Origin of the sequence: Pseudomonas sp. R28(2017), from assembly GCF_002112505.1 — a bacterium.
Classification (GTDB): Bacteria; Pseudomonadota; Gammaproteobacteria; order Pseudomonadales; family Pseudomonadaceae; genus Aquipseudomonas.
Genome location: NZ_NEHW01000004.1, coordinates 283916 through 397137, shown reverse-complemented (window position 1 = coordinate 397137; position 113222 = coordinate 283916). Strand labels below are relative to the sequence as shown.

The window sequence follows — 113222 nt, the reverse complement described above, 5'->3', positions numbered from 1 at the left end:
GCTATAAGGACGGCCAATGGCCCATTGGCTTGGAGCGACTCATGAGTACCGATAAAGACGACCTGTCGATCGAAGATGACTTTGCCACCGCTGACGACGAAGCGGAGCCCCAGGTGGAAACCGCGAAGACCAACCTGAGCAAGCGTCGCACCATAGACAACCTCCTCGAAGAGCGGCGCCTGCAACGGCAACTCGCCGATTTCGATTACGACCTGTAACGTCACACCAAGCCTCCTTCACGGAGGCTTGGTGCATGCCAGGCTCAGTTCAGGCCGTGCCGCCGGGCCAGTTCGATCAGGTCCACCAGTGAGTGGGCATTGAGCTTCAGTAGCAGGCGGGTCTTGTAGGTGCTGACCGTCTTGTTGCTGAGAAACATGCTGTCGGCTATCTCCTTGTTCGACCGCCCCCGCGCAAGCTGCTGCAGCACCATCATCTCCCTTGCCGACAGGCGTTCGACCATGTCCGCCTCGCTTGCGCCCCCCACCCGGCCAAGCGACTTGTGCAATGCCTGGTTCGGGAAATAGCTGTAACCAGAGAGCACTGCCTTGATGGCACTGAGCAGTTCGGTGAGTTCCTGCTGCTTGCACACGTAGCCTGAAGCCCCCGCCTGCATGCAGCGCATGGAGAAATGCCCAGCTGCCTGGGAAGTCAGTACCAGAACCCGGCTGCCGGGGCTGGCGCTAGCCATACGGGCAATGACCTCCAACCCGTCGAGCTTGGGGATGCCGATATCGAGCACGACGATATCGGGCAGGTGTTCGCGAGTGAGCTGCAAGGCCGCTATGCCGTTGTCGGTTTCCGCGACAACATCGTACCCATGCCGCTCCATCAGCATGCGCACTGCCAAGCGTATGACCGGATGATCATCCACGATAAGGACTTTATTCATGCGATATCCATCATTCGTTATTTTGCTTTGACGACTGGCTCACCTTAACCGAGCAGAACGTTCAATAGCGCGCCCATTCCCCGCATAAATAGCCGAATAGATGAACCTTACGTCAGCTTGGGAATTTTCCTACAAGAAAAAATTTACAGCTTCTTTGCGAAAGTGCTTACGAGCGTGCGAGTGCACAATGATCGATCTTGCGCACGTCTTCGCCCCCCTCGACAAGTTCGATCACCCGGAAAAAGTCCACAATTTAGTTGAGGCGCCCAGTAGGTTATTGATAGGCAGCACATGCAGGAGGCAATGACATGACCGATAACCAACCTGTTGCTCCGTTGACGATAATCGCCATCTTCGCTGGCATCATCGAAGCTTCTGCTTTGGCAACCTTGCCTTTTCTCAGCGAGAAAAGTCAGACGTACTACACTTGGTTCCTCGTGGGTTTTCCCTTCTTCCTCACCGCTCTGTTCTTCCTCACCCTGAACTTCAACTACAAGTCCTTCTACAAGCCAGCCACGGCCGAGCAGAAGAGCATGCCCGAACAAGCGGGGCGCTCCGATACGCCAGAAACTGTAACCATGATGTTTTCCGGCCCTGACGCGCAGAAACAGATACAACAACATGTCATGCAAGCCATGGCCCAGCCGCATGCCGAGAACAGGCAGTGGCGCTTGTGCAATATGGATCTGCACCAATGTGTCGTTCTTTCGACTACTGGCGTGCCTGAGGACTTGTCCCATGGACATTGATCAAGGCACGCGCCAGCGGCAAAAAAAACCCCGGCCTGAGCCGGGGTTCATTTGCCAAGTCAGCCTGATGCTCAGAGCATCCCGCGGCCCTTGTTGGCAGCGATGCGCATGCGCAGCGCATTGAGCTTGATGAAGCCCGCGGCATCGGCCTGGTTGTAGGCGCCGCCGTCTTCTTCGAAGGTCGCGATGTTGGCATCGAACAGCGAATCGTCCGACTTGCGGCCAACCACGATGACGTTGCCCTTGTACAGCTTCAGGCGCACGACGCCGTTCACGTTGACCTGCGAAGCGTCGATCATCTTCTGCAGCATCAGACGCTCCGGGCTCCACCAGTAGCCGGTGTAGATCAGGCTGGCGTACTTCGGCATCAGCTCGTCTTTCAGGTGAGCGACTTCGCGGTCCAGGGTGATCGACTCGATGGCGCGGTGGGCCTTGAGCATGATGGTGCCGCCAGGGGTTTCGTAGCAGCCGCGGGACTTCATGCCCACATAACGGTTCTCCACGATGTCCAGGCGGCCGATACCGTTGGCGCCGCCGATGCGGTTCAGTTCGGCAAGCACGGTGGCCGGGGTCATGTCGACGCCGTCGATGGCGACGATGTCACCATTGCGGTAGGTCAGCTCGATGTAGGTAGCCTGGTCCGGGGCGTTCTCTGGCGAGACGCTCCAGCGCCACATGTCTTCTTCGTGCTCGGTCCAGGTATCTTCCAGGACACCGCCTTCGTAGGAGATGTGCAGCAGGTTGGCGTCCATCGAGTACGGCGACTTCTTCTTGCCGTGGCGCTCGATCGGGATACCGTGCTTCTCGGCGTAGTCCATCAGCTTCTCGCGGGACAGCAGGTCCCACTCGCGCCACGGGGCGATGACCTTGACGCCTGGTTTGAGGGCGTAGGCACCCAGCTCGAAGCGGACCTGGTCGTTACCCTTGCCGGTAGCGCCGTGGGAAATGGCGTCGGCGCCGGTCTCGTTGGCGATCTCGATCAGGCGCTTGGCGATCAGCGGGCGGGCGATGGAAGTACCCAGCAGGTACTCGCCTTCGTAGACGGTGTTGGCGCGGAACATCGGGAAGACGAAATCACGCACGAACTCTTCGCGCAGGTCGTCGATGTAGATCTCTTTTACGCCCATCGCCTGGGCTTTGGCGCGAGCCGGCTCCACTTCTTCGCCCTGACCCAGGTCAGCGGTGAAGGTCACCACTTCGCAGTTGTAGGTATCCTGCAGCCACTTGAGAATCACCGAAGTATCAAGGCCGCCGGAATACGCCAGTACGACCTTTTTTACGTCCGCCATGCCATCACTCCACGGGGTTGTACGGAAAGGGATCGATTCTACCGGCGTTGCGGATAAATTTACAGTGGGGCGACAGCTTCTGACGACAAAGCGACAGGAACTGTCAGCGGCGCGACGCGGGGTGGAGACGAGAAACGGTCAGGGTGCCTTCGCCCCCGACGCAGCCGGTGCCGGTGCCGGTGCCGGTGCCGCAGCGGCAGGCGGGATGGCGGGTGCCGGTTGCTGAACCGGCTGCGCCGCAGGCTTCTCCACCGCAGCCACCCGATCCAGTTCGATGTTCACCCGCCGGTTACGCGCCCGATTGGCCGGGCTGTTGTTCTTCACCAGCGGATAGCGCTCGCCATGGAAGCGCACGACGATCTGTTCTTCCGGCACACCATGGGCCTTGAAGTAATCGGCAACGGCCAATGCCCGACGCCGCGACGTGTCGCGATTGGTCAGGCGATTTCCACTGTTGTCGGAATGGCCGTTGAGTTCGATGTGGTTCACCGTCGGGTCGGCCTTGAGGTAATCAAGGATCACATCCAGCCGCGCACGGGCATCGGCGTCAAGGTCGTAGCCACCGCCCGGGAAGCCAACCTGGGTCTGGCGGACCTGGTCATAGTTCATCGGCAGCATCTTGCTGGCGCAGGCCTGATAGTCGCTGTACGCCTTGGCGAAGCTCACCGGCAGCACGCGCACTTCCATTGCCCGCCCGCCTTCGCCGGTGTAGTTGCGCACGACCGTGCTGCGGCCATCGAGCAGGCCGTTGATCAGGCGGCTGGCCTGGCTCTGCGACGAACTGAACAGCACGCCGCTGCGGGCCATGCGCACGGCACCGAGGTTCACATCACCGCGGCCCGGCTGCCAAGGGGCAGCCGCAGCCAGCAAGGTGGCCGAGCCTGCGCCCAGCACATTGCTGTGCGAACGTAGCTGGAACACCGGCTGCTCACCCGCCTTGCGCACGAACTCGCCGCTGCCGAAACCGTCGATCGGCTGGATCAGGCGGCATTCGAACTGGTCACCCTCGACTTTCCAGGCGACATTCTCCATGCGGGTCTGGAAGGTCAGTGCGCCGGCCGGCAGGCTGGCGACAAGGGTCAACAGGGCTAGGTAACGCTGGCGCACGGGCGGCTCCACAAATTCTGACGGCTTACAGGCAGGCTATCGGACGCTTGCCGGAAAACTTGATAGCCGTGCTCGGACCGGGGTTTTCCGGTAGCATTGGGGCCTGAGTTCGACCCGCCTGGAATTCCCAATGTCCGATCGCCTGACCCTCCTGCGTCCCGACGACTGGCACATCCATCTGCGCGATGGTGCCGTCCTGCCCCATACCGTTGGCGATGTGGCGCGTACTTTCGCCCGTGCCATCATCATGCCCAACCTGGTTCCGCCGGTACGCAATGCCGTCGAAGCCGGTGCCTACCGCGAGCGCATCCTTGCTGCCCGCCCGGCTGGCAGCCGCTTTGAACCGCTGATGGTGCTGTACCTCACCGACCGCACCAGCCCCGAGGACATCCGCGCGGCCAAGGCCAGCGGTATCGTCTACGCCGCCAAGCTGTACCCGGCCGGCGCGACGACCAACTCCGACTCGGGCGTGACCAGCATCGACAACATCTTCCCGGCCATCGAGGCGCTGGCTGAAGTCGGCATGCCGCTGCTGGTGCACGGTGAAGTGACCCGCAGCGAGATCGACGTGTTCGACCGCGAGAAGCGCTTCATCGACGAGCACATGCGCCGCCTGGTCGAACGCTTCCCGACCCTGAAAGTGGTGTTCGAACACATCACCACCGGTGATGCCGCGCAGTTCGTCACCGAGGCCCCGGCCAACGTCGGCGCCACCATCACTGCCCAGCACCTGCTGTACAACCGCAACCACATGCTGGTCGGCGGTATCCGCCCGCACTTCTATTGCCTGCCGATCCTCAAGCGCAACACCCACCAGGTGGCGCTGCTGGACGCGGCCACCAGCGGCAACCCGAAGTTCTTCCTCGGCACCGACTCGGCCCCCCACGCCCGTCACGCCAAGGAAGCCGCCTGCGGTTGCGCCGGCTGCTACACCGCCTACGCCGCCATCGAGATGTACGCCGAGGCGTTCGAACAGCGCAATGCGCTGGACAAGCTGGAAGGCTTCGCCAGCCTGCACGGCCCGGCTTTCTATGGCCTGCCGGCGAACACCGACACCATCACCCTGGTCCGCGAAGAATGGACCGCCCCGGACAGCCTGCCATTTGGCGAGCAGACCGTGATCCCGCTGCGCGCCGGTGAAAAACTGCGCTGGCGCCTGCTGGAGGACAACGCGTGAGCGAAGACCTCTACGAAGACGACCAGGACGGTCAGGTCGGCAGCGGTTCGCGCCACCCGATGGCCGAGCGCTTCCGTGGCTATCTTCCGGTAGTGGTGGATGTCGAGACCGGCGGCTTCAACAGCGCCACCGACGCCCTGCTGGAAATTGCCGCGGTGACCATCGGCATGGACGAGAAGGGCTTCCTGTTCCCCGAGCACACCTACTTCTACCGGGTCGAGCCGTTCGAAGGGGCCAACATCGAGCCGGCCGCGCTGGAGTTCACCGGCATCAAGCTGGACCACCCGCTGCGCATGGCCGTGAGCGAGGAAAGCGCGCTCACCGACATTTTCCGCGGTGTGCGCAAGGCGCTGAAGGCCAACGGCTGCAAACGGGCGATCCTGGTCGGTCACAACAGCAGCTTCGACCTTGGCTTCCTCAATGCGGCGGTAACGCGTAACGATATCAAGCGTAACCCGTTCCACCCATTCTCCAGCTTCGACACCGCGACCCTGGCGGGCCTTGCCTACGGCCAGACCGTGCTGGCACGGGCCTGCCAGAGCGCCGACATCGACTTCGACGGCCGCGAGGCGCACTCGGCCCGTTACGACACCGAGAAGACTGCCGAGCTGTTCTGCGGCATCGTCAACCGCTGGAAGGAAATGGGCGGCTGGCGCGACTTCAACGACTGAGTCGCAATCCTGGGGCCGCTTTGCGGCCCCAGATGTCAGGCACAAAAAAACCGGCCACATGGGCCGGTTTTTTTGTGCGCGTGGCAATTACAGCTTGCCAGCGTTCTCGCTCAGGTAAGCAGCAACGCCTTCTGGCGAAGCGGTCATGCCCTGGTCGCCTTTCTTCCAGTTGGCCGGGCAGACTTCGCCGTGCTCTTCGTGGAATTGCAGGGCGTCGACCAGGCGCAGCAGCTCGTCCATGTTGCGGCCCAGTGGCAGGTCGTTGACGATCTGCGAACGGACAACACCGTTGGTGTCGATCAGGAAGGCGCCACGGAAGGCTACGCCGCCTTCGGACTCGACGTCGTAGGCCTTGCAGATTTCGTGGGTGATGTCGGCCGCCAGGGTGTACTTGACCTGGCCGATACCGCCGGCGTTGACCGGGGTGTTACGCCATGCGTTGTGGGTGAAGTGCGAGTCGATCGAAACGCCGATCACTTCAACGTTGCGCGCCTGGAAGTCAGGAATGCGGTTGTCCAGGGCGATCAGCTCGGACGGGCAGACGAAGGTGAAGTCCAGTGGGTAGAAGAACACCAGGCCGTACTTGCCCTTGATGGCCGAGGCCAGGTTGAAGCTGTCGACGATTTCGCCGTTGCCCAGGACGGCTGGGACGGTGAAGTCGGGGGCTTGTTTGCCAACGAGTACGCTCATTGTAATCTCCTAGTGAGAGTGGAAAACCGTTTGCCGGGCCAAGCAGGCCTGCCCGACATCCAACAAAGGCCGACCATCATACACGGCTTCCGGTGACAGGCCGAATGCAACCGTCGGTCGCTCAAGCACGGCCCTTCCAGAAAGTCCTTTGACAAGCATTCTCATTAACATTAAGCTCCAACCCATCGACTCAACCCGCGATGGTCAGCCCCTATGTATGTGTGTCTTTGTGTCGGCGTCACCGACGGACAGATCCGCGATGCGATCTATGAAGGATGCTGCAGTTACAAGGAAGTCCGAGCGGCGACCAACGTCGCCAGCCAGTGTGGCAAATGTGCCTGCCTGGCCAAACAGGTGGTCCGCGAGACCCTCACCGAATTACAGGTGAGCCAGCACGCCGCACTGCCCTATCCTGTGGAATTTAGTGCTGCCTGATATTACAGAATTTGAAGAACCGGACCACGTGTCCGGTTTTTTTATGCCTGCATATCAATAAGTTAGCGCTCCAACGCGGTTCACAAACATTCTTATTCCTATTAATTTTCACTTATTATTCAATAACTTAGGTTTGACAGCCCTGGGTATCAGGCTCAAACTTCCCTGTATTGGCACACTTCTACAGGGCAGGAACCCGACATGAAAGGCGACGTGAGCGTCATCCAGCATCTCAACAAGATCCTCGGAAACGAGCTGGTCGCGATCAACCAGTACTTCCTGCACGCACGCATGTACGAAGATTGGGGCCTGAACAAGCTCGGCAAGCACGAGTACAAAGAATCGATCGACGAGATGAAACACGCTGACAAATTGATCAAGCGTATTCTCTTCCTCGAGGGCATCCCCAACGTTCAGGACCTGGGCAAGCTGCTGATCGGCGAGCACACCAAAGAAATGCTCGAGTGCGACCTGAAGATCGAACAGAAAGGCCTGGTCGACCTGAAAGCCGCCATCGCCCACTGCGAAACCGCTGGCGACTTCGGTTCGCGTGACATGCTCGAAGACATCCTCGAGTCCGAGGAAGAACACATCGACTGGCTGGAAACCCAGCTGGGCCTGATCGACAAGATCGGCATCGAGAACTACCTGCAGTCGCAGATGGGCGAAGAGTAAATTCCCTGCCCATGAAAAAACCCGCCTTGCGCGGGTTTTTTTATGGCTGCCTGATAATCAGGCTTCCGAAGCCTTGGCCTTGGCGGCTGCTTCCTTGATCAGGGTCTGCAGCTCACCCTTCTCGAACATTTCCAGCATGATGTCGCTACCGCCAACCAGCTCACCGGCTACCCACAGCTGCGGGAAGGTCGGCCAGTTGGCGTATTTTGGCAGGTTGGCGCGGATTTCCGGGTTCTGCAGGATGTCGACGTAGGCGAACTTCTCGCCGCAACCCATCACAGCCTGCGAGGCACGCGCGGAGAAGCCACACTGCGGGGCATTCGGCGAGCCTTTCATGTAAAGCAGAATGGTGTTGTTGGCAATCTGCTCTTTGATCGTTTCGATGATATCCATGTAGCACCTCGGCTGAACTTTCCGACGCGGTCGTCGGCACGGTGACGCATTGTATCGGAAAGCCGAGCAGCGTGCTCGGCCTTACCGTTGCTCATGCGGCCTCGACCTGCACGGGCACGCCATTGAGCGCAGCGTTACCGGAAACCTGATCACGCAGGCGTTCATCCGTGAGGTCGTTGGCACTCACACCCGCTTGTGCCTGGGCAACCTGCAACTGCACGCCCTGGCGGCCATGGCCGAAACCATGGGGCAGGCTGACCACCCCGGGCATCATGTCTTCACAGGCCTGCACCTCGACCTCCAGCGTGCCGGTGCGCGAACGGATACGCACCCGCTGGCCATCCTGCAGTTGCCGCTGTTGCAGGTCGTGCGGGTGCATCAGCAGTTGATGGCGCGGCTTGCCTTTGACCAGGCGATGGAAGTTGTGCATCCACGAATTGTTGCTGCGCACGTGGCGGCGGCCGATCAGCAGCAACTCGCCCGGCGCAGGCGGCACTTGCAGGGCCAACCGCTGCAGGTCATCCAGCAGCACCTGTGGTGCCGCCTCGACGGTTTTGCTGGCGGTTGCCAGGCGCGCCTGCAGGTTGGCGCGCAGTGGCCCCAGGTCAAGCCCGTGGGGGTACTCATCCAAGGCCTGCAGCGAGAGATTCCAGGCGCTGCTTTCGCCATAACGGCCTTTGCGCAGGGCCACATCGATCATCTGCGCCGGTGGCCAGGTCGGTTTGAGTTCGAGCGCTGCGCGTTTGGCGAACGCCTGCGCCAGGCCGACGAAGATCTCCCAGTCGTGCAAGGCACCTTCCGGCTTGGCCAGGATGGCGCGATTGAAGCGGGTCACATTGCGCACGGCCAGCAGGTTGAAGGTGCTGTCGTAATGGTCGTTTTCCAGCGCCGAGGTCGAAGGCAGGATCAGGTCGGCATGGCGGGTGGTTTCATTGATATAGAGGTCGATGCTGAGCATGAACTCGAGCCCGTCCAGCGCCGCATCCAGCTGCCGGCCATTGGGCGTGGACAGCACCGGATTGCCGGCTACCGTCACCAGGGCGCGCACCTGGCCCTCCCCGGGGGTCAGCATCTCTTCAGCCAGGGCCGCCACCGGCAACTCGCCGCCATACTCGGGCAGGCCCGAAACCCGGCTCTGCCAAGCGTTGAAATGGCCACCCGAAGTGGTTGCCACCAGGTCGACCGCAGGTTCGGTACACAGTGCCCCACCCGCCCGGTCGAGGTTGCCGGTCACCAGGTTGATCAATTGCACCAGCCAGTGACACAGCGTGCCGAACGCTTGGGTCGATACCCCCATGCGCCCATAGCAGACCGCCTTGTCGGCAGCGGCAAAGTCCCGTGCCAGTTGGCGTATCTGCGTTGCGGCAATGCCACAGTGAGCGCTCATCGCCTCTGCGCTGAACGGCAGGATCGCTTCACGCACTTGCTCCAGGCCAGTCACCGGCAGATGCGATCCGCGGGTGAGATCCTCGTCGAACAAGGTGTTGAGCAACCCACAGAGCAAGGCCGCATCGCCACCGGGCCGGATGAACAGATGCTGGTCGGCCATGGCGGCGGTTTCGCTGCGCCGGGGGTCGACCACCACCAGGCGGCCACCACGGCCACGCAGGGCTTGCAGGCGCTTTTCCACGTCCGGCACGGTCATGATGCTGCCATTGGAGGCCAGAGGGTTGCCGCCGAGTATCAGCATGAAGTCGGTGTGGTCGATGTCCGGGATCGGCAGCAACAGCCCATGGCCATACATCAGGTGGCTGGTCAGGTGTTGCGGCAACTGGTCCACCGAGGTGGCAGAGAAGCGGTTGCGCGTCTTGAGCAGGCCCAGGAAGTAGTTGCTGTGAGTCATCAGCCCGTAGTTGTGTACGCTCGGGTTGCCCTGATACACCGCCACGGCATTGCGCCCATGCGCCTGCTGGATCGCCCACAGCCTGTCGGCAGCCAGGGCGAAGGCCTGGTCCCAGCCGATCGCCTGCCACTGATCGCCCACCCGCAGGTGTGGCTGACGCAGGCGATCAGGGTCGTTCTGGATGTCTTGCAAGGCCACCGCCTTGGGGCAGACATGACCGCGGCTGAAAGGGTCCTGAGGGTCGCCCTTGATCGAGCTGATCAGCGCCCGCCCGTCGTGTTCATGGCTGACTTCGATGTTCAGCCCGCAGATCGCTTCGCACAGGTGACAGGCACGGTGATGCAGGGTCTTGGTCATGGCCGCCTCTGCCTTGCTCGTGTAAGGAATGGTCGAGCAACGACTATGCGCCTCCGCCCGTACACCGGCCAGCGCACTTCGCGGCATGAATCCCGCGACATCAGGCGCACGATTCGCGACAGGCATTTGCCAAATTGCCAGCAAGCCGTGTACAACCTGCTGTAGCAAATAAAAAACAGCACTGGCTCAAGGGGTACGACACCCTTTGCAACATCTTAAGAACGAGCTGCTGTTTCCCCTCTTGGTTTCAGGCGACATTTAATTATAGTATTGCGCCTTTCCCCATTTCGTCCGCCCCGTGCGGCTTACGCCGCAGGTCACTCCCGTTGTCAAAAAAAACCATACGGTCGACCTGCATACCGTTGCAGATAAGGTAGTCAATCATGAGCGCTAGGCACTTTCTCTCCCTGCTGGATTTCACCACCGACGAATTGCTCGGTGTGATCCGCCGAGGCATCGAGCTGAAGGACCTGCGCAAGCGCGGCGTGCTGTTCGAACCCCTGAAGAACCGCGTGCTGGGCATGATCTTCGAAAAGTCCTCGACCCGTACCCGCGTGTCGTTCGAAGCCGGCATGATCCAGCTCGGTGGCCAAGCCATCTTCCTGTCGCCCCGTGACACCCAGCTGGGCCGTGGCGAGCCGATCAGCGACAGCGCCATCGTGCTCTCGAGCATGGTCGACGCGGTGATGATCCGTACCCACGCCCACAGCACCCTGACCGAGTTCGCGGCCCATTCGCAGGTACCGGTGATCAACGGCCTGTCCGACGAATCGCACCCCTGCCAGCTGCTGGCCGACATGCAGACGTTCATCGAACACCGCGGCTCGATCCAGGGCAAGACCGTGACCTGGATCGGTGATGGCTTCAACATGTGCAACTCGTACATCGAGGCCGCCCTGCAGTTCGATTTCCAGCTGCGCATCGCGTGCCCCGAGGGCTATGAACCCGATCAGCGCTTCCTCGCGCTGGGCGGTGACCGCGTGCAGATCATTCGTGATGCCAGGGAAGCCGTACGCGGCGCGCACCTGGTGGTCACCGATGTCTGGACTTCCATGGGCCAGGAGGAGGAAACTGCACGGCGCCTGGCGCACTTCGCGCCGTACCAGGTCACCCGCGAACTGCTCGACCTGGCGGCACCCGACGTCCTCTTCATGCACTGCCTCCCCGCCCACCGTGGCGAGGAAATCAGCCAGGACCTGCTCGGCGACCCGCGTTCGGTTGCCTGGGACGAGGCTGAAAACCGCTTGCATGCACAGAAGGCCCTTCTCGAATTCCTTGTCGAACCGGCTTACCACCACGCATGAGTCAACCCCTACTGCTCAACCTGCGCAACCTCGCCTGCGGCTACGGCGAGCAGCGCATCGTCCAGAACCTCAACCTGCACCTGAACGCAGGCGACATCGGTTGCCTGCTGGGCTCCTCGGGTTGCGGCAAGACCACCACCCTGCGCGCCATCGCCGGCTTCGAGCCGGTACATGAAGGTGAGATCCAGCTGGCTGGCGAGGTCATTTCCCGCGCAGGCTTCACCCTGGCCCCGGAAAAACGCCGGATCGGCATGGTGTTCCAGGACTATGCGCTGTTCCCGCACCTGACCGTGGCGCAGAACATTGCCTTCGGCATCGCCAAGCACCCGCGCCAGGCGCAGGTGATCGAAGAGATGCTCGAACTGGTCAAGCTCGGCGGCCTCGGTGCGCGCTACCCGCATGAGCTGTCGGGTGGCCAGCAACAGCGAGTCGCCCTGGCCCGCGCACTGGCACCGGAACCACAGCTGCTGCTGCTCGATGAGCCGTTCTCCAACCTCGATGTGGAGCTGCGCCGGCGCCTGAGCCACGAAGTGCGCGACATCCTCAAGAGCCGCGGCACCAGCGCGATCCTGGTGACCCATGACCAGGAAGAAGCCTTCGCCGTCAGCGACCACGTCGGCGTGTTCAAGGAAGGCCGGCTCGAGCAGTGGGACACGCCCTACAACCTGTATCACGAACCGCAGACGCCGTTCGTGGCCAGTTTCGTCGGCCAGGGTTACTTCATCCGTGGCCAGATGAGCAGCCATGAAGCGGTCAATACCGAGCTGGGTGAACTGCGTGGCAACCGTGCCTACACCATGGCGCCGGGCAGCTCGGTGGATGTGCTGCTGCGCCCTGATGACATCGTGCCGGCCCCGGGCAGCGCGCTGCAGGCGAACATCGTTGGCAAGAGTTTCCTTGGCGCGTCGACGCTGTACCGCTTGCAGTTGCCGACGGGCAGCCAGCTCGAGGCGATCTTCCCGAGCCATATCGACCACCAGGTCGGTGAGGATGTGGGGATTGCGGTGAAGGCCGACCACCTGGTGCTGTTCCCGGTGCCGGGCAGTGTCGCGACGCAGTTGTCACGCCAGGAGAATGGCGTTCGCCGCTACAGTTCGGCGACCTGATTGCAGAGCCCTGGGGCCGCTTTGCGGCCCCCTTGCAATCTCAGCCGCGACCAATCCCGGCGAATTTGCCCTGGGTATGCTCGGCCAGCACCGCCGCCGCCAACTCGACCTCCAGCCCCCGCCGCCCGGCGCTGACATGGATGGTTGCAAAGTTGTGCGCCGAATCATCGATGAACGTGCGCAGGCGCTTCTTCTGCCCCAACGGGCTGATCCCGCCCACCAGATAGCCCGTCGCCCGCTGAGCCGCTGCCGGGTCGGCCATTTCGCATTTCTTCACCCCGGCCGCATGGGCCAGGGCCTTGAGGTCCAGCGTCCCCACCACCGGCACCACCGCCACCAGCAGCTCGCCCTTCTCGCTGCTCGCCAGCAAGGTCTTGAACACCTGCTGCGGATCGAGCCCGAGTTTTTCCGCCGCCTCCAGCCCGTATGACGCCGACTTGGGGTCATGTTCATAGCTGTGCACGCGATGTTCGGCGCGGGCTTTTTTCAACAGGTCGAGTGCGGGGGTCATGCAATGCTCCGGTCTGGGACAGGTCGCGGCTACTTTAGGGCAAATCCCAGATCCCAGCCAGCCAATGGCTGACGCCGCGCTCTACTTCGGGCATCCGCCCGTGAAACAGGCAGCCAAAACGTGACTACCCGTTCACTTTCGACCTTTGACATCAGCGTTTCTTGTCTATATTTTTTCGTTTCTGAATAAATGGTGCACTTTTAAGGTGCGCTTCTCAACACCCGCCTGAGGTCAATGGGGATAGACACCAGGCTTTGCTGTCGAGCGCTTCGCGCCTCACAACAAAAACAACGAGGTCATACATGACGACTGCTCTACGCGAATCTACGCTGTCCAGCCAATGCCTGGCCGAGTTTCTCGGCACCGCCTTGCTGATCTTCTTCGGTACCGGCTGCGTCGCCGCGCTCAAAGTTGCAGGCGCCAGCTTCGGCCTCTGGGAAATCAGCATCATCTGGGGCGTCGGCGTGAGCATGGCGATCTACTTCACCGCTGGCATTTCCGGCGCACACCTGAACCCGGCCGTGAGCATCGCGCTGACCCTGTTCGCCGGCTTCGACAAGCGCAAGCTGCCGTTCTATGCACTGGCCCAGATCGCCGGGGCATTCTGTGGAGCGGCGCTGGTCTATACCCTCTACAGCAACCTGTTCTTCGATTTCGAACAGGCCCACGCCATGCTGCGTGGCAGCACCCAGAGCCTCGAGCTGGCCTCGGTGTTCTCGACCTATCCGCACCCATCACTTTCCACTGGCCAGGCGTTCCTGGTCGAAGTGGTGATCACCGCCATCCTGATGGCCGTGATCATGGCCCTGACCGATGACAACAACGGCTTGCCGCGCGGCGCCATGGCGCCGTTGCTGATCGGCCTGCTGATCGCCGTGATCGGCAGTGCCATGGGCCCACTGACCGGCTTCGCGATGAATCCCGCCCGTGATTTCGGGCCAAAGTTGATGACCTTCCTGGCTGGCTGGGGCGAAATCGCCTTCACTGGCGGTCGGGACATTCCGTATTTCCTGGTACCGGTGTTCGCACCGATCCTCGGCGCTTGCCTGGGTGCCGCGACCTATCGCGGCCTTATCGCCCGCAACCTGCCGACGGCGCAAGGCACAAGCGCCGAGACAACCGACAATCGCCAGGGCGATACTCAAGCCAACTGATGCTCACGCCCTGAACTCCTCTTTATGCAAGGCCTACGACCATGACAGACACCCAGGATAAGAACTACATCATCGCCCTGGACCAGGGCACCACCAGCTCGCGGGCGATCATCTTCGACCGCGATGCCAATGTGGTGGGTACCTCGCAGCGCGAGTTCGCTCAACACTACCCACAGGCTGGCTGGGTCGAGCACGACCCGATGGAGATCTTCGCCACCCAGAGCGCGACCATGGTCGAGGCCCTGGCCCAGGCCGGTATCAGTCATGCGCAGGTTGCCGCGCTGGGCATCACCAACCAGCGTGAGACCACCGTGGTGTGGGACAAGGAAACCGGCCGCCCGGTGTACAACGCCATCGTCTGGCAGTGCCGCCGCAGTACCGAGATCTGCGCCCAGCTCAAGCGCGATGGCCATGAGGCGTACATCCGCGAAGCCACCGGCCTGGTCACCGACCCGTACTTCTCCGGCACCAAGCTGAAGTGGATCCTCGATAACGTCGAAGGCGCCCGCGAACGCGCCGAGCGCGGCGAGCTGCTGTTCGGCACCATCGATACCTGGCTGATCTGGAAGTTCTCCGGCGGCAAGGTGCATGTCACCGACTACACCAACGCCTCGCGCACGCTGATGTTCAACATCCACAGCCTGCAATGGGACGACACGCTGCTGGAAATCCTCGGCATCCCGCGGCAGATGCTGCCAGAAGTGCGTCCGTCGTCGGAAGTGTACGGCCACACCAAGAGCGGTATCGCCATCGCCGGTATCGCCGGCGACCAGCAGTCGGCGCTGTTCGGCCAGATGTGCGTGGAGCCGGGCCAGGCCAAGAACACCTACGGCACCGGCTGCTTCCTGCTGATGAATACCGGCGACAAGGCCGTGAACTCCTCCCACGGCCTGCTCACCACCATCGCCTGCGGCCCGCGTGGCGAAGTGGCCTATGCCCTGGAAGGCGCGGTGTTCAATGGCGGCTCCACCGTCCAATGGCTGCGTGACGAGCTGAAGATCGTCAACGACGCACTGGACACCGAATACTTCGCCAGCAAGGTCAAGGACAGCAACGGCGTGTACCTGGTGCCGGCCTTCACCGGCCTGGGTGCGCCATACTGGGACCCATACGCCCGTGGCGCCCTGTTCGGCCTGACCCGCGGGGTCAAGGTCGACCACATCATTCGCGCCGCGCTGGAATCGATCGCCTACCAGACCCGCGACGTCCTCGAAGCCATGCAGCAGGACTGTGGCGAGCGTCTGTCGGAACTGCGCGTGGACGGTGGCGCGGTGGCCAACAACTTCCTCATGCAGTTCCAGGCCGACATCCTCGGCACTTGCGTGGAGCGCCCGAAAATGCGCGAAACCACCGCCCTCGGCGCCGCCTACCTGGCAGGCCTGGCCTGTGGCTTCTGGAGTGGCCTGGAAGAACTGCGCGACAAGGCGATCATCGAGCGCGAGTTCAGCCCGCAGCTGGACGAGGCGCAGAAAGAGAAACTGTATGCCGGCTGGAAGAAGGCCGTTGACCGCACCCGTGACTGGGAAGATCACGAGGCGTGACACACAGGGGGGCCGCGATCCGGCCCCCCATCCTCTACTGGCCGTAGTCCCCTTCCTACGGCATCATTGCAGAATTTGTCCGGCAGCCCCAAAGGACCGCCCATGAATCTGCCCCCACGCCAACAACAAATCCTCGAGCTGGTGCGCGACCGCGGCTACGTCAGCATCGAAGAAATGGCGCAGCTGTTCGTCGTCACCCCGCAAACCATCCGCCGCGACATCAACCAGCTCGCCGAGCTCAACCTGCTGCGTCGCTACCACGGCGGTGCGGCCTATGATTCGAGCATCGAGAACACCGCCTACGCCATGCGCGCCGACCAGATGCGCGATGAAAAACAGCGCATCGCCGAAGCCGTGGCCAAGCAGATTCCCGACCATGCGTCGCTTTTCATCAACATCGGCACCACCACCGAGTCGATTGCCCGGGCGCTGCTCAATCACAACCACTTGAAGGTCATCACCAACAACCTGCACGTGGCGGCGATTCTCGCGGCCAAGGACGACTTCGAGGTGTTGGTGGCGGGTGGCACGGTACGCCGCGATGGCGGGGTGGTCGGCCAGGCCAGCGTCGACTTCATCCACCAGTTCAAGGTCGACTTCGCCCTGGTCGGCATCAGCGGCATCGATGAAGACGGTAGCCTGCTCGACTTCGATTACCAGGAGGTGCGGGTGTCCCAGGCGATCATCGCCAACGCCCGGCAAGTCATCCTCGCCGCCGACTCCAGCAAGTTCGGGCGCAATGCCATGGTACGCCTGGGCTCGATCAGCCTGGTCGATTGCCTGGTGACCGACCAGGCGCCTACGCCTGCCCTCACCCAGCTGCTGAACCAGTACAAGATCCGCCTCGACGTGGTCTGAACGGTTCACGGGCCGCCAGGCGGCCCGCCATTTTCGTAATTGTTCACTTTTTTGTCATCCGATCAGTTTTTTCTATAAAGACTGACTGGCGACTGGCTTTCTGTTGCGCTAGTATTTTCGGAAACGAACATCAATGTTCATATTCGATGTGAACAGCCCCCAGGAGGCCTTGCCCGTGTCCCAGCCCGTTTCGTCCCAGCCCCCCCTCGCCGACTGCTATGACCTCGCCGTGATCGGCGGTGGCATCAATGGTGTGGGCATTGCTGCCGACGCCGCCGGGCGCGGGCTCAGCGTGTTTCTCTGTGAGCGGGACGACCTCGCCCAGCACACCTCTTCGGCCAGCAGCAAGTTGATCCACGGCGGCCTGCGCTACCTGGAGCACTATGAATTTCGCCTGGTTCGCGAAGCCCTGGCCGAGCGTGAGGTATTGCTGGCCAAGGCCCCGCACATCGTCAAGCCGATGCGTTTCGTGCTCCCGCACCGCCCGCACCTGCGCCCGGCCTGGATGATCCGTGCCGGCCTGTTCCTCTACGACCACCTGGGCAAGCGCAAGCGCCTGGGCGCCTCGCGCAGCCTGCGCTTCGGCCCGGGCTACCCGCTGAAACCGTCGATCACCCGTGGCTTCGAATATGCCGACTGCGCCGTGGACGATGCCCGCCTGGTGGTGCTCAACGCCATGGCCGCCCGCGAGCAGGGTGCGCACATCCGCACTCGCACCCGCTGCCTGCGTGCCGAGCGCGTGAATGGCGTGTGGCAGGTCGAGTTGCAGCATGCCGATGGCAGCCTGCAGACCATTCGCGCCCGCGCCCTGGTCAACGCCGCCGGCCCTTGGGTCGCCAGCTTCATCAAGGACGACCTCAAGCTCGATGCCCCTTACGGTATCCGCCTGATCCAGGGCAGCCACATCATCGTGCCGCGGCTGTATGACGGCGAACATGCCTACATCCTGCAGAACGAAGACCAGCGCATCGTGTTCTGCATTCCTTACCTCGACCGCTTTACCCTGATTGGCACCACCGACCGCGAATACAGTGGCGACCCTGCCAAGGTCGCCATCACCGAGCAGGAAACCGATTACCTGCTGAAGGTTGTCAATGAGCACTTCAACCATCAACTCCAGCGCAGCGACATCGTCCATACCTATTCCGGGGTACGCCCGCTGTGCAACGATGAATCGGACAACCCTTCGGCCGTGACCCGCGACTACACCCTGGCGCTGTCCGCCAGTGAAGGGCAGGCGCCTTTGCTGTCGGTGTTCGGTGGCAAACTGACGACATACCGCAAGCTGGCAGAGTCGGCCATGGCCGAGCTCAAGCCTCACTTCCCGCAGATGCGCGGCAGCTGGACCGCCGCCTCGCCACTGCCAGGCGGTGAGCAGATGAGCACCGTGCAAGCCTTGGTCGATGCCGTGCTGGCCCGTTGCGGCTGGCTGCCGGTGGATATCGCCAGGCGCTGGGCAGTCACCTACGGCAGCCGCGTGTGGCAGCTGCTGGAAGGTGTGCAAGGCCCGGAGGGCCTGGGCCAATCGATCGGCGGCGGCCTGTTCGGCCGTGAAGTGGATTACCTGGTCGAGCATGAATGGGCCGGCAGCGCCGATGACATCCTCTGGCGCCGCACCAAGCTTGGCCTGTTCACCAGCGCCGCAGAGCAGCAGGCACTGGTGCAATACCTGGACGACAAGCGCACAAGCCAGGCTGCAACTCGCGCGGCATGAGCGAACAGGGTCGCCGCCACGCAACGCAGGCGGCGACCGGCTTCAACCGGGTAATCGCGCCCAGGCTTCTTCCGCCAGCGTCCTCAGCAGCTGCTGCTCGGCGGCTTCCAGTTCACGCATCAACTCATCAGCCCTCTGCAGATAGAGCTGCTCGCCGTCGCTGGCAGCTTGCGCTTCATATTCGGCAAGACGCTGATGATAAGGCTCCGCCAGCGCATCGAAACGCTCGGCGTAGCGCTGCCTGGCGTAGCTGGCCCAGAAAGGCCGCTGCGCCAGCGTCTGCTGGATCTCTTCTGGCGTTTCGGCCTGAAGGACGTCCAGCTGCGCCGCGAGCAGGTCATCGTCCGTTACATTGGCGTACTGGGCATAATGCATGTCCTCTACCTGAACTGGCAGTTCCAGTGCCTGCGCCAGCTGGTTGCGGTACAACAGCCTCACTTCGATTTCATCGACCCTGCCTGTCGTATTGGCACGCATGTGCTGCACCTGCCTAGTGGCGATCGAGTCGACCAGATCCAGGCGGTGCAGCTGCCGGCCCAGGCGTACCAGGCTCTGCTCCACCTGGTTGGCCGGCACGCCGCTAACCCCCTGCTGCACCAATACACCGATTTCCAGCTGGTTTAGCATCAACAGCAAGCGGTCCTCGCAACTGCGCGGCCCTCCCACCTCACGAAAGATCTGCTCGCGTAGCGTCTCGTTGTGCTCACAGGCATCCAGAATGCGCCATACCCGTCGCCGGAAGTGCCCGGGGTGCTCGGCAAAATCATCACCCTGCCCCAGATCGGCCAGGAAGCGAAAAAGATCGTTCGACCCCGCCTCCTGGCGCAACCGGTCCCAGGACGCTTCGCGCTGCAGGCGAAGCGACCGGTCGCGGGTATGCGTCCACAGTTCACGCACCTCGCCGCCGGCTTCCCGGTGCTTGTATGATGCACTGCCCCGAGCGCCAGGCAGGACACCTGCGTGCCTCCGGTCGAGCTGTTCGTGGCTGGTCTGGTTCAACGGATTGTCATGCAGCTGAATACGCGCCAGTCGCAGATCCAACCCCTGCACTTCTTGCTGCAATTGGCGAATCCGGTTTTCTCGCGCGTCGATCATCGCTCGCCAGGAGGCACGCGAGAGCAGCTCTTGGACATCGACCAGCTCCGTCGCCCGCAGATGCAACTGCCGCACGTGCCGCAAACCCGAGAGATCAGGCGCTTGCCCCAACGGATTGAAACTGAGCTCGACGGTATCGAGCAGAGCGAGCGGGGCAAAACGGAGATTGGCCTGCTCATCGATCACGATTTGATTGCTGGTGAGGTTCAGACGCCGCAGGTGAGTGAGCCCCTCGATGCCAGGTGGCACTTGGGTAAGGCGATTTTCGCTGAGGTCCAGTTCGACCAGGTTAGGAAAACGCCCGAGGAAGTCCGGGGCGATGCTCTCCAGGTTCATGTTACGCAGGACCAGCCGATGTACATGGGCAAACTCCAAACCTGCGGGCAATGTCGGCAATTCGCTGACATGCTCACCGTCCAGCACCAACTCGTACTCGTCATTGACATCGACCAGTTTTCGCCGCCAGCTGCGACGCAAGGTATCGGCGACGCGACGTCGCCTGATGGCATCGGCTGGCGTCCGCCATTGCCCCTGCCATTCACTCAGGGCCCCGCGCAGTTCGGCAAGCTGGCGTTGCAGCAGTTGGTAGTGATCCCACAAGTTATGGCCTTGCGCCCGCACGGCATTCAGGTAGGCCTGCAACTGCAGTTCGCTGAGTGCCGGGAAGATCTGGTGGATGCCGCGTCTGATCGCCTGCTGGCTACTCTCCCCCCCGCCACTCAGCCGGTAACCCAGATGCCCGTCACCGAAACGCCTGGGCGGACGGATCGCTGCGCCTGAGGGGGCAAGGCCGATCAACCGCCCTGCCTGTTCTCGGTCGGCCGCAATGGTCGCCATCAGCCAGTCACGCAACTGCCTGGCACTCAGGCTTGTTGAACTCAACACGGCCTTCTGATCATCGTCCAGGCAAAGAACGAGGGCCTTGAGCAGCGACTCGCCAGCACCGACGTCGAGTGAGCCATCGCCGTCATAGAGGCTGTATCCTTGCTCGTGACGCACGATGAGCCGGGGCTTTGCAGCCGGTTCTGCGTGGCTGGCAAACAGCAATGGGCCTTCACGGCTGCCAGAACGCAGCTCTACCGGGTTAGTGGAGGGCCACGGCGCTTTGTGCGCCAGAAGCCCCATGACCAGCCTCTCGCTGTCCGGGCTAGCCATGCCATGCAGGCGCACGCCCAGGCAAGCATTGTCCAGGCGGGTTTGGCGAACATGAGCGCGCGCCCGTTCCGCCATGCCCAGTGGTACTCGCCCAGTGGCACGCAAATTCTCCAGCTGCGCTGAACAGGTGTGCCGGATGATTTCTTCGGCCCCACGTGGCGTCAGGCCCTTGAAAGCCGCCATCAGCACCGCCTGGTCTGGGTCAGCCGCCTGGCGCAGACCGCCCAGAGCCTCTTCGAACGCTGCGCCTTTGAGCGATGGCGAAGCATGGTGCAGGCCAATGCGCTCATGCATGTCCAGAATCCGGGCCGGGGCCGGGGCGTGTTCCACACACAGACGGCGCACCTTCTCAGCGTTGAAACCAGTGACCGTCAGCAAGGTGCGGGCATCATCCTCCAGCACGCTGCCAAACACTTGTGGGGCAAGCACTTGCAACAGTGCTACCGGGCTTTCTTCCAGATGCGCGCGCTGGCTGGGATGCCTGAGCTTCACTGTGCCATCAGCCGCCATCCCAGGCTCCAGCGCGTCGACGAATGCAATACGCGGCAGTACATGCACCGCGCCCGACACCGCCCCTGCCAGCGCCACGCTCTCGACCACGCCGAACAAATGATTCAGTGCTCCCTGGCGATCACCCAGCTGCCAGGCTTGGTAACCTTCGTAGACTTCGTCCAGCAACTGAACGGCGTTAACAAGCAACATCAACTCACCCAGCCCAGGAACGAAGAATGCCGCCATGCCCAACAGGTCCAGGCCGGCCGACTGCATCTGCTGCAAGCGCTCCTGCCGGCTCTGGCGATCTTCATCATCCGTCGGCACTGCGATGAAGCGCGCATCGTCGAAAATCCTGGCAACCTGCTGCGCTTGAGCATGGGCGAAAGCATCAACGGTGATGGGCAGGTTGCGGCCATCGAGCTCAATCACTGCCGGCGCAGCCGATGCCTTGAGCAACCGGTTGAGCGCCTGATCGAACCCGGCACGGTCACGAGCCTTGATGAAGCGGCTGAACCCGCTGCGGAACGTGGGCACACGCAAGCGTATGGCGATGTCCGCATAGACGTCTGACCAGCAATCGTAATGACGGATGGCTTTGTCCGGATCGCCCGGCATCCAGACGAAGATTTCATCGATTGCATCGCTGCCGGCCACTCGCCATTCCAGGGCGATCACGCCAACGATGCACTTGCCGAGCAGATAGAGCTGACGCGCAGTGAAGCTTCCCTTGGCGTCTACCCCCGGTTCGGGCCCGGCGAGATAGGCGAGCAGGCGCTGCAGGTCTGCTTCATCGATCTGTCGCTTGATCCTGGCCTCGTACACCTCGGCCCTCAGGCGAGCACGCAGACAGTCCTGAAACAGCTGCTCAACCCGCCGGCGAGCCTGGTCCCAAGGCTGACCGCGGCCGGATTTGGGCTGCAGCACACTCCTGAGTACCGCCTGATAACCCGCACCGATGTCCAGGCGGCGACAGATGCCGGCAAAACGCTCGAACGATAGCGCCAGCACAGCTCCCGGGCCGCCGTTCAGACTGGCCTTACGCCGCAGCCAAGGCTTGGTTTCATGATCCTGGAAGTTGTGCAGCGCAGCGGCGAGCAAACTGTGCCGGGAGGTGTAGGTGACCGTGGGTTTGTAGAGCTTCTCGGCGGCGGACGGCAGCTCGAACTGTTCATTGATCGAGACAAATGCCTGCCGGGGGTCGACATGCCCAAGCCCGGCTTCAAGCAGGGCTTTCTCAAGGCGAGGCAACGCGAATGCCTCGATGGACGGCACAGGCTTCAATAGCTGTCGAAGATGCTCGGCGTACCGTTGCTGCGCCACCAATGCCTGATGGTAGGCCTGGGCGTGCTCAGCCTCGGCCCCCGTGAGCCATCGGGGCAGGTTTCGCTCGATGAGATGGTCGACGGACGTTGCAGGAAAAACAGGATTCACCGCCACGGTGGGATCTCCAAACAGGAAAACCCCGATCTGAGCACGCGCCCTGGTCACCCTCGCGGTAGATAGATCAGCCATTCGGGTTTCCGAACGCAGGCAATCCATCCGTTCGGAAACCCGTAAGCACATGGCTGCACAGGATCACGAAAAATGGCTTGCTCCCCGCAGAACATGCGACGTTATGATCGATCCCAGAGCTTGGCACGACTCATGCTCTACACTTGGTAGCCGAATGCACTCGCTTCTTGTTGTATTCGTTGAACGAAGAGTCCGCCAACGGCTCCATAAAAAAAACAAACACGTCGAGGAAAATTTGATGCGTATCGTTCGTCACCTGTTGGGCGCAACCATCGCCGCCGCGATCATCGCTTCGCCAGCCATGGCTGAAGAACTGACCGGTACCCTGAAGAAGATCAAGGACTCGGGCACCATCACCCTGGGCCACCGCGACTCTTCCATTCCGTTTTCCTACCTGGCCGGCGGTCAAACGCCCGTGGGCTACTCCCACGACATCCAGCTGGCCGTGGTCGATGCCCTGAAGAAGCAACTGGGTACCGACATCAAGGTCAAGTACAACCTGGTCACCTCCCAGACCCGCATCCCGCTGGTGCAGAACGGCACCGTGGACCTTGAGTGCGGCTCCACCACCAACAACGTCGAGCGCCAGCAGCAAGTCGGCTTCACCGTAGGCATCTTTGAAGTCGGTACCCGTCTGCTGACCAAGGTCAAGGACGGTCAGCCGGCCTACAAGGATTTCCCGGACCTGGCCGGCAAGAACGTGGTGACCACCGCCGGCACCACATCCGAGCGCCTGCTCAAGGCGATGAACGCCGACAAGCAGATGAAGATGAACGTGATTTCCGCCAAGGACCACGGTGAAGCCTTCAACATGCTCGAAAGCGGCCGCGCCGTGGCCTTCATGATGGACGACGCGCTGCTCGCCGGCGAAATGGCCAAGGCACGCAAGCCGTCGGACTGGGTCATCACCGGTACCCCGCAGTCGTACGAAATCTACGGCTGCATGGTGCGCAAGGATGACGCGGCCTTCAAGAAAGCGGTCGATGACGCCATCGTCGGGTACTTCAAGTCGGGCGAAGTCAACAAGAGCTATGACAAATGGTTCCAGCAGCCGATCCCGCCAAAAGGCCTGAACCTTCAGTTCAAGATGAGCGACGAGCTGAAGAAACTGATCGCCGAGCCGACCGACAAGGCGGCGGACGAGAAGAAGTCCTGATCCTCAGCCAATAGTGGCCTGGTGCGCATCCGCACACGATTGAACCGACAGGCCACGTATTAGTGTCTACCCTTTCATCCGAGGGCGCCCAGCGCCCTTGGATGCTCGAAGGTGCCCGTGAAACAACCGTCTGAGGGGAAATCCCGATGAATTACAACTGGGACTGGGGCGTGTTCTTCAAGTCCACCGGCGTGGGCAGCGAGACCTATCTGGACTGGTACATCACCGGTCTGGGCTGGACCATCGCCATCGCCATCACCGCCTGGATCATCGCATTGCTGCTGGGGTCGGTCCTCGGCGTCATGCGGACCGTGCCGAACCGTCTGGTATCGGGCATCGCCACCGCCTATGTGGAACTGTTCCGCAACGTGCCGCTGCTGGTGCAACTGTTCATCTGGTACTTCCTGGTGCCGGACCTGCTGCCCGAAGGCCTGCAGGAATGGTTCAAGCAGGACCTCAACCCGACCACTTCGGCGCTGATCAGCGTGGTCATCTGCCTGGGCCTGTTCACCGCCGCCCGCGTCTGCGAGCAGGTACGCACCGGTATCCAGGCGCTGCCCCGCGGCCAGGAAGCCGCCGCCCGCGCCATGGGCTTCAGCCTGCCGCAGATCTACAACAACGTGCTGCTGCCGCAGGCCTACCGGATCATCATTCCGCCGCTCACCTCGGAATTCCTGAACGTGTTCAAGAACTCCTCGGTGGCCTCGCTGATCGGCCTGATGGAACTGCTGGCCCAGACCAAGCAGACCGCCGAATTCTCGGCCAACCTGTTCGAGGCCTTCACCCTGGCCACGCTGATCTACTTCACCCTGAACATGGGCCTGATGCTGCTGATGCGCATGGTCGAGAAGAAAGTCGCCGTGCCTGGCCTGATCTCCGTGGGGGGCAAGTAAATGGACATGGATTTCAGCGAAATCATCCCGGCCCTGCCTGCCCTCTGGGAAGGCATGCTCATGACCCTGCAACTGATGGTCATGGGCGTGGTCGGCGGCATCGTGCTGGGCACCATCCTGGCCTTGATGCGCCTGTCGTCGAGCAAGCTGCTGTCGCGCGTGGCCGGTGCCTACGTCAACTACTTCCGCTCGATCCCGCTGCTGCTGGTGATCACCTGGTTCTACCTGGCCGTGCCCTTCGTGCTGCGCTGGATCACTGGCGAGGACACCCCGGTGGGTGCCTTCACCTCGTGCGTGGTGGCGTTCATGATGTTCGAGGCCGCGTACTTCTGCGAAATCGTCCGTGCCGGCGTGCAGTCGATCTCCAAGGGCCAGATGGGCGCCGCCCAGGCCCTGGGCATGACTTACGGCCAGACCATGCGCCTGATCATCCTGCCCCAGGCCTTCCGCAAGATGACCCCGCTGCTGCTGCAGCAGAGCATCATCCTGTTCCAGGACACCTCGCTGGTGTACACCGTGGGCCTGGTGGACTTCCTCAACTCGGCACGCTCCAACGGCGACATCATCGGACGCTCCCATGAGTTCCTGATCTTCGCCGGGGTCGTGTACTTCGTCATCAGCTTCTCCGCTTCGTGGCTGGTCAAGCGCCTGCAAAAAAGGATCACCGTATGATTTCCATCAAGAACGTCAACAAGTGGTACGGCGACTTCCAGGTGCTGACCGACTGCAGCACCGAGGTCAAGAAGGGTGAAGTGGTTGTGGTCTGCGGCCCATCGGGCTCGGGCAAGTCGACCCTGATCAAGTGCGTCAACGCCCTGGAACCGTTCCAGAAAGGCGACATCGTGGTCGATGGCACCTCGATCGCCGACCCCAAGACCAACCTGCCCAAGCTGCGTTCGCGGGTGGGCATGGTGTTCCAGCACTTCGAACTGTTCCCGCACCTGAGCATCACCGAGAACCTGACCATCGCCCAGCGCAAGGTGCTCGGCCGCAGCGAGGCGGAAGCGACCAAGAAGGGCCTGGCCCTGCTCGACCGTGTCGGCCTTGGCGCCCACGCCAAGAAGCACCCCGGCCAGCTGTCCGGCGGCCAGCAGCAGCGTGTGGCGATTGCCCGCGCGCTGTCGATGGACCCGATCGTCATGCTGTTCGACGAACCGACCTCGGCGCTGGACCCTGAAATGGTCAACGAAGTACTGGACGTGATGGTCGAGTTGGCCCACGAAGGCATGACCATGATGTGCGTGACCCACGAAATGGGCTTCGCCCGTAAAGTGGCCAACCGGGTGATCTTCATGGACAAGGGCAACATCATCGAGGACTGCCAGAAGGAAGACTTCTTCGGCAACCCGAGCGCCCGCCACGAACGCACCCAGCACTTCCTCAGCAAAATCCTGCAACACTGATTCGGCAACAACGGCACCGCTGCCCGGGCTCGCCCGGCAGCGGATGCTGGCCGTGACAAGGCCACTGTGATGAAATGCGATCCCTCGCTTCTTCTCCCTGCCAAGCCTGCCGTGAAATCCCGCCTGATCCGTCAATTGCTGCTGCCGCCCCTGATCATCCTGCTGATGATCGGCCTAGGGCTTGCCGGCTATCTGGTCAGCGAGAGCAACGGCATCCGCACACTCAGCGAAAGTGGCGAGCGCGCGCTGGAGCTGCATGCGCGCACGGTCGAGAGCGAAATCAGCAAGTACACCTACCTGCCGAGCCTGCTCGAACTCGAAGACAGTGTCTCGCAGCTGCTCACCGACCCCGACGGTGCCAACCGGCAGACCGTCAATGAATACCTCGAAGGGCTGAACCGCCGTAGCCGCAGCCGCGCAATTTTCGTCCTCGATACCAATGGCCGTGTGCAGGCCACCAGCAACTGGCGCGATGCCGACTCGTTCCTTGGCGAAGACCTGTCGTTCCGTGCCTATTTCCAGACGGCCGTGCGCGGCGAGCCAGGTCGCTTCTATGGTATCGGCAGCACGACCGGCGAGGCCGGCTACTACCTGGCCCATGGCCTGGAAGAACACGGCAAGGTCATCGGCGTCGCAGTGATCAAGGTACGCCTGGACACCCTCGAGGAGCGCTGGCAACGCGCCCGCCTGGAAGCCTTCGTCAGCGATGAGAATGGCATCATCATCCTTTCCAGCGACCCGGCCCGGCGCCTGAAATCGGTGCGCCCGCTGACCCCGCAGATCAAGGAGCGCCTGGCGCGCAGCCTGCAATACTACTGGTGGCCACTGAACGAATTGCAGCCGCTGGCCCGCGAGACCCTGGCCGATGGCGTGGAGAAACTGACCTTCCCGGCCAACAGTGAAACCGGCCAGGGCAAGCCCCATGAGGTGGCCTACCTGGCACAGACCCGGCGCCTGGTCGATACCCCCTGGCACTTCACCCTGCTCACCCCGCTGCAGGACCTGCGCCGCGAATCCATGGTGCAGGGCATCCTGGTCGCCGTGGCCTTCGCCTTGCTGACGATCCTCGGCATTGCCTGGAACGAACGACGCAAGGTGATTGCCACCCGCCTGGCCGCCCGTGAAGCGCTGGAAGAAGCCAACAGCCAGCTGGAGCGGCGCATCGCCGACCGCACCGCCGACTTGCGCGCCAGCAACGAACGGCTCAAGGGCCAGATCCGCGAACGCCGCCACGCCGAGCAGACCTTGCGCCAGGCCCAGGACGAGCTGGTCCAGGCCGGCAAGCTGGCGGCGATCGGGCAGATGTCCACCAGCATCGCCCACGAGCTCAACCAGCCGCTGGCGGCGCTGCGCACACTGTCCGGCAATACCGTGCGTTTCCTCGAACGTGGCGCGCTTGAAACCGCCAGCACCAACCTGCGCACCATGAACGACCTGATCGACCGCATGGGCCGCATCACCGCCAGCCTGCGTTCGTTTGCCCGCCGCGGCGACGACAGCGGCCAGGCTTCGCTGGCCAAAGCGGTTGACGCCACGCTGCAGGTGTTGAGCGAACGCATCAGCGGCTGCCACCTGCAATTGCACCGCCAGTTCGACGACCAGCAACTGGCGATCGACCAGACCCGCCTCGAGCAGATCCTGGTCAACCTGATCGGCAACGCCCTCGACGCCATGGCCTGCGTGCCCCTGCCGGAACTCTGGCTCGAAGGTGAACAGCAAGGCGACAAGTACCGCCTGCAGGTGCGCGACAATGGCCACGGCATCGATGCCGAGGCACGCAAGCACCTGTTCGAACCCTTCTTCACCACCAAGCCGGGCGAACATGGCCTGGGCCTGGGGCTGACCCTGTCGGCGAGCCTTGCCGCCGCCGCCAAGGGCAGCCTGAACGTCGAGCACCCCGCCACGGGCGGCACGGCCTTCGTCCTCGCCCTCCCCTTGGTCACGCCCCCCAGCGAATCGGCAGAGCAACCATGAACCCAGCGCCACTTACCGTCCTGATCGTCGAAGACGACCCGCATGTGCTGCTCGGCTGCCAGCAGGCGCTGGCCCTGGAGGATATCGCCTGCGAAGGGGTCGGCAGTGCCGAACAGGCCCTGGAACGCATCGGCGATGATTTTGCCGGGATCGTCGTCAGCGATATCCGCTTGCCCGGCATCGATGGCCTGGAGCTGCTCAACCGCCTCAAGGCCCGCGACCGCAGCTTGCCGGTGGTGCTGATCACCGGCCACGGCGATATCGACATGGCGGTCGGCGCCATGCGCAATGGCGCCTACGACTTCATGGAAAAGCCCTTTTCGCCCGAGCGCCTGGTCGACGTGGTGCGCCGTGCGCTGGAGCAGCGCGGGCTGTCCCGCGAAGTGGTGGCGCTGCGCCGGCAACTGGCCGAACAAAGCAGCCTGGAGGGCCGCATCATCGGCCGCTCGCCAGCCATGGAGCACCTGCGCGAACTGATCGCCAACGTCGCCGATACCTCGGCCAACGTGCTGATCGAAGGTGAAACCGGCACCGGCAAGGAGCTGGTCGCCCGCTGCCTGCACGACTTCAGCCGGCGCCAGGGCCAACCGTTCGTGGCGCTGAACTGCGGCGGCCTGCCAGAAAACCTGTTCGAAAGCGAAATCTTCGGCCACGAAGCCAACGCCTTCACCGGCGCCGGCAAGCGCCGCATCGGCAAGATCGAACACGCCAACGGCGGCACGCTGTTCCTCGACGAAGTGGAAAGCATGCCGATCAACCTGCAGATCAAGCTGCTGCGCGTGCTGCAGGAACGCACCCTGGAGCGCCTGGGCTCGAACCAGAGCATTGCGGTGGATTGCCGGGTGATCGCGGCTACCAAATCCGACCTCGACGCGCTCGGCCAGACCGGGCAGTTCCGCAGCGACCTGTATTACCGCCTGAACGTGGTGACCCTTGAGCTGCCACCGCTGCGCGAGCGCCGGGAAGACATCCTGCAACTGTTCGAGCACTTCCTGCAGCAGTCGGCGCTGCGTTTCGACCGTGAAGCGCCGACGCTGGACAGCCAGACCTTGTCGCGGCTGATGGCCCACGACTGGCCGGGCAACGTGCGCGAGTTGCGCAATGTGGCCGAGCGTTTTGCCCTGGGATTGCCGGCTTTCAAGAAGGGGCCGAGCAGCGGTGCCAGCCAGGGGGTCGGGTTTGCCGAGGCGGTGGAAGCGTTCGAGCGCAACCTGCTCAGCGATGCCTTGCAGCGCACCGGCGGCAACCTCAGCCAGGCCAGCCAGGAACTGGGGATGGCCAAGACAACCCTGTTCGACAAGGTGAAGAAGTACGGGCTTGGTTGATCAATCGGTGTCGCCTGCTTCGCGGGCAAGCCCGCTCCCACAGGTACAGCGTTGTGCTCAAAGCGGCGCTGAACTTGTGGGAGCGGGCTTGCCCGCGAAGCAGGCGACGCCGATTCAAAGCCCGGCAATATGGGTGACATCCTGCCGATGTGACTGCAGATAAGGCAGCACCGCCGCCAGCAATGGTGCCTTGAACGGCTCCTGGAAGCGATGTGCCAACCCCGGAATCAACCGCAACTGACTGCCCTGGATATGCGCCGCCAGGTGCACCCCGTGCATCACCGGCAACAGCGGATCGGCCGTGCCATGCACCACCAGCGTCGGTACCCGCAACCCATTCAGCAACTGCACCCGGCTCGGCTCGGCCAGGATCGCCATGATCTGACGCTTCGCACCCTCGGGGTTGAATGCCCGGTCATAGGCCACCGCCGCCTGCTGCAGCAGCACAGCCCGATCATCATGTACTTGTGGGCTGCCCAAGGCTGCCAACAAGTCCGCCTGCTGCTCGATGGCCACTTCTCGACTCGGTGCACTGCGCCGCGCCAGCAGCTGCACCAGGGCCGGATCCGGCGCGGGCAGCCCTGCCGCCCCCGAACTGGACATCACCAGGGTCAGGCTACGCACCCGCTCAGGCGCCATGGCTGCCAGGTGCTGGGCGATCATCCCGCCCATGCTCACGCCCAGCACATGGAACTGGCGAATGCCCAGCACATCCATCAGCTGCAGGCCATCGTTCGCCATGTCGGTCAAGGTATAAGGCGCGGCGACCGGCAGGCCCAGCTTGTAGCGCAACAGTTCGACCGTGAGGTTGGCCGAGGGTGGCAGCTGGTTCCAGCGCGACAGGCCGACATCGCGGTTGTCGTAGCGAATGACCCGGAAGCCCTGGCGGCACAACGCCTCGACGACATCGTCCGGCCAATGGATGAGCTGCCCGCCCAGGCCCATCACCAGCAGCAAGGCCGGATCGCGGGGCGCGCCGACGCTCTGGTAGACCAGGCTCAGTTCGCCGATTTCGGCACGTTGCACCGGCACATGGGCGTCACAGCGCGTGTCGGCAAAGCTTGCCGAAGCACTGAACACGAGAAAGAAAAACAGCAGAAAAGCCCGCATGAAAGAAACACCAGAATGCAGATCCCCAGTAGAGCGCGAGTCTGATGAATTTAGTTCGGGCGCGCTGCCACAGTTCGGTGACAGTTTGATGAACCCTGCCGAGCGGTGCGACGCAGCGTCCAGTCGACAGGCCGGGGCAACATGAGCGAAACTCAACTCATTTCCCGTTTACTTTAAAAATTTTCTCGGAGTCAGCCGTGCTGGAGATCCGCCACCTGAAAACCCTTCATGCCCTGCGCGAGGCCGACAGCCTGGTAGAGGCCGCCGAACGCCTGCACCTGACCCAGTCGGCGCTGTCGCACCAGTTCAAGGAGCTGGAGGAGCGCCTGGGGCTGCCGCTGTTCGTGCGCAAGACCAAGCCGATCCGCTTCACCAGCGCCGGCCTGCGCCTGCTGCAACTGGCCGATGCCACCCTGCCGCTGTTGCGCGGCGCCGAGCGCGACATCGCCCGCCTGGCAGGCGGCACTGCCGGGCGTCTGCACATGGCCATCGAGTGCCACAGCTGCTTCCAGTGGCTGATGCCAACCATCGACCAGTTCCGCGATGCCTGGCCGGAAGTGGAGCTGGACCTGGCCTCGGGCTTCGCCTTCGCCCCGTTGCCGGCACTGGCCCGCGGCGACCTCGATCTGGTGGTGACCTCCGACCCGCTGGACCTGGCCGGCATCACCTACGTGCCGCTGTTCACCTACGAAGCCATGCTCGCCGTGGCCAACCAGCACCCGCTGGCCAGCAAGCCGTACATCGTGCCCCAGGACCTGCTCGACCAGACCCTGATCACCTACCCGGTGGAGCGCGACCGCCTGGATATCTTCACCCGCTTCCTGGAGCCGGCCGACATCGAGCCGGCCGCCGTGCGCACGTCCGAGCTGACGGTGATGATGATGCAGCTGGTGGCCAGCGGCCGTGGCGTGTGCGGCATGCCGCACTGGGCGCTGCACGAGTACAGCTCGCGGGGCTATGTGAAGGGCAAGCGCCTGGGCGAGAAAGGCCTGTTCGCCACGCTGTATGCGGCAGTACGCACCGATATGCTCGATGCGCCTTACATGCGCGACTTCCTGTTGACCGCCAAGGACACCTCGTTCGCCACCCTCGATGGGGTCAGTGCGGTACGCTGACGGCCTGGCGGTACAACGGCAGGATCAGGTCGCGGGTCAGCGGCGCCAGCTCCAGCGTTGCCGCCTGATCGGCGGCCAGCCACAGCACTTCTTCGATTTCCGCTGCCGGGGCCACGGCCTCGGCGCTGTCGACGCGGAACAGCTCGGCCTGCACCTCGAAGCCTGGCTCGTTGGCGGCCGGCGCGCTGAACTGGCCCAGGTGCACAGCCTGCTCAGGGTCGATGTGCAACCCCAGCTCTTCGTGCAGTTCACGCACCAGCGCCTGAACGGGTGACTCGCCGGCATCGATCTTGCCGCCCGGTTGCATGAACGCCTGGGTGCCGCGCTTGCGCACCAGCAGGGTCCGGCCTTGCGGGTCGATCAGCAGGGCAGCGGCGATGCGGATGATGTTGGGCATGGGTAGGCTCGCTGAAAATCAGACAGTCTACAGAAGATCAACGACGAACGGCCCCTTGCCAAGCCGTCGTTCACCCACCATAACCAAAACATGAACCTGCCAGCCCACCAGCACCCGGTGCTCGAGCTGTTCCACCCGGCCGTCGCTACCTGGTTCCGCCGCCACTTCGCCACGGTCACCGATGCCCAGGCCCGTGCCTGGCCGCTGATCCATGCCGGCCAGTCGCTGCTGCTCGCCGCGCCGACCGGTTCGGGCAAGACCCTGAGCGCCTTCCTGGCCGTGCTCGACGAACTGTTCCGCGAGGGCCTGGCGCATCACGGCGAGCTGCCTGCGCAGACCCAGGTCGTCTACGTATCGCCGCTCAAGGCACTGTCCAACGACATCCGTCTGAACCTGCAGGCCCCGCTCGAAGGCATCAGCCAGGCCCTTGAAGACCTGGGCCTGAAAGCACCGCGCATCACCACCGCCGTGCGCACCGGCGATACCCCGCAGAAGGAGCGTGCGGCGATGCGCAAGCTGGCCCCCCATGTGCTGGTGACCACACCCGAGTCGCTGTACGTGCTGATGGGTTCGGCGTCCGGCCGCGAAGGGCTGGCCAGCGTGCACACGGTCATCGTCGACGAGATACACGCCCTGGCCGGCAACAAGCGCGGCGCCCACCTGGCGCTGACCCTGGAGCGCCTGCAGGCGTTGTGCGGGCGCCCACTTCGACGCATTGGCCTGTCCGCCACCCAGCGCCCGGTCGAGCGCGTGGCGCAGTTCCTGGTCGGCCAGCAGCGCCCCTGCGCGATTATCGATGTCGGCCATGCGCGTCAGCGCGACCTCGCCATCGAAGTGCCTCCGGTGCCGCTCGGCGCGGTCATGGCCACGGACGTCTGGGGCCTGGTCTACGATCGTCTCGCGCAATTGGCCCGAGCACATCGCACCACGTTGGTGTTCGTCAACACCCGGCGCCTGGCAGAACGCATTACCCGCCACCTGAGCGACCGCCTGGGCAAGGAGGCCGTGGCCGCGCACCATGGCAGCCTGGCCAAGGAGCTGCGCCTGGACGCCGAGCAGCGCTTGAAAAACGGCCAGTTGCAGGTGCTCGTGGCCACCGCGTCGCTGGAGCTGGGCATCGACATCGGCGATGTCGACCTGGTCTGCCAGATCGAATCGCCCGGCTCGATCGCCGCCTTCCTGCAGCGGGTGGGGCGCTCCGGGCACCAGGTCGATGGCATCCCCAAAGGGCGACTGTTCGCGACCTCGCGGGACGACCTGATCGAATGCGTGGCCTTGCTCGACTGCATCCGCCTGGGTGAACTCGACGAACTGCACATTGCCAATGCTCCCCTGGATGTACTGGCCCAGCAGATCGTCGCCGAAGCCAGCAACCAGGCCTGGCAGGAACAGGCGCTGTTCGACTGCCTGCGCCAGGCCACACCCTATGCAGCCCTTGATCGCGAGCATTACCAGGCATTGCTGCGCATGCTCGCCGACGGCTATAACGGCCGCCAGGGCGTGCGCAGTGCCTACCTGCATCGCGATGCGGTCAGCGGCACCTTGCGCGGGCGCCGGGGTAGCCAGCTGACCGCGCTGACCAGCGGCGGCACCATCCCCGAGACCGCCGATTATGCCGTGCTGCTCGAACCCCAGGCGCTGAACATCGGCAGCGTCAACGAAGACTTCGCCGTGGAGAGCATCGCCGGCGATATCTTCCAGCTGGGCAATGCGTCCTACCGCATCCTGCGGGTCGAGCCCGGCCGGGTGCGGGTCGAAGACGCTCAGGGCCTGCCGCCGACCATTCCGTTCTGGCTGGGCGAAGCACCGGGGCGCAGCGACGAACTGTCCGTCGCAGTGGCCCGTCTGCAGGCGCGCATCGACGAACAGCTCGGGTTGAACGATGGCGATCTCGCAACAGTAATGCAGTGGCTGCAGACCACCTTCGCATTGAGCGAAGACAGCGCCAGCCAGTTGCTCGATTATCTGGGGCGCACCCGCGAAGTACTGGGCGCCCTGCCCTCCCAGCAGACCTTGGTGATGGAGCGTTTCTTCGACGAATCCGGCGGCACCCAGCTGATCATCCATTCGCCCTATGGCAGCCGTATCAACCGCGCCTGGGGCCTGGCCCTGCGCAAGCGCTTCTGCCGCACGTTCAATTTCGAATTGCAGGCCGCGGCCAGCGAGGACGCCATCGTGCTGTCGCTGTCGACCAGCCACAGCTTCGACCTGGATGAGGTATGGCGCTACCTCAATAGCCGAAGCGCCGAGCAGATCCTCATCCAGGCCCTGCTCGACGCGCCGTTGTTCGGCATCCGCTGGCGCTGGAACGCGGGCGTGGCCATGGCCCTGCCGCGCTTCGTCGGCGGGCGCAAGGTGGCGCCGCAGATCCAGCGCATGAAGAGCGAGGACCTGATTGCCGCCGTGTTCCCTGACCAGATCGCCTGCCTGGAGAACATCGTCGGCGAGCGGCAGATCCCCGATCACCCGTTGGTCGAGCAGACCCTCGACGACTGCCTGCACGAAGCCATGGACAGCGAAGGCTGGCTGGCCCTGCTGCGGCGCATGGAAAGCGGCCAGGTGCGCCTGTTGTGCCGCGATCTGCCAGCACCGTCCCCACTGGCCTCGGCCATTCTCAACGCCAGGCCCTACACCTTCCTCGACGACGCGCCGCTGGAAGAGCGGCGCACCCAGGCGGTGCTCAACCGGCGCTGGAACGAAGTGCACAGCGGCGATGACCTGGGCGCACTGGATGCCGATGCCATAGCCGCTGTGCAGGCCGAAGCCTGGCCGCAGCCGGGCAATGCCGACGAAATGCACGAGGCGCTGATGAGCCTGGGCGCCATCAGCCATGACGAAGTGCAGGCCAACCCCAGCTGGGACCTGCTGCTGCGCCAGCTGGCCAAGGCCGGGCGGGCCTTGCGCCTGATCGATGAAAAACTCTGGCTGGCGCGCGAGCGCCTGAACCTGCTGCGAACGCTGTATCCGGCAGCGCGCCTGGAACCTTCGCTGGACGTACTGCCCGGCTTCGACCAGGCCATTGACCCGGACGCTGCACTGGCCGAATTGCTGCGCGCCCGCTTGAGTGGCCACGGCCCGCTGAGCGTGGCGCAGATCGCTGCACCGCTGGGCAAGCCCACTGTCCAGGTGGAACAAGCCTTGGCCCGCCTGGAAGCCGAAGGCTACATATTGCGCGGCCACTTCAGCCCTGGGGCTGGCGACGTGCAATGGTGTGAGCGCCACCTGCTGGCGCGCATCCATCGCTACACGGTGAAACGCCTGCGCCGGGAGATCGAACCGGTCAGCCTGCAGGACTTCATGCGCTTTCTGTTCGACTGGCAGCACCTGGCCCCTGAGGAGCGCCTGCGTGGCCCCGAGGCGGTCGCTGAAGTGCTGGGCCAGTTGCAGGGTTTCCCCAGTGCCGCCGGCGCCTGGGAAGCAGAACTGCTGCCCGCGCGGATCAAGGACTACAGCCCGCACTGGCTGGACGATGCCTGCCGCAGCGGGCAGTTTGCCTGGAGCCGGCTGGCAGCGACGACGGCGAGCAACACCTTGTCGAGTACGCCGCTGGTGCTGTTGCCACGCGAGCACCTGGGCCAGTGGCGCAGCCTCGCCCCCGAGCCTGCCCGGGAAGCACTGGGCGGGCGGGCACAACGGGTGCTGGAGGCACTGCACGCGCATGGCGCGCTGTTCTTCGACGAGCTGACCGTTGATGCCCACCTGCTGCCCAGCGAACTGGAGACGGCGTTGCAGGAGCTGGTGGGTGCCGGGCTGGTGGGCGCCGACAGTTTCGCCGGGCTGCGCAGCCTGATCACCCCCGCAGCGAAGCGTACATCGCGCAACAGCCGCCGCGGTCACCCGCCACTCTCCAGCAGCATGGCCCATGCCGGGCGTTGGGCGTTGTTGCGTCGGGGCACTGGCAATGTCGACGAGAACCAGCGCCTGGAGCACATCGCCCGCGCACTGCTGCGACGCTATGGGGTGATCTGCTGGCGGCTGCTGGAACGGGAAAGCGATGTGCTGCCCCCCTGGCGTGAACTGCTGCGCTGCTATCACCGCCTCGAGGCGCGTGGCGAAATCCGAGGGGGGCGTTTCATTGCCGGCTTGGCGGGTGAGCAATTCGCCTTGCCGGAGGCGGTCGGTTTGCTCAGGCAAGTACGGCGGCGTGCCCTGGATGGAGAGTTGGTAGTGGTGAGTGCGAGCGACCCGCTGAACCTGATCGGGTCGTTGCTGCCCGGGGCGAAAGTGCCGGCAGTCAGTGGCAACCGACTGCTCTATCGCGATGGCGTGCCCGTGGCGGTGCGCGTGGCAGGGCGCTATTCGTATCTTATCGAGGCACCTGCACAGGAGCAGGAAAGCTGGAGACAGAAACTGTTGCGCGATACGGTCTGAACATGCCCAGGCGAGAATGATTTTCGCTACCCCGATTTTGATTTGCACTGCCACACAAGTTGGCTATGGTCGGGGTTTGTCCCAGGCCCTGAGCCTGACCGCGCCATCGCAAGGATCCCGTATGAGCCTGTCACTTCTCAGCCGCTATGCCTTCTTCACCGCCTGTGTACTGTTCACCCTGGCGAGCCTGCCGTTCCTCCACCACGACTGGCTATGGCCATTCACCCTGACCACCGGCGTGCTCAGCCTGATCGGACTGTTCGACCTCGTGCAGCAACGCCACGCGGTACGCCGCAACTATCCGATTCTCGGCAACATCCGCTATCTGGTCGAAGGCATCCGCCCGGAAATCCGCCAGTACCTGCTGGAAGCCGACAGCGACGCCCTGCCCTTCTCCCGCGCCCAGCGCTCGCTGGTGTACGCCCGGGCCAAGAACGAACCCTCGGACAAACCCTTCGGTACCCTGATCGACGTCTACGAGTCGGGTTTCGAGTTCATCGGCCATTCCATGCGCCCGGCACCCCTGACCGACCCGGCGAGTTTCCGGGTCATGGTCGGCGGCCCGCAGTGCAGTCAGCCCTATTCGGCGTCGATCTTCAACATCTCGGCCATGAGCTTCGGTTCACTCAGCGCCAACGCCATCCGTGCCCTGAACAAGGGTGCCAAGCTGGGCAACTTCCACCACGACACCGGTGAAGGCAGCATCAGCCCCTACCACCGGGAAAACGGCGGCGATCTGGTCTGGGAGTTGGGCAGCGGCTACTTCGGCTGCCGCACCGCCGACGGCCGCTTCGACCCGGAACGCTTTGCCGCCCAGGCACGCACCCCACAGGTGCGGATGATCGAGATCAAGATGAGCCAGGGTGCCAAGCCCGGTCACGGCGGCATCCTGCCCAAGCACAAGGTAACCCAGGAAATTGCCGAAACCCGCGGCGTGCTGATGGGCGAGGACTGCATCTCGCCATCACGCCACAGCGCCTTCTCCACACCGATCGAGATGATGCACTTCATCGCCCAGCTGCGTGAGTTGTCCGGCGGCAAGCCGGTGGGCTTCAAGTTCTGCCTGGGCCACCCGTGGGAATTCATGGGCATTGCCAAGGCCATGCTGGAGACGGGCATCCTGCCTGACTTCATCGTCGTCGATGGCAAGGAAGGCGGCACCGGTGCCGCGCCGGTGGAATTCACCGACCACATCGGTGTGCCGCTGCGCGAAGGCCTGCTGTTCGTGCACAACACCCTGGTCGGCCTGAACCTGCGGGACAAGATCAAGCTCGGTGCCAGCGGCAAGATCGTCAGCGCCTTCGACATCGCCAGCGTGCTGGCCATCGGCGCCGACTGGGCCAATTCGGCGCGCGGCTTCATGTTCGCCATCGGCTGCATCCAGTCGCAGAGCTGCCACACCAACAAGTGCCCGACTGGCGTGGCCACGCAAGACCCGCTGCGCCAGCGCGCCCTGGTGGTGCCCGACAAGGCCCAGCGGGTGCTGAACTTCCACCACAACACCTTGCGTGCGCTGGCCGAGATGCTGGCGGCGGCGGGCCTGGAGCATCCGGCACAACTGGAGGCCAAGCACTTGGTGCGGCGCGTGTCGGCCACCGAGATCAAGCTGTTCTCGCAGATGCATGTGTTCCTCAAGCCGGGCGAGTTGCTCACCGGCGAGGTCAACGGGCAGTTCTATTCGCGCATGTGGCAGATGGCGCGTGCCGATAGCTTCGAGCCACACAACGAAGTGGCAGCCTGACAGATCCCCGGGGCTGCTGCGCAGCCCCGGGGATTTCAGATCAGGAAGCAGTACTCGCCATACCCTGCACTTCTTTCGGCGCCAGCCGGAATGCGTAATACAGCACCGTCAGCAGCACCAGGAACGCCGGGCCTATGTACAGCGCCACGCGGGTGTCCTCGAAGTACGCCATCAGGCCCACCACCAGCACCAGGAAGGCCAGGGCCAGGTAGGAGCTCAGCGGCCACAGCCACATGCGGTATTTCAACCCCTTCTGCTCGGCGCTCGACAGCCCGGCGCGGAACTTGATCTGCGCCAGCAGAATCATCACCCAGGTCCAGATCGCACCGAAGGTGGCAATCGAGGTCACCCAGACGAACACCTTCTCCGGCACCAGGTAGTTGGCCAGCACGCCCAGCAGCAGCGCGCCGATCGACAGCAGCAGTGCATTGCGTGGCACGCCGCTTTGCGAGGTGCGGGCAAAGGCGGCCGGGGCCTGGCCGTTCTGCGCCAGGCTGTAGAGCATCCGCCCGGTGCTGAAGATGCCGCCGTTGCACGACGACAGCGCCGCGGTGATCACCACGAAATTGATGATGCCGGCGGCGGTCTTGATGCCTAGGCGCTCGAAGGTCATGACGAACGGGCTGCCCTGGCTGCCGATCCCGTCCCAGGGGTAGATCGACAGGATCACGAACAGTGCGCCGACGTAGAACAGCAGGATGCGCCAGAACACCGAACCGATCGCCTGGGGGATGGTTTTCTGCGGGTTGCGTGCTTCGCCGGCGGTGAGGCCGATCATTTCCACGCCCAGGTAGGCGAACATCACCATCTGCAGCGACATCAGCACGCCCGTCACGCCATTGGGCATGAAGCCACCGTTGCTCCACAGGTTGGAGATGCCCACGGCGACGCCATCATTGCCGAAGCCGAACGCGATCACGCCGATGCCACCGAGGACCATGGCGATGATGGTGACGATCTTGATCAGGGCGAACCAGAACTCGAATTCACCGAACGCCTTGACCGCGATCAGGTTGACTGCACCCATGCTGCCCAACGCCATCAAGGCCCAGATCCAGCGCGGTACATCGGGGAACCAGATGCCCATGTAGATGGCCACCGCAGTGATTTCCGCCACGCAGGTGACCAGCCACAGAAACCAGTAGTTCCAGCCGGTGAGGAAGCCCGCCAGCGGACCAAGGTAGTCCTGGGCATAGCGGCTGAACGAGCCGGCGACCGGGTTGTGCACGGCCATCTCGCCGAGGGCACGCATGATCACCAGGATCGCCAGGCCACCAATGATGTAGGACAGCATGATCGCGGGGCCGGCCATTTCGATGGCTTTGGCCGAACCGAGGAAAAGACCGACGCCGATACAGGCGCCCAGCGCCATCAGACGGATGTGCCGTTCACCCAGCTCACGCTTGAGCGGGACGCCCTCGATGGGCTCGGCAGGGGCAGGATGGTTGCCGACTGGCATAGCAATACAACCTCATTTTGTTATTGGATTTGACCTTCGTGCAGCACCGGCCATGCCGATAGGCGTGACGTTGGCTTGCCGGGCTGGCCTCGTGGGCCGGCCCGTGTGCCGGACTAGAGCGGCCGGCACGGCGAAGGGCCGAGCAGTATAGGAAGTCCGTTACAGGGGTTTTCGCTGTATAAACAGGGAAATTCAGCGAGATTCTCCGGGGTGTGCGGTGCCACCCCCGGGTCCAATGCCACCCTAACAACATCGCTGCAGGAATAAACCCACACCAAAGCCGCATAGCCCTGCGCCGCTTTTCTCGACTTCCTACAAATTTTTCACCTGTTCCCGCCAACGTCTAAGCTTCAGACAAGCAAGACGAAAATACCTGGCCGGATAGAAGACTATGGGCGCACTGTGGCAATCGGAACCAACCAGAACGGAAGCACCTGAAGCACCTCCGGCCAAGACGCCACAACCGCAGTCCCCACGTCAGCGCAGGCTCTGGTGGCGGCTGATTTTCCTGATCCTGCTGGTGGCACTGATCGCCATCGGTTTCGCCGCCTACGACGAGTTCCGCACCTCCAACCTGCAGTCGCGCGAATTCAGCAAGCTGGCCACCACCCTCACCTATTCGCTCAAGGCAGGGCCGAGCGATGCGATCGTCTATCCGGGCGAAGGGCCGTTCGACAAACGCCTGGGCTACAGCGGGCTGGGCGAGTTCCTGCCGCGCCTGCTGAAACGCGACTACCTGATCAGCGAACAGGTGCAATTCTCCCCGGCCCTGATGCGCTATGTCGATCACGGCCTGTTCGCCCCCTATATCGAAAAGATCCAGGCCGGCCTGTCGATCACCGACTGCCGCGGTGAAACGCTGTACCAGTACAACTACCCGCAGCACCTGTACCCGGATTTCGCCTCCATCCCACCGGTGATGGTCAACAGCCTGCTGTTCATCGAAAACCGCGACTTGCTCGATACCAAGGACGTGAAGAACAACCCGGCCGTCGACTGGCCTCGCTTTGCCAAGGCCGCCTACAGCCAGGTAGCCAAGTACCTGGCCCTGCCCGGCCAGTCGGCGGGTGGCAGTACCCTCGCCACCCAGCTGGAGAAGTACCGCCATTCGCCGGATGGCCTGACCGTCAATGGCGCCGAGAAGATCCGCCAGATGATCTCGGCCAGTGTGCGCGCCTACCAGGGCGGCCCCGACACCAGCGAAGCGCGCCACCGGATCGTGCGTGACTACCTCAACAGCGTGCCGCTCTCGGCAGTGCCGGGGCATGGCGAGGTGCATGGCATGGCCGAAGGCCTGCGGGTGTGGTACGGCGCCGATTTCGACCAGGTCAACCAGGCGCTGATCTCCACCGCCACGGACCCGCAAAGCATGGCGGCACGCGGCCTGGCCCTGCGCCAGGTGCTGTCGCTGATGATCGCCCAGCGCCGCCCTTCGCATTACCTGTCCAAAGGCCGCGTGGAACTGGCCGAGCTCACCGACTCGCATATCCGCGTGCTGGCGGCCAACAAGATCATCGAACAACCGCTGGCCGACGCGGCGCTGGCCAGCAAGGCGATCTACCGCGACTGGGTCGCCCAACCGACCATCGTGCCGATCATCACCAACAAAGGCATCAGCCTGGCCCGCAACCGGCTGGCGGCCATGCTCAACCGCCCGCTGTACGACCTCGACCGGCTCGATGTGTCGGCCACCAGCACCCTGCAGGCTGACCTGCAGCTGCAGGTCAGCCAGTACCTGAAAAACCTTGCCGACCCCGAATTCGCGGCGCAGATCGGCCTGATCGGCGAGCGCCTGCTCACCACCAAGACCACCGACCAGGTGAGCTACAGCTTCACCTTGTTCGAACGCACCGCCGATGGCTCGCGGGTACGGGTGCAGACCGACAGCACCAACCAGCCCTTCGACATCAACGAGGGCAGCAAGCTGGAGCTGGGCTCCACCGCCAAGCTGCGGGTGCTCACGACGTACCTGGAAATCATCGCCGAACTGCACGACAAGTACGCCGGCAAACCTGCCGCCGAGCTGAAGAAAGTCGAAGTCGCCGAACTCGACCGCATCACCCAGTGGTCGCTGGAGTGGCTGGCGCAGAACAGCAAGAACCAGAGCCTGGACGCCATGCTCGATGCGGCGCTGGAACGCAAGTACTCGGCCAACACCGGCGAAGCCTTCTTCACCGGCGGCGGCATGCACGTGTTCAACAACTTCCGCAAGGAAGACAACAACCGCAACCCGACTCTCAAGGACGCCCTGCGCGAGTCGATCAACCTGCCGTTCATCCGCCTGATGCGCGACCTGGTGCGCTACGTCACCTACCAGCAGCCGTTCAACCGCGTGCCACTGCTCAAGGACGACTCCGACCCACGCCGCCAGGAATACCTGGCACGCTTCGCCGACAAGGAAGGCACCAGCTACCTGATGCGCTTCTGGAAGAAGTATCAGCGCAAGACTTCCCAGCAACGCCTGGACACCTTCCTCGACAGCATGCGCGCCACCCCGCAGCGTTTGGCCGCCGTACACCGCTACCTGTTCCCGGAAGCCGGCCAGGAAACCTTCAATGCCTTCGTCCGCGCCCACAGCAAGGACGACAAAATCGCCCTGGGCAAACTCACCGACGGCAAACTGGCAGAAATGTACGAAGCCTACGGACCCGGCAAGTACGACCTGCCCGACCAGGGCTACATCGCCAAGGTCCACCCGCTGGACCTGTGGCTGTTGGGCTACCTGTTGAAGCACCCGAGTTCCACACTCACCGAAATGGTCAATGCCAGCCACTTCGAGCGCCAGGAGGTCTACAGCTGGCTGTTCAAGAGCCGGCACCAGGGGGCGCGTGACAGCCGCATCCGCACCATGGTCGAGATCGAGGCGTTTCTCGATATCCATCAACGCTGGAAACGCGTGGGCTATCCGTTCGACCACCTGGTGCCCTCACTGGCCACCGCCATCGGCAGCTCCGGCGACCGCCCGGCTGCGCTGTCGGAACTGGTCGGTATCATCCAGAACGACGGCGTGCGCCTGCCGACGCTGCGTATCGACACCCTGCACTTCGCCGCCGATACGCCCTACGAGACCAAGCTGGTCAGCGACCCGGACCGTGGCGTGCGGATTCTGCCGGTGGAAGTGGCGCGGGCGCTCAAAGGCGCCATGTCGCAGGTGGTCGATGCCGGTACCGCACGGCGCATCTCCGGCAGCTTCAAGCTCAACGACGGCACGCCGCTGGTAATGGGGGGCAAGACCGGTACCGGCGACAACCGTATCGAAAGCTTCGGCGCTGGCGGCCGACTGATCGGTTCGCGCTCGCTCAACCGTACCGCCACCTTCGTGTTCTTCCTGGGTGAAAACCACTTCGGCACCCTGACGGCCTTCGTCCCTGGGCGCTCGGCAGAAGCCTTCAAGTTCACCTCGGCGCTGCCGGTGCAGGTGCTCAAAGGCATGGCGCCAATCCTCATGCCGTACTTGCAGCCCGGCAACCCGAACGAGTGCAAGCCACCCCAGGTGGCCATGCATGGCAAAGACACATCTAAAACGTAGATGATAATCATCGGCATTTAGAGGCTTGTGTTTAGATATATCTTGAGTAATATCTTGCGATATATCGAAACACAGGGAGCCTCTACATGCGTGACCACTCCGCACATGACCCGTTTGAACGCCGCCCCGCCCGTGGCGAGCGTGGCCCACGGGTGTTCGCCCCGGGCGATCTCAAGCTGCTGATGCTGTCGATGCTGGCCGAACAACCTGGCCACGGCTACGACTTGATCCGCCAGATCGAGAACCTGTTCGACGGCAGCTACACACCGAGCCCCGGTGTGATCTACCCCACCCTCAATTTCCTCGAAGAAGCCGAGTTGATCAGCGGCCAGGTACACGGCAGCAAACGCCTGTACGCCATCACTGCTGCCGGCCGTACTGCACTGGCCGATCAGGCCGTCGCCCTGGATGGCGTGCGCATGCGCATCGAAGTCAGCAAGCGCGCCCTACGTGGCCACGACCGCCCGCCGGAGATCCACGAAGCCGTCGGCAACCTGCGCCATGCCTTGCACATGCACAGTGGCCGCTGGACCCCGGAAGAAATCGAACGGGTGCGCAACCTGCTCAACGACACTGCCAAGGCCATCGCCTCCGGGCCGGCCGATCCAGTCAGGGAGAACCCCCATGAGTGACACCATCCACCGCGTCAACCACGAAATCCGCCAGCGTCGCCTGCAGGTGCTGCGGGTCAGCGACCTCACCCCGCGCATGCGCCGCATCACCCTCGGTGGCGACGAGTTGCAGGGCTTCACCAGCCTGGGCAGTGACGACCACATCAAGCTGCTGTTCGCCGAGAATGCCGAGCAGCAGCAGGCCATCGACGCCCGCAACCTGGGCCGTGACGGCGGCGCCCGGCCGACCATGCGCGAGTACACGCCACGGCGTATCGACCTGGTGACGAATGAACTGGACATCGACTTCGTGCTGCACGGCGACGGCCCCGCTTCGACCTGGGCGGCCCAGGCAGCGCCAGGGCAGACCCTGAACATTGCCGGGCCACGAGCATCGATGGTGGTGCCGGATATTTTCGACAGCTACCTGCTGGTGGGTGACGAGACAGCGATCCCGGCGATTGGCCGGCGCCTGGAAGAACTGCCAGCCGGGCGCCGCGTGCTGGCGGTGATCCAGATCGAAGATGACCAGGAGCGCCAGCCACTGCCGAGCGCAGCGCAGGTGGAAGTCATCTGGGTCAAGCGCGATGAAGACCTGCTGGCCTTGCTGCAGGCGCAGACGTTGCCCGAAGGCAAACTGTACAGCTGGGTGGCGCTGGAGAAGTCGCTGACCCGCCAGGCGAAGGCGCTCCTGCTGGAAAAGGGCGTGGCGGAAGATGCCCTCAAGGCCGCTGCCTACTGGCGCGCTGACGGGACCGCAGACGACGAGTGATCTGCTCTCTCCTGCACCGGCCTCTTCGCGGGCACGGCGGTGCGGCGATCCGACGTGCCCGCGAAGAGGCCGGTACAGGTCAAGCCAATCTGTACCTTCCCCGCCACCGATCCAGCCCCAGCAACACCAGCCCAATCCCCCAGAACCCCGCCAAGACGCCGAGGGCATTGAGCATCACCTGCCCATACCCCAGGCTCGCCACATCGATGAACGGGTAGGCATAAGCCCCGATCTCGCTCCCCCGCCACAACGCGTAGGCGAAATACACCGCCGGATAGAGCGCCCAGATCGCCAGGTGCCAAAGGCGCAGGCTGCCCTTGGGCACCTCGAACCACCAGTACAAGGCGAACAGCAGCGGCATCACATCGTGCAGCAGTTCATCCGCCAGCCACTGCCAGCCTTCGGGCTGCCACAGGTGGCGCAGCAGCACACTGTAGGCCAGCGACACCAGCACGATGCTGGCCGTCACCGCAGCACTCACCGAGGGCGACAGGAAGAAACGCCTGGCCGCTGACTCCCTGCCAAAGGCCGCGTAACTGAGTACCGTCGCCACCAAGGTATTGGTCAGTACCGTGAAGTACCCGAACACATTGATCAGCCCGCCGATCAGGCTGGCCTGCTCCTGCCAGCGCGCCAGCAACACCAGGTAGACCTGCACCGCCAGGCCGAACCAGCCAAGCAACGCCATCGACGTCAGCCAGGGGCGCCGTGGCATGTCAGGCCTGGCGCTGCAGTTTCACGTACAACTGCTCGACCTTCTCCCGCGCCCAGGGCGTCTTGCGCAGGAAGGTCAGGCTCGACTTGATGCTCGGGTTGCTCTTGAAGCAGCGCACATCAACGCGTTCGGCCAGGCCCTGCCATTGGTAGTGCGCCACCAGTTCGGTGAGGATCTGTTCAAGGGTCTTGCCGTGCAGCGCGTTGTGTTGGGCCGTGCTCATGCCAGTGCTCCGTAGGAAAGATGCGCACCTTACACGAGTGTAGTGGCGGGTGGGATCCGTGTTGCCTGCGGAAAAAGCGCTGGCCAGGGGTAAAACCTCTGTGCTGAAATAGTGATGTTATATTGTAACAACACAAAAGCATCTGCCAAGGAACGCCTCATCCCCATGCTGCACATCCCGCTCCGCCTCTCTCCCCTCGCTGTTGCCCTGTGGCTCGCTGCTTCACCCAGCCAAGCCGTGGAACTGGAACCCCAGGTCATCACCGCCAACCCGCTCGGCAACCGGCAACTGGCCGCACCCAGCACCGTGCTCGCAGGTGACGACCTGCTGCAACAGCAACACGGCAGCCTCGGTGAAACCCTGAACAAGCAACCCGGCGTGGCCTCCACCTGGTTCGGCCCAGGTGCCAGCCGCCCGGTGATTCGCGGCCTGGATGGCGACCGTATCCGCATCCTGCGCAACGGCGTGGGGGCCCTGGATGCCTCGTCGCTGTCCTATGACCACGCGGTACCGCTGGACCCGGTCACGGTCGAGCGCGTTGAAATCGTCCGCGGCCCGGCCGCCCTGCTCTACGGTGGCAATGCCATCGGCGGCGTGATCAACACCTTCGACAACCGCATCCCCGATTCGCCGATCGAGGGTATCCACGGTGCCGGCGAACTGCGCTACGGCGGCGCCGACACCACCCGCAGCAGCGCCGGCAAGCTGGAGGCCGGTGACGGCACCTTCGCCCTGCACCTGGACGCCAACAGCCGCCAGTTCAACGACCTGCGCATTCCCGGTTACGCGCAGAGCGCCAAGGTGCGTGACGCCGACAACCCAGCCAGCCGCCACCGCCTGGAAAACAGCGACGGCCGCCAGGACGGTGGCGCCATAGGCGGCTCCTACAACTGGGAGCATGGCTATGCCGGCCTGTCCTACAGCCGCTACGACAGCAACTACGGCTCGGTGGCCGAGCCCGGTGTGCGCCTGGACATGAAGCAGGACCACTACGCCTTTGCCTCGGAACTGCGTGACCTGGACGGCCCGTTCAGCTCGATCAAGGTCGATGCCGGCTACACCGACTACGAGCACAGTGAAATCGAAGAAGGCGAGGTCCACACCACCTTCAAGAACAAAGGCTACGAAGCACGCATCGAGGCCCGTCATCAACCGCTCGGCCCGCTCGAAGGCGTGATTGGCGCGCAGGTCAGCCGCAACGAGTTCTCGGCGCTGGGCGAGGAAGCCTTCGTCCCGCACACCGACACCGACAGCCTGGCGCTGTTCATGCTCGAGCAGTGGCAAGCCACCGAGCGCCTGAACCTGAGCCTGGGTGCACGCCTGGAGCACACCCGCGTCGACCCCGACGCCAAGGGCAACGAAAACTTCGCCGAAGCGGGTAGCGCCAGCAGCTTCAATGCCTTCAGCCTGTCCTCGGGCGCGGTGTACCAGCTCGACCCGATCTGGTCGCTGGCGGCCAACCTCGGTTACACCGAGCGCGCGCCTACTTTCTACGAGCTCTACGCCAACGGCGCCCACGTCGCCACCGGTGCATTCGAAGTCGGTGATGCCAGCCTGAACAAGGAAAAAGCCATTTCCGCCGACCTGGCCCTGCGCTTCGACAATGGCACCCACAGAGGCAGCGTCGGGGTGTTCTACAGCCACTTTCGCAACTACATCGGCCTGATCGGCACGGGCAACCTGCGCGAAGGCCATGACCATGACCATGACGACGAAGATCACGACCACGATCATGACGATGGCGGCTTCCCCGAATACCAGTACCAAGGTGTTCGTGCGCGCTTCTACGGCATCGAGGCGCAGGACCGCTGGCAACTGGCCGAGAACCGCTATGGCAGCTTCGCGCTGGAGTTGTCCGGCGACTACACCCGGGCCAAGAACCTCGACAGCGGCGAGCCGTTGCCGCGCATTGCCCCGCTGCGCCTGAACAGTGGCCTGGTCTGGGAACTGGACCGTTGGCAGGCGCGGGTCGATGTGCAACACGCCGCGTCGCAACATCGCAAGCCAGAAAACGAGACCAGCACCGATGGCTACACCACGCTCGGAGCCAGCGTCGGCTACCGCTTCGACATTGGCCAGAGCCAGTGGCTGGCCTTCGTGCGCGGCGAGAACCTGACCGACCAGACCGTGCGCTATGCCAGCTCGATCCTGCGTGATATCGCGCCAGCGCCGGGGCGCAGTGTGGAAGTCGGGCTGCGTACCACCTTCTGACCTGAAGCGGTCCCTGTGGGAGCGGCTTTACCCGCGAATGCGATGCCAGAGCGAATGCCGCATTCGCGGGTGAACCCGCTCCCACAGGGTGTGCCTTACGCCATGGCAACGTGGTTTGTTGCCAGATCGGTAACAATCAACTGCGACAATTTGTCTTTTTTTCTTACAACTTCCCCTATATCCTCCCCGCCGCAAGCTGAATCGCTTCACCCAGCATTCCCAATTGCCATTTCCATCGAAGAGCCCGCTCTTCGGTGCGCTTGCCGTTTTTTCAATAATCAAAAGATAGCGCTATCTCATGTTCCAACTGCCCAAAACCCGCTACACCGGCCTGGCGTTCATTGCCATTGCCGCAGGCTTTCCAGTCACGGCCAACGCCAGCGAAGCGTTCGCCAAGGACTCCCCGTGGATGTTTGGCGACTGGGGCGGCACTCGCACCGAGCTGCTGGAAAAAGGCTACGACTTCACCCTCGGTTACACCGGCGAGATGGGCAGCAACCTGCACGGCGGCTACGACCACGACCGCACCGCGCGCTACAGCGACCAGTTCACCTTCGGCAGCCACCTGGATCTGGAGAAGATCCTCGGCTGGAACGATACCGAGTTCCAACTGACGATCACCGAACGCCACGGCGACAACATCAGCAACGACCGCATCAACGACCCGCGGGTCGGCGGCTTCACCTCGGCCCAGGAAGTCTGGGGCCGTGGCGAAACCTGGCGGCTGACGCAAATGTGGATCAAACAGAAATACTTCGACGGCGCCCTGGACGTGAAGGTCGGCCGCTTCGGCGAAGGCGAGGATTTCAACAGCTTCCCCTGCGACTTCCAGAACCTGGCCTTCTGCGGCTCGCAGGTGGGCAACTGGGTCGGCGGCATCTGGTACAACTGGCCGGTCAGCCAGTGGGCCATGCGCGTGCGCTACAACCTCAACCCTGAGCTGTACGCCCAGGTTGGCGTGTATGAGCAGAACCCGTCCAACCTCGAATCGGGCAACGGCTTAAAGCTCAGCGGCAGCGGCACCCAGGGCGCGGTAATGCCGATTGAACTGGTGTGGAGCCCACGTTTCCAAGGCCTCAAAGGGGAATATCGCGCCGGCTACTACTACAGTAATGCCAAGGCACAGGATGTTCTCAAGGACAGCAATGGCCAGCCGGCCGCCCTCAGTGGCGCCGCCTACCGCAGCAGTTCGAGCAAGCACGGCATGTGGCTCGGGGCCCAGCAGCAGGTCACCTCGCTGGCATCCGACCAGTCGCGCGGCCTGAGCCTGTTCGCCAACGCCACCGTGCACGACAAGAAGACCAATGTCATCGACAACTATGTTCAGGCTGGACTGGTTTACAAAGGCCCCTTTGACGCCCGCGCCAAGGACGACATCGGCGTTGCCGTCGCCCGCGTGCACGCCAACCCGGCCTACCGCAAGAACGCCCGCCTGGCCAATCAGGTGGCCGGCCTCGACGACTACGACAACCCGGGCTACCTGCCGGTGCAAGACACCGAGTACAGCGCCGAACTCTATTACGGCATTCACCTGGCCGACTGGCTCACGGTGCGCCCGAACCTGCAGTACATCCGCCATCCGGGCGGGGTGTCGCAGGTCGACAGCGCGCTGATCGGCGGCCTGAAGATCCAAAGCACATTCTGACCACCTTCACACTGACCACCTTCACATAACGGAGAACCTACGATGAGCACTGACGGTGCCAACCAAGGAACCCGCTGGCTACCGCGCCTGATGGGCGTGCTGCTGTTGCTGATGGGCCTGGCCCTGCTGGCCGGCGGCATCAAGCTGAGCCAGCTGGGCGGATCGCTGTACTACCTGATTGCCGGTATCGGCTTCGCTCTGTCGGGCGCCCTGCTGCTGGCCAAGCGCCGCATCGCCCTGGGCCTGTATGGCCTGGTGCTGCTGGGCAGTACCGTGTGGGCCATGCTTGAAGTGGGCCTGGACTGGTGGCAACTGGTGCCGCGCCTGGCCATCTGGTTCGCCATCGGTGTGGTACTGCTGTTGCCATGGGCACGTCGCCCGTTGACCGGCCCTGCCGCCAAGGCCAACACCGCGCTGCTGAGCGTTGCCGTGCTGGCTTCGGGCGCCTGTGCCCTGGGCAGCCAGTTCACCCACCCGGGTGAAGTGTTCGGCGAGCTCGGCCGCGACAACAGCGAAATGGGCAGCGCCGCACCGGCCATGCCCGATGGCGACTGGCAGGCCTATGGCCGCACCGAGCACGGCGACCGCTATTCGCCGCTGCGCCAGATCACCCCGCAGAACGCCTACCGCCTGGAAGAAGCCTGGCGCATCCGCACAGGCGACCTGCCGACCGAAAACGACCCGGTGGAGCTGACCAACGAAAACACCCCGCTGAAGGCCAACGGCATGCTCTATGCCTGCACCGCCCACAGCAAAGTGCTGGCCCTGGACCCGGACACCGGCGCCGAGATCTGGCGCTACGACCCGCAGATCAAGACCCCGGTCGGCACCTTCAAGGGCTTCGCCCACATGACTTGCCGCGGCGTCTCGTACTACGACGAAAACAGCTACGTCAGCCGTGACGGCAGCCCGGCGCCGAAAGTGTCCGATGCCGGCCAGGCCGTGGCCCAGGCTTGCCCGCGCCGCCTCTACCTGCCGACCGCCGACGCCCGCCTGATCGCCATCAACGCCGACAACGGCAAGGTCTGCGAAGGCTTCGCCAACCAGGGCGCGATCGACCTGACCACGGGCATCGGCCCGTTCACCGCTGGCGGCTACTACTCCACCTCGCCAGTGGCGATCACCCGCAGCCTGGTAATCATCGGCGGCCATGTCACCGACAACGAGTCGACCAACGAACCGTCCGGCGTGATCCGCGCCTACGATGTGCACGACGGCCGCCTGGTGTGGAACTGGGACAGCAACAATCCGGACGACACCAAGCCGCTGGCCCCGGGCAAGATGTACAGCCGCAACTCGGCCAACATGTGGTCGCTGGCAAGCGTCGACGAAGACCTGGGCATGGTCTACCTGCCGCTGGGCAACCAGACCCCTGACCAGTGGGGCGCTGACCGCACCCCGGGCGCCGAGAAGTACAGCGCCGGTGTTGTCGCCCTGGACCTTGCCACCGGCAAGGCGCGCTGGAACTACCAGTTCACCCACCACGACCTGTGGGACATGGACGTCGGCAGCCAGCCGACCCTGGTGCACCTGAAGACCAAGGACGACATCAAGCCGGCGATCATCGTGCCGACCAAGCAGGGCAGCCTGTATGTGCTCGACCGCCGCGACGGCACGCCGATCGTGCCGATCCGCGAGATCCCGGTCCCGCAGGGCGCGGTCAAGGGTGACCACACCGCACCGACCCAGGCCCGTTCCGACCTCAACCTGCTCGGCCCTGAGCTGACCGAACAGTCCATGTGGGGCGCCACGCCGTTCGACCAGATGCTCTGCCGCATCCAGTTCCGCGAGCTGCGCTACGAAGGCCAGTACACCCCGCCGTCCGAACAGGGCAGCTTGGTCTACCCGGGCAACGTCGGCGTGTTCAACTGGGGCAGCGTGTCGGTCGACCCGGTGCGCCAACTGCTGTTCACCTCGCCCAACTACATGGCCTTCGTGTCGAAGATGGTGCCGCGCGAGCAGGTGGCCGCCGGCAGCAAGCGCGAAAGCGAGACCAGCGGCGTGCAGCCGAACACCGGCGCGCCGTACGCGGTGACCATGCACCCGTTCATGTCGCCTATCGGCATCCCGTGCCAGGCGCCGGCCTGGGGTTATGTCGCGGCCATCGACCTGTTCACCAACAAGGTGGTGTGGAAGCGCAAGAACGGCACGACCCGTGACAGCACCCCGGTGCCGATCGGCATGCCGGTGGGCGTACCGAGCATGGGCGGTTCGATCGTCACGGCAGGTGGCGTCGGCTTCCTCAGCGGCACCCTCGACCAGTACCTGCGCGCCTATGACGTGAACAACGGCAAGGAACTGTGGAAGGCCCGCCTGCCAGCAGGTGGCCAGGCCACGCCGATGACCTATACCGGCAAGGACGGCAAGCAGTATGTGCTGATCGTCGCCGGCGGGCATGGCTCGCTGGGCACGAAAATGGGCGATTACATCATCGCTTACAAATTGGCCCAGTAACCCTCAGTAGCGGCGGTGGCCTCACTGCCGCATTCGCGGGCAAGCCCGCTCCCACAGGTCCCCCACAGGCTTTAGAACTGTGGGGGACCTGTGGGAGCGGGCTTGCCCGCGAATGGGCCGGTACTGGCCAGCAAAGATGAAACCCACCCCCTGCGCCCTTCGTCTACCATTGAAACCCATCCCCCCGCGCCCCATCTAAGCACCATAGTCATTCACGCAGGTGCCCCATGAGCGACCAGCAGGATTTCCCGGAACAACCCGACGAACACAGCGCAGTCGAACAGCCCGCCCCCCAGGCCGATACCGGCCACGCCCTCGCCCTGCCCGGCCAGCAGCTGCCGGACAAGGTCTATGTGATCCCGATCCACAACCGCCCGTTCTTCCCCGCGCAAGTGCTGCCGGTGATCGTCAACGAAGAGCCCTGGGCCGAAACCCTCGACCTGGTCGCCAAGACCGAACACCACTCGCTGGCACTGTTCTTCATGGACACCCCGCCGGAAGACCACCGCCATTTCGACACCTCGGCCCTGCCGGAGTACGGCACCCTGGTCAAGGTGCACCACGCCAGCCGCGAGAACGGCAAGTTGCAGTTCGTCGCCCAGGGCCTGACCCGGGTACGCATCCGCACCTGGCTCAAGCACCATCGCCCCCCATACCTGGTCGAAGTCGAGTACCCGCGCCAGCCGGCCGAGCCGACCGACGAGGTCAAGGCCTACGGCATGGCGCTGATCAACGCGATCAAGGAGCTGCTGCCGCTCAACCCGCTGTACAGCGAAGAACTCAAGAACTACCTCAATCGCTTCAGCCCCAACGACCCGTCGCCGCTCACCGACTTTGCCGCCGCGCTCACCTCTGCCACCGGCAACGAGCTGCAGGAAGTGCTCGACTGCGTGCCCATGCTCAAGCGCATGGAGAAGGTGCTGCCGATGCTGCGCAAGGAGGTCGAGGTCGCGCGCCTGCAGAACGAGATTTCCGCCGAGGTCAACCGGCAGATCGGTGAACACCAGCGCGAGTTCTTCCTCAAGGAGCAGCTCAAGGTCATCCAGCAGGAGCTGGGTCTGACCAAGGACGACCGCAGCGCCGACCTCGAACAGTTCAAGCAGCGCCTTGCGGGCAAGACCTTGCCCGAGCAGGCGAAAAAGCGCATCGACGAAGAAATGGGCAAGCTGGCCATCCTCGAGACCGGCTCACCCGAATACGCCGTTACCCGCAACTACCTGGAATGGGCCACCGCCCTGCCCTGGGGCCTGTACGGCAAGGACAAGCTCGACCTGAAACATGCACGCAAGGTGCTCGACCAGCACCACGCGGGCCTGGACGACATCAAGGAACGTATCCTCGAGTTCCTCGCCGTCGGTGCCTGGAAAGGCGAGATCAGCGGCTCGATCGTGCTACTGGTGGGCCCGCCCGGGGTGGGCAAGACCAGCATCGGCAAGTCCATCGCCGAATCCCTCGGTCGGCCGTTCTACCGCTTCAGCGTCGGCGGCATGCGCGACGAGGCCGAGATCAAGGGCCACCGCCGCACCTACATCGGCGCCCAGCCGGGCAAGCTGGTGCAGGCGCTGAAGGACGTCGAAGTGATGAACCCGGTGATCATGCTCGACGAGATCGACAAGATGGGCCAGAGCTACCAGGGCGACCCGGCCTCGGCGCTGCTGGAAACCCTCGATCCGGAGCAGAACGTCGATTTCCTCGACCACTACCTGGACCTGCGCCTGGACCTGTCCAAGGTGCTGTTCGTGTGCACCGCCAACACCCTGGACTCGATCCCTGGGCCGCTACTCGACCGCATGGAGGTGATCCGCCTGTCCGGCTACATCACCGAAGAGAAGCTGGCCATCGCCAAGCGCCACCTGTGGCCCAAGCAGCTGGAAAAGGCCGGCGTCGCCAAGACCAGCCTGAGCATCAGCGACAGCGCCCTGCGCACGGTAATCGAGGGCTATGCCCGTGAAGCCGGCGTACGCCAGCTGGAGAAACAGCTGGGCAAGCTGGTGCGCAAGGCCGTGGTCAAGCTGCTGGAAAACCCGGATGCCAAGCTCAAGATCGGCAACAAGGACCTGGAGGCCGCCCTGGGCATGCCAGTGTTCCGTAGCGAGCAGGTGCTGGCGGGCAAAGGCGTGATCACCGGCCTGGCCTGGACCAGCATGGGTGGCGCGACCCTGCCGATCGAGGCAACGCGCATCCATACCCTGAACCGCGGCTTCAAGCTCACCGGCAAGCTGGGTGATGTGATGAAGGAGTCCGCCGAAATCGCCTACAGCTACGTCAGTTCCAACCTCAAGCAGTTTGGCGGTGACCCGGGCTTCTTCAACGAAGCGTTCATTCACCTGCACGTGCCCGAAGGCGCCACGCCCAAGGATGGCCCGAGTGCCGGCATCACCATGGCCAGCGCGCTGCTGTCGCTGGCCCGCGACCAGGTGCCGAAGAAAGGCGTGGCCATGACCGGCGAGCTCACCCTCACCGGCCAGGTGCTGCCGATTGGCGGCGTACGCGAGAAGGTGATCGCGGCGCGGCGGCAGAAGATCTTCGAGCTGATCCTGCCGGAGCCGAACCGCGGGGACTTCGAAGAGCTGCCGGACTACCTGCGCGAAGGCATGACCGTGCACTTCGCCAAGCGCTTCGCTGACGTGGCCAAAGTCCTGTTCTGACCTGTACCGGCCTGTTCGCGGGTGAACCCGCTCTCATAGAACAATACATAACTCTTTGATTTAGCTGAGGTCTTGTGGGAGCGGGCGCGCCCGCGAACACCGGCGAAGCCGGTGCCATGCACCGCGTCGCATGCTTCGCGGGCACGCCCGCTCCCACAGGGTAAAGCGGCGCATGCCGAGGCTTTGTTCTCTGCGCGACAGCGCAGCCGTGATCTCCCACAGGGAATTCACAGTCTTCAAGCGCTGTGTTGTACCTGTGGGAGCGGCTTTAGCCGCGAAGAGGCCGGCACTGGCAACACTAAATCCCTTGATCATCGGGTATCCTCAGGCCATCGCCAGCCTTTGGAGCCACCATGACCGCCCCTCGTCTGCTCGTTCCCCTGAGCCTCGCCCTGCTCGCCGCCTGCGCCCAGCAGCCTAAGCAAACCGTAGAACTGGACGCCGACAGCGAATGCCCCAAGCGCCTGCAGGTCGGGCAGAGTCTTACCCTGACCCTGCCAAGCAACCCCACCACCGGTTACCGCTGGCTGGTACAGAACCCGGCGTCGAATGTGCTGCGCAGTCTCGGCCCCGAGGTCTACAGCACCCCCGAAGACGCCGGTATCGTCGGCAGCTCAGGTATTTCGACCTGGCGTTTCGAAGCCCGCGCCGAAGGTGAAGGTCATCTGGTGTTGATTTACCAGCAGCCTTGGGCCCCAGAGGTGCGCCCTGTACAAACTTTCGATTGTGCAATCAGGGTCCGATGACTAGGCACGCTCGAAGGCTTTTTGTACCGCCAGAAGGTATCGGTACAAGTCCTCCAGGACAATCAGTGCCTTCTCGGGTTCAACGCCGGCCGTGAGCGTATCAGAGCAGGATTGCCAGAACGCCACGACCTTGCGGGCCGACTGAAGCCAGCAATCCTTGATTGATCCTATGCCGGCCAACGCACGGGTTGACTCAAGTTCAGCCATGGCTTTGTCCTTACGCCTCTGGGCAATCTCACATAGCTGTTTGGCTTCGTGAATGCTTTCGCAAAGCCGATTGCGCACTTGGGTCAACTCACTGAACGTGCTCGCGCCCTCAAGCACTTCTACATGGGAGAGCAGCTTACTGCGAACCTGCTTCAACAACGCCGCATCCACCTTGGGGTTCTTGATGAACCCGAAAGCGGCATCAATGTCCTCTTCACTGGGTATGAGGCCTTTGAATGCTTTGTAGACGGTCGGCGTCTCGAAAGCATCGATGGCTGCAACGATGTCTGCATGTTGTTGTTGCAGTTTTTCCAATCGAAGCTCGGCAGGCGTGCCTTCCTCATTAAGGTCGGCAACGGATTGCTCGAGCCATACCACTTGCTGATCGACTGCAGACCATGAAAGCAATTCAAGACGCAAGGTTTGCTGTGCCAACTCACCGCACAGTGTTGCCTGCAGGGTGGAAGCCTCGGCGATCTTGCCCGTTGGCACTGTCGCTTCGGCAGGAAGAGCGAATAGTTTATTGCCCAGCAACACAGTACCACCGAGCACGGCCTCCCGAAGTGACCGATCAGTAGCCAGCAGGACTTCCTTGAATTGCCGACACAGGTCCTTGACACCAGGCGTTACTTCGTCCTGCACCTCATCACACATTTCGAACGCCTTGAACTTCAGTTGCTTCAGCTCGACAAAGTCCGGCACTGCACGCTCTACGGCAATAGGCCCTTGATTAGACATTCTGATGTTCCTCCAGTAACTGATTAAACAGCTCCGACAACGTGTGACAGATATCTCCAATACGTCCCCATGGCCTGATAACTTCAACGAAGTCCTGAACGAAATCTTCCAGGTCGGTGCTCGTCGATAAGTTCCTGGACTCTTCCAGCGAGGTGCTCGCAAATTTGCTCAAATACAGCCAGACATCCGCCAAGCGTTGAGTAGCACTAATGAGGTCCGTCGTCCTGTATTTCAGGTCACTGATCTTGGCGTTGATGACTTCCATGTTCTTGATTGCCGGGATCAGGTCAACCAAACGCTCGGACAACCGGTCCCGCTCCTTGATAAAGTTATTTTTTCTGGCCCTCGTATCTTCGGCCTGGGAACCAAATATCCCCCCCGTAACAATCAAGCCAAGAGGTCCCAAGACAAGTCCGGTAAAGGCGTATCCAACCTCGGTACTGTATTGCCCACTCAACGCCTCGATCTGGGAGTCCAAATCATCTCGCTCACTAACGAGCGTATCGGATCGGGTCTTCAGCGTGCGATCAATGTGTTGATTCACGCGTTTAAGGTGCGGTTTTATTTCAATTTCGATTTCTTTATGAAACCACGTCGCCCGCTCATCGACATCGTCAATATGCATCTTGGTTTGTTCAATTTCCTTGATGAGTTCTCCCAAGCGTCTGTCGATAACACTCAGGATCGCGCTGCGTTCCTCACCCGTGAGCTCAGCGGTATAGAGATCACCCCCCTGCTTATTTTTTTCGCTGGCAATACGCTGAAAGACGGCAGTGCCCTCGATACTTTCGATCAAAGCGCCGCCTCGACTTTTCATCGACTTGGCAAACAATTCAATTACTGGACCCAGCTCCTTGATTTGTCGTTCGAGCTTGTCCCATTCATCCACATGCCGATGTAGCCTTTTGTTCAAATCGATAATCTTGTCTACTTCGACGCCCAACAATTCGTAATCCGCTTCTTCCTTGATATCCTCTTCGGTCCGGGACAATTTGCGCACAGCGCGCACATAGCCCTTGATGACCCGAAGGTTGTCAGGTGTCATTATGCTGGCAGCCTGGGACGTGTTGCTTGATCGCTCTGCAAGAAATGCGAAATATTTTTCTGGTAACTTCTGCGCCCTGACTTTTACAGCCAGATTTTCAACTGGCCCATCCGACGAAATTGGGCTTTCATTTGGTAGTGATCCCATGACAACATCCTGGTTAAGTTAATTGCAAGTGCCCGCCAAAATTACCCCCAGTCGCATTCGTGCTGTAACTGTTAAAGCTCTACACTGGCGGTATGAATAAGCGAGCACGGGTTGTAGGACAGACAACCATGGTCAGCTCCCTGCCTTTTGGCTAAAATGCGATGCCGTATGCCTTTGCCTCGAGCCCGCTGTGAATCGATCGCCCGACCGCCTATTTGCCCAACCCCTGGAGCAGGTACCCGACTTCGTCTTCAACGAAGACGTGGTGCGTGTATTCCCGGACATGATCAAGCGCTCGGTGCCCGGTTACCCGACCATCGTCGAAAACCTCGGCGTGCTGGCCGCGCGCTTCGCCCAACCGAACAGCGCGCTGTATGACCTGGGCGCTTCCCTGGGTGCCGTCACCCAGTCGCTGCGCCGCCATGTACGCAGCGATGGCTGCCGGGTGATCGCGGTGGACAATTCGGCCGCCATGGTCGAACGTTGCCGCCAGTACCTGACCGCCCAGGATTCAATGTTCCAGGAGCTGCTGCCGGTCGACGTGCTTGAAGCCGACATCCTCACCCTGCCCTTCGAACCGGCCTCGGTGGTGGCGATGAACTTCACCCTGCAGTTCATCGCCCCGGAACAACGCCTGGGGCTGCTCGGCCAGATCCGCCAGGCACTGCTGCCCGGCGGCGCGCTGATCCTCTCGGAGAAACTGCGCTTCGCCGATGACGAGCAGCAGACACTGCTGAACGAACTGCACCTGGACTTCAAGCGGGCCAATGGCTACAGCGAACTGGAAATCGCCCAGAAGCGCAGCGCCATCGAGAACGTGATGAAGCCCGACACCCTGGAAGCCCACAAGGAACGCCTGCACGCAGCCGGTTTCACCAAGGTGGTGCCCTGGTTCCAATGCCTCAACTTTGCCTCGCTGATAGCCTTGCCATGATCGATCTGTCCCCCCTCGTCCGCCGCCTGGCGGGCACGCCCCTGTCTTCCTGGTCCCAGGGCCTGCAAGCACAACTGCAAGCCAAACTGGAAAAAGGCCACGGCGACCTCGACCGCTGGCGCGGTGCGCTCGACGCGCTGCCAGCCCTGCAGCCCAGCGAAATAGACCTGGTCGACGGCCTGCGCCTGGATTGCGAGTGCGATGACGCCACCCGTGCGCAGATGCGCCAGGCGCTGATGGGCCTGTCGCCCTGGCGCAAGGGGCCGTTCGACCTGTTTGGCGTGCATGTCGACACCGAATGGCGCTCGGACTGGAAGTGGTCGCGGGTCGGCCCGCACCTCGACCTCAAGGGCAAGCGCGTGCTCGATGTCGGCTGCGGCAATGGCTACTACCAGTGGCGCATGCTCGGCGCCGGCGCCGACATGGTCATCGGCGTCGATCCCAACTGGCTGTTCTTCTGCCAGTTCCAGGCCGTGCAACAGTACCTGCCGGAACTGCCCGCCTGGCACCTGCCGTTAGCCCTGGAAGAGCTGCCGGCCAACCTCGAAGGCTTCGACACCGTGTTTTCCATGGGCGTGTTCTACCACCGCCGCTCGCCCATCGAGCACCTGCTGGCGCTCAAGGACTGCCTGGTCAAAGGCGGCGAGCTGGTGCTGGAAACCCTGGTGATCGAGGGCGACGAAAACCAGGTGCTGGTGCCCGAAGACCGTTACGCGCAGATGCGCAACGTCTGGTACCTGCCGTCGGTACCGGCCTTGGAGCGCTGGTTGCGCCGGGCCGGTTTCACTGACGTGCGCTGCGTCGACGTGAGCGTCACCAGCATCGACGAACAGCGCAGCACCGAATGGATGCGCTACCAGTCGCTGGGCGATTTCCTCGACCCGAACGACCACAGCAAGACCATCGAAGGCCTGCCAGCCCCGCGCCGCGCCACCCTGCTGGCGCGCAAATAAAAAAGGCGTCCATGAGGACGCCCGAATCACACCTGTGCCGGGGAGCAGTGCCGGCACAGCTGCTGTTGCCTCAGTCCTTGGCCACCTCGCGGGCCTTCTCCTGCGCCTTGCGCTCGCGCTCGGCGATGGCCTGTTGCTTATCGCCGTGCAGGCGCTCCTGATCCTGGCGGAATGCTTGCCAGAACTGCTGGGAACGTTCGGCGCCGCCTTCGGCGTAGACACTGGCGCTGCCCAAGGCGAGGGTCGCCAGCAGCAGGTACTTGGTCAGGTTCATCGTGGTTGCCTCGTTGATAACCGGTCAGACAGGGCAATCGTATCTACGGGCAGCTAACGCCAAGGTGAGGCGGGCATTACAGTCTTGCAATGTGGCCCTTGGCAGACACCCAGCTAACACCAGGATTACAAATCCGTTATCTACGCCGACCGGCCATTCGCATGCCGTAACATCCTGCGGCTTGACCCTGAAGCCCCTACAGGCTTGAGAATCCCGCCCTTCCCAGCACATAGAGCCCACCCATGCGCCTACTGATCATCGAGGACGAACTGCGTACCGCCGACTACCTGCAACAAGGCCTGCGCGAAAACGGCTACGTGGTCGACTGCGCCCACACCGGCATCGACGGCTTGCACCTGGCGCGCCAGCAGCCCTACGAGCTGATCATCCTCGACGTCAACCTGCCCGAACTGGACGGTTGGACAGTGCTGCAGCGCCTGCGCGCCGAATCGGCCACGCGGATCATGATGCTGACAGCCCATGGTCGCCTGTCCGACCGGGTCAAAGGCCTCGACCTGGGCGCGGATGACTACCTGCTCAAACCGTTCGAATTCCCCGAACTGCTGGCCCGCATCCGCAGCCTGCTGCGCCGTAACGACCAGCAACTGCAACCGAGCACCCTGCGCGTCGCCGACCTGGAGCTGGACCCCGGCCGCCACCGCGCCTACCGCGCCGGCAAGCGCATCGACCTGACCGCCAAGGAGTTCGCCCTGCTGCACCTGCTGATGCGCCAGAGTGGCGAGGTGCTGTCGCGCACGCAGATCATCTCGCTGGTGTGGGACATGAATTTCGACTGCGACACCAATGTGGTGGAGGTGTCGATCCGCCGCCTGCGGGCGAAAATCGACGACCCGTTCGACGACAAGCTGATCCATACCCTGCGCGGCGTCGGCTATGTGCTCGAGGCCCGCGTGTGAAGCACGCCAGCCTGTCGCTGCGCCTGGGCCTGAGCGTGACCCTGATGGGCGCTGCCCTGGTGTTGCTGCTCGCCTGCCTGGCCGTGTTCGCCCTCGACCACGAACTGGACAGCCGCGCGCGCAAGGACCTGGCACGCAAGATGTTGCAGGTCGAGCACAATCTGCGCGTCGACCTGCGCAGCGAAGACCTCGGCAGCCGCGCCCATCCGTTGCTTGACCTGGTGATGGGCCACGACAACCTCAGCCTCAGCGTACTGGCCCTAGAGGGCCGCCATCCGCACCTGCTCAGCCTCGGCCCTGCGCTTGAGTCCCGGGTGGGCGAATTGCATACCGATTCGCGGCTTAACTACCACGAATGGCGTGACAGCAGCGGTAACCAGATCCTCACCGTCACCCGGCAGATGCGCCTGCGCGACGACACCCCGGTGCGGGTGATGATGTCGCTCAACCGCGCCGACGACCATGCCCTGCTTCAGGCCTACCTGCACTCGACACTGCTGGCCTTGCCACTGCTGTTGCTGCTGATCGGCGCTGGCGCCTGGTGGCTCGTGCAACGCGGCCTGAAGCCACTGCGCCACTTCCGCCGCATCGCCGGGCAGGTCTCTGCCCAGGACCTGCAACACCGGCTGCCCGTGACCGGGCTGCCCCTGGAGCTGGCGGAGCTGGCATGCAGTATCAATGTGATGCTCGACCGCCTGGATCAGGGTGTGCGCCAGCTGTCGCAGTTCTCCGACGACCTGGCCCACGAACTGCGTACCCCGCTGAGCAACCTGATGGGCAAGGCCCAGGTCACCCTGGCCCGCGAGCGTGATGGCGAGCATTACCGGGAAGTGCTGGAAGACAGCATCGAAGAGCTGACCCGACTCAGCCGCATCATCAACGACATGCTGTTCCTCGCACAGGTCAGCCAGCCACAGGCGCAGGTGGCGCTCAAGCCGCTGGCCCTGGCCGGTGAAGCGGCGCAGGTCAGCGAGCTGTTTGCCTTCAGTGCCGAGCTCAAGGGCATCGAGCTGCATGTGCAGGGCTGGGGGACCGCACTGGCGGACCGCTTGATGTTCCAGCGGGCGCTGTCGAACCTGTTGAGCAATGCCATACGGCATGGGCCAGACGGGCAGCCTGTGAAGCTGGGCATCGAGCGCCAAGGCAGCGAGGTACGGGTGTGGGTGGAAAACCTGGGACCGGGGATTGCCGAAGAACATTGCCCGCAGTTGTTCGAGCGGTTCTACCGCGTGGGGTCGGGGCGCTCGCGGCTGGAGGGTGGGACGGGATTGGGGCTGGCGATCGTGAAGTCGATCATGCAGTTGCATGGGGGGCGGGTCGAGGTGAGCAGCTGCCCTTCAGGGCCTACACGTTTCACGCTGGTATTTCGAGCAGAGTAAGCGTGTTACCTGTACCGGCCTCTTCGCGGGCTCGCCCGCTCCCACAGGTGCTCCACAGCCTGAAGGCATGCGCTATTCCTGTAGGAGCGGGCGTGCCCGCGAAGAGGCCGGTACTGGCAACCGAAGGATCAGCGCGAAGCCGCGACGATCAGCGCCTTCATCTCGGCCACAGCGGCCTTGAAGCCAACGAACAAGGCATGCGCCACCAGCGCGTGGCCAATGTTCAGTTCATTGATCCCCTTGATCGCCGCCACCGCCTCGACATTGTGGTAATGCAGGCCATGGCCAGCATTGACGATCAGCCCCTGGCCCACGCCAAACGCCACGCCATCGACGATGCGCTGCAGTTCCTCGGCCACTTCGGTCGGTGTTTCAGCATCGGCATAGCGCCCAGTGTGCAGCTCGATGGCCGGCGCACCGACGCGGCGCGAAGCCTCGATCTGCCGCTCGTCGGCATCGATGAACAACGACACCTCAGCACCGGTACGCGACAGGCGCTCGACCGCCGCCTTGATCCGCGCCTCCTGGCCAGCCACGTCCAGTCCACCTTCGGTGGTCAGCTCCTGACGGGTTTCGGGAACCAGGCAGATATGCGCAGGGCGGATTTTTTCGGCGAAGGCCATCATCTCTTCAGTGACGCCCATCTCGAAGTTCATGCGCGTCTGCAGCACGTCCTTGAGCAGCACCACGTCGCGCTCCTGGATATGCCGGCGGTCTTCACGCAGGTGCACGGTGATGCCATCGGCGCCCGCTTCCTCGGCATCCAGCGCCGCCTTGACCGGGTCCGGGTAACGGGTGCCGCGGGCCTGGCGCAGGGTCGCCACGTGGTCGATGTTGACGCCGAGAAGCATGCGGTTGCTGTGAGTCACGAAAGGCTCTCCTGAAGTTTGAGCCACACAGCATACGACGTGCTCAGCGCTTGCGAAACAGTTCCCGGCTGACCAGCGGTTTTGGCCCCAGGTGCACCGCCAGTGCCTGGCGCATCAGGCGCTTGGCCGCCAGCAAGGCACCCGGTGCGTCCCAGTCAGCCTGGGCCAGGGCCAGCAGTGCAGTGCCATTGAACAGGCCAGGCTGGGCCAGGTACACCCGCTCCAGGCCGGCATCGACCCGCAAGCGGTACAGGCCTTCGGCTTCGACCGGGTCGTCATTGATGTCGTGGCTGAGCGAGAAGGTGTACCCCAGGTCTTCCAGCAGCCGCCACTCGAAGGAGCGCAGCAGGGGCTCCAAGGGCCTGCCTTCGGCCAACGCCTGCAGGGTCAGGGCGTAATGCTCGAACAACTCTGGCTGCGGTGCCTCGGCGGGCAGCAGGCGCATCAGCAGTTCGTTAAGGTACAGGCCGCTGAACAGCGCGTCGCCATGCAGCCAGGCGGCAATACCGACGGAGTCCAGGCGCCTGACGTTCTTCAGCTCACCTTTGCCGAACAGCTCCACTTCCAGCGGTACGAACGGCCGCACCAGGCTGCCACCCTTGCCCCGCGCACGGCGCAGCACCGCGCGCAGGCGGCCCTGGGGCGTGAAGAAGTCCACCAGGGCACTGGTTTCCTTGTAGGCGCGGCTGTGCAGGACATAGGCCGGCTGCGGGGTGGGTTGGTCCATGCACTGTCTCTGAAGGTCAGTGTAACTGTGGGAGCGCCCCGACAAGCCCGCTCCCACAGGGTACGCCGATTGCTCAGGGCGAGTTAAAGGTCGCCGTAGCCCAGCGAACGCAGGGCGCGTTCGTCGTCGGACCAGCCGCCCTTGACCTTGACCCAGAGGTTGAGCATGACCTTGGAGTCGAACAGCACTTCCATGTCCTTTCGCGCCTCAGAGCCAATGCGCTTGATACGCTCGCCCTTGTCACCAATGATGATCTTCTTCTGGCCATCACGCTCGACCAGGATCAGTGCATGGATGTGCAGCACGTGGCCCTGCTGCTTGAACTCTTCGATTTCCACGGTGATCTGGTACGGCAGCTCCGCACCCAACTGGCGCATGATCTTCTCGCGCACCAGTTCGGCGGCGAGGAAGCGGCTGCTGCGGTCGGTGATCTGGTCTTCCGGGAAGAAGTGGTCGTTTTCCGGCAGGTGCTTGGCGATCTGGGCTTCCAGCGCTTCCAGGTTGTGGCCCTGCTGCGCGGAAATCGGCATCACTTCGGCGTTCGGCAGTTGTTCCTGCAGCCACTGCAGGTGCGGGATCAGCTCGGCCTTCTCTTCCATACGGTCGGTCTTGTTGACGGCGATGATCAGCGGGCCGGTCACGTACTGCACGCGCTCCAGCACCAGCTGGTCCTCGTCGGTCCACTTGGTGCGGTCGACCACGAAGATCACCACGTCGACGTCCTTCAGGGCCGCCGAAGCGTTACGGTTCATGTAACGGTTCAAGGCCTTGTCGTTGGCCTTGTGCATGCCCGGGGTGTCGACGTAGATCGCCTGCACGTCACCCTCGGTCTTGATGCCGAGCATGTTGTGGCGGGTGGTCTGCGGCTTGCGCGAGGTGATCGCCAGCTTCTGGCCGAGGATATGGTTGAGCAGGGTCGACTTGCCCACGTTCGGGCGGCCGACGATGGCCACGTAACCGCAGCGGGTCGGGTTGTTATCAGTCATTGCCATTCTCCACGCCCAGGGCGATCAATGCAGCAGCGGCGGCGACCTGCTCGGCGATACGCCGGCTGACGCCCTGGCCACGGCTCTTGTTGTTCAGCAGCACCACTTCACACTCGACGAAGAACGTGCGGCAGTGCGGTTCGCCCTGGATGTCGACCACCTCGTAACGCGGCAGCTCGCAGCTGCGCGATTGCAGAAACTCCTGCAGCCGGGTTTTCGGGTCCTTGTTGGTGTCGACCAGGGTCAGGCCTTCGAACTCGTCGGTCAGCCAGGCGAGCACACGCTCGCGCGCGGTCTGCATGTCGGCGTCCAGGTAGATGGCGCCGATCAGCGCCTCCAGGGCGTCTGCCAGGATCGACTCACGGCGGAAGCCACCGCTCTTGAGCTCACCCGAGCCCAGGCGCAGGTAATCGCCCAGGTCGAAACCACGGGCCAGGCGGGCCAGGGTCTCGCCCTTGACCAGGCGGGCGCGCAGACGCGACAGCTGGCCTTCACGGGCCTGCGGGAAGCGCTCGAACAGCGCCTCGCCGGCGACGAAGTTGAGAATGGCGTCACCGAGGAACTCCAGGCGCTCGTTGTTGCGCCCGGCATAGCTGCGGTGAGTCAGGGCCAGCAGCATCTGCTCCTGGTTCTTGAAGGTGTAGCCGAGCTTGCGCTCGAGACGGGCAAGGGAAGCACTCATGCAGCCACCCGTTGGTTGTTCAACGCGTTGTTCAAATCAACATCCTGAAAGACTGTTTGGCTGTGGTCCGTCGCGGCGAGCGGCGAATCTCTCGTTCCTTGAGAACACAGCCTATGTCAGAAATGCATTCGGCGCTGTCTGCAGGACAGCGCCGAAGGGTATCAATGGATCAGACCGACCCGCGACAGGTTGGGCAAGTGGCTGAGCTTGGGCTCTGGCCAGCTCATCCAGACCGCGAAGGCCTTGCCGACAATGTTCCGGTCCGGAACCATGCCGTGCAGCTCTTTAGGGATCTTCGGGTCATCCCAGTAACGGCTGTCGTTGGAGTTGTCGCGGTTGTCGCCCATCATGAAGTAATGGCCGGCCGGCACGGTCCATTGCTGGTCCGGCGGCATGCGATAACGGGTCATCTCCTTGCGGATCAGGTGCTCGGCTTCGCCGAGTTTTTCCTTGTACAGCTCGGCGCTGCCCAAGGTCCCCGGTTCGGCGCCGACCAGCTGCTCGGCGATCGGCTGGCCGTTGACGAACAGCCGCTTGTCGCTGGTGTAGCTGATCTTGTCGCCCGGCAGGCCGACCACACGCTTGATGTAGTTGACGTTCGGGTCGCTCGGGTAGCGGAACACCATCACATCGCCGCGTTGCGGGTCACCGACCTCGATGACCTTCTTGTCGATCACCGGCAGGCGGATGCCATACGAGAACTTGTTCACCAGGATGAAATCGCCCACTTCCAGGGTCGGTTTCATCGACCCCGAAGGGATCTGGAACGGCTCGACCAGGAACGAGCGCAGCACCAGCACGATGAACAGCACCGGGAAGAACGATTTGCCGTACTCGACCAGCAGCGGCTCCTTGCTCAGGCGCTCGACCACTGCCATTTCTGGCTGGGTGACGCTGCCCTGGTAGTTGGCGATCGCTGCCCGCCGGCGCGGCGCCAGGAACAGCAGATCGATCAAGCCCAGCAGACCGCAGACAAAGACGGCGATGACTAGCAACAGCGGGAAATTTAGCGACATAGGACCTAGCTATCCAACCTGAGCACGGCGAGGAAGGCTTCCTGTGGAATCTCCACGTTGCCCACCTGTTTCATGCGTTTCTTACCGGCCTTCTGCTTCTCCAGCAGTTTCTTCTTACGGCTGACGTCACCACCGTAGCACTTGGCCAGTACGTTCTTTCTGAGCGCCTTGACGGTCGTCCGCGCGATGATCTGGCCGCCAATGGCTGCCTGGATCGCCACATCGAACATCTGCCGAGGGATCAGCTCCTTCATCTTCTCGGTCAACGCACGGCCTTTGTAGGCCGCGTTGTCGCGGTGCACGATCAATGCCAGGGCATCGACCTTGTCGCCGTTGATCAGTACGTCCAGCTTGACCAGGTTGGCCGACTGGTAGCGATCGAAATGATAGTCCAGCGAAGCATAGCCGCGGCTGGTCGACTTCAGGCGGTCGAAGAAATCCAGTACCACTTCGTTCATCGGCATGTCATAGCGCACCTGCACCTGGCTGCCGAGGAACTGCATGTCGCGCTGCACGCCACGCTTCTCGATGCACAGGGTGATGACGTTGCCCAGGTGCTCCTGCGGCACCAGAATGGTCGCGGTCACGATCGGCTCGCGGAAATCGGCCACGGACGAGACATCCGGCAGTTTCGACGGGTTGTCGACGACGATGGTCTCACCGGTCTTGAGTTCGAGCTCGTAGATCACGCTTGGCGCGGTGGTGATCAGGTCCAGGTCGTATTCACGCTCCAGGCGCTCCTGGATGATCTCCATGTGCAGCATGCCGAGGAAGCCGCAACGGAAGCCGAAGCCCAGGGCATCGGAGCTTTCCGGCATGTATTGCAGCGACGAGTCGTTGAGGGTCAGCTTCTGCAGGGCATCGCGGAAGTCCTCGAAGTCGTCGGAGCTGACCGGGAACAGGCCGGCGTAGACTTGCGGCTGGATCTTCTTGAAGCCCGGCAGCACCTCGACCTCGGGGGTCGTGGACAGAGTCAGGGTGTCACCTACCGGCGCACCGTGAATGTCCTTGATGCTGGCGATGATGAAGCCGACTTCACCGGCCTTGAGGTCAGCGGTCTGGGTGTGCTTCGGTGTGAACACACCGACGCTGTCGACCAGGTGCACCTTGCCGGTGGACTTGACCAGGATCTTGTCGCCTTTCTTGACGCGGCCGTGGCGCACACGCACCAGCGAGACCACGCCCAGGTAGTTGTCGAACCAGGAGTCGATGATCAGCGCCTGCAGTGGCGCTTCGATATCGCCCTCCGGCGCAGGGATGGTCTGCACCAGGCGCTCGAGCACCTCGTCCACGCCCATGCCGCTCTTGGCGCTGCAGGCCACGGCGTCGGTGGCATCGATGCCGATGATCTTCTCGATCTCGTCCTTCACGCGGTCCGGGTCGGCCTGGGGCAGGTCCATCTTGTTCAGCACCGGCATGACTTCCAGGCCCTGCTCGATGGCGGTGTAGCAGTTGGCCACGGACTGGGCTTCGACGCCCTGGCCGGCGTCCACCACCAGCAGCGCACCTTCACAGGCCGCCAGCGAACGCGAGACTTCGTAGGTGAAGTCGACGTGCCCGGGGGTATCGATGAAGTTCAGCTGGTAGACCTTGCCGTCCTGCGCCTTGTAGTTGAGCGTGACGCTGTGGGCCTTGATGGTGATACCGCGTTCGCGCTCGAGGTCCATGGAGTCCAGTACCTGGGCTTCCATTTCGCGCGCCGACAGGCCACCGCACATTTGAATGAAACGGTCGGCCAGCGTCGACTTGCCATGGTCGATGTGGGCGATGATGGAGAAATTGCGGATATGACTCAAATCACTCACGGGTCAACACTCGGAAAAGGCTGCGAGCCGGACGCCCGCCGAAAAATAGCCGGGAATTGTACCTTAAGCTGCTGGGATATGGGAGATTCCTCTATCGGACTGTACACAGCATTCGCGCCCGCAATTGTGAACTTTCATGAAAAAGGGCAGCCGAAGCTGCCCTTTCCTACCCCTGAGCCCGCTTATTCGGCGAGTTTGAAGGTGATGAAGCTGGCGCGCCCCTGACGCAGCACGCGCATCGACACCGAACGGTTCTTCGGCAGGTCCTTGGCGATTTCGGTGAACTGCTTGGCCGACGCGACCGCCTGGTTGTTCAGGTGGCTGATCACGTCACCCGGGCGCAGCCCGATCATTGCGGCCGGGCCGTCCTGAACTTCCTTGATGACCACGCCACCTTTGAGCTCCAGGGTCTTCTTCTGCTCTGCGGTCAGGTCCGATACAGACACGCCCAGGCGGTTGCTGTTGCGCTCGGCGCTGCCTTCAGGACCACTGCCGGTACCGATATCGGCATCATCATCCGGCATCGGGCCGACGGCGACGTCCAGGGTCTGGCGCTTGCCGTTGCGGATGATCTCGAGCTTGGCCTTCTCGCCATCCTTCAGGCTGCCGACCAGGTGCGGCAAGTCAGCCGACATGACGATCGGCTGGCCGTTCATGCTCAGGATCACGTCACCCACCTGCAAGCCGCCCTTGGCTGCCGGGCCGTTCTCCAGCACCTGCGCCACCAGGGCGCCCGCCGGCTTGTCGAGGCCGAACGACTCAGCCAGGTCCTTGTTGACCTCCTGAATCACCACACCCAGCCAGCCGCGGCTGACCTTGCCGTCTTTCTTCAGCTGGTTGGACACATCGATGGCCACGTCGATCGGGATGGCGAAGGACAGGCCCATGAAACCGCCGGAACGGGTGAAGATCTGCGAGTTGATCCCCACCACCTCGCCTTTCATGTTGAACAGCGGGCCACCGGAGTTGCCCGGGTTAATGGCCACGTCGGTCTGGATGAATGGCACATAGGTGTCGTTGGGCAGGGTACGGCCCTTGGCGCTGACGATACCTTTGGTCACCGAGTGGTCGAAGCCGAACGGCGAACCGATGGCCAGCACCCACTCACCGACCTTGAGCTTCTCGGAGTCACCCAGCTTGACGGTCGGCAGGTTCTTGCCTTCGACCTTGAGCAAGGCCACGTCGGTGCGCGGGTCGGTGCCGATCAGCTTGGCCTGCAGCTCGCTGCGGTCCGACAGGCGGACGATGATTTCGTCGGCATCGGCAACCACGTGGTTGTTGGTCAGCACATAGCCATCGCTGGAAATGATGAAGCCCGACCCCAGCGACATGGCCTCGCGCTGGCGATCACCTCGCGGCGAACGTGGCTGCTGCGGCATGTTGCGCTCGAAGAACTCGCGGAACATCGGCGGCAGGCCTTCGAGGTCCGGCATCTGCCCGGAAGCGACGCGGTCCGGCAGCTTCTGCTTGGTGCTGATGTTGACCACCGCCGGCGAGGCCTGCTCGACCAAGGTGGTGAAGTCCGGCAGGGCTTCATCGGCCTGGGCGCTGAGCACCTGGCCGAGCATCAGCACGGCGGCGAACATCGTTAGGTAGGATTTCAAGCGTGGTATTGACATACGGCTCCCGTCACAACGAGCGGTAGTTGGAAATAGCCCTGCCCAAAGCAGGAAAGGCCAGACTCCTGAGAAGCCTGACCTATAGAAAATTTGCCGAAGGATTGCAAATGACAATGCTTTAATTTCATTTCAGCCGCATGTCCGTTTGCCTGTGCATTGCCCGTCAGACGGTGCGCAAAAGCGCGCCATCACTGGCGCGCCTGGGCATCCTGAGGGCGCATCGACAGCGCGACACGTTCTGCCGTACCCAGCGGAATCTCGCCGACCACGGTGACCTGCACCTTGCCCTTGGGTGTGTTCAGGCGCCGTGAAACGGCGGAGGTAGGGCCAAGCTGGGTGCGCACATCGGCACCGGCATCATCCTTCACAGGTTCCAGGAACACCGAGAAACGAGCCAGCCCATCGTCATACATCAGGCTGCTTATCGAGCTGTTGCGCTCGGGATCGCGACGCACAGTACTGTTGATCAGTTCGAAACCCGGCGGCAGCCAGTCCGAACGCCAGCCGGCGACGGCTTCGGTTGCAGTACTGGCCACGTGCTCAACCGGTTTGCACGTGGGACGTGCCCGCATCGCCTCATCACTGGGCACCGCGTCCGTATCCAGCCGGATCATCTGGAAACGTTCCAGCAACTGCCCCTTGTCATTAAGCATCAACGAGCGCAGAGGCAGGCCGGTCTGACGATCCAGATGAAGTTCGAATGCATAGCGATGCTGATCGCGAGGTGTCAGCGTGACGATCAGGGCATCACGGTCGGCGACCCGTGCCTTGCCCGCCACACTCAGGTCGTACCAACCCATCAGCTTGAGGGGATCAAGCAATCGCGGCGCAGCATCCGGAGGACTACCAACGCCACCGGCCAGGCCGCCACTGACGCATTGCACCTTGCCATCCACGCGCACCACTTCCTGGGCCGGGCCATCGAGCTGCAGAAGCCGCTCGCTGACCTTGCCGTCCTGAACGCGATGCCAGATATCGTGGGAAGAGAAGCTGCCGTTACGTTCGTAGACGAAGGAGCCCTGGTAACTCTGCTTCTGCTCGGCCTGTGCCAGCTTGTTCAACCATTCGCTCGCCTCGGGCGAGGAGTTGGCTGCCAACGCTGGCACCGTCATGCAGCTGCCTATCAGCAGCGACAGGAGAGGTAGCGCGCGCATGATCCTCCTTACTTAGCGGTTTTCCAGGCTGGCGGCGCGGGCATACGGCAGGGCGGTCTCAGTGCCCTTGAGCGCGGATTCCTGCGCGTGCTGGCGCAGATAGCCTGGCAGACGCTGGTCCCAGCCGGCCTGGTTCTGCAGCACGCCGTTGGCCATCGGCCCGGTCGGTTGCTCACTGCTTTCACTATAGCCTGCCAAAACCGCCGGGCCCTGACTTTGTGGCATGCTCAGGCCCTGCTGGGCAGGTTGCTGGGCAGCCAGCTCGGCACCGGTGATCTCGTCCTGGTTGTACATGCGCACACCGGCAAGCACCGCCACGGTGACCGAGGCAGCCACGGCCAGGCGGCCGATGCTGCGCCACGGGCCCTGCTTGACCTTGGCCGGCACGGCTTCGTCAGCCAGCGCGGCGGAGACCGCCGAGGCGATATCCAGCTTGGGCAGCAGCAGTTCCTTGTGCATCGCTGCGCGGGCTACCTGGTAACGCGACCAGGTGGCACGGGTTTCGGCATCGTCGACGGCGTTCAACACCCGACGCAATTCCAGTTCGTCCGCTTCGTTATCCATCACCGCGGACAGCGATTCCTGCAAAGCTTCACGACTCATGGCGGTTCCTCTCTTGGCTGTCGCCGCTGTCTCAGGTTTCCTGCAACAACGGTTGCAGGGCTTTGTCTATGGCCTCCCGAGCGCGGAAGATTCGAGAGCGCACGGTACCCACCGGACATTGCATGACGCTGGCAATGTCTTCGTAACTCAACCCGTCGAATTCACGCAGGGTCAATGCCGTGCGCAGATCTTCGGGCAGTTGCTGGATGGTGCGATGGACAGTGCCTTCGATTTCATCCCGCAACAACGAGCGCTCTGGGGACTCGAGATCCTTGAGACCATGATCGCCGTCGTAAAACTCCGCATCCTCGGAGCTCACATCGCTGTCTGGTGGCCGTCTTCCACGGGACACCAGGTAGTTCTTCGCCGTGTTGATGGCGATGCGGTACAGCCAGGTATAAAACGCACTGTCACCGCGGAAATTGCCAAGCGCACGGTAGGCCTTGATAAAGGCTTCCTGCGCCACATCCTGGGCCTCGTGGGTGTCGTGAACGAACCGCACGATCAACCCTAGAATCTTGTGCTGATACTTCAGCACCAACAGATCGAACGCTCGCCTGTCTCCGCGCTGTACACGCTCGACAAGCTGCTGATCCTCTTCCTGGGTTAGCATGAACACTCCTCAGTGAACTCGAAGGAGCGTTGCAGCAGCCTTTGTTCGGGCTTGCAACCATAGACTCGGGCTTTGCGCAAAAGTTCTCCCCTCCAAGCAAGTTTCCTGCGGCCCTTGGTCGGCTCGCACGGAAGACGCGGCGCGGTCACGGCCCGCTGCGTCGATAATCAGGTTTCGAATACGCAGGTGTCAGCCCGGATAGAGCTGCCGCCCCGCGTCGCCGCGGCAAATTGTGGCGTGCGGACAGCCTTCATAGGATTTCCGGCCGTATCGGAAAGTTCCCACGAAGATTGACGCATCGTCCTAACTGGCATGGAAATTGGCTACCGCAGGCTGCTATAAAGGCAGCCCGGCCAGCATTCACGATAGTTTCACATTGCCATCTGCACGTGACTATTGTGCCGCGCCCTTTCCAAAGATTACTAGTGTCCCGACATGAGCCAACAATTCCAACATGATGTCCTGGTGATCGGCAGCGGCGCAGCCGGTCTCAGCCTGGCACTCAACCTTCCCGGCCACCTGCGCATAGCCGTGCTGAGCAAGGGCGACCTGGCCAACGGTTCGACCTTCTGGGCCCAGGGTGGGGTCGCCGCCGTCCTTGACGACACCGACACCGTGCAGTCGCATGTCGAGGACACCCTCAATGCCGGGGGCGGCCTGTGCAACGAGGAGGCCGTGCGCTTTACCGTCGAGCACAGCCGCGAGGCCATCGAATGGCTGATCGGGCAAGGCGTACCTTTTACCCGCGACGAACACTACAGCGTCGATGATGGCGGTTTCGAATTCCACCTCACCCGCGAAGGTGGCCACAGCCATCGACGCATCATCCATGCCGCCGACGCCACTGGCGCGGCAATTTTCACCACCTTGCTGGAACAGGCCCGCAAACGCCCGAACATCGAGCTGCTGGAGCAGCGCGTGGCGGTCGACCTGATCACCGAGCGCCGCCTGGGCCTGGCAGGCGATCGTTGCCTGGGAGCCTATGTCCTGAACCGCAACAGCGGCGAAGTCGACACCTTTGGCGCACGCTTCACCGTGCTGGCCACTGGCGGCGCAGCCAAGGTCTATCTCTACACCAGCAACCCCGACGGTGCCTGCGGTGACGGTATCGCCATGGCCTGGCGCGCCGGCTGCCGGGTGGCGAACCTGGAATTCAACCAGTTCCACCCGACCTGCCTGTATCACCCGCAGGCCAAGAGCTTCCTGGTCACCGAGGCCTTGCGTGGTGAAGGGGCGTTGCTGCGCCTGCCCAACGGCGAGCGCTTCATGCCGCGTTTCGACCCGCGAGAAGAGCTGGCTCCGCGCGACATCGTCGCCCGCGCCATCGACCATGAAATGAAGCGCCTGGGCGTCGACTGTGTGTACCTGGACATCACCCACAAGCCGGCCGACTTCATCAAGAGCCACTTCCCGACCGTATACGAGCGCTGCCTGGCCTTCGGCATCGACATCACTCGCCAGCCGATCCCGGTGGTTCCGGCGGCCCACTACACCTGTGGCGGGGTCGTGGTCGATGATCGCGGCCACACCGATGTCCCCGGCCTGTACGCCATCGGCGAAACCAGCTTTACCGGTCTGCATGGTGCCAACCGCATGGCCAGCAACTCGCTGCTGGAGTGCTTCGTCTATGGCCGCGCCGCAGCCGCGGACATCGAGGCGCATCTGGACCAGATCACCATGCCGAGAGCACTGCCCTGCTGGGACGCCAGCCAGGTGACCGACTCGGACGAAGACGTGATCATCGCGCACAACTGGGACGAGTTGCGGCGTTTCATGTGGGACTATGTGGGCATCGTGCGCACCAGCAAACGCCTGCAGCGTGCCGAGCATCGGGTTCGCCTGCTGCTCGACGAGATCGACGAGTTCTACAGCAACTACAAGGTCAGCCGCGACCTGATCGAACTGCGCAACCTGGCGCAGGTGGCCGAGCTGATGATTCGCTCGGCGATGCAGCGCAAGGAAAGCCGCGGGCTGCATTACACCCTGGACTACCCGGGGATGCTGCCCGAGGCCAAGGACACCATCCTCAGCCCGACCTGAAACAGGCGTCGAAGCGGCGCCGGCTGAACTTGAGCCTCACCCGCAAACGCCGGTGCAGATCAGCCCCCAGGGCGTCCCGAGGCACGCACTGGCTCTCGCCAAGCCAGTGCCCTGCCCTGACGAACCGCAACACCACCAGCCCCGGCAGTGCCACACTGTCCCGGCACAAGCGCACCGGCTGCCAGCCCAGCGCCCGGCTGAACACGCGCCAGCCCAACGCGTCTCGGCGCAGACCGGTAACGGCACGGGGATCAGTCAGCAGGATACGACGGGGAATCGCCCAGCAGGCGTGGGCACAACAAGCGGCAAGTACACAAAGGCCAAGCCACCAGGGCAGCACGCTCAGCCACAGGGCCAGTTGCGCCAGCACCTGGCAACCCAGGTAGGCCGCCAGCAACAGGCGCGAGCCCTGCCAACGGCACTCGAAACACTCACTTGGGCTGGACACGATCCAGAATGATGCGAACCATGCGCTGCAGCTCCGGGTCTTCCGACTCGGTACGCTCCATGAACCAGCCGAACATGTCCTGATCTTCACAGCTCAACAGGCGGACATAGAGTTCGCGGTCGGCTTCGCTCAGGGTCGGGTAGACCTCCTGGGTGAATGGCACCAGCAGTACGTCCAGTTCCAGCATGCCGCGGCGGCTGTGCCAGAAAAGCCGGTTGAGTTCAGTTTGTTCGACCATGGGGCCCTCCTCGAATGGTCGCGCAGTATACCGCGCGGTGAACGAAGCGGCACAGGGCGTTGGTCTAGTCACCTACCTATTTTGTTACTGGCGTTCTATGATGGCCGCCAGTCTTTAGCCACCGCGATGACCCATGGCCGATTCCGCTTTCTTCAGCCCCCTGTCCCACGAGGGCATCCTCGCCGTCCGCGGCTCCGACGCCGGCAAGTTCCTGCAGGGCCAGCTGACCTGCAACATCAACTACCTCAGCCTCGAGCACGCCAGCCTCGGCGCCCGCTGCATGGTCAAGGGGCGCATGCAGTCGAGCTTCCGCATCCTGCCCGAGGGCAATGGCTACCTGCTGGCCATGGCCAGCGAGCTGCTGGAGCTGCAACTGGCCGACCTGAAAAAGTACGCCGTGTTCTCCAAGGCCACGCTCACCGACGAAAGTACGGCCTGGGCACGCTTCGGTCTGCAAGGTGGCGACGCCGCGCTGCAGGCATTGGGGCTGGACGTTGCGCCGGTGGCGGGGAGCACCGCACGCCACAATGGCCTGATCGCCATTACTGTCTCGGCTGAGCGCACCGAACTCTGGGTACCGGCAGACCAGGCCGCCAACGTTCGCCAACAGCTGGCGGCCACAGTGCCGGAAGGCAGCCTCAACGACTGGCTGCTGGGGCAAGTTCGCGCCGGCATCGGCCAGGTCATGGGCCCGACCCGTGAGCTGTTCATCCCGCAGATGATCAACCTGCAGGCAGTCGATGGCGTAAGCTTCAAGAAAGGCTGCTACACCGGCCAGGAAATCGTCGCGCGCATGCAGTACCTGGGCAAGCTCAAGCGCCGTCAGTACCGGCTGGCGCTCGACCTGCAGGCTATTCCAGCCCCAGGCACGGAAATCTTCTCGCCAACCCACGGCTCATCGGTAGGTGAAGTGGTTATTGCCGCTGGCACTGGCCAGGGCTGCGAGCTGCTCGCGGTACTGAGCGCCGAGTCGGTGGAGGATGACAACCTGCACCTGGGCAGCCCGGAAGGCCCTCGCCTGCAGGTGCTGACCCTGCCGTACGCGCTGGACCGCGACCAGGAAATCCAGCGCTGAACAGTGCACCACCCTTGCCGTTGAGACGTTCATGAACAAGCTGGCCGAGATGGTTCAAGCGCAGTTGCTCGCTGCCATCGACAACGATGACCTGGTCCTGCCCACCCTGCCCGAAGTTGCCCTGAGCATTCGCGAGGCGGCTGAAGACAGCGAGATCAGCGTTGCCGCCCTGAGCAAGGTGATCGGCCGTGACGCTGCCCTGTCGGCACGCCTGATCAAGGTGGTCAACAGCCCGCTGCTGCGTGCAGCGGTCGAAGTCACCGACCTGCACACGGCCATCACCCGCCTGGGGATCAACTACAGCTGCAACCTGGCCATCGGCCTGGTGATCGAGCAGATCTTCCATGCCCGCTCGTCGGCCGTTGAACAGAAATTGCGAGAAATCTGGTCGAACAGCCTTGAAGTGGCTGGCATCAGCTATGAACTTTGCCGCCGCTACACGCAGCTGAAACCCGACCAGGCGACGCTCGGCGGGCTGGTGAACCAGATCGGCGCGCTGCCGGTGCTGATCTACGCCGAAGAGCACAACGAGCTGCTTTCCGACCCGGTCTGCCTGCACTATGTGATCGAGCAGATCCAGCCGGTGCTGGGGGACAAGATTCTCTCTTCGTGGGAATTTCCCGAGCAGTTGGTCAACCTGCCGAGCCAGGTGCAGGACCTGGACCGGCGCACCGACAAGGTCGACTACATAGACGTGGTGCAGATCGCCAAGTGCCTGAGCCAGCGTGGGCGCAGCAGGCCATTGCCGGCGTTGCCGGCCTATCGGCACCTGGGCCTGCCGTATGGCACCGAACTGGAAGTTGCCGAGCTGCTGGAAGCACGGAGCATGCTGCGCTGATTTGAGCCGCCAGTGCCGGCCTCTTCGCGGGCAAGCCCGCTCCCACAGGGGTTGCGCTGGCCTGAAAGCAAGTGCAGTACCTGCTCCCACAGGGTTGCGCTGGCCTGAAAGCAAGTGCAGTACCTGCTCCCACAGGGTTGCGCTGGCCTGGAGACAAGTGCAGTACCTGTGAGAGCGGGCTTGCCCGCGAAGAGGCCAGGACAGGCAACTGATCAGTCGGCAATGAAGCTGACCCGCACCTTCAACCCGCCCTTCTCACCATCATGCAGGCTGATCTGCGCCAAGTGCGCTCGGCAGATCTCGCCGACGATGGCCAACCCCAGCCCACTGCCCTGCACACCCCGCCGGTAGAACCGCTCGAACACCCGCTCGCGCTCCTCTTCGGGAATCCCCGGCCCATCATCCTCGACCTCCAGCACCGCCGGCGCCAGTACCCGAAGAATCACATTGCCGCCCGCCGGGGTATGCGCCAAGGCATTGTCCACCAGGTTGCTGAGCAGCTCGTTGAGCAACGTCGGCTCCCCCTTCAGCCACACCGGTGCCTCGGCCTCCAGCGCCAGAGCGACGCCCCGATTGTACGCCAATGGCGCCATGGCCATGCCCAGTTCACGGGCCAGCTGGCTCAGGTCCAGGCGCTGTGCACCGCCTTCGGCAATCGCCCGCGCACCGTTTTCAACCCGCGCCAGCGACAGCAGCTGGTTGGCCAGGTGGGTCAGGCGGTCGGTACCCTGCGCGGCCGATTCCAGGGTCTGCCGCCACTCCTCGGGCTGCTGCGAACGCAACCCCAGCTCGACCCGCGCCTTCAGCGCCGCCAGCGGCGTGCGCAGTTCGTGGGCAGCCTCGGCAATGAACTGCGCCTGGCGTTCGAACTGCCCGCGCAAGCGCTCGGTGAAATGGTTCAAGGCACGCACCAGCGGGCTCAGCTCGCGTTGCACCTGCACCACCGGCAGCGCCCGCAGGTCATCCGGCTGACGCTCTTCCACCGCCGTACGCAGGCGCTCCAGGGGGCGTAGCGCCGCGCTGACCGCGAACCACACCATCACCAGCGCACCCAGCGCCAGCATGCCCAGGCGCAGCAAGGTGTCGGCCATCAACCCACGGGCCATGCGCACCCGCGCCTCTTCGGTCTCGGCCACGCGGATTTCCGCCATGCCGTTCATGTTCGGCTCGCTCACCGCCTTCAGCAGGCTGACCACACGCACGTCCTGGCCGAGGTAGGTGGCGTCGTAGAAGCGCGCCAGCGCTGGATAGTCGTCGGTGCGCGGCGTGCCGGGCGGCGGTGGCGGCAGGCGCTCGTAGCCGGAAATCAGCTTCTGGTTGATGTCCAGCACCTGGTAGTAGATACGCCCGGCGCTGTCGTAGGCGAAGGTGTCCAGCGCCACGTAGGGCACATCGGCACTGAGGCTGCCATCGCGTTGCGACAGCCCGGCGGCAATGGTCCGCGCCGACGCCAGCAAGGTGCGGTCATAGGCGGTATCGGCGGCTTCGCGACCATTCCAGTAGGCGCTCAGGCCGCTGGCCAGCATCAGCACCACCAGCAGCAGCGCCAGGTTGCCCAGCAGCCGCCCGCGCAAGCTGCCGTTGTCACGCATCGCGATGCTCGAGCAGGTAACCCAGGCCACGGAAGGTGACGATGGCGACCGGGTGGCCATCGAGCTTCTTGCGCAGGCGGTGGATGTAGATTTCGATGGCGTCGGGGCTGGCCTCTTCATCCAGGCCGAACACCTGGGCGGCCAGCTGTTCCTTGCTCATCACCCGGCCGGGGCGAGCGATCAACGCCTCGAGCACGCTCTGTTCGCGCGAGGTCAGGGTCAGGTTGTCTTCGCCGAGGCTGAAGCGACGGGTGTCCAGGTCATAGACCAGTGGCCCGCAGCGCTGCTGGCGTTCGCCGCCGAGCACGCTGCGCCTGAGCAGGGCCTTCACCCGTGCTTCCAGTTCGGTCAGTTCAAAAGGCTTGGCCAGGTAATCGTCGGCGCCGAGGTTCAGGCCATGGACACGGTCCTTCACATCGCTGCGCGCGGTAAGCATCAGCACCGGCAAGGTCTTGCCGCGGCCGCGCAGGCGCGCCAGCACCTCGAAACCGTCCATGCGCGGCAGGCCCACATCGAGCACGGCAACGGCGTATTCCTCGCTGGCCAGGGCCAGGTCGGCAGCCACGCCATCATGCAATACATCCACGGTCAGGCCATGGCTTTTCAGGGCCTGGGCCACGCTTTCGGCCAGTTGCAGATGGTCTTCGACCAGCAGCACACGCATCGGATTCTCCCTGCTCGGGTGGGGCGGTGGCGCGGAGTGTACCGCTGTCGGCAAGCCTGTGAAGCCCCTCGAAACAAACCTTTCACGCTGAAAGGTTAGCGAAAGGTTCGTTGCCTAGCATCGCACCACGGTCGCTCCACGCGCCGAAAAAAGCACCAGCAAGGTGCAACGAATAAGAACAAAAAAACGGAGTCATCCCGATGCTGTCATCGCAGCCTCAGGCGTTCGCGCCTAGCCGTTCCCTGTCCGCACGCCCTTCTGCCATCGCCAGTGCCCTTGCACTTGCCGGTGTCGCCCCGCTGAGCCAGGCCGCCCTCTTCGAAGACAGCACGGCGACCTTCGAAACCCGCAACATGTATTTCAACCGCGACTTCCGTGACGGCACCAGCGCGCAGCAATCCAAGCGCGACGAATGGGCCCAGGGCTTCATGCTCAACTTCGAGTCCGGATATACCGATGGCCCCGTGGGTTTCGGCCTGGATGCGCTGGGCATGCTGGGCATCAAGCTCGACTCCAGCCCCGACCGCACCGACACCGGCCTGCTGCCGACCCACGATGACGGCAAGGCCGCCGACGAGTATTCCAAGCTCGGCCTGACCGGCAAGGTGAAAGTGTCGAAGACCGAACTGAAGGTCGGCACCCTGATCCCTGAACTGCCGACCCTGCAGCCCAACGACGGTCGCATCCTGCCGCAAACCTTCGAGGGCGGCCTGCTGACCTCACAGGAAATCAAGGGCCTGACCTTCACCGGCGCGCGCCTGGACAAGGCCAAGGACCGCAACGACACCAACTGGGAAGACCTGGCCCTCAACAACAAGAACGGCCGCTTCGGCGGCACCTTCAGCGCCGACAACCTCGACCTGGCGGGCCTGGACTACAAGTTCACCGACCGCATCACCGGCAGCTACCACTTCGCCCAGCTCGATGATATCTACCGCCAGCACTTCATCGGCATGCTCGCCACCCAACCCTGGGGCCCAGGCACCGTTGGCGCCGACGTGCGCCTGGCGGTCAGCGACGATGCCGGCGCCGCCAAGGCCGGGCGCATCGACAACACCACCTTCAACACGATGCTCAGCTACAGCCTGGGCGGGCACAAGGTCAGCGCCGCCTGGCAGCAGCTCTCGGGTGACAGCGCCTTCCCCTACATCGATGGCGCCGACCCGTACCTGGTCAACTTCGTCCAGATCAACGACTTCGCAGGTGCCGACGAGCGTTCGTGGCAAGCGCGCTACGACTACAACTTCGCCGCCCTCGGCGTCCCCGGCCTGACCTTCATGACCCGCTACATCAACGGTGACAACGTCAGCCGTGCCGCCGGTGGCGAGGGCAAGGAGTGGGAACGCAACACCGAACTCAAGTACGTGGTACAAAGCGGCCCGTTGAAGAACGTCGCCGTGCGCCTGCGCAACGCCACCTTCCGCTCCAACTTCGCCCGCGATGCCGACGAAGTGCGGTTGCTGGTGAGCTACAGCGTCGCGCTGTGGTAACCCATGCGGTAACCCATAACAACAACGCTCACGGAGACATTCGATGACCTTTTCACTGCGCCGCCTCGTCCTCGCCACCGGCTGCCTGCTGCTGGCCGGCAACGCCCTCGCTGCCGAACCGAAACGCCCGGAATGCATTGCCCCCGCCTCGCCCGGCGGTGGCTTCGACCTGACCTGCAAACTGGTGCAAAGCGCACTGGTACAGGAGAAGATCCTCAGCAAGCCGATGCGCGTGACCTACATGCCCGGCGGTGTCGGCGCCGTGGCGTACAACGCCGTGGTCGCCCAGCGCCCGGCCGATGCTGGCACCCTGGTGGCCTGGTCCAGCGGTTCGCTGCTGAACCTGGCCCAGGGCAAGTTCGGCCGCTTCGACGAGAACGCGGTGAAATGGCTGGCCGCGGTCGGCACCAGCTACGGCGCCATCGCGGTGAAGAGTGACTCGCCCTACAAGACCCTCGACGACCTGGTTGCGGCGCTGAAGAAGGACCCGAGCAAAGTCGTGATCGGCTCCGGCGGTACCGTCGGCAGCCAGGACTGGATGCAGACCGCGCTGATCGCCAAGGCTGCTGGCATCAACCCGCGCGACCTGCGCTACGTGGCCCTGGAAGGCGGCGGCGAGATCGCCACCGCGTTGCTGGGTGGGCACATCCAGGTCGGCTCCACCGACATCTCCGACTCCATGCCGCACATCCAGAGCGGCAACATGCGCATCCTCGCGGTGTTCTCGGAGAACCGCCTGGACGAGCCGGAAATGAAGGACATACCCACCGCCAAGGAACAGGGCTACGACATCGTCTGGCCGGTGGTGCGCGGCTTCTACCTCGGGCCGAAGGTCAGCGACGAAGAGTACGCCTGGTGGAAGGAATCGTTCGACAAGATACTGGCCTCGGAAGACTTCGCCAAGCTGCGCGACCAGCGCGAGCTGTTCCCGTTTGCCATGACCGGCGCGGAGCTGGACGGCTATGTGAAGAAGCAGGTGAATGAGTACAAGGCACTGGCCAAGGAATTCGGCCTGATCCAGTAAGCCCCGATCTTTCACCGACCTCTGTGGGAGCGGGCTTGCCCGCGAAGCAAGCACCACGGTGCATGGCACCGGCCATGCCGGTGTTCGCGGGCAAGCCCGCTCCCACAGGGCCCGCGTCCAACGAGGACTTCTTGATGATCCTGCAACGCATCTTCGCCCTGGCCCTGCTGGCGGTGTGCGCCGCCCTGGCCGTGATGGCCTGGCCCTACCAGGCCGCGTTTTCCTACGAACCGGTGGGGCCGCGCGCCTATCCACTGCTGATGCTCGGCCTGATGAACCTGGGCCTGCTGTACCTGGCGATCCGCCCCACGCCCATCGTACGCAAGGACGACGAGCCGGAGCTCGACCGCGAAACCTTGACCAAGATCGCCGCCTGCGTCGGCCTGCTGATCGTGTTTGCCGGCACCTTCGAAGCCCTGGGCTTCATCCTCAGCGCCATCCTGGTCGGCATCCCCATGGCCCGCCTGTATGGCGGCCGCTGGCTGCACAGCACCCTCGTGGTGGTGGGCATGAGCGTGCTGCTCTACTGGCTGTTCGACCGCGTCATGGACGTCCCCCTGCCCCTTGGCCTGCTGAGCGTACTGGAGAACTGACACATGGATACCTTGAGCTACCTGGGCCAGGGCTTCGGCGTCGCCCTGTCCCCTTACAACCTGGTCACGGCCCTGTCGGGCACGCTGATCGGCACCGTGGTCGGCCTGCTGCCGGGCCTGGGCCCGATCAACGGCGTGGCGCTGCTGATCCCGATCGCCTTCGCCCTCGGCCTGCCGCCGGAGTCGGCGCTGATCCTGCTGGCTGCGGTGTACCTGGGCTGCGAATACGGCGGCCGAATCAGCTCGATCCTGCTGAACATCCCGGGCGAAGCCTCGACCGTGATGACCACCCTCGACGGTTACCCGATGGCGCGCCAGGGCCTGGCCGGCGTGGCCCTGTCACTGTCGGCATGGAGCTCGTTCATCGGCGCGTTCATCGCCACCTGCGGCATGGTGCTGTTCGCCCCGCTGCTGGCGAAATGGGCGATCGCCTTCGGCCCGGCGGAGTACTTCGTGCTGATGGTGTTCGCTATCGTCGCCCTCGGCGGCATGGCCGGTGACAAGCCCCTGAAGACATTCATTGCCGCACTGATCGGCCTGTTCCTGTCAGCGGTCGGTATCGATGCCAACAGTGGCGTATACCGCTTCACCGGTGACAGTGTGCACCTGGCCGACGGTATCCAGTTCGTCGTGCTGGTCCTGGGCCTGTTCTCCGTCAGCGAAATCCTGCTGTTGCTGGAGAAGACCCACCATGGCCACGAAGCGGTCAAGGCCACCGGGCGCATGCTGTTCAACCTCAAGGAAGCGGCCTCGGTGTTCGTGGTCAATATCCGCTGCGGCCTGCTGGGCTTCATCATGGGTGTGCTGCCGGGTGCCGGCGCGACCCTGGCCAGCGCCGTGGCCTACATGACCGAAAAACGCATCGCCGGTGAAAAGGGCAAGTTCGGCAAGGGTGACGCCCGCGGCCTGGCGGCCCCGGAAACCGCCATTGGCGCTTCCTGCTGCGGCGCCCTGGTACCGATGCTGACCCTCGGCGTACCCGGCTCGGGCACCACGGCGGTGATGATCGGCGCGCTGACCCTGTACAACATCACCCCTGGCCCACTGCTGTTCGAACAGCAGCCAGACATCGTCTGGGGCCTGATCGCCTCGCTGTTCATCGCCAACATCATGCTGGTGATCCTGAACATCCCGATGATCCGCATCTTCACCCGCATCCTCGCCGTACCGAACTGGGCGCTGGTGCCGGTGATCGCGATCATCACGGCGATCGGGGTATACGCCGTGCATGCCACCACCTTCGACCTGTTCCTCATGGTCGGCATCGGCATCATGGGCTACATCCTGCGCAAGCTGGACTTCCCGCTGTCGCCGATCCTGCTCGGTTTCATCCTCGGCGGCCTGATGGAGCAGAACCTGCGCCGCGCGCTGTCGATCTCCAACGGTGAACTGGGCATCCTCTGGTCGAGCCCGATCAGCATGGGGGTCTGGGTGCTGGTGGTGGTCATGCTGACCCTGCCGCTGCTGCGCATCTGGCGCAAGCGCAGCCTGCAGCGCCGGGCCATGGCTGATGCCTGACCGGTCACTGCCGCTGTTTGTCGCAACCGGGCTGGTCGGCCTTGCTGGCGGTTTTGCCGCCAGCCAGGTCGGCTGGCCTTTGCCGTGGATGGTCGGCGCGTTGCTGGCGATCATCCTGGTGCGCTGCCTGACCCCCTGGCAGCTGTCAGAAATCCCCAACGGCCGCAAGTGCGGGCAATGCATCATCGGTATCGGTATCGGCCTGCACTTCACCCCGGCGGTGATCGAGCAGGTCGCCAGCCACTTCGCGCTGATCTGCTTCGGCGCGCTGTTCACCACCCTTTCCAGCGTGATCAGCGTGTGGCTGCTGCGGCGCACCGGCGAGGACCGCGCCACGGCGTTCTTCGCCAGCATGCCCGGCGGCTCGGGCGAGATGGTCAACCTTGGCGCACGCAATGGTGCGGTGCTCAGCCAGGTGGCGGCGGCGCAGAGCTTGCGCGTGCTGGCCGTGGTGCTGTGCGTGCCGGCACTGTTCAAGTACCTGCTCGGTGACGGCGTGCCGCTGAATCACAATGGCAATGTCAGCTGGAGCTGGCTGGCGCTGATCGTGCCGCTGGGTGTGGCGGTGGGGTTTCTCTGGCAGCGCTTGCGCCAGCCAAACCCGTGGCTGTTCGGGCCGTTGCTGGTGGCCGCCTCGGTGAGCCTGGCGGGCAACCTGCAGATCGCCATGCCCAACGGTGCCAGCCAGATCGGCCAGTGGCTGATCGGCAGCGGCCTGGCCTGCCACTTCAACCGTGCGTTCTTCCGCCGCGCGCCGTCCTTCCTCGGGCGCACGCTGCTGGCCACGGCGTTGTGCATGGCGATTGCCGGCTGTGCAGCGTGGGGGTTGAGCGTGATGACCGAACTGGACCTGCGCTCGCTGACGCTGGGGATGATGCCTGGCGGCATCGCCGAGATGAGCCTCACGGCCGAAACCTTGCAACTGTCGGTGCCGCTGGTGACGGCGCTGCAGGTGGTGCGGTTGATCCTGGTGCTGTTTCTGGCGGAGCCGTTGTTCAGGTATTGGGTCAGGGCCCAGGACTAGGGGCCGCCACGCAGCCCCTGCCTGACCTCAGAGTGGCGGCAATACCCAGTTGATGGGCGCCATGCCGCGCTGTTCGAGGAAGCTGTTGGTGCGGCTGAAGTGCCCGCAACCCAGGAAGCCGCGATACGCCGACAGCGGCGACGGGTGCACCGACTTGAGCACCAGGTGCTTGGTGCCATCGATCAGCTTCTGCTTGCTCTGGGCATGCGCCCCCCACAACAGGAACACCACGTTCGGGCACTGCTCGCTGACCACCTGGATGATCCGGTCGGTAAAGAACTCCCAGCCTTTCTTGGCATGTGAGGCGGCATTGGCGCGCTCGACGGTCATGGTGGTGTTGAGCAGCAGCACGCCCTGCTCGGCCCAGCTTTGCAGGTAGCCGTGGCTGGCGATCGGAATGTTCAGGTCGCGCTGCAACTCTTTGTAGATGTTGACCAGCGACGGTGGCGCCGGCACGCCCGGCTGCACCGAGAAGCACAGGCCATGGGCCTGGCCTGGGCCGTGGTACGGGTCCTGGCCGAGGATCACCACCTTGACCTGCTCCAGCGGCGTGGAATTGAGCGCATTGAAGATCAGCGGCCCCGGCGGGTAGATTTCCTTGCCGGCCGCGTACTCCTGGCGCAGGAACTCACGCAGCTGATGCATGTAAGGCTGGTCGAACTCGGCGCGCAGTGCAGCCTTCCAGCCGGGTTCGAGTTTGATGCGATCGTCTTCAGTCATGGGGCCATCCGTAAACAATGGCGCGACACTAGGTAAGCCACCTGCCCTTGTCAATCGATCCGACCGACGACCGGCATGATCGGCCACGCGGGCCATACTTGGGGGATGACTTGCGCGAGGTAGTCCATGGCCATTCAATGCGAGGTACTCAGCGGCGCCGATGGCGCCCGGATCGGCATCGCCACCCTCGATGCCCCCAAGGCGCTCAATGCCCTCAACCTGCCGATGATCGAAGTGCTCGGCGAGCAGCTGCACAGCTGGGCCAGCGACCCTGGGGTGGTCTGTGTGTTGTTGCGCGGCAGCGGTGCCAAGGCCTTCTGTGCTGGCGGCGATGTACGGGCACTGGCCCAGGCCTGCCTGGCCCACCCCGGCAGCGTACCACCGCTGGCCGCCACCTTCTTTGCCGCCGAGTACCGCCTCGACTACCTCTTGCACACCTACCCCAAGCCGCTGCTGTGCTGGGGCCACGGGCATGTGCTGGGCGGTGGCATGGGGCTGCTGCAGGGCGCCGGGGTACGCATCGTCACGCCCAGCAGCCGCCTGGCCATGCCGGAAATCAGCATCGGCCTTTACCCGGACGTAGGCGCCAGCTGGTTTCTCGCCCGCCTGCCCGGCAAGTTGGGCTTGTTCCTCGGGCTGACCGGGGCACCGATCAATGCCCGCGATGCCCTTGACCTGGACCTGGCGGATCGGTTCTTCGGGGAGGAACAGCAAGAGGCGTTGATCGAAGAGCTGCTGCAATTGAACTGGCAGGAGCAGACCGACCTGCAGCTGAACAGCCTGCTCAAGGCCGAACAGCACCGCGCCTGGGCCGAGCTGCCTGCGGCGCAGTGGCTGCCGCGGCGCCAGGTGATCGATGCACTGCTCGATGTGGCCGACCCGGCAGCGGCCTGGCGGGCACTGGAAGGCCTCAAGCATCACACCGATCCGCTGCTGGCCGAAGCCGGCCAGCGCCTGCATGAAGGTTGCCCGCTGACGGCGCACCTGGTCTGGGAGCAGATCCACCGTGCCCGGCACCTGTCACTGGCCCAGGTGTTACAGATGGAGTACAGCATGAGCCTCAATTGCTGCCGGCACCCGGAATTCAGCGAAGGCGTGCGGGCCCGCCTGCTGGACAAGGACAACCAGCCGCGCTGGCACTGGCCGGATGTGGCGCAGGTGCCAGCGGCGGTGGTCGAGGCGCACTTCGCCAAGGTGTGGGAAGGCCGGCATCCTCTGGCCGACCTGGGGTCATGAGCGGATCAGCGCTGCCAGTTGTGGTCCCCTCCGCGCCCACGATCCGGTTGGCGATCGTTGCCCCCGCGGTTGTTGGAATGCCAGCGATCGTGCTGGTAGCGCTGGCTGCCATCGCGATAGTCATGGCGGTCGCGATCGCGCCCATAGTCGTTGCGCTGACGATTGCCATAGTCATAGCGCGGGTTGCCATGCCACTGGTTCATCCCAGGCTGCGGACCGGGCCGGTAGTAAGGTGCAGGTGCCGGGCGGTAGTAACGCGGCGCCGGCTGGTAGTAGTAGCGTGGCTGCGGCGTCACATAGTAGCGGTCATAGCGGTAATACCCCGGCGCCACGTAGCGATCGGTGGAATAGTATTCGGAACGGGAATAGCCGCCACTCTCGTAGTAGGGCGCGCAGGCGGACGTCATCAGACCCAGCAGGGCGATCAACAGAATTCGATAGGACATGGCGGCCTCCTGGACCGCTGAGGTGCCCGAACAGCGGCGCTGGCGAGCGTCGACGATAAAGCGTTCATCGACAATGAATCAGACAACGGCGCCGAGGTGCAGTGCCATTTCAGCAACAAATTGATACAGGTATAAATAACCCTGAAAAACATGCAGTCATTTGCCTGTCATCTCACTAGAATGAGCGGCTCGGCACACATCACGGGAAGATCATGCCTTCACGCTCCGCCCTGTTTTCACAGCGCTCGCTGATCCTCGCCCTGCTGCTGTTGCTGGCCTGCGGCTTCCTTGCCACCTCGCTGATCAGCTATTTCGCCTCGCGCAGCGCGATCCGTGACGGCATCGTCAATACCGAGTTGCCGCTGACCTCCGATACCGTCTATTCGGAAATCCAGAAAGACCTGGTCCGCCCGGTGCTGATCGCCTCGATGATGGCCCAGGACACCTTCCTGCGCGACTGGGTACTGGCGGGTGAACAGGACACCCAGCGCATCACGCGCTTTCTCGGCGAGGTCATGGGCAAGCAGGACACCTTCACCTCGTTCTTCGTTTCCGACCGCAGCCTCACCTACTACCAGGCCAAGGGCGTGCTCAAGCATGTGGTCCCGAACACCTGGCGCGATGCCTGGTACTTCCGCCTGCGCGAGCTGAAAGCGCCGTATGAGATCAACGTCGACCTGGACATGGCCAACAAGGACAGCCTGACGGTGTTCATCAACTACCGGGTGCTGGACTACCAGCAGCGCTTCATCGGCGCCGCCGGGGTTGGCCTGAGCGTGGACGCGGTGATCAAGCTGATCGACACGTACCAGCGCCGTTACCAGCGCTCGGTGTTCTTCACCGACGCCAACGGCAAGGTCATTCTGACCGGCTCGGAGGGTGGCCCCCATGGCCTCAAGGTCGGGCAAGCCCTGGCCGACAATGCCGACCTGAGCGATGTGCTGGCGCAGCACCCGACGCCCACCGAGGGCAGCCACGAGTACAAGGACAGCAAAGGCCACAGCCACTTCCTCAACGTGCGGCAATTGCCGGAACTGGGCTGGTACCTGCTGGTCGACAAACGCGAGACCGGCGCCCTCGACCGCATCCGCCACTCGCTGTACCTGAACCTGGTGATCTGCGCGATGATCAGCCTGGTGGTGCTGTCGCTGCTCAATGGCATGCTCAGGCGCCACCAGGCCAGCACCGAGGCACTGGCGACCCTCGACAGCCTGACCGGGCTGCCCAACCGGCGCAGTTTCGACCTGCTGGCCGCCCAGGCCCTGCAGGAGGCCCAACGCGATTGCGCGCCGCTGGTCGCCTTGCTGATCGACCTCGATCATTTCAAGGTGCTCAACGATACCCACGGCCACCTGGCAGGCGACGAAGTGCTGCGCCAGTTCGCCAATGTGTTGCAGGGCAGCCTGCGGCAGTCGGATATACTCTGCCGCTGGGGCGGTGAGGAGTTCATCGTGCTACTGCGTGAGGCCGAAGGCCGGCAGGCCATCGACGTGGCCCAGAAGATCCGCCGTCGAACCGAGCAACTGACGTTCAGCTACGAAGATCAACCCGTGCACCTGACCACCAGCATCGGCCTCAGCGCCTTGCAGCCAGGCGACACCCTGCACGCCCTGCTGACCCGCGCCGACCGTGCGCTCTATCGTGCCAAGCAGGCCGGCCGCAACCGCGTCTGCAGTGAAACCCCCGGAACCGGACATGAATGACAGCCAGCACTGCCCCGCCTGTGGCGCCCTCAACCAGTGCAGCCTGGCCGACCCACGCAGCGCCACCCAGGCCTGCTGGTGCTACGGCGTGAGCATCGACCCCGCCGTGCTTCAGGCCCTGCCTGCCGAACTGCGCGACAAGGCCTGCCTGTGCCCACGCTGCGCTGCCGTGGAAGACCAGCTTGCAGGTGATGCGACAGCGGTCATCGGTGAAAACCGCTAAACTGCACCTCCCTTTACTGCCCGCCGCCATGCGCCTAGACCGTTTCCTCGCCAACCTGCCCTGCTACAACCGCCAGCAAGTGCGCCTGCTGCTGGTGCAGCGCCGTGTGCGCCTGGAAGGCGAAGTCGTCACCGATCCCAAAGCAGATGTCCGCGAGTTCAGCCGCGTAGAAGTTGACGATCAACTGTTGCAGGCCGGCCGCCCTGCGCGCTACCTGATGCTGTACAAGCCCAGAGGCTGCGTCAGCGCCACGCAAGACCCGCAGCACCGCACCGTGCTCGACCTGCTGCCCGGCGAATTGCGCGACGACCTGCACATCGCCGGGCGCCTGGACTTCAATACCACCGGTTTGATGATCCTGACCAACGATGGCCAGTGGTCACGGCGCCTGACCCAGCCGACCACCAAGCTGCCCAAGCACTACCTGGTGGAAACCGAAGACGAGATCGGCGCGCACTATGTCGCCAAGTTCCATGAGGGTGTGTATTTCGCCTTCGAAAACCTGTCCACCCTGCCCGCCCGGCTCGATATCCTCGGCCCGCGTCAGGCGCGGCTGGCAATCGTCGAAGGGCGTTATCACCAGGTCAAGCGCATGTTCGGCCATTTCGACAACAAGGTGGTCGGCCTGCACCGCGAAAGCATGGGTACCATCCGCCTCGACCCGAGCCTGCAACCCGGTGATTTCAGGGCCCTGACCGCCGAAGAAATCGCTTCGGTGTGAATGCCGTAATACAGGCATACGACCGCTGAGCGGCCCGAGTCACAAATTTGCGCAAACGGCACTTGCGGGATCCCCGACCCGCTGCTTGACTCCTAACTCGTCAGTCCGCGAGTGACTACCCAGTCACGCCTGCAGTTCATGACACCTTTTGCCGGCCACCCAAAGCCCAGATGCCTTGGGGCACGGCAGATTGCCCGCCACAACAATATCGTCGACACGTGTGCCAAGGATCGACACAGGGCCCCCCGATTTATTCCAGGCGAATGCCTACCTGTCATAAAGAACGTGCACCCTAGGTGACGCGATTACCCTTTTTGCGCCAGGAGTCGATGACATGAGGCCAGAAATCGCTGTACTTGATATCCAAGGTCAGTATCGGGTTTACACGGAGTTCTATCGCGCGGATGCGGCCGAGAAGACGATCATCCTGATCAATGGTTCGCTGGCCACCACGGCCTCGTTCGCCCAGACGGTGCGTAACCTGCACCCGCAGTTCAACGTTGTGCTGTACGACCAGCCGTATGCCGGCAAGTCCAAGCCGCACAACCGCCAGGAGCGGCTGATCAGCAAGGAGGACGAGGCGCATATCCTCCTCGAGCTGATCGAGCGCTTCCAGTGCGACCACGTCATGTCCTTCTCCTGGGGCGGTGCCTGCACCCTGCTGGCGCTGGCGCACCAGCCGCGGCAGGTGAAGAAGGCGGTGGTCAGTTCGTTCTCGCCGGTGATCAACGAACCGATGCGCGACTACCTGGAGCGTGGCTGCCAGTACCTGGCTGCCTGCGATCGCTACCAGGTCGGCAACCTGGTCAACGACACCATCGGCAAGCACCTGCCATCGCTGTTCAAGCGCTTCAACTACCGGCATGTCAGCAGCCTGGACAGCCACGAGTATGCGCAGATGCACTTCCACATCAACGAAGTGCTGCAGCGTGACCTGCAACGGGCGCTGAACGGCGCGCGCAATATCGACATCCCGGTGCTGTTCATCAACGGCGAGCGCGATGAATACACCACGGTGGAAGATGCCCGCGAGTTCGGCAAGCATGTAGGCAACAGCCAGTTCAGCGTGATCCGCGACGCTGGCCACTTCCTCGACATGGAAAACAAGTCGGCCTGTGAAGACACCCGCAACGTCATGCTTGGCTTCCTCAAGCCAACCATGCGCGAGTCCCGTCAACGCGGTAATTCATACACCCAGGGGCAGCATGCATTGGCCATTTGAGCGCATCGGCGTCCTGTAGCCCACACCCGCAGGTTATGGGTCGCCGACAAGCTTTTTTATAACGTGGGCTTCTATTTCAGGGAGGGTTCTGGTAAAAAGTCCAGCGCAGACGCGGGTATAGTTTAGTGGCAAAACGAAAGCTTCCCAAGCTTTAGTTGAGGGTTCGATTCCCTCTACCCGCTCCACACATTGCATTCCCCGCATGGCGTTTCAGCAACGTCATCGCTGTCAAAAGGAGCCCACGGCTCCTTTTTTCGTTTCTGCTCCCTTCCTTGACAGGGCCCATGGCCGCGCTCGATGTTTTCCGTTCCAATTCGCTTGCAAGCGAAACGGCTTGAAGTGCATATGCTTCATGGATCCGTGAAACATTTCGAAAGGACCACGCATGTTTCTCTCCCGCTGGCTCCCCGGCCTTGCCAACCTGCTGCACTACCGCCGCGAATGGTTCCATGCCGACCTGCAGGCAGGGCTGTCGGTGGCGGCGATCCAGATCCCCATCGCCATCGCCTATGCACAGATCGTCGGCCTGCCACCGCAGTACGGCCTGTATGCGTGCGTACTGCCGATGATGGTGTATGCCCTGATCGGCAGCTCGCGCCAGCTGATGGTCGGCCCGGACGCCGCCACCTGCGCGATGATTGCCGGCGCTGTGGCGCCACTGGCCATGGGCGACCCGCATCGCATCGCCGAGCTTTCGGTGATTGTCACCGTGCTGGTCGGGGTGATGCTGATTGTCGCCGGCCTGGCGCGTGCAGGCTTTATCGCCAGCTTCTTCTCGCGACCGATCCTGATCGGTTACCTGAACGGCATCGGCCTGAGCCTGATTGCCGGGCAACTGTCCAAGGTCGTGGGGTTCAAGATCGAGGGGGACGGGTTCATCCTCAGCGTGGTCAATTTCTTCCAGCGCCTGAACGAGATCCACTGGCTGACCCTGGCCATCGGCCTGGCCGGGCTGGCGCTGCTGATCTGGCTGCCGCGCCGCTACCCTCGCCTGCCGGCAGCCCTGGTGACCGTGGCAGTCTTCACCCTGCTGGCCGGCCTGCTCGGCCTGGACCGCTTCGGCGTCGCCATTCTCGGGCCGGTGCCGTCCGGCATCCCCAAGCTCGCCTGGCCCCACAGCAACCTGGATGAAACCAAGAGCCTGCTGCGCGATGCCCTGGGTATCGCCACCGTGAGTTTCTGCAGCGCCATGCTCACCGCGCGCAGCTTCGCCGCACGCCACGGCTATGCGATCAACGCCAACCATGAGTTCGTCGCCCTCGGCGTCAGCAACCTGGCCGCCGGCATTTCCCAGGGCTTTGCCATCAGCGGCGCCGACTCGCGCACGGCAGTCAATGACATGGTCGGTGGCAAGAGCCAGCTGGTCGGCATCATCGCGGCACTGGTCATCGCCCTGATCCTGCTGTTCTTCACCGCACCGATGGCGTGGATCCCCCAGGCGGTGCTGGGCGCCGTGCTGTTGATGGCTGGCTGGGGCCTGATCGACATCAGGTCGCTGGGCAACATCAAGCGCCTGAGCCGCTTCGAGTTCTGGCTGTGCCTGCTGACCACGGTCGGCGTGCTCGGCCTGGGTGTGCTGCCGGGCATCGTGTTTGCCGTGACCCTGGCGATCCTGCGCCTGCTCTACACCATCTACCAGCCCACCGACGCCGTGCTCGGCTGGCTGCCGGGCACCGAGGGCCAGGTCGACATCCGCAAACACAAGGAGGCCCGCACCGTGCCGGGCCTGGTGGTGTACCGCTTCGACGACGCGATCCTGTTCTTCAACGCCGACTACTTCAAGATGCGCCTGCTCGAAGCCGTGCAGAGCCAGGCCCAACCCCAGGTGGTGCTGTTCGATGCCGAAGCGGTGAGCAGCATCGACGTCAGCGGCATCGCCGCCCTGCGCGAGGTGCGCGACACCCTTGCAGCGCAGGGCATCCACTTCGCCATCGCCCGCGCCCGTGGCACCTTCCTGCGCATGCTGGTGCGCTCGGGGATGGCGCGGGAGATGGAAGACAAGCTGCTGTTCGGCTCGGTGCGGGCGGGAATACGGGCTTATCGGGTTTGGCGGAACAGGCGGCGCAGGGAGCCGGTGGCAGATTAAGGAATTGGACTACAACGGAGCCAGAAGAGGACGATCGGCTGTTCAAGGTATTCAATATCCCAAACGCTTCAGCAAACCCGCCTCGCTTTCTGCCGGGCGTTGATAAGCACGTAAGAACTCTCCAGCCCGGCGGGTGAAGATCCCGTCGACACCGGATTTCAGGTAACCCGCACACAGGGTTACCACTTGCTTCAGGGCAGTGCGGTAACTGTGGGAGCGGGTTCACCCGCGAACAGGCCGGATCAGGCAAGACAACACGGCAATGTAGACAGCAACCCTCGCACACCTCGCATGACATGCTAAAGTCCCCGCCGTTTCCCGCACCACCGAACGGACCGCACATGCCAGCTCTCGACGCCCGCCTCGCCTCTTGGCCAGACCTCAACCAGCGCCACCCGTGCACAGCCTTGCTGCTGGGCAACGGCGCCAGTCGCGCGCTGTGGAAACCGTTCGGCTACTTCTCGCTGTACGAGGAGGCCCAGCGCGCCGGGCGCAAGAAAGGCCTGGCGATCAGCGACCAGGCCCTGTTCAAGTCGCTGGGCACCGAGTTGTTCGAGCCGGTGCTGAGCACCCTCAACCACACCGTGCGCGCCAACGCGGCCCTGGCCATCAACTCCACCGCGCCGTTGAACCGCTACTACTCGATCAAGGAAGGCCTGATCCACGCCATCCGCACGCTGCACCTGCCCTGGCCGCTGATGCCCGCCGCCACCCTGGCGTCGATCAACCAGGCCTTGCGCGAATACCGCAGCGTGTATACCAGCAACTACGACCTCATCCTGCCCTGGGCCCTGCAGCACGACCGGCAGGGCTTCGCCGCGCTGTTCGACGACCAAGGGTTCTTCGACGTACGCCGCACCCGCAGCGAAGGCACCCGCGTGCTGCACCTGCATGGTGGCCTGCACCTGCTCAAGCTCCCCGACGGCAGCACCCGCCAGCGCAGCGCCGACAGCGCCGAGCTGCTGGACGGCTTTGCCGTGAACATTCCCGGTGAAGTGCCGTTGTTCGTCAACGAAGAACGCAGCGACGAGAAACTGCGCGCCATCCGCAACTCGGATTACCTGGCCTGGGGGTTGGGGCAGCTGGCACAGGAAAGCCAGGGCCTGTGCCTGTTCGGGCAGCACCTCGACAGCACTGACCAGCACCTGGTCGACGCCATTCGCCAGGCGCGGCCGGCGCATCTGTCGATTGCCATCCGGCCGTTAAGCGACGCTTCGGTGCTCAACCAGAAGCAGCACTTTGTCGAGCGGTTCGGGGACATGACGGGGACGGCGCTGCACTTCTTCGATGCCAGCACGCATCCGTTGGGGTTGGCGGGGTTGGCGATCGAGGTGCCGTCAGCGCGTCGTTAGATGACGCGCCTTGTCTGGCGGGCGGGCGCCCAGGGACTTGATCTCGTTTTACTCAGATCAGCTTGTCAGCCTGCAACAACGTCTCCAGGCAATGCTCCTGCACCCCATAAAACGCCTTGAGCTGCGCGATTTTCTCCAGCAATGCCGCGTTATCGCCCACCTGCCGGCGCTTCACCGCAAGAATCATCTTGTTCTTGTTGGTGTGCTCCAGGGAGATGAACTCGAACACCTTGGTCTCGTAACCACAGGCTTCCAGGTACAACGCGCGCAGGCTGTCGGTGAGCATCTCGGCCTGCTGCCCCAGGTGCAGCCCATATTGCAGCATCGGTTGCAGCAGCCCCGGGCTGTGCAGTTGCGGGCGGATCTGCTTGTGGCAGCACGGTGAGCACATGATGATCGCGGCGTTGCAGCGGATGCCGGTGTGGATGGCGTAGTCAGTGGCGATGTCGCAAGCGTGCAAGGCGATCATCACCTCGATGGCCTCGGGCACCACGCTGCGCACGTCACCGCACTGGAATTCCAGGCCCGAATGCTCCAGGCGCCGGGCAGCGGCATTGCACAGGTCGACCATGTCCTGGCGCAACTCCACCCCGGTCACCTGTGCCTCGCGGCTCAGGGTGTTGCGCAGGTAGTCATGCATGGCGAAGGTCAGGTAACCCTTGCCCGAACCAAAGTCGGCGACCCGCAGCGGCTGCTCGGCCGGCACCGGGGCGGTGGCCAGGGCGTGGTCGAAGACTTCGATGAACTTGTTGATCTGCTTCCACTTGCGCGACATCGACGGGATCAGCGCGCCTTGGGCATCGGTCACGCCCAGGTCACGCAGAAATGGCCGCGACAGCGCCAGGTAGCGTTTCTTCTCGCGGTCATGGCTGGTATTGGCAGCCGCCTCGCGTGGCGCCTGCGCGCCATGGCGCTGAAGCATCGGCTTGCCCTTCTTGCTGAAGGTCAGTTGCACTTCGCCGTCGGCGTCGAACAGGTGGGCGTTGCGGAAGCTGTCCGGCAGCAGCTCGGCAACCAGGGCCTCGGCCTGGTCCAGCGGCAGGTTGCGGGTGATGTCGCGGGTCTGGTGGCGGTAGACCAGCGACAGCTGGGCCTGCCCCTTCACCAGCAGCGGCTTGGCGATGATGCGCTGCAAGGTCTGGTCGGTACCGACATGGCGCGCCAGCACCAGCTTGACCAGGGTGTTGCCGTGCAGGGCGGCACTCAGCAGGTCGAGGAACTGGGCGCGCGCATCCGGCGCGGTGGAAGCGGAAGTACTGGCGGACATGGAGAAAAGCAGCCTTGGATAGCGGAAGGCACATTCTACCGTGTGCCAGGCTCCCTGTGGGGGCTTGCCCGCTCCCACAGGGACCCTGCAGGCTGTTGGCTCAGTCGAGAATCACCAGACGGTTGGGCAGTTCGTTGCGTGCATGGGTGCGCGGCACGTGTTCGCACAACAGCTCACCGCACGCCTCGATGCAGTCGACAAAGCCCTGCAAGGTTCGCCCTTGACGTACCTGCTCAGCGAAACGCGCAACCAGAGCGGCCCGGGCCTGCGCATCGAGATGGCGATCAATCCCCTGGTCGACCAGGATCTCCACATGCCGCTCGGCCTCGGCGACAAAGATCAGCACCCCCGTGGCACCCTCCGTGCCCTGCAGGTTCTGCTCGCGAAACTGCTGACGCGCCAGGCGCGAAGCGCGCCAGCGGCGCAAGGCAGCGGGGATCAGCAAGGCCGTCAGGCGCGGACTGCGCAGCAGCAGGCACAGGCCGATGAACAGCAGCATGTTGGCGACCAGCAACCCGCGCACACCGGGCCAGCCGAACAGCCCGTGCAGCAGCCCAGGCACGGCCAGCGCCAGCACGGCGGCCCACAACAGTGGCAGGTAAGCGTAATCATCGGCGCGGCGCGCCAGCACGGTCACCAGTTGCGCATCGGTGCGCCGCTCCACGCGGGCAATGGCCTCGGCCACCTGGCGGCGTTCGTATTCGTTGAGGGAGGTCATGCCTTCGGTCTCTTCAGCGTTCTTATAGTTGTTGTCCCGGCATTCGGGTCTTCCTCCGCGGCCGACATATTCAGGCATAATCCGCCGCTGGATGAATTACCGGCGAATCGTACAACAATAGCCGCCTGAAAACTTCGGCCGCGCGCGTATCACTGTGGATACGGCATGGGCCTCGACAATGGAATTGATGATGAAACTGTCTTTGCTGGGCCTGGCCATGGGCCTTGCCAGCCAGGCGGCCCTTGCCGCCCCGTCCGCCCCGCCCCTGCAAGACAAGCAGGCGTTCATCGACCATCTGATCAGCCAGATGACCGAAGCCGAAAAGATCGGGCAACTGCGCCTGATCAGCATCGGCCCGGAAATGCCCCGCGACAAGATCCGCGAAGAAATCGCCGCCGGGCGCATCGGCGGCACCTTCAACTCGCGCACCGCCCCCGAGAACCGGCCGATGCAGGACGCCGCCATGCGCAGCCGCCTGAAAATCCCGATGTTCTTCGCCTACGACACCATCCACGGCGAACGCACCATCTTCCCGATCGGCCTGGGCCTGGCGGCCAGCTGGGACATGGACGCCATCGCCAAGGTCGGCCGCACCTCGGCCATCGAAGCATCGGCCGACGCCCTGGACATGACCTTCGCGCCAATGGTCGACATCGCCCGCGATCCACGCTGGGGCCGTACCAGTGAAGGCTTCGGCGAAGACACCTACCTGACCTCGAAGATCGGCCAGGTGATGGTCCGCTCGTTCCAGGGCAGCAGCCCGGCCAACCCCGACAGCATCATGGCCATCGTCAAGCACTTCGCCCTGTACGGCGCAGTGGAAGGCGGGCGCGACTACAACACGGTCGATATGAGCCTGCCGAAGATGTACAACGACTACCTGCCGCCCTACCGCGCCGCCCTCGACGCCGGTGCCGGCGGGGTGATGGTGGCGCTCAACTCGATCAACGGCGTGCCGGCCACCTCCAACACCTGGCTGATGAACGACCTGCTGCGCAAGCAGTGGGGCTTCAAGGGCGTGACCATCAGTGACCACGGTGCCATCCAGGAGCTGATCCGCCACGGCGTCGCCCGCGACGGCCGTGAAGCCGCCAAGCTGGCGATCAAGGCCGGCATCGACATGAGCATGAACGACACCCTGTACGGCGAAGAGCTGCCAGGGCTGCTGAAGTCCGGCGAGGTCACCGAGCACGAACTGAACCAGGCCGTGCGCGAGGTGCTCGGCGCCAAGTACGACATGGGCCTGTTCAAGGACCCGTACGTGCGCATCGGCAAGGCCGAAACCGACCTGAAGGACTACTACGCCGACAACCGCCTGCACCGCGACGCCGCCCGTGACGTGGCGCGCCGCAGCCTGGTGCTGCTGGAGAACCGCAACCAGACCCTGCCACTGAAAAAGGCCGGCACCATCGCCCTGGTCGGCCCGCTGGCCGACGCCCCGATCGACATGATGGGCAGCTGGGCCGCCGACGGCAAGCCGATGCACTCGGTTACCGTGCGCGAAGGCCTGCGCGGTGCGGTCGAGGGCAAGGCCAAGCTGGTGTACGCCAAAGGCTCCAACGTCACGGGCGACAAGGCGATCCTCGACTACCTGAACTTCCTCAACTTCGATGCCCCGGAAATCGTCGATGACCCACGCCCAGCGGCGGTGTTGATCGATGAAGCGGTCAAGGCCGCCAAGCAGTCCGATGTGGTGGTGGCCGTGGTCGGTGAGTCGCGTGGCATGTCCCACGAGTCGTCGAGCCGCACCACCCTGGAAATCCCGGCCAGCCAGCGCGAGCTGATCAAGGCCTTGAAGGCCACCGGCAAGCCGCTGGTGCTGGTCCTGATGAACGGCCGCCCGCTGTCGATCAGCTGGGAGCGTGAACAGGCCGACGCCATCCTCGAAACCTGGTTCTCCGGCACCGAAGGCGGCAATGCCATCGCCGACGTGCTGTTCGGCGACTACAACCCGTCGGGCAAACTGGCGATCACCTTCCCGCGCTCGGTCGGGCAGATCCCGATGTACTACAACCACACGCGCATCGGCCGGCCGTTCACCCCGGGCAAGCCGGGCAACTACACCTCGCAGTACTTCGAAGAACCCAACGGCCCGCTGTACCCGTTCGGCTATGGCCTGAGCTACAGCAGCTTCGCGCTGTCGGGCCTGACCCTGTCGAACAAGGACCTCAAGCGTGGCGACACCCTGGAAGCCAAGGTGACGGTGAAGAACACCGGCAAGCTCGACGGCGAGACGGTGGTGCAGCTGTACCTGCAGGATGTGTCGGCGTCGATGAGCCGCCCGGTCAAGGAGCTGAAGAACTTCCAGAAACTGATGCTCAAGGCCGGTGAGTCGCGGACCTTGACCTTCCGCATCAGCGAGGACGACCTGAAGTTCTACAATGGCCAGCTGCAGCGGGTGGCCGAGCCTGGTGAGTTCAATGTCCAGGTGGGGCTGGATTCCGAGGCGGTGCAGCAAAAGAGCTTCGAACTGCTCTAGCGGCCTGTAAAGGCCCATTCGCGGGCTTGCCCGCGAATGGGCCGGACCCGATATCCCTTTGGTTGGATCCGCCCCATGCCCTTTTCCTTTCGCGCCCTGCGCCTGGGGCTGATCACCCTGCTGATCGTGCTTGGCACTGCCCTCAGCGCCGGCTGGGCCATGCACCAGGCCAAACGCCAGGCAATGCAAGACGACGCCCGCCGTGCCAGCCAGCAGCTGGTGCTGTACGCCAACGCCCTGCACACCCTGATCGATCGCTACCGCGCCCTGCCGGCCGTGCTGGCCCTGGACCCAGAGCTGATCGACGCCCTGCGCGGCCCGGTCAGCGAGCCGGTGCAACACGCGCTCAACCTCAAGCTCGAACGCATCAACGGCGCCGCCAACTCCTCGACCCTGGAGCTGCTCGACCGCACCGGGCTGGCAGTGGCTGCCAGCAACTGGCGCCTGCCGACTACCTACGTCGGCTCCAACTACGGCTTTCGCCCCTACTTCAAACAGACCCGCAGCCAAGGTAGCGGCCGCTTCTACGCGGTGGGCGTGACCAGTGGCGTGCCGGGCTACTTCCTGTCCAGCGCGGTCAGCGACGAACAGGGGCGCTTCCTCGGCGCCATGGTGGTGAAGCTGGAGTTCCCCGAGCTTGAGCGCGAGTGGCGCCAGGGCAGCGACATCCTGCTGGTGAGTGACGCCCGCGGCATTACCTTCATCGCCAACCAGGACGGCTGGCGCTACCGCGAGCTGGAACCGCTCAGCGGCGCCGACCGCGCCGACCTTGGTGAAACCCGCCAGTACGACAAGCAGCCGCTGGTGCCGCTTCAACACCAGATACTCACCCGCTTCGCCAGCAACAGCCACCTGAGCCGCGTGCAGGGCCCCGACGGCCCTGCCGAATACCTCTGGGAAAGCCTGCCGCTGGAAGGCGAGGACTGGACCTTGCACCTGCTGCGCAAGCCTCAGGTCGAAGCCGCCGGCCGCAACGCTGCACTGGGCGCCGCCGCCGTGTGGCTGAGCCTGGTGTTCGCCGCACTGTTCGTCAGCCAGCGCCTGCGCCTGGCCCGCCTGCGCCAGCGCAGCCGCGAAGAGCTCAAGCGCCAGGTCGAGGAGCGTACCCGCGAGCTGCGCACCGCCCAGGAAGGCCTGGTGCAGTCAGCCAAGCTGGCCGCGCTGGGGCAAATGTCGGCAGCCATGGCCCACGAGATAAACCAGCCGCTGACCACCCAGCGCATGCAGCTGGAAACCCTGCGCCTGCTGCTCGACCACGGCCGCTACGACGACGCGCGCAAGGCACTCGAACCGCTGGAACAGATGCTCACGCGCATGGCCGCGCTGACCAGCCACCTGAAGACCTTCGCCCGCAACAGCCCGGTCGGCCTGCGCGAGCGCCTCGACCTGGCCACCGTGGTCGACCAGGCCCTGCATTTGCTGGACACCCGCATTCGCAACGAGGACGTCGAGGTGGCCCTGTACCTGGCCCGCCCGGCCTGGGTGCGGGGCGATGCAATTCGCCTTGAGCAGGTATTGATCAACCTGCTGCGCAACGCCCTCGATGCCATGGCCGACAAACGCTACAAGCGCCTGGAGGTCCGCATCGAACCCGATCACCAACAGTGGCGCCTGAGCGTGCTGGATTCCGGCGGAGGCATTGCCGAAGCGGACCTGGCCAGAATCTTCGACCCGTTTTTCACCACCAAGCCGGTGGGCGAAGGCCTGGGCCTGGGCCTGGCGATTTCCTATGGCATCATCGTCGAAGCCGGCGGCCAGTTGCACGCCGAGAACCTGCCGGGCGGTGCCCGGTTGAGCCTGACCCTGCCCCGTGACCTGGAGCCTGTATGTTGAATTCGGTGATCGTCGTCGATGATGAAGCCAGCATCCGTACCGCGGTGGAACAGTGGCTGAGCCTGTCGGGCTTCAGCGTGCAGCTGTTCGCTCGCGCCGAAGACTGCCTGGCCCAGCTGCCCGCACACTTTGCCGGGGTGATCATCAGCGACGTGCGCATGCCGGGCATGGGTGGCCTGCAACTGCTCGAACGCCTGCAGGCAGATGACCCGGACCTGCCGGTGATCCTGCTGACCGGCCATGGCGATGTGCCAATGGCGGTCGAGGCGATGCGCAACGGCGCCTACGACTTCCTCGAAAAGCCCTTCACCCCGCAGCACCTGCTGGGCAGCCTGCGCCGGGCCCTGGAGAAACGCCAGCTGGTCCTGGAAAACCGCCGCCTGCATGAACAGGCCGACCTCAAGTCGCGCCTGGAAGCAACCCTGCTGGGTATGTCGCAAGGCTTGCAGCAGCTGCGCCGGCAGGTGCTGGACCTGGCCAACCTGCCGGTCAATGTGCTGATCCGCGGCGAAACCGGCAGCGGCAAGGAGCGCGTGGCGCGCTGCCTGCACGACTTCGGCCCACGTGCCGACAAACCGTTCGTCGCGCTCAACTGCGCGGCCATTCCCGAATCACTGTTCGAAGCCGAACTGTTTGGTCACGAAAGCGGGGCCTTCACCGGCGCCCAAGGCAAACGCATCGGCAAACTGGAGTATGCCAACGGCGGTACCGTGTTCCTCGACGAAATCGAGAGCATGCCGCTGGCCCAGCAGGCCAAACTGTTGCGGGTGATCCAGGAGCAGAAGCTGGAACGGCTGGGGGCCAACCAGAGCATCAGCGTCGACCTGCGAATCATTGCCGCCACCAAGCCCGACCTGCTCGAAGAAGCCCGCGCCGGGCGTTTTCGCGAAGACCTGGCCTATCGCCTGAACGTGGCGGAACTGCGCCTGGCGCCGTTGCGTGAGCGGCGTGAGGACATCCCGCTGCTGTTCGAGCACTTTGCCCGGGCGGCGGCCGAGAAGCTGGGACGCCAGACGCCGGCATTGTCCGGTGCGCAGCTGGCGCAATTGCTCACCCATGACTGGCCGGGCAACGTGCGTGAGCTGGCCAATGCGGCGGAGCGCCATGCGTTGGGGCTGGAGTCACCCAACATCGAGACGGTGCCCGCAGGGCAATCGCTGGTCGAACAGATCGAGGCCTTCGAGGCCCAGTGCCTGCGGGCGGCGCTGCGTCAGCATGGCGGGGAGATCAAGGCAGTGATGGAGGCCTTGCAGCTGCCTCGGCGAACCTTGAACGAGAAGATGCAGCGGCATGGTTTGGTGCGTGAGGACTTTATCGCGCGGCAGTAGGCGGAAATCCGCTTGTTGCCTTGTATCAATAGGCAAATATCCGCTCACTTCCAGACCATTCAGGGGCTGCTTTGCAGCCCTTCGCGGGCAAGCCCGCTCCCACAGAGAATGCTGCTGGCTCAGGTAGCATGCGGCCCCAAAGCCCGCGAACGCCCCCATTTGGATCGTTGCGCACCCATTTGGCACACCTTCTGCACTTGCCCTGGCAAGCTGCGCTTCGGCGCGCTCCACAAAAACAACGAGAAGGTATCCCTGATGGATAACGCCACCTCCCTGCCAGCCGGGGCGGCCGTCGCGCCCGCCGCTGAAAAAACCACCGCCAGCCGCCTCAAGTCGATCTTCAGTGGTTCCATCGGCAACATGGTCGAATGGTACGACTGGTACGTCTACGCCGCATTCTCGCTGTACTTCGCCAAGGCCTTCTTCCCCGCTGGCGACTCCACCGCGCAACTGCTCAACACCGCCGCGATCTTCGCCGTGGGCTTCCTGATGCGCCCGATCGGTGGCTGGCTGATGGGCTTGTACGCCGACCGCAAGGGCCGCAAGGCCGCACTGATGGCTTCGGTGCTGCTGATGTGCGCCGGTTCCCTGGTGATCGCCCTGACCCCGGGCTATGAAACCATCGGCGTCGCGGCACCGGTCCTGCTGGTCGTCGCACGCCTGATGCAGGGCCTGTCGGTGGGCGGCGAATACGGCACCTCGGCCACCTACCTGAGCGAGATGGCCAGCAAGGACCGCCGTGGTTTCTTCTCCAGCTTCCAGTACGTGACGCTGATCTCCGGCCAGCTTATCGCCCTGGCGGTGCTGATCATCCTGCAGCAGACCCTGACCACCGAACAGCTGTATGCCTGGGGCTGGCGCGTACCCTTCGTGATCGGCGCGCTGTGCGCGGTGGTTGCCCTGTACCTGCGCCGCGGCATGGAAGAAACCGCCTCCTTCACCAAGAAGGAAAAGGCCAAGGAAAGCCTGATGCGCACCCTCATGCGCCACCCCAAGGAGCTGATGACCGTGGTTGGCCTGACCATGGGCGGCACCCTGGCCTTCTACACCTACACCACTTACATGCAGAAGTACCTGGTCAACACCGTGGGCATGAGCATCAGTGACTCGACCACCATCTCGGCGGCCACGCTGTTCCTGTTCATGTGCCTGCAGCCGGTGATCGGCGGCCTGTCCGACAAGATCGGCCGTCGCCCTATCCTGATCGCCTTCGGCGTGCTCGGCACCCTGTTCACCGTACCGATCCTCAGCACCCTGCACACCATCCAGACCTGGTGGGGTGCGTTCTTCCTGATCATGGCGGCGCTGATCATCGTCAGCGGCTACACCTCGATCAATGCGGTGGTGAAGGCCGAGCTGTTCCCTACCGAAATCCGCGCCCTGGGCGTCGGCCTGCCGTACGCGCTGACCGTGTCGATCTTCGGCGGCACCGCCGAGTACGTGGCCCTGTGGTTCAAGAGCGCCGGCATGGAAAGCGGCTTCTACTGGTACGTCACGGCGTGCATCGCCTGCTCGCTGCTGGTGTATGCGACCATGAAGGACACCAAGCAGCATTCGCGGATTACGACTGACTGACAGTATTCAGCGATTTGAGAAGGGGGCGTTCGTGTACCGGACGCCCCTTTTTTCGGACTTGAATCGGTGTGTGAGCCGAATAATAGCCCTAATCGGCTCACGAAATGAGCCGATTAGGGCTATTATTCGGCTCACCGCACTCCTCGAGACGAAAATGAGCACCCCTTACTGGATCTGGCAGCAGCCAGATTGGCCCCACTTCAATTGGCAAAACGAAGAACTCGGCCCGCTACTACGCAGCTGCGTTGAGGCCCAAGGCCGACTACTGGGCAAGATGGGAGCAGTCGATCAATTCAGCGAGTGCCAGAACATCCTGGATACCCTGCTGCAAAACATCGTCACCTCATCTGCAATTGAAGGCGAGCAATTGAATGTAGGTTCGGTGCGCTCCTCGCTAGCCCGGCGGCTGGGCATTGACGAGCACGGCGCCACCAATGCCCGCAGCGAAGGGCTTGCCGAGCTCATGCTGGACGCAACGCAAGGGTATGATCAGCCACTGACATTGCAACGCTTGCTCACATGGCACCAATGGCTTTTTCCAGAAAACAGCGACATGCTGGCAAAACCCTTACTGGTCGGCCAACTCCGTGACGAAGCGCCGATGCAAGTAATCTCCGGCCGCATCGACAAGCCCACCGTACACTTCGAGGCCCCTCCCCGAGCCGGCCTGGAAAAACAGCTCAAGGTATTCCTCGATTGGTTTGCCGACAGCCGCCATGTCAAAGAGCGAGACCCCTTGCTACGAGCAGGAATCGCGCATTTCTGGTTCGTTACCCTGCATCCATTCGACGATGGCAATGGCCGACTGACTCGGGCCCTGACCGACCTTGCACTTGCCCAAGGCGAGCGCCAGGCCATCCGCTTCTACGCCATGTCCGCGAGCATCCTCGAGGATCGGGCTGGCTATTATCGGATACTGGAAAGCAGCCAGAAAGGCAGCCTGGATATCACTGCCTGGCTTAGCTGGTTCCTCAGAACGCTGTTGACTTGCCTTGAGCAGGCACTCCTGCGCATCGACCGAATACTGGTCAAAGCCCGCTTCTGGAATGCTCATCGGGCGGATGGCCTGCTGCCAGAGCAGGTCAAGGTGCTCAATCGACTACTCGATGGCGGCTCACGCGGTTTCGAGGAAGGCATCAATGCCGCGCAGTATCAGGCGGTGGCCAAGGTGTCCAAGGCCACCGCCACCCGCCACCTGACTGATCTGCTCGACAAGGCATGCTTGGTAAGGCTACCCGGTGGCGGGCGCAGCACTCGCTACCAGATCGTTCACGACATCTCCAACACCTGACGCGGCTCTCGACGCTGGTACCAGCTCGCCATCAGCACCAGCACCAGCAGTACGCCACCCAGCACAGCGGAAGAGCCGATAGTGCCGAAGTCCAGCCCGCCCTTCTCATGCGGTTTGGTCAGCACGTCGCCAAGGGTGGCGCCAAACGGGCGGGTCAGCACGAAGGCTACCCAGAACAGCACCACGCCCGGGATACGTGTCCAGTAGCGGGCCAATACCACCAAGGCGATGGCGCTGCCGACCAGCATTGCACCACCCGCAAAGCCCAGGCCCGAGTCATCCGCCAGGTAATCGCCCAACGCGGTACCCAGGGTGTTGGAGAACAGGATGGCCACCCAGTAGTAGATTTCACCGGTGCGGTTCTTGATGCGGGTGACGTCGAGCGGGTTGCCACTCAGACGCCAGACCAGGAAGGTCAACAGCAGGATACCGATCAGGATCGCCGAGCCCGTGGCATAGCCCAGCCCCAGTGTGCGGTCCATGAAGTCGGACATGGTGGTGCCCGCCGTACTGGTGGAAAGGATCACCAGCCAGTACAGCATCGGGTGATAGCGGCGCGAAAACAGCTGACCGAGCAACGTCACCAGGAACACGCTGATCAGCACCATCGAGCTGACTGCATAGCCAACGTTGAGGGTCATCGACAGCAGATCACCGGCTGTTTCGCCAAGGGTGGTGGCGCAGATCTTCATGACCCAGAAGGCCAGGGTGATTTGCGGAAGTTTGTTCATTGTTCACCGCTCCGGAATATAGGTGCGGCGATGGTGCTGAGCAGCGCCTGAAAAATCGGTTGGCGATATATGAAAAAAGCGTCATACCTTGTTACAAATTAAGATTTTTCGGTCTTAACCGTCGATTAATCCCACCCCCTCAATCTGCAATGGCTGGCGAAGCATTGCGCTCGCCCTAAGTTCGAATCACTTCCTGAAGTGTCAGCAATACGCGCTGACGTGCAACGCTCGCGGACCAATACATCTATTAATTAGATTTTTACACGCTATTTTTTGCGCTTTTTAATCAAATTAATCGGCGTAGCATTGAACCCATAGAAGCAAACAACCTCTCGCACCCAAAGGAGCAACGACCATGAAAAACAAACTGATCCTCACCCTGGCCCTCTCGGTATTTGCTGCTGGCGCATTCGCCGAGGATGGTTTCGACCGCACCAATGCCCACACCTTCGCCGCTGCCCAGACGCAATCGGCCAACTACGCCGAGGACGGCTTCGACCACACTGGCGCACAACGCTTCGCTGAAGACGGTTTCGACCGCACCGGCGGCCAACGCTTCGCTGAAGATGGCTTCGACCGCACCGGCGGCCAACGCTTCGCTGAAGACGGCTTCGACCGCACCGGCGGCCAACGCTTCGCCGAAAACGGCTTCGACCGCACCAACGCCCACCGCTTCAGCTGATCCCTGTTGCGCGCTACCAGCCCGGCCTCGGCCGGGCTTGATCATTTCCAGGCGCACCAAGGCTTGGCACACTAGGCGCCTCGCTCCCAGGATATCGCCCGATGTACTACTACGAACCCGCCAAAGGCCACGGCCTGCCCCACGACCCGTTCAACGCCATCGTCGGCCCGCGCCCGATCGGCTGGATCTCATCGCAGAGCCAGGACGGCCAGCTGAACCTCGCGCCGTACAGCTTCTTCAACGCCTTCAACTACATCCCACCGATCATCGGTTTCTGCAGCGTCGGGCGCAAAGACAGCCTGAACAACATCGAGCAGACCGGCGAATTCGTCTGGAACCTGGCTACCCGCCCGCTGGCCGAGCAGATGAACCAGAGCTGCGCGGCCGTTGCCGCCGATATCAACGAGTTTGAACTGAGCGGCCTGACTGCGGTGCCATCGAGTATCGTCAAGGTGCCACGCGTGGGCGAAACGCCGGTGGCCTTCGAGTGCAAGGTGAGCCAGATAGTCCAGCTCAAGCGCGCCGACCAGGAAGCGGTGCCGAGTTGGCTGATTCTGGGGGAAGTGGTGGCCGTGCACATTGCCGAGCACCTGCTGAAGAACGGTATCTACGATACCGCTGCCGCCGAACCGATCCTGCGTGGCGGTGGCCCGGCGGACTACTTCGAGTTGGGCAACCTGTTCAAGATGGCTCGCCCGCAGGCCTGATCACCAGATCAGTTCGCCTTCCTCGCCCACGCCCTGCAGGCGTGCAAGCTCGGCGCAGGCGGCCTCGTCGGCCGCCATGGCGCTTTTGAACACTTGCTCGTCGAGCACCTTGTGAAAGCGCGGTGCGCCGCCCATGCCCAGGGCCTTGACCGCGATAGCAGCGTTATAGCCACCGCCTTCCACCGGGACCATCGCCGATACCGCTTCGAAATGCGGGAATTCTCTACGTGCCATGTTGCCATCCGCCTGTTGATCGAGGGGCGGCATTCTAACCGTGTTTCAATCGAAGGTATGCAAGTCGAGGCTGCTGACGACCTGCGCCTGAACCAGCTCGCCGAACACATTGAGGGTGGGCGAGGCGAAGTAGCCACTCATCGCCTGCTGATCCTGCCAGCTGCCGCTGAGCAGCCACAGGTCGGCATCGGCCTGGGAGCGCTGCACGGTGAAGCTCAGGCAACCCGGGGCGCGCAAGGACGGCTCCAGCAGGTCGCGCAGGCGGGCGCCGAGTTCTGCGGAACGACCGCTGCTGGCACGGATGAAAGCCAGATGGGTGACCGGTTGTCGTAGGGTCATTGCACGATCTCCTTGAAGCAGGCGGGCGGAAAAACCAGGCTGCCAAGGTTAGGGGCTGGCGCGCGCGACGCGTTAGGCCATTACTGCTCAGCGATTGCCTGATCCTGCAGCGCGGCAGGATCAGGCAATCGACGTGCAGCTTTCGACTAGCGCCCGCCATTGCCCAAACCTATGCTGCGTCGGTCAGCAGAGGAAAGCCATCATGACCACCGCCCCGTCCATCGACCCGACTCTGGAAGTGCAACGCCAGGAACTGGCCGAGCTGATCCGCAAGCACGCCGGTGAGCCTTACGGCCCCGCCTCGGCCATCGACGACCTGTACCTGGTGCGCTACACCGAGAACGTTCGTTCGGTGCCGACCCTGGCCCAACCGGCGTTGTGCATCCTGGCGCAAGGCAGCAAGAGCCTCTTCCTCGGCGACGAACAATACGCCTACGACCCCTTGCACTACATGGTGGTGTCGGTGACCTTGCCGCTGAGCGGCGTGAAGCTGGACGCCAGCCCGGAGAACCCGAGCCTGGGCATCCGCATGGACCTCGACCCCGCCGAGATCAGCCAGCTGATCGCAGAGAGCGGGCCGATGCTGGTACCCAACCTGCCCTCTGGCCGCGGCCTGTATGTGGAGCGCACCGACCCGCAACTGCTCGACGCTTTGCTGCGGTTGGTCCGCTTGCTGGATGCACCGCGCGACATCGGCATGCTGGCGCCGCTGATTCGTCGCGAGATTCTCTACCGCCTGCTGCGTGGGCCACAGGGTTATCGCCTGTACGAAATAGCCCTGGCCAACAGCCAGACCCACAGGGTGTGCCAGGCCATCACCTGGCTCAACCAGAACTTCCAGCAGCCGCTGCGCATCGAAGACCTGGCCCGCGAGGTCAACCTCAGCACCTCGACCTTGCATCACCGCTTCAAGGCCGTGACATCCATGAGCCCGCTGCAGTACCAGAAGCAACTGCGCCTGCAGGAAGCACGGCGGCTGATGCTCAACGACGGCCTTGAAGCGGCGGTGGCGGGCTATCGGGTGGGGTACGAAAGCCCGTCACAGTTCAGCCGCGAGTACAGCCGGCTGTATGGCGCGCCACCGATTCGAGATGTCGCAAGGTTGCGCGCCAGCGCGGGTTGATATCAGCCCGCGACCGCTGCCTGCCACTGGTTCTGATCGACCTGGATCAGCGTCGGCCCCTTGCGCTCCACCGCCCTGCCCAGCGCAGCCTGCAGTTGCTCGACATCGGCCACGTGCTCGGCATCGGCGCCCAACGCTTGTGCCACGCCGATGAAGTCCGGGGTATGGATATCCACGCCAACCGGCTCGATGGCCCGGTTGACCATGTACTTCTTGATTTCCTCGTAGCCCTGGTTGTTCCACAGCAACACGATCAGCGGCACCTGAGCCTCGACCGCGCTGGCCAGCTCCGGCAGGGTGAACTGCATGCCGCCGTCGCCAATCAGGCATACCGCAGGTGCTCGCTCGCTGATTTTTTCCGCGCAGCCCAACCAGGCACCCATCGCCGCAGGCAAGGCGTAACCCAAGGTGCCGTAACCGGTGGAAGCATTGAACCAGCGGCGTGGCGCCGGCATGTCCAGGGTCAGGTTGCCGGTGTACACCGGCTGGGTCGAATCACCGACCAGGATGGCGTTGGGCAGCCGCTCCAGGATGCCCGTCAGCAACCGCGTCTGGCTCAGCGTCGGCTGGTCCCAGCTGGCCGCCAGCGCTTCGCGCAAACGCTGCGCACGGGCAACGCCCCAGCCCTCGGCACGCACCGGCGCCGGCAGTTGCCGCAGGGCGTCGAGCACGGCCTGGGCGGCAAGCTCGGCATCCGCGACCAGCGCCAGCTCGGGCAGGTAATTGCGTACGGTCTGGTCCGGGTCGATGTCGATGCGCAGCAAGCTGCCGGGAATCCTGAAGCCACCCTTGAAGGTCACGTCATAGTCGGTCTCGGCCAGTTCGGTGCCGATCGCCAGCACCACATCGGCCTCTTCCACCAACTCACGGGTGGCAACCAGCGATTGGGTCGAACCGATCTGCAACGGGTGGCTGGCCGGCAGCAGCCCTTTGGCATTGATGGTCAGCGCTACCGGCGCCTGCAAGTGCTCGGCCAGCAGTGCCAGCGGCGCCCCTGCAGCCAGCGCACCGCCACCGGCCAGGATCAGTGGCCGGCGTGCCTTGGCCAGGCGCTCGGCCATGGCCGCCACTGCCTGGGGCGCGGCGCCGGCACGGGCACTGCGCACAGGGCGGCCGGGCAGCAGGTGGTCGGCGGGCTCGACCAGCACGTCCAGCGGGATTTCGATATGCACCGGGCGCGGGCGGGCGCCGTCGAACACGGCAAAGGCGCGAGCCAGCGCCTGCGGCAGGGCATCGGCGCTCATCAGTGTCTGCGAGAACGCCGCCACGCCCGACACCAGCGCGGCCTGGTTCGGCAGCTCGTGCAACTTGCCGCGGCCACCGCCCAGTTGATCCCGCGACTGCACGCTGGAGATCACCAGCATCGGGATCGAATCGGCATAGGCCTGGCCCATGGCGGTGGTGATGTTGGTCATTCCGGGGCCTGTGATGATGAAGCACACGCCTGGCTTGCCACGGGTACGCGCATAGCCATCAGCCATGAACCCGGCGCCCTGCTCGTGGCGCGGGGTGATGTGGCGGATCGACGAGCCCGCCAGGCCGCGGTAGAGCTCCACGGTATGGACGCCGGGGATGCCGAAGACATGGTCCACACCATAGCCTTCAAGGAGTTTGACCAGTACTTCGCCGCAGGTTGCCATCGGATGTCACCTTGGATTTTGTTGGAATCTGCGCCCATTGGACCCAAGGCAGTGCTACCGCCACAATGCAAAAAAACACATACTAGCCATGTCCTGTAATCATGGCTCAGCGCAATGAAACGGCTACCGCCTCTACCCGCCCTGTACACCTTCCTGGTCACCGCCCAGCACTGCAATTTCACCCGCGCCGCGCAGCAGCTGCACATCACCCAGGGCGCCGTCAGCCGGCAGATCGCCGGACTCGAGGAACACCTGGGCTACGCCTTGTTCCAGCGCCAGGCCCGCGGCCTGAGCCTGACCCGCGAGGGCCAGGACTGGCTGCCACGGGTGCAGCAGATCTTCGGCCTGATCGAACAAGGGGTGCGCGAAGTCGGCGGGCGCAGCGCCACCTTGCAGCTCAAGGCACCGACCTGCGTGATGCGCTGGCTGCTGCCGCGGCTGATGGAGTGGCAGGCGCTGCGGCCCGACGTGCCGGTCGAGCTGACCACCACGGTGCAGCACGGGGTGGATTTTCGCCGTGAAGGTTTCGATGCCGCCGTGGTCTATGGCGATGCGCCGAACCATGGGCTGCGGGTGCGCAAGCTGTTCGACGAGCAGCTGACGCCGGTGTGTGCGCCGTCACTGTTGGATGGGCCGGTTCCACTGCAACAGATCCAGGACCTCGCGCGCCATATGCTGTTGCACCCTTCCCGGGATGAACATGACTGGCGGCTTTGGCTGCAGGCAGCAGGCGTGGACCTGGAGGCACAGGGGCCGAAGCAGCATTTCGAAACGCTGGACATGGCGATGGCCATGGCATCCCAAGGCACTGGTGTGGCGATTGGTGACTGGGCACTGATCGGTGATGACTTGCGCGGGGGGCGGCTGTGCATGCCGTTTGCGCTGAAGGTTCAGACCGGCAAAGGGTATTACCTGGTGAGCCAGGCGAAGAGCAATCCGCCAGATTTGGTGGAATTGCTCGATTGGCTGGAAAGCCGAGCCAGCCAATGAGGGCCTATTCGCGGGCACGCCCGCTCCCACAGGTTCAGCACAAGGCTTGCAACCTGCGCCGTACCTGTGGGAGCGGGCTAGCCCGCGAAACAGGCAACTCAGTAACCGACGGTGAAGCGCTGACGCGAGTGCGCAGGCTTCTCCAGCTCATCGAGCATGGCGATAGCGAAGTCGGCAAAGGTGATCGTGCTTTTGCCATCCGCACCAATCAGCAGATGGTCCTTACCCAACTTGTAGTGCCCGCTGCGCTCGCCTTCGACGAACTCCGCCGACGGCGACAGGAAGGTCCAGTCCAGTGTCGGCTCCTGGCGCAGCACGTCGAGAAAACGCACGCCAGCCGTGGCTTCAGCCTTGTAGGCTTCCGGGAAGTCCGGGCTGTCGATCACCCGGTGCCCGGAAGGCAGCAACAGGCTGCCCGCACCGCCAACCACCAGCAGGCGCTTGACCCCTGCACGCTTGACCGGCTCGATGATGGCCTGGGGTTCGAGGGTGGAGAAGTGCGCAGCACTCAGCACCGCATCGGCACCCGCAACCGCCTGTTGCAGGGTTGCACTGTCCTTGGCATCCAGCGCCTGGGTGGTAACACCCACACGCCCCTGCAGCTTCGACGGGTCACGGGCGATGGCCACGACGCTGTGGCCACGGCGCAGGGCTTCTTCCAGCAATTGGCTGCCGGCACGGCCGGTGGCACCGATGATTGCGATCTTGCTCATGGGTAGATTCTCCAGCAGTTGAACAACGAATGCGCACAGCTTAGTTGCCCGATCCATGCCAAAAAATGCGATGCTCAGACATAGTTTGTTTCTGAAACCGGGCAAATCATGGACCGTCTCAACGCCATGCGCGTTTTCGTCACCGTCGTCGACCTGGGCAGCCAGTCAGCAGCGGCAGACCACCTGCAGCTTTCACGGCCGGTGGTGTCGCGTTACCTGGCCGAACTGGAGGACTGGGTTGGCGCACGGTTGATGCAGCGCACCACGCGCAAGCTCAGCCTGACCGCTGCCGGCCAGGAAACCCTGCCGCGCTGCCGCCAGCTGCTGGACTTGGCCGGCGACCTGCAGGCCGCCGTGCAACAACCGGACGATGCGCCAAAGGGTGCACTGCGCATCAGCGTCAGTACGTCATTTGGCCAGGCGCAACTGGTGGATGCGGTCGCCGATTATGTGCGGCGCTACCCGGGCGTGAAGGTTGAACTGCAGATGCTCGATCGCACGGTCAACCTGGTGGATGAGCGCATCGACCTGGCGATCCGTACCAGCAACGATCTGGACCCCAACCTCATCGCCAGGCGCCTGAGCGTATGCCGCTCGGTGATCTGCGCAACGACCGCCTACCTGCGCGAGCACGGCACACCGCAACGGGTCGAGGAGTTGAGCGAGCACAACTGCCTGACCCATGCCTATTTCGGCCACAGCCTGTGGCATTTCGAGGTGGATGGCCAGCAGATCGCCGTGCCGGTGCAAGGCAACATCAGCGCCAACGAGGTCATGACACTGCAGAACGCGGCGCTGGCAGGTGCCGGCATCGCCATGCTGCCGACCTACCAGGCAGCCATGGCCCTGCGCAGCGGCGCCTTGGTGCGTCTGTTGCCCGAAGCGCGGCCACGGGAGCTGAACCTGAACGCGGTATACACCTCGCGCAAGCACATGCCAGCGACCTTGCGCAGCATGCTGGATTTTCTGGTGCAACGGTTCAAGGACGAACCGGAGTGGGACCGGGGCCTGTATTGACTATGCTTACAGTGTCACCTGTCGCAGTAACAGGAGGTGAGCAGCATGGGTATCAAGTCCCGAAGAGTCGCCCTGGTCATGGCCCTGACCGCAGTCGCCGCGCTATATGGCTCGGCCTGCTGGCGCGCCGAGCTGCTACGCAGCCAGCCCAGTGCGGCCAACCGTTGCGAGCAGGAACACTGCGTGCCCCACACCGCAACCTTGAGTGCCGTCCGTTAATTGATTGGCGCCACGCCAATCACTCCTCGACGCTCATGTACTCCTTGGCCCAGCGGATGTAGTCCTCAGGCTGGGTGTAGGTGTGCGAGAGCTCGGTAGCGCTGAGGTTCTCGGACTTGTTCTGCTGGCCGCGCTGCAGGCGCAGGCAGTCATAGGTGGCCTTGATCGCGGCAAAGTACGCGGCATGGCCATCGACC

General features: G+C 63.4%; 99 protein-coding genes and 1 tRNA gene (1 of these 100 cut by a window edge). 60 read left to right on the top strand and 40 right to left on the bottom strand.

Annotated elements, in window-relative coordinates:
- Positions 1 to 41 precede the first annotated feature (41 nt).
- Complete coding sequence (locus CAF78_RS28550) at positions 42 to 218, top strand: PA3496 family putative envelope integrity protein (protein ID WP_027918964.1); 177 nt, start codon at positions 42 to 44, stop codon at positions 216 to 218.
- 44 nt (positions 219 to 262) lie between these two features.
- Here the strand turns inward: CAF78_RS28550 and CAF78_RS09830 are convergent, their stop codons facing one another.
- Entirely contained in the window at positions 263 to 889 is a 627-nt protein-coding gene (locus CAF78_RS09830) for a response regulator transcription factor (protein WP_085675232.1), read from the bottom strand.
- 308 nt (positions 890 to 1197) lie between these two features.
- Here CAF78_RS09830 and CAF78_RS09825 point away from each other — a divergent pair, with 308 nt between their 5' ends.
- Entirely contained in the window at positions 1198 to 1638 is a 441-nt protein-coding gene (locus CAF78_RS09825; protein ID WP_085675231.1) for a hypothetical protein, read from the top strand.
- A 71-nt stretch (positions 1639 to 1709) separates the two neighbouring features.
- Here the strand turns inward: CAF78_RS09825 and CAF78_RS09820 are convergent, their stop codons facing one another.
- Together CAF78_RS09820 and CAF78_RS09815 are read right to left on the bottom strand one after the other, a co-directional pair.
- Positions 1710 to 2927, bottom strand: a complete 1218-nt coding sequence (locus CAF78_RS09820; protein ID WP_054885859.1) for an argininosuccinate synthase — start codon at positions 2925 to 2927, stop codon at positions 1710 to 1712.
- A 138-nt stretch (positions 2928 to 3065) separates the two neighbouring features.
- Positions 3066 to 4034, bottom strand: a complete 969-nt coding sequence (locus tag CAF78_RS09815) for an OmpA family protein (protein ID WP_085675230.1) — start codon at positions 4032 to 4034, stop codon at positions 3066 to 3068.
- 130 nt (positions 4035 to 4164) lie between these two features.
- Here CAF78_RS09815 and pyrC point away from each other — a divergent pair, with 130 nt between their 5' ends.
- Positions 4165 to 5211: a dihydroorotase gene (pyrC, locus tag CAF78_RS09810; RefSeq protein ID WP_085675229.1), complete on the top strand. Its 1047-nt coding sequence runs from the start codon at positions 4165 to 4167 to the stop codon at positions 5209 to 5211.
- Positions 5212 to 5270: 59 nt separating this feature from the next.
- Positions 5271 to 5882: a ribonuclease T gene (gene rnt / locus CAF78_RS09805; RefSeq protein ID WP_225923474.1), complete on the top strand. Its 612-nt coding sequence runs from the start codon at positions 5271 to 5273 to the stop codon at positions 5880 to 5882.
- Positions 5883 to 5969: 87 nt separating this feature from the next.
- Here the strand turns inward: rnt and CAF78_RS09800 are convergent, their stop codons facing one another.
- Positions 5970 to 6572 carry a peroxiredoxin gene (locus CAF78_RS09800; RefSeq protein ID WP_027918971.1) on the bottom strand — a complete coding sequence of 201 codons (603 nt, stop codon included), beginning with the start codon at positions 6570 to 6572 and terminating at the stop codon, positions 5970 to 5972.
- Positions 6573 to 6785: 213 nt separating this feature from the next.
- Between CAF78_RS09800 and CAF78_RS09795 the strand changes: the two genes are divergently transcribed.
- Together CAF78_RS09795 and bfr are read left to right on the top strand one after the other, a co-directional pair.
- Entirely contained in the window at positions 6786 to 7007 is a 222-nt protein-coding gene (locus CAF78_RS09795) for a bacterioferritin-associated ferredoxin (protein WP_085675228.1), read from the top strand.
- A 201-nt stretch (positions 7008 to 7208) separates the two neighbouring features.
- On the top strand, positions 7209 to 7682 hold the full coding sequence (gene bfr / locus CAF78_RS09790; protein WP_003258014.1) for a bacterioferritin: 474 nt from the start codon (positions 7209 to 7211) through the stop codon (positions 7680 to 7682).
- Between the two features lie 57 nt (positions 7683 to 7739).
- On the opposite strand, the gene grxD is transcribed toward bfr, so the two are convergent.
- Together grxD and CAF78_RS09780 are read right to left on the bottom strand one after the other, a co-directional pair.
- Positions 7740 to 8075 carry a Grx4 family monothiol glutaredoxin gene (grxD, locus tag CAF78_RS09785; RefSeq protein WP_003254949.1) on the bottom strand — a complete coding sequence of 112 codons (336 nt, stop codon included), beginning with the start codon at positions 8073 to 8075 and terminating at the stop codon, positions 7740 to 7742.
- 91 nt (positions 8076 to 8166) lie between these two features.
- On the bottom strand, positions 8167 to 10275 hold the full coding sequence (locus tag CAF78_RS09780) for a molybdopterin oxidoreductase family protein (protein WP_085675227.1): 2109 nt from the start codon (positions 10273 to 10275) through the stop codon (positions 8167 to 8169).
- 383 nt (positions 10276 to 10658) lie between these two features.
- Between CAF78_RS09780 and argF the strand changes: the two genes are divergently transcribed.
- Positions 10659 to 11579, top strand: coding sequence for an ornithine carbamoyltransferase (gene argF / locus CAF78_RS09775; RefSeq protein WP_085675226.1), 921 nt, complete (start codon positions 10659 to 10661; stop codon positions 11577 to 11579).
- A complete protein-coding gene (locus CAF78_RS09770) occupies positions 11576 to 12685 on the top strand; it encodes an ABC transporter ATP-binding protein (protein ID WP_085675225.1) in 1110 nt (369 codons plus the stop codon). The genes argF and CAF78_RS09770 overlap by 4 nt, the downstream gene beginning before the upstream one ends.
- Before the next feature lie 40 nt (positions 12686 to 12725).
- On the opposite strand, the gene ybaK is transcribed toward CAF78_RS09770, so the two are convergent.
- Positions 12726 to 13196 carry a Cys-tRNA(Pro) deacylase gene (ybaK, locus tag CAF78_RS09765; protein ID WP_085675224.1) on the bottom strand — a complete coding sequence of 157 codons (471 nt, stop codon included), beginning with the start codon at positions 13194 to 13196 and terminating at the stop codon, positions 12726 to 12728.
- Positions 13197 to 13498: 302 nt separating this feature from the next.
- On the opposite strand from ybaK, the gene CAF78_RS09760 reads away from it, so the two are divergent.
- The 4 genes from CAF78_RS09760 (at position 13499) to glpD (ending at position 18463) form a co-directional block, all read left to right on the top strand.
- Positions 13499 to 14350, top strand: a complete 852-nt coding sequence (locus CAF78_RS09760; protein ID WP_085675223.1) for an MIP/aquaporin family protein — start codon at positions 13499 to 13501, stop codon at positions 14348 to 14350.
- A 41-nt stretch (positions 14351 to 14391) separates the two neighbouring features.
- Positions 14392 to 15891: a glycerol kinase GlpK gene (gene glpK / locus CAF78_RS09755; protein WP_085675222.1), complete on the top strand. Its 1500-nt coding sequence runs from the start codon at positions 14392 to 14394 to the stop codon at positions 15889 to 15891.
- A gap of 102 nt (positions 15892 to 15993) precedes the next feature.
- The gene (glpR, locus tag CAF78_RS09750; protein ID WP_085675221.1) at positions 15994 to 16749 is read left to right on the top strand and encodes a DNA-binding transcriptional repressor GlpR; all 756 of its coding nucleotides are present in this window, start codon (positions 15994 to 15996) and stop codon (positions 16747 to 16749) included.
- A gap of 175 nt (positions 16750 to 16924) precedes the next feature.
- A complete protein-coding gene (gene glpD, locus CAF78_RS09745) occupies positions 16925 to 18463 on the top strand; it encodes a glycerol-3-phosphate dehydrogenase (RefSeq protein WP_085675292.1) in 1539 nt (512 codons plus the stop codon).
- A gap of 42 nt (positions 18464 to 18505) precedes the next feature.
- Here the strand turns inward: glpD and CAF78_RS09740 are convergent, their stop codons facing one another.
- Positions 18506 to 22720, bottom strand: coding sequence for an NEL-type E3 ubiquitin ligase domain-containing protein (locus CAF78_RS09740; RefSeq protein WP_085675220.1), 4215 nt, complete (start codon positions 22718 to 22720; stop codon positions 18506 to 18508).
- A 238-nt stretch (positions 22721 to 22958) separates the two neighbouring features.
- On the opposite strand from CAF78_RS09740, the gene CAF78_RS09735 reads away from it, so the two are divergent.
- The 6 genes from CAF78_RS09735 (at position 22959) to CAF78_RS09710 (ending at position 29471) form a co-directional block, all read left to right on the top strand.
- Complete coding sequence (locus CAF78_RS09735; RefSeq protein WP_085675219.1) at positions 22959 to 23876, top strand: glutamate/aspartate ABC transporter substrate-binding protein; 918 nt, start codon at positions 22959 to 22961, stop codon at positions 23874 to 23876.
- 146 nt (positions 23877 to 24022) lie between these two features.
- Positions 24023 to 24769, top strand: coding sequence for an amino acid ABC transporter permease (locus tag CAF78_RS09730; RefSeq protein ID WP_085675218.1), 747 nt, complete (start codon positions 24023 to 24025; stop codon positions 24767 to 24769).
- Entirely contained in the window at positions 24770 to 25441 is a 672-nt protein-coding gene (locus CAF78_RS09725) for an amino acid ABC transporter permease (RefSeq protein WP_085675217.1), read from the top strand.
- Entirely contained in the window at positions 25438 to 26172 is a 735-nt protein-coding gene (locus tag CAF78_RS09720; RefSeq protein WP_003258023.1) for an amino acid ABC transporter ATP-binding protein, read from the top strand. The genes CAF78_RS09725 and CAF78_RS09720 overlap by 4 nt, the downstream gene beginning before the upstream one ends.
- A 69-nt stretch (positions 26173 to 26241) precedes the next feature.
- Positions 26242 to 28146: an ATP-binding protein gene (locus CAF78_RS09715; RefSeq protein ID WP_085675216.1), complete on the top strand. Its 1905-nt coding sequence runs from the start codon at positions 26242 to 26244 to the stop codon at positions 28144 to 28146.
- The gene (locus tag CAF78_RS09710; RefSeq protein ID WP_085675215.1) at positions 28143 to 29471 is read left to right on the top strand and encodes a sigma-54 dependent transcriptional regulator; all 1329 of its coding nucleotides are present in this window, start codon (positions 28143 to 28145) and stop codon (positions 29469 to 29471) included. Before CAF78_RS09715 ends, CAF78_RS09710 begins: the two co-directional genes overlap by 4 nt.
- A gap of 114 nt (positions 29472 to 29585) precedes the next feature.
- On the opposite strand, the gene CAF78_RS09705 is transcribed toward CAF78_RS09710, so the two are convergent.
- Positions 29586 to 30581 (bottom strand): alpha/beta fold hydrolase, encoded by a 996-nt coding sequence (locus CAF78_RS09705; protein ID WP_085675214.1) that lies wholly within the window; start codon positions 30579 to 30581, stop codon positions 29586 to 29588.
- Between the two features lie 197 nt (positions 30582 to 30778).
- On the opposite strand from CAF78_RS09705, the gene metR reads away from it, so the two are divergent.
- Positions 30779 to 31696, top strand: a complete 918-nt coding sequence (gene metR, locus CAF78_RS09700) for a transcriptional regulator MetR (protein ID WP_003258025.1) — start codon at positions 30779 to 30781, stop codon at positions 31694 to 31696.
- Here the strand turns inward: metR and CAF78_RS09695 are convergent.
- Positions 31680 to 32093 (bottom strand): NUDIX domain-containing protein, encoded by a 414-nt coding sequence (locus CAF78_RS09695; protein ID WP_085675213.1) that lies wholly within the window; start codon positions 32091 to 32093, stop codon positions 31680 to 31682. The genes metR and CAF78_RS09695 overlap by 17 nt on opposite strands.
- A 90-nt stretch (positions 32094 to 32183) precedes the next feature.
- Between CAF78_RS09695 and CAF78_RS09690 the strand changes: the two genes are divergently transcribed.
- Positions 32184 to 36464, top strand: a complete 4281-nt coding sequence (locus tag CAF78_RS09690) for a DEAD/DEAH box helicase (RefSeq protein WP_085675212.1) — start codon at positions 32184 to 32186, stop codon at positions 36462 to 36464.
- 121 nt (positions 36465 to 36585) lie between these two features.
- A complete protein-coding gene (locus tag CAF78_RS09685; protein WP_085675211.1) occupies positions 36586 to 38205 on the top strand; it encodes an FMN-binding glutamate synthase family protein in 1620 nt (539 codons plus the stop codon).
- Positions 38206 to 38245: 40 nt separating this feature from the next.
- Here CAF78_RS09685 and CAF78_RS09680 read toward each other — a convergent pair whose 3' ends face one another.
- Entirely contained in the window at positions 38246 to 39664 is a 1419-nt protein-coding gene (locus tag CAF78_RS09680) for an amino acid permease (protein WP_085675210.1), read from the bottom strand.
- 391 nt (positions 39665 to 40055) lie between these two features.
- Here CAF78_RS09680 and CAF78_RS09675 point away from each other — a divergent pair, with 391 nt between their 5' ends.
- The 3 genes from CAF78_RS09675 (at position 40056) to CAF78_RS09665 (ending at position 44576) form a co-directional block, all read left to right on the top strand.
- A complete protein-coding gene (locus tag CAF78_RS09675; protein ID WP_085675209.1) occupies positions 40056 to 43193 on the top strand; it encodes a transglycosylase domain-containing protein in 3138 nt (1045 codons plus the stop codon).
- Between the two features lie 86 nt (positions 43194 to 43279).
- Positions 43280 to 43825 (top strand): PadR family transcriptional regulator, encoded by a 546-nt coding sequence (locus CAF78_RS09670; RefSeq protein ID WP_085675208.1) that lies wholly within the window; start codon positions 43280 to 43282, stop codon positions 43823 to 43825.
- Positions 43818 to 44576: a siderophore-interacting protein gene (locus CAF78_RS09665; RefSeq protein ID WP_085675207.1), complete on the top strand. Its 759-nt coding sequence runs from the start codon at positions 43818 to 43820 to the stop codon at positions 44574 to 44576. The genes CAF78_RS09670 and CAF78_RS09665 overlap by 8 nt, the downstream gene beginning before the upstream one ends.
- Positions 44577 to 44655: 79 nt before the next feature.
- Here CAF78_RS09665 and CAF78_RS09660 read toward each other — a convergent pair whose 3' ends face one another.
- Positions 44656 to 45291 carry a Pr6Pr family membrane protein gene (locus CAF78_RS09660; RefSeq protein WP_085675206.1) on the bottom strand — a complete coding sequence of 212 codons (636 nt, stop codon included), beginning with the start codon at positions 45289 to 45291 and terminating at the stop codon, positions 44656 to 44658.
- 1 nt (position 45292) lies between these two features.
- Positions 45293 to 45514 (bottom strand): VF530 family DNA-binding protein, encoded by a 222-nt coding sequence (locus tag CAF78_RS09655; RefSeq protein WP_023378991.1) that lies wholly within the window; start codon positions 45512 to 45514, stop codon positions 45293 to 45295.
- A 165-nt stretch (positions 45515 to 45679) separates the two neighbouring features.
- Here CAF78_RS09655 and CAF78_RS09650 point away from each other — a divergent pair, with 165 nt between their 5' ends.
- From CAF78_RS09650 to CAF78_RS09630, 5 genes are all read left to right on the top strand, one after another.
- Entirely contained in the window at positions 45680 to 47725 is a 2046-nt protein-coding gene (locus tag CAF78_RS09650) for a TonB-dependent receptor (protein WP_085675205.1), read from the top strand.
- Between the two features lie 298 nt (positions 47726 to 48023).
- Positions 48024 to 49370 carry a carbohydrate porin gene (locus CAF78_RS09645; RefSeq protein WP_085675204.1) on the top strand — a complete coding sequence of 449 codons (1347 nt, stop codon included), beginning with the start codon at positions 48024 to 48026 and terminating at the stop codon, positions 49368 to 49370.
- Positions 49371 to 49412: 42 nt separating this feature from the next.
- The gene (locus CAF78_RS09640) at positions 49413 to 51824 is read left to right on the top strand and encodes a glucose/quinate/shikimate family membrane-bound PQQ-dependent dehydrogenase (RefSeq protein ID WP_085675203.1); all 2412 of its coding nucleotides are present in this window, start codon (positions 49413 to 49415) and stop codon (positions 51822 to 51824) included.
- Positions 51825 to 52051: 227 nt separating this feature from the next.
- Positions 52052 to 54472, top strand: a complete 2421-nt coding sequence (gene lon, locus CAF78_RS09635; RefSeq protein ID WP_085675202.1) for an endopeptidase La — start codon at positions 52052 to 52054, stop codon at positions 54470 to 54472.
- A 353-nt stretch (positions 54473 to 54825) separates the two neighbouring features.
- Complete coding sequence (locus tag CAF78_RS09630) at positions 54826 to 55218, top strand: protease inhibitor I42 family protein (protein ID WP_085675201.1); 393 nt, start codon at positions 54826 to 54828, stop codon at positions 55216 to 55218.
- Here CAF78_RS09630 and CAF78_RS09625 read toward each other — a convergent pair whose 3' ends face one another.
- Both CAF78_RS09625 and CAF78_RS09620 read right to left on the bottom strand, forming a co-directional pair.
- Positions 55219 to 56163 (bottom strand): alpha-xenorhabdolysin family binary toxin subunit B, encoded by a 945-nt coding sequence (locus tag CAF78_RS09625; RefSeq protein ID WP_085675200.1) that lies wholly within the window; start codon positions 56161 to 56163, stop codon positions 55219 to 55221.
- Entirely contained in the window at positions 56156 to 57355 is a 1200-nt protein-coding gene (locus tag CAF78_RS09620; protein WP_143515031.1) for an alpha-xenorhabdolysin family binary toxin subunit A, read from the bottom strand. The genes CAF78_RS09625 and CAF78_RS09620 overlap by 8 nt, the downstream gene beginning before the upstream one ends.
- Positions 57356 to 57545: 190 nt before the next feature.
- Here CAF78_RS09620 and cmoA point away from each other — a divergent pair, with 190 nt between their 5' ends.
- On the top strand, positions 57546 to 58289 hold the full coding sequence (gene cmoA / locus CAF78_RS09615; RefSeq protein ID WP_085675198.1) for a carboxy-S-adenosyl-L-methionine synthase CmoA: 744 nt from the start codon (positions 57546 to 57548) through the stop codon (positions 58287 to 58289).
- A complete protein-coding gene (gene cmoB / locus CAF78_RS09610) occupies positions 58286 to 59242 on the top strand; it encodes a tRNA 5-methoxyuridine(34)/uridine 5-oxyacetic acid(34) synthase CmoB (protein ID WP_085675197.1) in 957 nt (318 codons plus the stop codon). The genes cmoA and cmoB overlap by 4 nt, the downstream gene beginning before the upstream one ends.
- A 70-nt stretch (positions 59243 to 59312) precedes the next feature.
- Here the strand turns inward: cmoB and CAF78_RS09605 are convergent, their stop codons facing one another.
- A complete protein-coding gene (locus CAF78_RS09605; protein WP_085675196.1) occupies positions 59313 to 59516 on the bottom strand; it encodes a hypothetical protein in 204 nt (67 codons plus the stop codon).
- Positions 59517 to 59758: 242 nt separating this feature from the next.
- Between CAF78_RS09605 and CAF78_RS09600 the strand changes: the two genes are divergently transcribed.
- A complete protein-coding gene (locus CAF78_RS09600) occupies positions 59759 to 60433 on the top strand; it encodes a heavy metal response regulator transcription factor (protein ID WP_085675195.1) in 675 nt (224 codons plus the stop codon).
- Entirely contained in the window at positions 60430 to 61812 is a 1383-nt protein-coding gene (locus tag CAF78_RS09595) for a heavy metal sensor histidine kinase (RefSeq protein ID WP_085675194.1), read from the top strand. The genes CAF78_RS09600 and CAF78_RS09595 overlap by 4 nt, the downstream gene beginning before the upstream one ends.
- A gap of 128 nt (positions 61813 to 61940) precedes the next feature.
- Here CAF78_RS09595 and pdxJ read toward each other — a convergent pair whose 3' ends face one another.
- From pdxJ to rpoE, 10 genes are all read right to left on the bottom strand, one after another.
- Positions 61941 to 62663, bottom strand: coding sequence for a pyridoxine 5'-phosphate synthase (gene pdxJ / locus CAF78_RS09590; protein ID WP_152954894.1), 723 nt, complete (start codon positions 62661 to 62663; stop codon positions 61941 to 61943).
- Positions 62664 to 62724: 61 nt separating this feature from the next.
- The gene (gene recO / locus CAF78_RS09585) at positions 62725 to 63408 is read right to left on the bottom strand and encodes a DNA repair protein RecO (protein ID WP_085675193.1); all 684 of its coding nucleotides are present in this window, start codon (positions 63406 to 63408) and stop codon (positions 62725 to 62727) included.
- An 83-nt stretch (positions 63409 to 63491) separates the two neighbouring features.
- A complete protein-coding gene (gene era / locus CAF78_RS09580) occupies positions 63492 to 64394 on the bottom strand; it encodes a GTPase Era (RefSeq protein ID WP_016498176.1) in 903 nt (300 codons plus the stop codon).
- Positions 64387 to 65076 carry a ribonuclease III gene (gene rnc, locus CAF78_RS09575; RefSeq protein ID WP_027917873.1) on the bottom strand — a complete coding sequence of 230 codons (690 nt, stop codon included), beginning with the start codon at positions 65074 to 65076 and terminating at the stop codon, positions 64387 to 64389. Before rnc ends, era begins: the two co-directional genes overlap by 8 nt.
- A gap of 161 nt (positions 65077 to 65237) precedes the next feature.
- A complete protein-coding gene (gene lepB / locus CAF78_RS09570) occupies positions 65238 to 66092 on the bottom strand; it encodes a signal peptidase I (protein ID WP_054885003.1) in 855 nt (284 codons plus the stop codon).
- A 5-nt stretch (positions 66093 to 66097) separates the two neighbouring features.
- Complete coding sequence (lepA, locus tag CAF78_RS09565) at positions 66098 to 67897, bottom strand: translation elongation factor 4 (protein ID WP_085675192.1); 1800 nt, start codon at positions 67895 to 67897, stop codon at positions 66098 to 66100.
- 182 nt (positions 67898 to 68079) lie between these two features.
- Positions 68080 to 69516, bottom strand: coding sequence for a DegQ family serine endoprotease (locus CAF78_RS09560; RefSeq protein ID WP_085675191.1), 1437 nt, complete (start codon positions 69514 to 69516; stop codon positions 68080 to 68082).
- Between the two features lie 188 nt (positions 69517 to 69704).
- A complete protein-coding gene (locus CAF78_RS09555; protein ID WP_085675190.1) occupies positions 69705 to 70670 on the bottom strand; it encodes a MucB/RseB C-terminal domain-containing protein in 966 nt (321 codons plus the stop codon).
- Positions 70671 to 70682: 12 nt separating this feature from the next.
- Complete coding sequence (locus CAF78_RS09550; protein WP_027917878.1) at positions 70683 to 71273, bottom strand: sigma-E factor negative regulatory protein; 591 nt, start codon at positions 71271 to 71273, stop codon at positions 70683 to 70685.
- Between the two features lie 31 nt (positions 71274 to 71304).
- Complete coding sequence (gene rpoE / locus CAF78_RS09545) at positions 71305 to 71886, bottom strand: RNA polymerase sigma factor RpoE (protein WP_003252049.1); 582 nt, start codon at positions 71884 to 71886, stop codon at positions 71305 to 71307.
- A 435-nt stretch (positions 71887 to 72321) separates the two neighbouring features.
- On the opposite strand from rpoE, the gene nadB reads away from it, so the two are divergent.
- Complete coding sequence (nadB, locus tag CAF78_RS09540; RefSeq protein ID WP_085675189.1) at positions 72322 to 73926, top strand: L-aspartate oxidase; 1605 nt, start codon at positions 72322 to 72324, stop codon at positions 73924 to 73926.
- On the opposite strand, the gene CAF78_RS09535 is transcribed toward nadB, so the two are convergent.
- A complete protein-coding gene (locus CAF78_RS09535; protein ID WP_085675188.1) occupies positions 73913 to 74374 on the bottom strand; it encodes a protein YgfX in 462 nt (153 codons plus the stop codon). The two genes, nadB and CAF78_RS09535, sit on opposite strands and share 14 nt — an antisense overlap.
- The gene (locus tag CAF78_RS09530) at positions 74358 to 74612 is read right to left on the bottom strand and encodes a succinate dehydrogenase assembly factor 2 (protein WP_008094993.1); all 255 of its coding nucleotides are present in this window, start codon (positions 74610 to 74612) and stop codon (positions 74358 to 74360) included. The genes CAF78_RS09535 and CAF78_RS09530 overlap by 17 nt, the downstream gene beginning before the upstream one ends.
- Positions 74613 to 74745: 133 nt before the next feature.
- Here CAF78_RS09530 and CAF78_RS09525 point away from each other — a divergent pair, with 133 nt between their 5' ends.
- Positions 74746 to 75687: a folate-binding protein YgfZ gene (locus tag CAF78_RS09525; RefSeq protein ID WP_085675187.1), complete on the top strand. Its 942-nt coding sequence runs from the start codon at positions 74746 to 74748 to the stop codon at positions 75685 to 75687.
- Positions 75688 to 75718: 31 nt separating this feature from the next.
- Positions 75719 to 76525 carry an HDOD domain-containing protein gene (locus tag CAF78_RS09520; protein WP_085675186.1) on the top strand — a complete coding sequence of 269 codons (807 nt, stop codon included), beginning with the start codon at positions 75719 to 75721 and terminating at the stop codon, positions 76523 to 76525.
- 212 nt (positions 76526 to 76737) lie between these two features.
- Here the strand turns inward: CAF78_RS09520 and CAF78_RS09515 are convergent, their stop codons facing one another.
- Both CAF78_RS09515 and CAF78_RS09510 read right to left on the bottom strand, forming a co-directional pair.
- On the bottom strand, positions 76738 to 78117 hold the full coding sequence (locus CAF78_RS09515; protein ID WP_085675185.1) for a sensor histidine kinase: 1380 nt from the start codon (positions 78115 to 78117) through the stop codon (positions 76738 to 76740).
- Positions 78110 to 78781 (bottom strand): response regulator, encoded by a 672-nt coding sequence (locus CAF78_RS09510; protein WP_027594137.1) that lies wholly within the window; start codon positions 78779 to 78781, stop codon positions 78110 to 78112. The genes CAF78_RS09515 and CAF78_RS09510 overlap by 8 nt, the downstream gene beginning before the upstream one ends.
- Positions 78782 to 78981: 200 nt before the next feature.
- Here CAF78_RS09510 and CAF78_RS09505 point away from each other — a divergent pair, with 200 nt between their 5' ends.
- The 5 genes from CAF78_RS09505 (at position 78982) to CAF78_RS09485 (ending at position 84430) form a co-directional block, all read left to right on the top strand.
- Positions 78982 to 80271 (top strand): OprD family porin, encoded by a 1290-nt coding sequence (locus tag CAF78_RS09505; RefSeq protein ID WP_085675184.1) that lies wholly within the window; start codon positions 78982 to 78984, stop codon positions 80269 to 80271.
- Between the two features lie 43 nt (positions 80272 to 80314).
- On the top strand, positions 80315 to 81295 hold the full coding sequence (locus tag CAF78_RS09500) for a tripartite tricarboxylate transporter substrate binding protein (protein WP_085675183.1): 981 nt from the start codon (positions 80315 to 80317) through the stop codon (positions 81293 to 81295).
- Positions 81296 to 81429: 134 nt separating this feature from the next.
- Positions 81430 to 81888, top strand: coding sequence for a tripartite tricarboxylate transporter TctB family protein (locus tag CAF78_RS09495; protein ID WP_085675182.1), 459 nt, complete (start codon positions 81430 to 81432; stop codon positions 81886 to 81888).
- 3 nt (positions 81889 to 81891) lie between these two features.
- A complete protein-coding gene (locus tag CAF78_RS09490; protein ID WP_085675181.1) occupies positions 81892 to 83406 on the top strand; it encodes a tripartite tricarboxylate transporter permease in 1515 nt (504 codons plus the stop codon).
- On the top strand, positions 83399 to 84430 hold the full coding sequence (locus CAF78_RS09485; RefSeq protein WP_085675180.1) for an AbrB family transcriptional regulator: 1032 nt from the start codon (positions 83399 to 83401) through the stop codon (positions 84428 to 84430). Before CAF78_RS09490 ends, CAF78_RS09485 begins: the two co-directional genes overlap by 8 nt.
- Before the next feature lie 27 nt (positions 84431 to 84457).
- On the opposite strand, the gene ung is transcribed toward CAF78_RS09485, so the two are convergent.
- Positions 84458 to 85150 carry a uracil-DNA glycosylase gene (gene ung / locus CAF78_RS09480; RefSeq protein WP_085675179.1) on the bottom strand — a complete coding sequence of 231 codons (693 nt, stop codon included), beginning with the start codon at positions 85148 to 85150 and terminating at the stop codon, positions 84458 to 84460.
- 126 nt (positions 85151 to 85276) lie between these two features.
- On the opposite strand from ung, the gene CAF78_RS09475 reads away from it, so the two are divergent.
- On the top strand, positions 85277 to 86386 hold the full coding sequence (locus tag CAF78_RS09475) for an enoyl-CoA hydratase/isomerase family protein (RefSeq protein WP_085675178.1): 1110 nt from the start codon (positions 85277 to 85279) through the stop codon (positions 86384 to 86386).
- Positions 86387 to 86391: 5 nt separating this feature from the next.
- Here the strand turns inward: CAF78_RS09475 and CAF78_RS09470 are convergent, their stop codons facing one another.
- Positions 86392 to 86832 carry a hypothetical protein gene (locus CAF78_RS09470; protein ID WP_085675177.1) on the bottom strand — a complete coding sequence of 147 codons (441 nt, stop codon included), beginning with the start codon at positions 86830 to 86832 and terminating at the stop codon, positions 86392 to 86394.
- A 212-nt stretch (positions 86833 to 87044) separates the two neighbouring features.
- On the opposite strand from CAF78_RS09470, the gene CAF78_RS09465 reads away from it, so the two are divergent.
- From CAF78_RS09465 to CAF78_RS09435, 7 genes are all read left to right on the top strand, one after another.
- Positions 87045 to 88535, top strand: a complete 1491-nt coding sequence (locus CAF78_RS09465) for a sensor domain-containing diguanylate cyclase (protein ID WP_085675176.1) — start codon at positions 87045 to 87047, stop codon at positions 88533 to 88535.
- A complete protein-coding gene (locus CAF78_RS09460) occupies positions 88528 to 88758 on the top strand; it encodes a cysteine-rich CWC family protein (protein ID WP_085675175.1) in 231 nt (76 codons plus the stop codon). Before CAF78_RS09465 ends, CAF78_RS09460 begins: the two co-directional genes overlap by 8 nt.
- Before the next feature lie 28 nt (positions 88759 to 88786).
- On the top strand, positions 88787 to 89479 hold the full coding sequence (locus tag CAF78_RS09455; RefSeq protein WP_085675174.1) for a pseudouridine synthase: 693 nt from the start codon (positions 88787 to 88789) through the stop codon (positions 89477 to 89479).
- 334 nt (positions 89480 to 89813) lie between these two features.
- Complete coding sequence (locus CAF78_RS09450; protein ID WP_085675173.1) at positions 89814 to 90701, top strand: alpha/beta fold hydrolase; 888 nt, start codon at positions 89814 to 89816, stop codon at positions 90699 to 90701.
- A gap of 111 nt (positions 90702 to 90812) precedes the next feature.
- Positions 90813 to 90886: transfer RNA gene (locus CAF78_RS09445), tRNA-Gly, on the top strand.
- Positions 90887 to 91086: 200 nt separating this feature from the next.
- Positions 91087 to 92787 (top strand): SulP family inorganic anion transporter, encoded by a 1701-nt coding sequence (locus CAF78_RS09440; RefSeq protein WP_085675172.1) that lies wholly within the window; start codon positions 91087 to 91089, stop codon positions 92785 to 92787.
- Between the two features lie 341 nt (positions 92788 to 93128).
- Positions 93129 to 94139: a DUF4917 family protein gene (locus CAF78_RS09435; protein ID WP_085675171.1), complete on the top strand. Its 1011-nt coding sequence runs from the start codon at positions 93129 to 93131 to the stop codon at positions 94137 to 94139.
- A gap of 52 nt (positions 94140 to 94191) precedes the next feature.
- Here the strand turns inward: CAF78_RS09435 and CAF78_RS09430 are convergent, their stop codons facing one another.
- Together CAF78_RS09430 and CAF78_RS09425 are read right to left on the bottom strand one after the other, a co-directional pair.
- The gene (locus tag CAF78_RS09430) at positions 94192 to 95406 is read right to left on the bottom strand and encodes an SAM-dependent methyltransferase (protein WP_085675170.1); all 1215 of its coding nucleotides are present in this window, start codon (positions 95404 to 95406) and stop codon (positions 94192 to 94194) included.
- Positions 95407 to 95506: 100 nt separating this feature from the next.
- On the bottom strand, positions 95507 to 96124 hold the full coding sequence (locus CAF78_RS09425; protein WP_085675169.1) for a TPM domain-containing protein: 618 nt from the start codon (positions 96122 to 96124) through the stop codon (positions 95507 to 95509).
- A gap of 187 nt (positions 96125 to 96311) precedes the next feature.
- On the opposite strand from CAF78_RS09425, the gene bglX reads away from it, so the two are divergent.
- The 5 genes from bglX (at position 96312) to CAF78_RS09400 (ending at position 104630) form a co-directional block, all read left to right on the top strand.
- On the top strand, positions 96312 to 98603 hold the full coding sequence (gene bglX / locus CAF78_RS09420) for a beta-glucosidase BglX (protein WP_085675168.1): 2292 nt from the start codon (positions 96312 to 96314) through the stop codon (positions 98601 to 98603).
- A gap of 75 nt (positions 98604 to 98678) precedes the next feature.
- Positions 98679 to 100436, top strand: a complete 1758-nt coding sequence (locus CAF78_RS09415) for an ATP-binding protein (RefSeq protein ID WP_085675167.1) — start codon at positions 98679 to 98681, stop codon at positions 100434 to 100436.
- Positions 100430 to 101764, top strand: a complete 1335-nt coding sequence (locus CAF78_RS09410) for a sigma-54 dependent transcriptional regulator (protein ID WP_085675166.1) — start codon at positions 100430 to 100432, stop codon at positions 101762 to 101764. The genes CAF78_RS09415 and CAF78_RS09410 overlap by 7 nt, the downstream gene beginning before the upstream one ends.
- Before the next feature lie 255 nt (positions 101765 to 102019).
- Entirely contained in the window at positions 102020 to 103339 is a 1320-nt protein-coding gene (locus CAF78_RS09405; RefSeq protein ID WP_085675291.1) for an MFS transporter, read from the top strand.
- A gap of 154 nt (positions 103340 to 103493) precedes the next feature.
- The gene (locus CAF78_RS09400) at positions 103494 to 104630 is read left to right on the top strand and encodes a Fic family protein (RefSeq protein ID WP_085675165.1); all 1137 of its coding nucleotides are present in this window, start codon (positions 103494 to 103496) and stop codon (positions 104628 to 104630) included.
- Here the strand turns inward: CAF78_RS09400 and CAF78_RS09395 are convergent.
- Entirely contained in the window at positions 104609 to 105361 is a 753-nt protein-coding gene (locus CAF78_RS09395) for a hypothetical protein (protein ID WP_085675164.1), read from the bottom strand. The genes CAF78_RS09400 and CAF78_RS09395 overlap by 22 nt on opposite strands.
- Before the next feature lie 355 nt (positions 105362 to 105716).
- Here CAF78_RS09395 and CAF78_RS09390 point away from each other — a divergent pair, with 355 nt between their 5' ends.
- Both CAF78_RS09390 and CAF78_RS09385 read left to right on the top strand, forming a co-directional pair.
- The gene (locus CAF78_RS09390; RefSeq protein ID WP_085675163.1) at positions 105717 to 106043 is read left to right on the top strand and encodes a hypothetical protein; all 327 of its coding nucleotides are present in this window, start codon (positions 105717 to 105719) and stop codon (positions 106041 to 106043) included.
- A 101-nt stretch (positions 106044 to 106144) separates the two neighbouring features.
- Positions 106145 to 106750, top strand: coding sequence for a flavin reductase family protein (locus CAF78_RS09385; protein WP_085675162.1), 606 nt, complete (start codon positions 106145 to 106147; stop codon positions 106748 to 106750).
- Here CAF78_RS09385 and CAF78_RS09380 read toward each other — a convergent pair whose 3' ends face one another.
- Both CAF78_RS09380 and CAF78_RS09375 read right to left on the bottom strand, forming a co-directional pair.
- On the bottom strand, positions 106751 to 107017 hold the full coding sequence (locus CAF78_RS09380) for a hypothetical protein (RefSeq protein ID WP_079226713.1): 267 nt from the start codon (positions 107015 to 107017) through the stop codon (positions 106751 to 106753).
- Positions 107018 to 107029: 12 nt separating this feature from the next.
- Entirely contained in the window at positions 107030 to 107323 is a 294-nt protein-coding gene (locus CAF78_RS09375; RefSeq protein WP_085675161.1) for a putative quinol monooxygenase, read from the bottom strand.
- A gap of 202 nt (positions 107324 to 107525) precedes the next feature.
- Between CAF78_RS09375 and CAF78_RS09370 the strand changes: the two genes are divergently transcribed.
- Positions 107526 to 108446 carry an AraC family transcriptional regulator gene (locus tag CAF78_RS09370; RefSeq protein WP_085675160.1) on the top strand — a complete coding sequence of 307 codons (921 nt, stop codon included), beginning with the start codon at positions 107526 to 107528 and terminating at the stop codon, positions 108444 to 108446.
- A 2-nt stretch (positions 108447 to 108448) separates the two neighbouring features.
- Here CAF78_RS09370 and CAF78_RS09365 read toward each other — a convergent pair whose 3' ends face one another.
- A complete protein-coding gene (locus CAF78_RS09365) occupies positions 108449 to 110086 on the bottom strand; it encodes a 5-guanidino-2-oxopentanoate decarboxylase (RefSeq protein ID WP_085675159.1) in 1638 nt (545 codons plus the stop codon).
- Positions 110087 to 110200: 114 nt separating this feature from the next.
- Here CAF78_RS09365 and CAF78_RS09360 point away from each other — a divergent pair, with 114 nt between their 5' ends.
- Positions 110201 to 111076, top strand: a complete 876-nt coding sequence (locus CAF78_RS09360; protein ID WP_085675158.1) for a LysR substrate-binding domain-containing protein — start codon at positions 110201 to 110203, stop codon at positions 111074 to 111076.
- Between the two features lie 98 nt (positions 111077 to 111174).
- On the opposite strand, the gene CAF78_RS09355 is transcribed toward CAF78_RS09360, so the two are convergent.
- Positions 111175 to 111789 (bottom strand): NAD(P)-dependent oxidoreductase, encoded by a 615-nt coding sequence (locus CAF78_RS09355; protein WP_085675157.1) that lies wholly within the window; start codon positions 111787 to 111789, stop codon positions 111175 to 111177.
- Between the two features lie 108 nt (positions 111790 to 111897).
- Between CAF78_RS09355 and CAF78_RS09350 the strand changes: the two genes are divergently transcribed.
- Together CAF78_RS09350 and CAF78_RS28545 are read left to right on the top strand one after the other, a co-directional pair.
- On the top strand, positions 111898 to 112806 hold the full coding sequence (locus CAF78_RS09350; protein WP_085675156.1) for a LysR family transcriptional regulator: 909 nt from the start codon (positions 111898 to 111900) through the stop codon (positions 112804 to 112806).
- A 45-nt stretch (positions 112807 to 112851) separates the two neighbouring features.
- Positions 112852 to 113025, top strand: coding sequence for a hypothetical protein (locus CAF78_RS28545; RefSeq protein WP_177408513.1), 174 nt, complete (start codon positions 112852 to 112854; stop codon positions 113023 to 113025).
- 19 nt (positions 113026 to 113044) lie between these two features.
- Here CAF78_RS28545 and CAF78_RS09345 read toward each other — a convergent pair whose 3' ends face one another.
- On the bottom strand, positions 113045 to 113222 hold the end of the coding sequence (locus CAF78_RS09345) for an oxaloacetate decarboxylase (RefSeq protein WP_027917915.1). 692 nt of this gene lie beyond the right edge of the window; 178 of the gene's 870 nt are visible here — the last part of the coding sequence; its start codon lies beyond the right edge, outside the window; the stop codon is at positions 113045 to 113047.

What these genes read in the sequence shown, in the direction of transcription:
- CAF78_RS09735 (WP_085675219.1), top strand. Translation starts at nt 22,959, where the DNA reads ATGCGTATCGTTCGTCACCTGTTGGGCGCAACCATCGCCGCCGCGATC.
- CAF78_RS09375 (WP_085675161.1), bottom strand. Translation starts at nt 107,323, where the DNA reads ATGACCCTACGACAACCGGTCACCCATCTGGCTTTCATCCGTGCCAGC.
- CAF78_RS09460 (WP_085675175.1), top strand. Translation starts at nt 88,528, where the DNA reads ATGAATGACAGCCAGCACTGCCCCGCCTGTGGCGCCCTCAACCAGTGC.
- CAF78_RS09760 (WP_085675223.1), top strand. Translation starts at nt 13,499, where the DNA reads ATGACGACTGCTCTACGCGAATCTACGCTGTCCAGCCAATGCCTGGCC.
- CAF78_RS09825 (WP_085675231.1), top strand. Translation starts at nt 1,198, where the DNA reads ATGACCGATAACCAACCTGTTGCTCCGTTGACGATAATCGCCATCTTC.
- CAF78_RS09670 (WP_085675208.1), top strand. Translation starts at nt 43,280, where the DNA reads ATGCGTGACCACTCCGCACATGACCCGTTTGAACGCCGCCCCGCCCGT.
- CAF78_RS09380 (WP_079226713.1), bottom strand. Translation starts at nt 107,017, where the DNA reads ATGCCGCCCCTCGATCAACAGGCGGATGGCAACATGGCACGTAGAGAA.
- CAF78_RS09795 (WP_085675228.1), top strand. Translation starts at nt 6,786, where the DNA reads ATGTATGTGTGTCTTTGTGTCGGCGTCACCGACGGACAGATCCGCGAT.
- lepB (WP_054885003.1), bottom strand. Translation starts at nt 66,092, where the DNA reads ATGTCGCTAAATTTCCCGCTGTTGCTAGTCATCGCCGTCTTTGTCTGC.
- bglX (WP_085675168.1), top strand. Translation starts at nt 96,312, where the DNA reads ATGATGAAACTGTCTTTGCTGGGCCTGGCCATGGGCCTTGCCAGCCAG.
- CAF78_RS09505 (WP_085675184.1), top strand. Translation starts at nt 78,982, where the DNA reads ATGCTGTCATCGCAGCCTCAGGCGTTCGCGCCTAGCCGTTCCCTGTCC.
- CAF78_RS09405 (WP_085675291.1), top strand. Translation starts at nt 102,020, where the DNA reads ATGGATAACGCCACCTCCCTGCCAGCCGGGGCGGCCGTCGCGCCCGCC.
- CAF78_RS09500 (WP_085675183.1), top strand. Translation starts at nt 80,315, where the DNA reads ATGACCTTTTCACTGCGCCGCCTCGTCCTCGCCACCGGCTGCCTGCTG.
- CAF78_RS09655 (WP_023378991.1), bottom strand. Translation starts at nt 45,514, where the DNA reads ATGAGCACGGCCCAACACAACGCGCTGCACGGCAAGACCCTTGAACAG.
- argF (WP_085675226.1), top strand. Translation starts at nt 10,659, where the DNA reads ATGAGCGCTAGGCACTTTCTCTCCCTGCTGGATTTCACCACCGACGAA.
- CAF78_RS09350 (WP_085675156.1), top strand. Translation starts at nt 111,898, where the DNA reads ATGGACCGTCTCAACGCCATGCGCGTTTTCGTCACCGTCGTCGACCTG.
- nadB (WP_085675189.1), top strand. Translation starts at nt 72,322, where the DNA reads ATGAGCCAACAATTCCAACATGATGTCCTGGTGATCGGCAGCGGCGCA.
- CAF78_RS09720 (WP_003258023.1), top strand. Translation starts at nt 25,438, where the DNA reads ATGATTTCCATCAAGAACGTCAACAAGTGGTACGGCGACTTCCAGGTG.
- CAF78_RS09645 (WP_085675204.1), top strand. Translation starts at nt 48,024, where the DNA reads ATGTTCCAACTGCCCAAAACCCGCTACACCGGCCTGGCGTTCATTGCC.
- CAF78_RS09410 (WP_085675166.1), top strand. Translation starts at nt 100,430, where the DNA reads ATGTTGAATTCGGTGATCGTCGTCGATGATGAAGCCAGCATCCGTACC.
- rnc (WP_027917873.1), bottom strand. Translation starts at nt 65,076, where the DNA reads ATGAGTGCTTCCCTTGCCCGTCTCGAGCGCAAGCTCGGCTACACCTTC.
- CAF78_RS09605 (WP_085675196.1), bottom strand. Translation starts at nt 59,516, where the DNA reads ATGAACCTGACCAAGTACCTGCTGCTGGCGACCCTCGCCTTGGGCAGC.
- CAF78_RS09465 (WP_085675176.1), top strand. Translation starts at nt 87,045, where the DNA reads ATGCCTTCACGCTCCGCCCTGTTTTCACAGCGCTCGCTGATCCTCGCC.
- CAF78_RS09485 (WP_085675180.1), top strand. Translation starts at nt 83,399, where the DNA reads ATGCCTGACCGGTCACTGCCGCTGTTTGTCGCAACCGGGCTGGTCGGC.
- recO (WP_085675193.1), bottom strand. Translation starts at nt 63,408, where the DNA reads ATGGACCAACCCACCCCGCAGCCGGCCTATGTCCTGCACAGCCGCGCC.
- CAF78_RS09395 (WP_085675164.1), bottom strand. Translation starts at nt 105,361, where the DNA reads ATGAACAAACTTCCGCAAATCACCCTGGCCTTCTGGGTCATGAAGATC.
- CAF78_RS09490 (WP_085675181.1), top strand. Translation starts at nt 81,892, where the DNA reads ATGGATACCTTGAGCTACCTGGGCCAGGGCTTCGGCGTCGCCCTGTCC.
- CAF78_RS09690 (WP_085675212.1), top strand. Translation starts at nt 32,184, where the DNA reads ATGAACCTGCCAGCCCACCAGCACCCGGTGCTCGAGCTGTTCCACCCG.
- CAF78_RS09770 (WP_085675225.1), top strand. Translation starts at nt 11,576, where the DNA reads ATGAGTCAACCCCTACTGCTCAACCTGCGCAACCTCGCCTGCGGCTAC.
- CAF78_RS09385 (WP_085675162.1), top strand. Translation starts at nt 106,145, where the DNA reads ATGTACTACTACGAACCCGCCAAAGGCCACGGCCTGCCCCACGACCCG.
- CAF78_RS09715 (WP_085675216.1), top strand. Translation starts at nt 26,242, where the DNA reads ATGAAATGCGATCCCTCGCTTCTTCTCCCTGCCAAGCCTGCCGTGAAA.
- CAF78_RS09365 (WP_085675159.1), bottom strand. Translation starts at nt 110,086, where the DNA reads ATGGCAACCTGCGGCGAAGTACTGGTCAAACTCCTTGAAGGCTATGGT.
- glpR (WP_085675221.1), top strand. Translation starts at nt 15,994, where the DNA reads ATGAATCTGCCCCCACGCCAACAACAAATCCTCGAGCTGGTGCGCGAC.
- CAF78_RS09435 (WP_085675171.1), top strand. Translation starts at nt 93,129, where the DNA reads ATGCCAGCTCTCGACGCCCGCCTCGCCTCTTGGCCAGACCTCAACCAG.
- CAF78_RS09555 (WP_085675190.1), bottom strand. Translation starts at nt 70,670, where the DNA reads ATGCGCGCGCTACCTCTCCTGTCGCTGCTGATAGGCAGCTGCATGACG.
- CAF78_RS09740 (WP_085675220.1), bottom strand. Translation starts at nt 22,720, where the DNA reads ATGGCTGATCTATCTACCGCGAGGGTGACCAGGGCGCGTGCTCAGATC.
- pdxJ (WP_152954894.1), bottom strand. Translation starts at nt 62,663, where the DNA reads ATGCTTCTCGGCGTCAACATCGACCACGTGGCGACCCTGCGCCAGGCC.
- CAF78_RS09660 (WP_085675206.1), bottom strand. Translation starts at nt 45,291, where the DNA reads ATGCCACGGCGCCCCTGGCTGACGTCGATGGCGTTGCTTGGCTGGTTC.
- CAF78_RS09475 (WP_085675178.1), top strand. Translation starts at nt 85,277, where the DNA reads ATGGCCATTCAATGCGAGGTACTCAGCGGCGCCGATGGCGCCCGGATC.
- CAF78_RS09470 (WP_085675177.1), bottom strand. Translation starts at nt 86,832, where the DNA reads ATGTCCTATCGAATTCTGTTGATCGCCCTGCTGGGTCTGATGACGTCC.
- CAF78_RS09430 (WP_085675170.1), bottom strand. Translation starts at nt 95,406, where the DNA reads ATGTCCGCCAGTACTTCCGCTTCCACCGCGCCGGATGCGCGCGCCCAG.
- CAF78_RS28550 (WP_027918964.1), top strand. Translation starts at nt 42, where the DNA reads ATGAGTACCGATAAAGACGACCTGTCGATCGAAGATGACTTTGCCACC.
- CAF78_RS09450 (WP_085675173.1), top strand. Translation starts at nt 89,814, where the DNA reads ATGAGGCCAGAAATCGCTGTACTTGATATCCAAGGTCAGTATCGGGTT.
- CAF78_RS09355 (WP_085675157.1), bottom strand. Translation starts at nt 111,789, where the DNA reads ATGAGCAAGATCGCAATCATCGGTGCCACCGGCCGTGCCGGCAGCCAA.
- lon (WP_085675202.1), top strand. Translation starts at nt 52,052, where the DNA reads ATGAGCGACCAGCAGGATTTCCCGGAACAACCCGACGAACACAGCGCA.
- CAF78_RS09675 (WP_085675209.1), top strand. Translation starts at nt 40,056, where the DNA reads ATGGGCGCACTGTGGCAATCGGAACCAACCAGAACGGAAGCACCTGAA.
- CAF78_RS09620 (WP_143515031.1), bottom strand. Translation starts at nt 57,355, where the DNA reads ATGGGATCACTACCAAATGAAAGCCCAATTTCGTCGGATGGGCCAGTT.
- CAF78_RS09665 (WP_085675207.1), top strand. Translation starts at nt 43,818, where the DNA reads ATGAGTGACACCATCCACCGCGTCAACCACGAAATCCGCCAGCGTCGC.
- CAF78_RS09730 (WP_085675218.1), top strand. Translation starts at nt 24,023, where the DNA reads ATGAATTACAACTGGGACTGGGGCGTGTTCTTCAAGTCCACCGGCGTG.
- CAF78_RS09520 (WP_085675186.1), top strand. Translation starts at nt 75,719, where the DNA reads ATGAACAAGCTGGCCGAGATGGTTCAAGCGCAGTTGCTCGCTGCCATC.
- CAF78_RS09695 (WP_085675213.1), bottom strand. Translation starts at nt 32,093, where the DNA reads ATGCCCAACATCATCCGCATCGCCGCTGCCCTGCTGATCGACCCGCAA.
- CAF78_RS09560 (WP_085675191.1), bottom strand. Translation starts at nt 69,516, where the DNA reads ATGTCAATACCACGCTTGAAATCCTACCTAACGATGTTCGCCGCCGTG.
- grxD (WP_003254949.1), bottom strand. Translation starts at nt 8,075, where the DNA reads ATGGATATCATCGAAACGATCAAAGAGCAGATTGCCAACAACACCATT.
- CAF78_RS09800 (WP_027918971.1), bottom strand. Translation starts at nt 6,572, where the DNA reads ATGAGCGTACTCGTTGGCAAACAAGCCCCCGACTTCACCGTCCCAGCC.
- CAF78_RS09530 (WP_008094993.1), bottom strand. Translation starts at nt 74,612, where the DNA reads ATGGTCGAACAAACTGAACTCAACCGGCTTTTCTGGCACAGCCGCCGC.
- CAF78_RS09510 (WP_027594137.1), bottom strand. Translation starts at nt 78,781, where the DNA reads ATGCGTGTGCTGCTGGTCGAAGACCATCTGCAACTGGCCGAAAGCGTG.
- CAF78_RS09600 (WP_085675195.1), top strand. Translation starts at nt 59,759, where the DNA reads ATGCGCCTACTGATCATCGAGGACGAACTGCGTACCGCCGACTACCTG.
- CAF78_RS09650 (WP_085675205.1), top strand. Translation starts at nt 45,680, where the DNA reads ATGCTGCACATCCCGCTCCGCCTCTCTCCCCTCGCTGTTGCCCTGTGG.
- glpK (WP_085675222.1), top strand. Translation starts at nt 14,392, where the DNA reads ATGACAGACACCCAGGATAAGAACTACATCATCGCCCTGGACCAGGGC.
- CAF78_RS09390 (WP_085675163.1), top strand. Translation starts at nt 105,717, where the DNA reads ATGAAAAACAAACTGATCCTCACCCTGGCCCTCTCGGTATTTGCTGCT.
- pyrC (WP_085675229.1), top strand. Translation starts at nt 4,165, where the DNA reads ATGTCCGATCGCCTGACCCTCCTGCGTCCCGACGACTGGCACATCCAT.
- CAF78_RS09495 (WP_085675182.1), top strand. Translation starts at nt 81,430, where the DNA reads ATGATCCTGCAACGCATCTTCGCCCTGGCCCTGCTGGCGGTGTGCGCC.
- CAF78_RS09525 (WP_085675187.1), top strand. Translation starts at nt 74,746, where the DNA reads ATGGCCGATTCCGCTTTCTTCAGCCCCCTGTCCCACGAGGGCATCCTC.
- CAF78_RS09710 (WP_085675215.1), top strand. Translation starts at nt 28,143, where the DNA reads ATGAACCCAGCGCCACTTACCGTCCTGATCGTCGAAGACGACCCGCAT.
- CAF78_RS09820 (WP_054885859.1), bottom strand. Translation starts at nt 2,927, where the DNA reads ATGGCGGACGTAAAAAAGGTCGTACTGGCGTATTCCGGCGGCCTTGAT.
- CAF78_RS09400 (WP_085675165.1), top strand. Translation starts at nt 103,494, where the DNA reads ATGAGCACCCCTTACTGGATCTGGCAGCAGCCAGATTGGCCCCACTTC.
- CAF78_RS09370 (WP_085675160.1), top strand. Translation starts at nt 107,526, where the DNA reads ATGACCACCGCCCCGTCCATCGACCCGACTCTGGAAGTGCAACGCCAG.
- CAF78_RS09440 (WP_085675172.1), top strand. Translation starts at nt 91,087, where the DNA reads ATGTTTCTCTCCCGCTGGCTCCCCGGCCTTGCCAACCTGCTGCACTAC.
- CAF78_RS09455 (WP_085675174.1), top strand. Translation starts at nt 88,787, where the DNA reads ATGCGCCTAGACCGTTTCCTCGCCAACCTGCCCTGCTACAACCGCCAG.
- CAF78_RS09360 (WP_085675158.1), top strand. Translation starts at nt 110,201, where the DNA reads ATGAAACGGCTACCGCCTCTACCCGCCCTGTACACCTTCCTGGTCACC.
- CAF78_RS09550 (WP_027917878.1), bottom strand. Translation starts at nt 71,273, where the DNA reads ATGAGTCGTGAAGCTTTGCAGGAATCGCTGTCCGCGGTGATGGATAAC.
- ung (WP_085675179.1), bottom strand. Translation starts at nt 85,150, where the DNA reads ATGACTGAAGACGATCGCATCAAACTCGAACCCGGCTGGAAGGCTGCA.
- CAF78_RS09425 (WP_085675169.1), bottom strand. Translation starts at nt 96,124, where the DNA reads ATGACCTCCCTCAACGAATACGAACGCCGCCAGGTGGCCGAGGCCATT.
- era (WP_016498176.1), bottom strand. Translation starts at nt 64,394, where the DNA reads ATGACTGATAACAACCCGACCCGCTGCGGTTACGTGGCCATCGTCGGC.
- CAF78_RS09780 (WP_085675227.1), bottom strand. Translation starts at nt 10,275, where the DNA reads ATGACCAAGACCCTGCATCACCGTGCCTGTCACCTGTGCGAAGCGATC.
- ybaK (WP_085675224.1), bottom strand. Translation starts at nt 13,196, where the DNA reads ATGACCCCCGCACTCGACCTGTTGAAAAAAGCCCGCGCCGAACATCGC.
- CAF78_RS09515 (WP_085675185.1), bottom strand. Translation starts at nt 78,117, where the DNA reads ATGCGTGACAACGGCAGCTTGCGCGGGCGGCTGCTGGGCAACCTGGCG.
- CAF78_RS09625 (WP_085675200.1), bottom strand. Translation starts at nt 56,163, where the DNA reads ATGTCTAATCAAGGGCCTATTGCCGTAGAGCGTGCAGTGCCGGACTTT.
- CAF78_RS09415 (WP_085675167.1), top strand. Translation starts at nt 98,679, where the DNA reads ATGCCCTTTTCCTTTCGCGCCCTGCGCCTGGGGCTGATCACCCTGCTG.
- CAF78_RS09685 (WP_085675211.1), top strand. Translation starts at nt 36,586, where the DNA reads ATGAGCCTGTCACTTCTCAGCCGCTATGCCTTCTTCACCGCCTGTGTA.
- CAF78_RS09680 (WP_085675210.1), bottom strand. Translation starts at nt 39,664, where the DNA reads ATGCCAGTCGGCAACCATCCTGCCCCTGCCGAGCCCATCGAGGGCGTC.
- bfr (WP_003258014.1), top strand. Translation starts at nt 7,209, where the DNA reads ATGAAAGGCGACGTGAGCGTCATCCAGCATCTCAACAAGATCCTCGGA.
- rnt (WP_225923474.1), top strand. Translation starts at nt 5,271, where the DNA reads ATGGCCGAGCGCTTCCGTGGCTATCTTCCGGTAGTGGTGGATGTCGAG.
- CAF78_RS09630 (WP_085675201.1), top strand. Translation starts at nt 54,826, where the DNA reads ATGACCGCCCCTCGTCTGCTCGTTCCCCTGAGCCTCGCCCTGCTCGCC.
- CAF78_RS28545 (WP_177408513.1), top strand. Translation starts at nt 112,852, where the DNA reads ATGGGTATCAAGTCCCGAAGAGTCGCCCTGGTCATGGCCCTGACCGCA.
- CAF78_RS09725 (WP_085675217.1), top strand. Translation starts at nt 24,770, where the DNA reads ATGGACATGGATTTCAGCGAAATCATCCCGGCCCTGCCTGCCCTCTGG.
- CAF78_RS09640 (WP_085675203.1), top strand. Translation starts at nt 49,413, where the DNA reads ATGAGCACTGACGGTGCCAACCAAGGAACCCGCTGGCTACCGCGCCTG.
- CAF78_RS09705 (WP_085675214.1), bottom strand. Translation starts at nt 30,581, where the DNA reads ATGCGGGCTTTTCTGCTGTTTTTCTTTCTCGTGTTCAGTGCTTCGGCA.
- rpoE (WP_003252049.1), bottom strand. Translation starts at nt 71,886, where the DNA reads ATGCTAACCCAGGAAGAGGATCAGCAGCTTGTCGAGCGTGTACAGCGC.
- CAF78_RS09830 (WP_085675232.1), bottom strand. Translation starts at nt 889, where the DNA reads ATGAATAAAGTCCTTATCGTGGATGATCATCCGGTCATACGCTTGGCA.
- cmoB (WP_085675197.1), top strand. Translation starts at nt 58,286, where the DNA reads ATGATCGATCTGTCCCCCCTCGTCCGCCGCCTGGCGGGCACGCCCCTG.